The organism is Methylobacterium oryzae (assembly GCF_036441375.1).
GTDB lineage: Bacteria > Pseudomonadota > Alphaproteobacteria > Rhizobiales > Beijerinckiaceae > Methylobacterium > Methylobacterium oryzae_A.
Genome location: NZ_MLCA01000016.1, coordinates 56,057 through 166,302 on the forward strand (window position 1 = coordinate 56,057; position 110,246 = coordinate 166,302).

At 71.1% G+C, this 110,246-nt stretch carries 113 protein-coding genes and 1 pseudogene (2 of these 114 running past the window's edge); 60 read left to right on the plus strand and 54 right to left on the minus strand.

Annotation, left to right across the window (positions count from 1 at the left end):
* The 6 genes from MOTC310_RS29435 to MOTC310_RS29460 form a co-directional block, all read left to right on the plus strand.
* On the plus strand, positions 1–1,520 hold the 3' portion of the coding sequence (locus tag MOTC310_RS29435; RefSeq protein WP_331304325.1) for a hypothetical protein. The gene continues 760 nt to the left of window position 1, outside the view; only the last 1,520 of its 2,280 coding nucleotides appear in the window; the start codon falls outside the window, past its left edge; its stop codon occupies positions 1,518–1,520.
* 11 nt (positions 1,521–1,531) lie between these two features.
* Complete coding sequence (locus MOTC310_RS29440; RefSeq protein ID WP_331304326.1) at positions 1,532–2,500, plus strand: ATP-binding protein; 969 nt, start codon at positions 1,532–1,534, stop codon at positions 2,498–2,500.
* The gene (locus MOTC310_RS29445) at positions 2,497–4,467 is read left to right on the plus strand and encodes a TniQ family protein (protein WP_331304327.1); all 1,971 of its coding nucleotides are present in this window, start codon (positions 2,497–2,499) and stop codon (positions 4,465–4,467) included. The genes MOTC310_RS29440 and MOTC310_RS29445 overlap by 4 nt, the downstream gene beginning before the upstream one ends.
* A 54-nt stretch (positions 4,468–4,521) precedes the next feature.
* Positions 4,522–5,421 carry an RpnC/YadD family protein gene (locus MOTC310_RS29450; protein WP_331304328.1) on the plus strand — a complete coding sequence of 300 codons (900 nt, stop codon included), beginning with the start codon at positions 4,522–4,524 and terminating at the stop codon, positions 5,419–5,421.
* A 755-nt stretch (positions 5,422–6,176) separates the two neighbouring features.
* Positions 6,177–7,298: a hypothetical protein gene (locus MOTC310_RS29455; protein ID WP_331304329.1), complete on the plus strand. Its 1,122-nt coding sequence runs from the start codon at positions 6,177–6,179 to the stop codon at positions 7,296–7,298.
* A 332-nt stretch (positions 7,299–7,630) separates the two neighbouring features.
* Positions 7,631–8,398 carry an SDR family NAD(P)-dependent oxidoreductase gene (locus MOTC310_RS29460; protein ID WP_331304330.1) on the plus strand — a complete coding sequence of 256 codons (768 nt, stop codon included), beginning with the start codon at positions 7,631–7,633 and terminating at the stop codon, positions 8,396–8,398.
* Positions 8,399–8,438: 40 nt separating this feature from the next.
* On the opposite strand, the gene MOTC310_RS29465 is transcribed toward MOTC310_RS29460, so the two are convergent.
* Positions 8,439–10,091 carry an AMP-binding protein gene (locus tag MOTC310_RS29465; RefSeq protein ID WP_331304331.1) on the minus strand — a complete coding sequence of 551 codons (1,653 nt, stop codon included), beginning with the start codon at positions 10,089–10,091 and terminating at the stop codon, positions 8,439–8,441.
* 220 nt (positions 10,092–10,311) lie between these two features.
* Here MOTC310_RS29465 and MOTC310_RS29470 point away from each other — a divergent pair, with 220 nt between their 5' ends.
* The 4 genes from MOTC310_RS29470 (at position 10,312) to MOTC310_RS29485 (ending at position 13,055) form a co-directional block, all read left to right on the plus strand.
* On the plus strand, positions 10,312–10,851 hold the full coding sequence (locus MOTC310_RS29470) for a phasin family protein (protein ID WP_331304332.1): 540 nt from the start codon (positions 10,312–10,314) through the stop codon (positions 10,849–10,851).
* The gene (locus tag MOTC310_RS29475) at positions 10,848–11,786 is read left to right on the plus strand and encodes an alpha/beta fold hydrolase (protein ID WP_331304333.1); all 939 of its coding nucleotides are present in this window, start codon (positions 10,848–10,850) and stop codon (positions 11,784–11,786) included. Before MOTC310_RS29470 ends, MOTC310_RS29475 begins: the two co-directional genes overlap by 4 nt.
* A gap of 397 nt (positions 11,787–12,183) precedes the next feature.
* Entirely contained in the window at positions 12,184–12,624 is a 441-nt protein-coding gene (locus MOTC310_RS29480; RefSeq protein ID WP_331292295.1) for a helix-turn-helix domain-containing protein, read from the plus strand.
* Positions 12,625–12,680: 56 nt separating this feature from the next.
* Positions 12,681–13,055, plus strand: a complete 375-nt coding sequence (locus MOTC310_RS29485) for a cupin domain-containing protein (RefSeq protein WP_331292294.1) — start codon at positions 12,681–12,683, stop codon at positions 13,053–13,055.
* Positions 13,056–13,062: 7 nt separating this feature from the next.
* Here MOTC310_RS29485 and rsmD read toward each other — a convergent pair whose 3' ends face one another.
* The 3 genes from rsmD to MOTC310_RS29500 all read right to left on the minus strand — a co-directional run bounded on the left by rsmD (position 13,063) and on the right by MOTC310_RS29500 (position 15,367).
* Entirely contained in the window at positions 13,063–14,790 is a 1,728-nt protein-coding gene (gene rsmD / locus MOTC310_RS29490; RefSeq protein WP_331304334.1) for a 16S rRNA (guanine(966)-N(2))-methyltransferase RsmD, read from the minus strand.
* Between the two features lie 131 nt (positions 14,791–14,921).
* The gene (locus MOTC310_RS29495) at positions 14,922–15,098 is read right to left on the minus strand and encodes a DUF1328 domain-containing protein (protein ID WP_331292291.1); all 177 of its coding nucleotides are present in this window, start codon (positions 15,096–15,098) and stop codon (positions 14,922–14,924) included.
* A 77-nt stretch (positions 15,099–15,175) separates the two neighbouring features.
* A complete protein-coding gene (locus tag MOTC310_RS29500) occupies positions 15,176–15,367 on the minus strand; it encodes a CsbD family protein (protein ID WP_273561957.1) in 192 nt (63 codons plus the stop codon).
* A gap of 146 nt (positions 15,368–15,513) precedes the next feature.
* Here MOTC310_RS29500 and MOTC310_RS29505 point away from each other — a divergent pair, with 146 nt between their 5' ends.
* Both MOTC310_RS29505 and MOTC310_RS29510 read left to right on the plus strand, forming a co-directional pair.
* Complete coding sequence (locus MOTC310_RS29505) at positions 15,514–16,002, plus strand: nucleoside deaminase (RefSeq protein WP_331292289.1); 489 nt, start codon at positions 15,514–15,516, stop codon at positions 16,000–16,002.
* A gap of 63 nt (positions 16,003–16,065) precedes the next feature.
* Positions 16,066–16,770, plus strand: a complete 705-nt coding sequence (locus tag MOTC310_RS29510; protein WP_331292287.1) for an SDR family NAD(P)-dependent oxidoreductase — start codon at positions 16,066–16,068, stop codon at positions 16,768–16,770.
* 7 nt (positions 16,771–16,777) lie between these two features.
* Here the strand turns inward: MOTC310_RS29510 and MOTC310_RS29515 are convergent, their stop codons facing one another.
* Positions 16,778–18,556: an outer membrane beta-barrel protein gene (locus MOTC310_RS29515; protein WP_331304503.1), complete on the minus strand. Its 1,779-nt coding sequence runs from the start codon at positions 18,554–18,556 to the stop codon at positions 16,778–16,780.
* 320 nt (positions 18,557–18,876) lie between these two features.
* Here MOTC310_RS29515 and MOTC310_RS29520 point away from each other — a divergent pair, with 320 nt between their 5' ends.
* Entirely contained in the window at positions 18,877–19,377 is a 501-nt protein-coding gene (locus MOTC310_RS29520; protein ID WP_331304335.1) for a Ros/MucR family transcriptional regulator, read from the plus strand.
* A 423-nt stretch (positions 19,378–19,800) separates the two neighbouring features.
* Positions 19,801–20,976 (plus strand): MFS transporter, encoded by a 1,176-nt coding sequence (locus MOTC310_RS29525; protein WP_331304504.1) that lies wholly within the window; start codon positions 19,801–19,803, stop codon positions 20,974–20,976.
* 4 nt (positions 20,977–20,980) lie between these two features.
* On the opposite strand, the gene MOTC310_RS29530 is transcribed toward MOTC310_RS29525, so the two are convergent.
* The gene (locus MOTC310_RS29530; RefSeq protein ID WP_331304336.1) at positions 20,981–25,825 is read right to left on the minus strand and encodes an NAD-glutamate dehydrogenase; all 4,845 of its coding nucleotides are present in this window, start codon (positions 25,823–25,825) and stop codon (positions 20,981–20,983) included.
* 158 nt (positions 25,826–25,983) lie between these two features.
* On the opposite strand from MOTC310_RS29530, the gene MOTC310_RS29535 reads away from it, so the two are divergent.
* The 4 genes from MOTC310_RS29535 (at position 25,984) to MOTC310_RS29550 (ending at position 29,679) form a co-directional block, all read left to right on the plus strand.
* Positions 25,984–26,400 carry a MarR family winged helix-turn-helix transcriptional regulator gene (locus tag MOTC310_RS29535; protein WP_331304337.1) on the plus strand — a complete coding sequence of 139 codons (417 nt, stop codon included), beginning with the start codon at positions 25,984–25,986 and terminating at the stop codon, positions 26,398–26,400.
* A 29-nt stretch (positions 26,401–26,429) separates the two neighbouring features.
* Entirely contained in the window at positions 26,430–27,716 is a 1,287-nt protein-coding gene (locus tag MOTC310_RS29540; RefSeq protein WP_331304338.1) for an MFS transporter, read from the plus strand.
* Between the two features lie 192 nt (positions 27,717–27,908).
* Positions 27,909–29,075 (plus strand): multidrug effflux MFS transporter, encoded by a 1,167-nt coding sequence (locus tag MOTC310_RS29545; RefSeq protein ID WP_331304505.1) that lies wholly within the window; start codon positions 27,909–27,911, stop codon positions 29,073–29,075.
* A 76-nt stretch (positions 29,076–29,151) separates the two neighbouring features.
* Positions 29,152–29,679, plus strand: a complete 528-nt coding sequence (locus MOTC310_RS29550; RefSeq protein ID WP_331304339.1) for a DoxX family protein — start codon at positions 29,152–29,154, stop codon at positions 29,677–29,679.
* Here MOTC310_RS29550 and MOTC310_RS29555 read toward each other — a convergent pair whose 3' ends face one another.
* A complete protein-coding gene (locus tag MOTC310_RS29555; protein ID WP_331292278.1) occupies positions 29,680–31,128 on the minus strand; it encodes an MFS transporter in 1,449 nt (482 codons plus the stop codon). It lies immediately after the preceding gene.
* Positions 31,129–31,335: 207 nt separating this feature from the next.
* On the opposite strand from MOTC310_RS29555, the gene MOTC310_RS29560 reads away from it, so the two are divergent.
* The 3 genes from MOTC310_RS29560 to panE all read left to right on the plus strand — a co-directional run bounded on the left by MOTC310_RS29560 (position 31,336) and on the right by panE (position 34,927).
* Positions 31,336–32,226 (plus strand): DUF3313 domain-containing protein, encoded by an 891-nt coding sequence (locus MOTC310_RS29560; RefSeq protein WP_331292277.1) that lies wholly within the window; start codon positions 31,336–31,338, stop codon positions 32,224–32,226.
* A 255-nt stretch (positions 32,227–32,481) separates the two neighbouring features.
* Positions 32,482–33,975: an IMP dehydrogenase gene (gene guaB, locus MOTC310_RS29565; protein WP_331292276.1), complete on the plus strand. Its 1,494-nt coding sequence runs from the start codon at positions 32,482–32,484 to the stop codon at positions 33,973–33,975.
* Positions 33,976–33,982: 7 nt separating this feature from the next.
* A complete protein-coding gene (gene panE, locus MOTC310_RS29570; RefSeq protein WP_331304340.1) occupies positions 33,983–34,927 on the plus strand; it encodes a 2-dehydropantoate 2-reductase in 945 nt (314 codons plus the stop codon).
* A gap of 21 nt (positions 34,928–34,948) precedes the next feature.
* Here panE and MOTC310_RS29575 read toward each other — a convergent pair whose 3' ends face one another.
* The gene (locus MOTC310_RS29575; protein ID WP_331292274.1) at positions 34,949–35,116 is read right to left on the minus strand and encodes a hypothetical protein; all 168 of its coding nucleotides are present in this window, start codon (positions 35,114–35,116) and stop codon (positions 34,949–34,951) included.
* A 155-nt stretch (positions 35,117–35,271) separates the two neighbouring features.
* Here MOTC310_RS29575 and MOTC310_RS29580 point away from each other — a divergent pair, with 155 nt between their 5' ends.
* Positions 35,272–36,630, plus strand: coding sequence for an RsmB/NOP family class I SAM-dependent RNA methyltransferase (locus MOTC310_RS29580; protein ID WP_331304341.1), 1,359 nt, complete (start codon positions 35,272–35,274; stop codon positions 36,628–36,630).
* 112 nt (positions 36,631–36,742) lie between these two features.
* Positions 36,743–37,756: an alpha/beta hydrolase gene (locus MOTC310_RS29585; protein WP_331304342.1), complete on the plus strand. Its 1,014-nt coding sequence runs from the start codon at positions 36,743–36,745 to the stop codon at positions 37,754–37,756.
* 4 nt (positions 37,757–37,760) lie between these two features.
* Here the strand turns inward: MOTC310_RS29585 and MOTC310_RS29590 are convergent, their stop codons facing one another.
* From MOTC310_RS29590 to MOTC310_RS29605, 4 genes are all read right to left on the minus strand, one after another.
* Entirely contained in the window at positions 37,761–38,999 is a 1,239-nt protein-coding gene (locus MOTC310_RS29590; RefSeq protein WP_331304343.1) for a peptide ABC transporter permease, read from the minus strand.
* A 115-nt stretch (positions 39,000–39,114) separates the two neighbouring features.
* Positions 39,115–39,639, minus strand: a complete 525-nt coding sequence (locus MOTC310_RS29595) for a DUF2937 family protein (protein ID WP_331292270.1) — start codon at positions 39,637–39,639, stop codon at positions 39,115–39,117.
* A 94-nt stretch (positions 39,640–39,733) separates the two neighbouring features.
* Positions 39,734–40,747, minus strand: a complete 1,014-nt coding sequence (locus tag MOTC310_RS29600; protein WP_331304344.1) for a WD40 repeat domain-containing protein — start codon at positions 40,745–40,747, stop codon at positions 39,734–39,736.
* Positions 40,744–41,418, minus strand: coding sequence for a YoaK family protein (locus MOTC310_RS29605; RefSeq protein WP_331304345.1), 675 nt, complete (start codon positions 41,416–41,418; stop codon positions 40,744–40,746). Before MOTC310_RS29605 ends, MOTC310_RS29600 begins: the two co-directional genes overlap by 4 nt.
* A 207-nt stretch (positions 41,419–41,625) precedes the next feature.
* On the opposite strand from MOTC310_RS29605, the gene MOTC310_RS29610 reads away from it, so the two are divergent.
* Both MOTC310_RS29610 and MOTC310_RS29615 read left to right on the plus strand, forming a co-directional pair.
* Positions 41,626–42,057 (plus strand): response regulator, encoded by a 432-nt coding sequence (locus MOTC310_RS29610; protein WP_331292265.1) that lies wholly within the window; start codon positions 41,626–41,628, stop codon positions 42,055–42,057.
* A 24-nt stretch (positions 42,058–42,081) separates the two neighbouring features.
* Positions 42,082–42,447, plus strand: coding sequence for a photosystem reaction center subunit H (locus MOTC310_RS29615; RefSeq protein ID WP_331304346.1), 366 nt, complete (start codon positions 42,082–42,084; stop codon positions 42,445–42,447).
* Between the two features lie 33 nt (positions 42,448–42,480).
* On the opposite strand, the gene MOTC310_RS29620 is transcribed toward MOTC310_RS29615, so the two are convergent.
* The 10 genes from MOTC310_RS29620 to proB form a co-directional block, all read right to left on the minus strand.
* The gene (locus tag MOTC310_RS29620) at positions 42,481–43,110 is read right to left on the minus strand and encodes a DUF2939 domain-containing protein (RefSeq protein WP_331304347.1); all 630 of its coding nucleotides are present in this window, start codon (positions 43,108–43,110) and stop codon (positions 42,481–42,483) included.
* A gap of 24 nt (positions 43,111–43,134) precedes the next feature.
* Positions 43,135–43,689, minus strand: coding sequence for an RNA pyrophosphohydrolase (locus MOTC310_RS29625; protein ID WP_331304348.1), 555 nt, complete (start codon positions 43,687–43,689; stop codon positions 43,135–43,137).
* A 94-nt stretch (positions 43,690–43,783) separates the two neighbouring features.
* Complete coding sequence (locus MOTC310_RS29630) at positions 43,784–45,019, minus strand: divergent polysaccharide deacetylase family protein (protein WP_331292260.1); 1,236 nt, start codon at positions 45,017–45,019, stop codon at positions 43,784–43,786.
* A gap of 173 nt (positions 45,020–45,192) precedes the next feature.
* Entirely contained in the window at positions 45,193–46,533 is a 1,341-nt protein-coding gene (locus tag MOTC310_RS29635) for a S41 family peptidase (protein ID WP_331292259.1), read from the minus strand.
* Positions 46,533–47,894: a murein hydrolase activator EnvC family protein gene (locus MOTC310_RS29640; protein ID WP_331304349.1), complete on the minus strand. Its 1,362-nt coding sequence runs from the start codon at positions 47,892–47,894 to the stop codon at positions 46,533–46,535. Before MOTC310_RS29640 ends, MOTC310_RS29635 begins: the two co-directional genes overlap by 1 nt.
* Before the next feature lie 12 nt (positions 47,895–47,906).
* Positions 47,907–48,401 carry a 23S rRNA (pseudouridine(1915)-N(3))-methyltransferase RlmH gene (gene rlmH / locus MOTC310_RS29645; RefSeq protein ID WP_331292257.1) on the minus strand — a complete coding sequence of 165 codons (495 nt, stop codon included), beginning with the start codon at positions 48,399–48,401 and terminating at the stop codon, positions 47,907–47,909.
* A 15-nt stretch (positions 48,402–48,416) separates the two neighbouring features.
* A complete protein-coding gene (gene rsfS / locus MOTC310_RS29650; protein ID WP_331292508.1) occupies positions 48,417–48,803 on the minus strand; it encodes a ribosome silencing factor in 387 nt (128 codons plus the stop codon).
* A gap of 75 nt (positions 48,804–48,878) precedes the next feature.
* The gene (locus MOTC310_RS29655; RefSeq protein ID WP_331304350.1) at positions 48,879–49,538 is read right to left on the minus strand and encodes a nicotinate-nucleotide adenylyltransferase; all 660 of its coding nucleotides are present in this window, start codon (positions 49,536–49,538) and stop codon (positions 48,879–48,881) included.
* A 19-nt stretch (positions 49,539–49,557) separates the two neighbouring features.
* Positions 49,558–50,856: a glutamate-5-semialdehyde dehydrogenase gene (locus tag MOTC310_RS29660; RefSeq protein WP_331304351.1), complete on the minus strand. Its 1,299-nt coding sequence runs from the start codon at positions 50,854–50,856 to the stop codon at positions 49,558–49,560.
* 159 nt (positions 50,857–51,015) lie between these two features.
* The gene (gene proB / locus MOTC310_RS29665) at positions 51,016–52,131 is read right to left on the minus strand and encodes a glutamate 5-kinase (protein ID WP_331304352.1); all 1,116 of its coding nucleotides are present in this window, start codon (positions 52,129–52,131) and stop codon (positions 51,016–51,018) included.
* Positions 52,132–52,416: 285 nt separating this feature from the next.
* On the opposite strand from proB, the gene MOTC310_RS29670 reads away from it, so the two are divergent.
* A complete protein-coding gene (locus MOTC310_RS29670; protein WP_331304353.1) occupies positions 52,417–53,607 on the plus strand; it encodes a cupin domain-containing protein in 1,191 nt (396 codons plus the stop codon).
* Positions 53,608–53,685: 78 nt separating this feature from the next.
* Here the strand turns inward: MOTC310_RS29670 and obgE are convergent, their stop codons facing one another.
* The 6 genes from obgE to MOTC310_RS29700 all read right to left on the minus strand — a co-directional run bounded on the left by obgE (position 53,686) and on the right by MOTC310_RS29700 (position 57,780).
* The gene (gene obgE / locus MOTC310_RS29675) at positions 53,686–54,714 is read right to left on the minus strand and encodes a GTPase ObgE (protein WP_331292249.1); all 1,029 of its coding nucleotides are present in this window, start codon (positions 54,712–54,714) and stop codon (positions 53,686–53,688) included.
* Positions 54,715–54,803: 89 nt separating this feature from the next.
* Positions 54,804–55,400, minus strand: coding sequence for a GNAT family N-acetyltransferase (locus MOTC310_RS29680; protein ID WP_331304354.1), 597 nt, complete (start codon positions 55,398–55,400; stop codon positions 54,804–54,806).
* Positions 55,401–55,586: 186 nt separating this feature from the next.
* The gene (gene rpmA / locus MOTC310_RS29685; protein ID WP_012317134.1) at positions 55,587–55,853 is read right to left on the minus strand and encodes a 50S ribosomal protein L27; all 267 of its coding nucleotides are present in this window, start codon (positions 55,851–55,853) and stop codon (positions 55,587–55,589) included.
* 85 nt (positions 55,854–55,938) lie between these two features.
* Positions 55,939–56,253: a 50S ribosomal protein L21 gene (gene rplU / locus MOTC310_RS29690; RefSeq protein WP_010683509.1), complete on the minus strand. Its 315-nt coding sequence runs from the start codon at positions 56,251–56,253 to the stop codon at positions 55,939–55,941.
* A 189-nt stretch (positions 56,254–56,442) separates the two neighbouring features.
* Positions 56,443–56,826, minus strand: coding sequence for a hypothetical protein (locus MOTC310_RS29695; RefSeq protein WP_331292246.1), 384 nt, complete (start codon positions 56,824–56,826; stop codon positions 56,443–56,445).
* A gap of 321 nt (positions 56,827–57,147) precedes the next feature.
* Complete coding sequence (locus tag MOTC310_RS29700) at positions 57,148–57,780, minus strand: YceI family protein (RefSeq protein WP_331292245.1); 633 nt, start codon at positions 57,778–57,780, stop codon at positions 57,148–57,150.
* A gap of 129 nt (positions 57,781–57,909) precedes the next feature.
* Here MOTC310_RS29700 and ruvA point away from each other — a divergent pair, with 129 nt between their 5' ends.
* The 8 genes from ruvA to MOTC310_RS29740 all read left to right on the plus strand — a co-directional run bounded on the left by ruvA (position 57,910) and on the right by MOTC310_RS29740 (position 64,153).
* Positions 57,910–58,527, plus strand: coding sequence for a Holliday junction branch migration protein RuvA (gene ruvA, locus MOTC310_RS29705; protein WP_331304355.1), 618 nt, complete (start codon positions 57,910–57,912; stop codon positions 58,525–58,527).
* Between the two features lie 193 nt (positions 58,528–58,720).
* Positions 58,721–58,993, plus strand: coding sequence for a (2Fe-2S)-binding protein (locus MOTC310_RS29710; protein WP_331304356.1), 273 nt, complete (start codon positions 58,721–58,723; stop codon positions 58,991–58,993).
* 44 nt (positions 58,994–59,037) lie between these two features.
* On the plus strand, positions 59,038–59,535 hold the full coding sequence (bfr, locus tag MOTC310_RS29715) for a bacterioferritin (protein ID WP_012317139.1): 498 nt from the start codon (positions 59,038–59,040) through the stop codon (positions 59,533–59,535).
* A 117-nt stretch (positions 59,536–59,652) separates the two neighbouring features.
* Positions 59,653–60,450, plus strand: a complete 798-nt coding sequence (gene dapB, locus MOTC310_RS29720) for a 4-hydroxy-tetrahydrodipicolinate reductase (RefSeq protein WP_331304357.1) — start codon at positions 59,653–59,655, stop codon at positions 60,448–60,450.
* A gap of 17 nt (positions 60,451–60,467) precedes the next feature.
* On the plus strand, positions 60,468–61,106 hold the full coding sequence (locus MOTC310_RS29725) for a 2,3-bisphosphoglycerate-dependent phosphoglycerate mutase (protein WP_331304358.1): 639 nt from the start codon (positions 60,468–60,470) through the stop codon (positions 61,104–61,106).
* Entirely contained in the window at positions 61,107–61,754 is a 648-nt protein-coding gene (locus MOTC310_RS29730; protein ID WP_331304359.1) for an alpha-ketoglutarate-dependent dioxygenase AlkB, read from the plus strand. It begins immediately after the preceding gene.
* Positions 61,751–63,109: a DUF817 family protein gene (locus tag MOTC310_RS29735; RefSeq protein ID WP_331304360.1), complete on the plus strand. Its 1,359-nt coding sequence runs from the start codon at positions 61,751–61,753 to the stop codon at positions 63,107–63,109. Before MOTC310_RS29730 ends, MOTC310_RS29735 begins: the two co-directional genes overlap by 4 nt.
* Before the next feature lie 75 nt (positions 63,110–63,184).
* Positions 63,185–64,153, plus strand: a complete 969-nt coding sequence (locus MOTC310_RS29740; RefSeq protein WP_331292240.1) for a hypothetical protein — start codon at positions 63,185–63,187, stop codon at positions 64,151–64,153.
* Positions 64,154–64,157: 4 nt separating this feature from the next.
* Here the strand turns inward: MOTC310_RS29740 and MOTC310_RS29745 are convergent, their stop codons facing one another.
* The 3 genes from MOTC310_RS29745 to MOTC310_RS29755 form a co-directional block, all read right to left on the minus strand.
* The gene (locus MOTC310_RS29745) at positions 64,158–65,777 is read right to left on the minus strand and encodes a gamma-glutamyltransferase family protein (RefSeq protein ID WP_331304361.1); all 1,620 of its coding nucleotides are present in this window, start codon (positions 65,775–65,777) and stop codon (positions 64,158–64,160) included.
* 154 nt (positions 65,778–65,931) lie between these two features.
* Positions 65,932–66,354 (minus strand): hypothetical protein, encoded by a 423-nt coding sequence (locus MOTC310_RS29750; RefSeq protein ID WP_331304362.1) that lies wholly within the window; start codon positions 66,352–66,354, stop codon positions 65,932–65,934.
* Positions 66,355–66,490: 136 nt separating this feature from the next.
* Positions 66,491–67,336: a hypothetical protein gene (locus MOTC310_RS29755; protein WP_331304363.1), complete on the minus strand. Its 846-nt coding sequence runs from the start codon at positions 67,334–67,336 to the stop codon at positions 66,491–66,493.
* A 321-nt stretch (positions 67,337–67,657) separates the two neighbouring features.
* Between MOTC310_RS29755 and MOTC310_RS29760 the strand changes: the two genes are divergently transcribed.
* Both MOTC310_RS29760 and MOTC310_RS29765 read left to right on the plus strand, forming a co-directional pair.
* A complete protein-coding gene (locus tag MOTC310_RS29760; protein ID WP_024827863.1) occupies positions 67,658–68,695 on the plus strand; it encodes an aspartate-semialdehyde dehydrogenase in 1,038 nt (345 codons plus the stop codon).
* Positions 68,696–68,822: 127 nt separating this feature from the next.
* Entirely contained in the window at positions 68,823–70,655 is a 1,833-nt protein-coding gene (locus MOTC310_RS29765; protein WP_331304364.1) for an alkaline phosphatase family protein, read from the plus strand.
* A gap of 203 nt (positions 70,656–70,858) precedes the next feature.
* On the opposite strand, the gene MOTC310_RS29770 is transcribed toward MOTC310_RS29765, so the two are convergent.
* From MOTC310_RS29770 to MOTC310_RS29780, 3 genes are all read right to left on the minus strand, one after another.
* On the minus strand, positions 70,859–71,137 hold the full coding sequence (locus tag MOTC310_RS29770; RefSeq protein WP_026604676.1) for a DUF2312 domain-containing protein: 279 nt from the start codon (positions 71,135–71,137) through the stop codon (positions 70,859–70,861).
* A gap of 116 nt (positions 71,138–71,253) precedes the next feature.
* Positions 71,254–71,562 (minus strand): DUF1244 domain-containing protein, encoded by a 309-nt coding sequence (locus tag MOTC310_RS29775; RefSeq protein ID WP_331304365.1) that lies wholly within the window; start codon positions 71,560–71,562, stop codon positions 71,254–71,256.
* Positions 71,563–71,624: 62 nt separating this feature from the next.
* Positions 71,625–72,389 (minus strand): N-formylglutamate amidohydrolase, encoded by a 765-nt coding sequence (locus MOTC310_RS29780; protein ID WP_331292232.1) that lies wholly within the window; start codon positions 72,387–72,389, stop codon positions 71,625–71,627.
* A gap of 178 nt (positions 72,390–72,567) precedes the next feature.
* Here MOTC310_RS29780 and MOTC310_RS29785 point away from each other — a divergent pair, with 178 nt between their 5' ends.
* The 3 genes from MOTC310_RS29785 to pyk all read left to right on the plus strand — a co-directional run bounded on the left by MOTC310_RS29785 (position 72,568) and on the right by pyk (position 75,910).
* Entirely contained in the window at positions 72,568–73,887 is a 1,320-nt protein-coding gene (locus MOTC310_RS29785) for a glycerate kinase type-2 family protein (protein ID WP_331304366.1), read from the plus strand.
* Positions 73,853–74,335 (plus strand): DUF1036 domain-containing protein, encoded by a 483-nt coding sequence (locus MOTC310_RS29790; RefSeq protein ID WP_012317153.1) that lies wholly within the window; start codon positions 73,853–73,855, stop codon positions 74,333–74,335. The genes MOTC310_RS29785 and MOTC310_RS29790 overlap by 35 nt, the downstream gene beginning before the upstream one ends.
* A 138-nt stretch (positions 74,336–74,473) precedes the next feature.
* Positions 74,474–75,910, plus strand: coding sequence for a pyruvate kinase (pyk, locus tag MOTC310_RS29795; RefSeq protein ID WP_331292229.1), 1,437 nt, complete (start codon positions 74,474–74,476; stop codon positions 75,908–75,910).
* A gap of 70 nt (positions 75,911–75,980) precedes the next feature.
* Here the strand turns inward: pyk and MOTC310_RS29800 are convergent, their stop codons facing one another.
* The 6 genes from MOTC310_RS29800 to ubiG form a co-directional block, all read right to left on the minus strand.
* Positions 75,981–76,997 carry an alpha/beta fold hydrolase gene (locus MOTC310_RS29800; RefSeq protein ID WP_331304367.1) on the minus strand — a complete coding sequence of 339 codons (1,017 nt, stop codon included), beginning with the start codon at positions 76,995–76,997 and terminating at the stop codon, positions 75,981–75,983.
* Complete coding sequence (locus MOTC310_RS29805) at positions 76,994–77,605, minus strand: tetratricopeptide repeat protein (RefSeq protein WP_331304368.1); 612 nt, start codon at positions 77,603–77,605, stop codon at positions 76,994–76,996. The genes MOTC310_RS29800 and MOTC310_RS29805 overlap by 4 nt, the downstream gene beginning before the upstream one ends.
* A 139-nt stretch (positions 77,606–77,744) precedes the next feature.
* Positions 77,745–77,870, minus strand: coding sequence for a type B 50S ribosomal protein L36 (ykgO, locus tag MOTC310_RS29810; protein ID WP_003601867.1), 126 nt, complete (start codon positions 77,868–77,870; stop codon positions 77,745–77,747).
* 175 nt (positions 77,871–78,045) lie between these two features.
* On the minus strand, positions 78,046–78,666 hold the full coding sequence (locus MOTC310_RS29815) for a PAS domain-containing protein (RefSeq protein WP_331304369.1): 621 nt from the start codon (positions 78,664–78,666) through the stop codon (positions 78,046–78,048).
* Positions 78,667–78,799: 133 nt separating this feature from the next.
* Positions 78,800–79,372, minus strand: coding sequence for a YbhB/YbcL family Raf kinase inhibitor-like protein (locus MOTC310_RS29820; protein WP_331304370.1), 573 nt, complete (start codon positions 79,370–79,372; stop codon positions 78,800–78,802).
* Between the two features lie 46 nt (positions 79,373–79,418).
* Complete coding sequence (gene ubiG / locus MOTC310_RS29825; protein ID WP_331304371.1) at positions 79,419–80,180, minus strand: bifunctional 2-polyprenyl-6-hydroxyphenol methylase/3-demethylubiquinol 3-O-methyltransferase UbiG; 762 nt, start codon at positions 80,178–80,180, stop codon at positions 79,419–79,421.
* Positions 80,181–80,395: 215 nt separating this feature from the next.
* Between ubiG and MOTC310_RS29830 the strand changes: the two genes are divergently transcribed.
* From MOTC310_RS29830 to MOTC310_RS29855, 6 genes are all read left to right on the plus strand, one after another.
* Positions 80,396–81,631: an aspartate kinase gene (locus MOTC310_RS29830; protein ID WP_331292218.1), complete on the plus strand. Its 1,236-nt coding sequence runs from the start codon at positions 80,396–80,398 to the stop codon at positions 81,629–81,631.
* A 189-nt stretch (positions 81,632–81,820) separates the two neighbouring features.
* Positions 81,821–84,082 carry a phosphoenolpyruvate--protein phosphotransferase gene (gene ptsP / locus MOTC310_RS29835; RefSeq protein ID WP_331304372.1) on the plus strand — a complete coding sequence of 754 codons (2,262 nt, stop codon included), beginning with the start codon at positions 81,821–81,823 and terminating at the stop codon, positions 84,080–84,082.
* Between the two features lie 220 nt (positions 84,083–84,302).
* Positions 84,303–85,388, plus strand: a complete 1,086-nt coding sequence (prfA, locus tag MOTC310_RS29840) for a peptide chain release factor 1 (RefSeq protein WP_331304373.1) — start codon at positions 84,303–84,305, stop codon at positions 85,386–85,388.
* A gap of 23 nt (positions 85,389–85,411) precedes the next feature.
* Positions 85,412–86,296, plus strand: coding sequence for a peptide chain release factor N(5)-glutamine methyltransferase (prmC, locus tag MOTC310_RS29845; RefSeq protein ID WP_331304374.1), 885 nt, complete (start codon positions 85,412–85,414; stop codon positions 86,294–86,296).
* Between the two features lie 420 nt (positions 86,297–86,716).
* Positions 86,717–87,613, plus strand: a complete 897-nt coding sequence (locus MOTC310_RS29850) for a DUF4167 domain-containing protein (protein WP_331304375.1) — start codon at positions 86,717–86,719, stop codon at positions 87,611–87,613.
* Positions 87,574–87,786, plus strand: coding sequence for a hypothetical protein (locus MOTC310_RS29855; RefSeq protein WP_331304376.1), 213 nt, complete (start codon positions 87,574–87,576; stop codon positions 87,784–87,786). Before MOTC310_RS29850 ends, MOTC310_RS29855 begins: the two co-directional genes overlap by 40 nt.
* A gap of 69 nt (positions 87,787–87,855) precedes the next feature.
* Here the strand turns inward: MOTC310_RS29855 and MOTC310_RS29860 are convergent, their stop codons facing one another.
* The 4 genes from MOTC310_RS29860 to MOTC310_RS29875 all read right to left on the minus strand — a co-directional run bounded on the left by MOTC310_RS29860 (position 87,856) and on the right by MOTC310_RS29875 (position 91,022).
* Positions 87,856–88,608, minus strand: a complete 753-nt coding sequence (locus tag MOTC310_RS29860; RefSeq protein WP_331304377.1) for a hypothetical protein — start codon at positions 88,606–88,608, stop codon at positions 87,856–87,858.
* 11 nt (positions 88,609–88,619) lie between these two features.
* Positions 88,620–89,345 carry an RlmE family RNA methyltransferase gene (locus tag MOTC310_RS29865; protein WP_331292212.1) on the minus strand — a complete coding sequence of 242 codons (726 nt, stop codon included), beginning with the start codon at positions 89,343–89,345 and terminating at the stop codon, positions 88,620–88,622.
* Between the two features lie 10 nt (positions 89,346–89,355).
* Positions 89,356–90,438, minus strand: a complete 1,083-nt coding sequence (locus tag MOTC310_RS29870) for a Ppx/GppA phosphatase family protein (RefSeq protein WP_331292211.1) — start codon at positions 90,436–90,438, stop codon at positions 89,356–89,358.
* A gap of 110 nt (positions 90,439–90,548) precedes the next feature.
* Complete coding sequence (locus MOTC310_RS29875) at positions 90,549–91,022, minus strand: response regulator (RefSeq protein ID WP_012317168.1); 474 nt, start codon at positions 91,020–91,022, stop codon at positions 90,549–90,551.
* A gap of 314 nt (positions 91,023–91,336) precedes the next feature.
* On the opposite strand from MOTC310_RS29875, the gene MOTC310_RS29880 reads away from it, so the two are divergent.
* The 6 genes from MOTC310_RS29880 (at position 91,337) to adh (ending at position 96,649) form a co-directional block, all read left to right on the plus strand.
* Entirely contained in the window at positions 91,337–92,122 is a 786-nt protein-coding gene (locus tag MOTC310_RS29880; RefSeq protein WP_331304378.1) for a cold-shock protein, read from the plus strand.
* A gap of 97 nt (positions 92,123–92,219) precedes the next feature.
* Positions 92,220–92,486 carry a hypothetical protein gene (locus tag MOTC310_RS29885; protein ID WP_331304379.1) on the plus strand — a complete coding sequence of 89 codons (267 nt, stop codon included), beginning with the start codon at positions 92,220–92,222 and terminating at the stop codon, positions 92,484–92,486.
* A gap of 160 nt (positions 92,487–92,646) precedes the next feature.
* Positions 92,647–92,958, plus strand: a complete 312-nt coding sequence (locus MOTC310_RS29890) for an iron transporter (protein ID WP_331304380.1) — start codon at positions 92,647–92,649, stop codon at positions 92,956–92,958.
* A 26-nt stretch (positions 92,959–92,984) separates the two neighbouring features.
* On the plus strand, positions 92,985–94,478 hold the full coding sequence (locus MOTC310_RS29895; RefSeq protein WP_331304506.1) for a PepSY-associated TM helix domain-containing protein: 1,494 nt from the start codon (positions 92,985–92,987) through the stop codon (positions 94,476–94,478).
* Complete coding sequence (locus MOTC310_RS29900) at positions 94,475–94,822, plus strand: DUF3325 domain-containing protein (RefSeq protein ID WP_331304381.1); 348 nt, start codon at positions 94,475–94,477, stop codon at positions 94,820–94,822. The genes MOTC310_RS29895 and MOTC310_RS29900 overlap by 4 nt, the downstream gene beginning before the upstream one ends.
* 303 nt (positions 94,823–95,125) lie before the next feature.
* A complete protein-coding gene (adh, locus tag MOTC310_RS29905; RefSeq protein ID WP_331292203.1) occupies positions 95,126–96,649 on the plus strand; it encodes an aldehyde dehydrogenase in 1,524 nt (507 codons plus the stop codon).
* An 80-nt stretch (positions 96,650–96,729) separates the two neighbouring features.
* On the opposite strand, the gene MOTC310_RS29910 is transcribed toward adh, so the two are convergent.
* Entirely contained in the window at positions 96,730–97,029 is a 300-nt protein-coding gene (locus MOTC310_RS29910; protein ID WP_331304382.1) for a hypothetical protein, read from the minus strand.
* A gap of 148 nt (positions 97,030–97,177) precedes the next feature.
* On the opposite strand from MOTC310_RS29910, the gene MOTC310_RS29915 reads away from it, so the two are divergent.
* Genes MOTC310_RS29915 through MOTC310_RS29925 form a run of 3 tightly spaced genes read left to right on the plus strand, consistent with a single transcriptional unit; the run spans position 97,178 to position 98,481 of the window.
* The gene (locus MOTC310_RS29915) at positions 97,178–97,603 is read left to right on the plus strand and encodes a DUF779 domain-containing protein (protein WP_331292201.1); all 426 of its coding nucleotides are present in this window, start codon (positions 97,178–97,180) and stop codon (positions 97,601–97,603) included.
* 27 nt (positions 97,604–97,630) lie between these two features.
* Positions 97,631–98,044 (plus strand): carboxymuconolactone decarboxylase family protein, encoded by a 414-nt coding sequence (locus tag MOTC310_RS29920; protein WP_331304383.1) that lies wholly within the window; start codon positions 97,631–97,633, stop codon positions 98,042–98,044.
* Positions 98,041–98,481, plus strand: coding sequence for a cupin domain-containing protein (locus MOTC310_RS29925; protein ID WP_331304384.1), 441 nt, complete (start codon positions 98,041–98,043; stop codon positions 98,479–98,481). The genes MOTC310_RS29920 and MOTC310_RS29925 overlap by 4 nt, the downstream gene beginning before the upstream one ends.
* Before the next feature lie 4 nt (positions 98,482–98,485).
* Here MOTC310_RS29925 and MOTC310_RS29930 read toward each other — a convergent pair whose 3' ends face one another.
* From MOTC310_RS29930 to gap, 7 genes are all read right to left on the minus strand, one after another.
* Positions 98,486–99,538 (minus strand): tetratricopeptide repeat protein, encoded by a 1,053-nt coding sequence (locus tag MOTC310_RS29930; protein WP_331292197.1) that lies wholly within the window; start codon positions 99,536–99,538, stop codon positions 98,486–98,488.
* The gene (locus MOTC310_RS29935; protein WP_331304385.1) at positions 99,535–100,179 is read right to left on the minus strand and encodes a thiamine phosphate synthase; all 645 of its coding nucleotides are present in this window, start codon (positions 100,177–100,179) and stop codon (positions 99,535–99,537) included. The genes MOTC310_RS29930 and MOTC310_RS29935 overlap by 4 nt, the downstream gene beginning before the upstream one ends.
* A 19-nt stretch (positions 100,180–100,198) precedes the next feature.
* Positions 100,199–101,269 (minus strand): class II fructose-bisphosphate aldolase, encoded by a 1,071-nt coding sequence (fba, locus tag MOTC310_RS29940; RefSeq protein WP_331304386.1) that lies wholly within the window; start codon positions 101,267–101,269, stop codon positions 100,199–100,201.
* A gap of 63 nt (positions 101,270–101,332) precedes the next feature.
* Positions 101,333–101,623, minus strand: coding sequence for a hypothetical protein (locus MOTC310_RS29945; protein WP_331304387.1), 291 nt, complete (start codon positions 101,621–101,623; stop codon positions 101,333–101,335).
* 136 nt (positions 101,624–101,759) lie between these two features.
* Positions 101,760–102,962, minus strand: coding sequence for a phosphoglycerate kinase (locus tag MOTC310_RS29950; RefSeq protein ID WP_331304388.1), 1,203 nt, complete (start codon positions 102,960–102,962; stop codon positions 101,760–101,762).
* 35 nt (positions 102,963–102,997) lie between these two features.
* The gene (locus MOTC310_RS29955; protein WP_331292192.1) at positions 102,998–103,483 is read right to left on the minus strand and encodes a hypothetical protein; all 486 of its coding nucleotides are present in this window, start codon (positions 103,481–103,483) and stop codon (positions 102,998–103,000) included.
* An 89-nt stretch (positions 103,484–103,572) separates the two neighbouring features.
* Positions 103,573–104,577 carry a type I glyceraldehyde-3-phosphate dehydrogenase gene (gap, locus tag MOTC310_RS29960; RefSeq protein ID WP_012317185.1) on the minus strand — a complete coding sequence of 335 codons (1,005 nt, stop codon included), beginning with the start codon at positions 104,575–104,577 and terminating at the stop codon, positions 103,573–103,575.
* Between the two features lie 450 nt (positions 104,578–105,027).
* Between gap and MOTC310_RS29965 the strand changes: the two genes are divergently transcribed.
* Positions 105,028–105,312, plus strand: coding sequence for a DUF4164 family protein (locus MOTC310_RS29965; protein WP_331304389.1), 285 nt, complete (start codon positions 105,028–105,030; stop codon positions 105,310–105,312).
* A 42-nt stretch (positions 105,313–105,354) separates the two neighbouring features.
* Positions 105,355–105,726, plus strand: coding sequence for a cell division protein ZapA (locus MOTC310_RS29970; protein WP_331292190.1), 372 nt, complete (start codon positions 105,355–105,357; stop codon positions 105,724–105,726).
* 225 nt (positions 105,727–105,951) lie between these two features.
* Here the strand turns inward: MOTC310_RS29970 and MOTC310_RS29975 are convergent, their stop codons facing one another.
* Complete coding sequence (locus MOTC310_RS29975; protein ID WP_331304390.1) at positions 105,952–106,620, minus strand: GntR family transcriptional regulator; 669 nt, start codon at positions 106,618–106,620, stop codon at positions 105,952–105,954.
* 118 nt (positions 106,621–106,738) lie between these two features.
* Positions 106,739–106,969: pseudogene (locus MOTC310_RS29980) on the minus strand (malonate transporter subunit MadM); the annotation flags it as partial.
* A gap of 226 nt (positions 106,970–107,195) precedes the next feature.
* On the opposite strand from MOTC310_RS29980, the gene mdcA reads away from it, so the two are divergent.
* The 4 genes in view from mdcA to mdcE are tightly spaced (at most 37 nt apart) and all read left to right on the plus strand, a layout consistent with a single transcriptional unit that may run on beyond the window.
* Positions 107,196–108,842 (plus strand): malonate decarboxylase subunit alpha, encoded by a 1,647-nt coding sequence (gene mdcA, locus MOTC310_RS29985; RefSeq protein ID WP_331304391.1) that lies wholly within the window; start codon positions 107,196–107,198, stop codon positions 108,840–108,842.
* 37 nt (positions 108,843–108,879) lie between these two features.
* Positions 108,880–109,188, plus strand: a complete 309-nt coding sequence (gene mdcC / locus MOTC310_RS29990; protein ID WP_331304392.1) for a malonate decarboxylase acyl carrier protein — start codon at positions 108,880–108,882, stop codon at positions 109,186–109,188.
* A 2-nt stretch (positions 109,189–109,190) separates the two neighbouring features.
* Positions 109,191–110,120 carry a biotin-independent malonate decarboxylase subunit beta gene (locus MOTC310_RS29995; RefSeq protein WP_331304393.1) on the plus strand — a complete coding sequence of 310 codons (930 nt, stop codon included), beginning with the start codon at positions 109,191–109,193 and terminating at the stop codon, positions 110,118–110,120.
* On the plus strand, positions 110,107–110,246 hold the beginning of the coding sequence (mdcE, locus tag MOTC310_RS30000) for a biotin-independent malonate decarboxylase subunit gamma (protein ID WP_331304394.1). 577 nt of this gene lie beyond the right edge of the window; the window shows 140 of its 717 coding nt (coding positions 1–140); the start codon lies at positions 110,107–110,109; its stop codon lies beyond the right edge, outside the window. The genes MOTC310_RS29995 and mdcE overlap by 14 nt, the downstream gene beginning before the upstream one ends.

Sequence of the window (110,246 nt, forward strand, 5' to 3'; positions counted from 1 at the left end):
CGCGCTGGAAGGCGACCGGGCGCGGGCTGGTGGCCGAGAAGATCCTGGACATCGTGCTGATCGACGGCACGACGCTCGACGGTTGGTGCATCCTCGACGACCGCCATGGCCGCCTCATCCCATGCGGCCGCCCGACGGTGACCCTGGCGATCGATCTCTGGTCGCGCTGCGTCCTCGGCGTGGTGATCAGCTACGAGGGCGAGAGCCTCGACACGATCATGGAGTGCCAGCTCCAGGTCGTGACCGGCAAGCACGCGATCATCGAGCGCCTCCCACACCTGCGCGAGATGCTGGAGGACCTGCACGGCCTGCCGCAGACCGTGGTCGTCGACAATGCGTGGCGCCAGGGCGGCGTGAGCTACCAGGACGCCAACGCGGACGCCGGGATCAGCGTCGAGTGGGCTCCGGTCAGAAACCCGGAGTGGAAGGCTTACGTCGAGACCTTCTGGCAGACGCTGAACCGCCTGCTCGTCCACAAGCTGCCCGGCGGCGTGCCGTTCGGGCCCGAGATGATGCGCAAGCTCGGGCTGGACCCGGCCAAGACGGCGACGCTCACGCTCTCGAAGCTTGAGGAGCTGGTCTACGAGGCGATCTTCCGGGTGTACCACGGCCGGCCGCACCGGGAGACGAAGCTCTCCCCGCTCGTGGCGTGGCGGATCGGCCTCGAAGCGGGCCGGGAAACCATCGATGACATCGAGGCCCTGGCCGCCGCCTTCGGAACCGTCGGGGACGCGACGCTCGACCGGCAGGGCATCAAGTTCAAGGGCTTCCGCTTCCACGACCCCGGGATCACCCAGGCGCTGCTGGCCGACCTCGCCCCGCATGACCCGGTCCGGGGGCGACGCCAACGGCTGAGCAGCGCCAAGGCGAAGGTGAAGGTCAAGCACCGTAAGGGCAGCATCGCCGAGATCCAGGTCTGGAACCCCAAGGCGAAGCCGCGAGCCCGGTACGTGTCGCTGCCGAACTGGGATGAGGCCTACGCCGCGCTCCCGGGAATCGGCTTCGGCCATCACGAGCGGATCAAGGCCTGGGCCGCGGCCAACAACCTCGCCTTCAACACGTCCGAGGATCGCATCCTGGCGCACGACCACCTGCGTGCGGTGACCGAGAACGCGGCGCCGGACGCCAAGATGGAAGCGATGCGCCAACGCAGGCGGCTGCTCGAACCGCTGAAGACGGCGATCCGCACGGACGGCGACGCCGTGCGCATCGTGGACGCCCGGCCCGGGACGCTGCGCCACAAGCCCTACGATCTGCCGGCCGACATGGCCGCGCCCGAGCGCGACGACGACGGCATGCCCGAGAAGGGCCCCCGTCGCGGCGGGCGGCGCGCCGGCGAGGGCGGACGCAAGGGGCGAGGCGGCGTTCGGCCGGCATCCGGGACGGGCGCGGCCCCGGTGCCGCCCGCCGGGACCCGACGGGTGGCCGGGGGAGCGCCGCTGGTCGTGGACGACGACGCCGCGGCCGCGGTGATGGCCGAGATGACCCGGCGCCTGGGCGGAACCGCATCGCGGAAGTGAAGGAGGGCAGCATGTCGATCGAGGACCGCCTGGCATACGCCAGGCTCGAATTCCGCAAGTTCCGCATCCCGCACCCCCATGTCGCCCGCATCGCCGCCGAGCTCGACGTGTTGCGAAAGGTCGGGCAGGCGTCACGCAAGGAATGGGAGGCCAAGGGCAGCCGGGGCGCGCGTATCCCGCAGAAGCTCCTCGCCATCATCGGTCCGTCCCAGACCGGCAAAAGCACGAGCATCCAGAACTATCTGGAGACCGTGGTCGCCGCCGAGGACCATGACGACGAGACCGAACCGGTGCTCCACGTGACGATGTCGGCCCAAGCCACGACCAAGAGCCTCGGTTCGGATATCCTGGAAGCCTACCTCGACAACGACTTCGACAGCGGCACGGCCCGCTCGCTTCTGCGGCGTGCCTCGATCCAGATCGAGAGCGCGCGCACGGACGTCCTCGTCCTCGACGAGATCCACCACCTCATCGACAACGATAAGAACGGCACGACCGCCTGGAGCGTGACGGAGACCATCAAGCGTATGCTTATTCGGGGGGCTTGCCCGTTCCTCGTCATGGGGACCGAGAAGGCTCGCCCGCTCCTCCTGAACAATCCGCAATTCAAGGGGCGGACCTACGCGCCGATCTTCCTCGATCCGCTCGATCTTGCCCGGCCGGCCGAGCGGAAGACCTTCATCGAGCACTGCGCCGGCTTCGACCTGAAGTTGGTGGAGCATGGCATCTTCCCGAAGCCCTCGGGGCTGGTGCGCGGCGAGATCCCGGCCGCCCTCTACGACGTCAGCCAAGGCGTGATCGGCACGGCCTCGGCCGTGTTCGAGGCCGCCGCAGAGATCGCGATCCGCGGTGGTCGCAGCGTCATCGCCCTCGATGACATCAGCGACGCGATCGACGACTGGGCGATCCCTCTGCAATACACGGATTACAACCCGATCGCTCAGGGCCTGCGCGAGATCCGGCCGCGGAAGCGCGCGTGAGCCTGGCCGCGCCGACGGGCCCGGTCGGGATCCCTTGCGGTCGAGCCGGTGCCAGGCCGCCGCACGTCCGGCCCCTGCGTTTCAGTGCGGATCCGGCCCCCCACCCCGACGAGAGCCTGCTCGGGCTCGCGGCGCGGACGATGGCGCGCAACGGTTACACCGATCTCCTGCGCCTGCGCCGGTTCGCGGGCCTCGCGGGCCGGGACGTCGGAACCTACCCGGCGCTCGACGACGCCGAAGCCAGCCGACTCGCCGCAGTTCTGCGCCTCCCGGATGAAGTCGTCGTGCATCGCCTTCACCGCGTCGTCGAGCGCGCGGACGTGGCGGGCGACCGCATCGACTTTTTCGGTGTGCCGCTGCGGGCGGCCTACCGGGAATGGCGATGGCGGCGGACCTCGCCGCGCGCCTTGGCCTTGGCGCCCTACCACCGTGCCATCCACGACCTGCGTCCCTTCGGGTTCTGCACGCAGACGCTTGAGACCCTGATCGACGCGTGTCCGGTCTGCCACCGGAGGTTCGGCTGGCATGTCACGCGCGGGATCGCCTTCTGCCCACGGTGCGTGGACGAGGATGACTATCCGACGGTCGACCTCAGGGATCACCCGCAGCCGCTCGTCGAGCTGGAGGATCCCGCGGGCGCGCTGTTGCTGGCGACGCTGGTCGACCCGCGTCCGGACGTGCGCGCCGAGGCGATGCGCCGGGTGGACCCGGCCCTGCGGCACGAGACCCCCGGCGACCTGTTCGAGCTTGCCATCTCCGTGGCCCTGGCGATGGTGACGCCGCCGGACGCCGACAAGAACGCTGTCCGGTCTGTTCGGGGCGACGGCGCGATCACCTTCGAGCCGGCCAGGCTCGCGCAGGTCGGGCGCATGCTGATCGAGTGGCGATCGGGGTTCTCGGTCGCCGCAGATCTGATGCGCGCCACCGCACCCGCTCGCGACATGCGCTTCGGGGTGCACAAGGAGATCGGCGCGCTGCGGCTGCTGCGGACGCGGCGCACCCTCGCTCCCGGCATCCGGACCCTCGTCGCCGACGCCATCCGGCACGACATGCGCCGCACCGCCGAGAAGCCCGCGGCCCCACGGAGGAAGGCCGACCGCGACGAAGGCCTGGTGGACGCGCGCCAGGCCGCCGCGATCCTCGGCGTCGGCGGCAAGACAGTGAGGAGGCTGGCGAAACGGGGCGCTATCGACGTCGTTCGATCCGGCGATCGTGCCATGGTGCTGATGCGGCGGGATGAGGTCGAGGCGCTCCGACAGGAGCACGCCGACATGGTCGATGGCCCTTCAGCGGCGCGCGCCGTAGGATTGCCGCTGGAGGCCCTGGAAGCCCTCGCCGACACCGGCGCGATCACCCGGGCGACCGGTCCCGCCCTGGGCCTCGTCGCCGCGCGGGTTCACTTCCGCCGTTCCTCCCTCGACGCCTACGTCGCGCGGGTCATCGCCGGCGCGCGGGACGGCGGCTCGACCGTCACCTACCGGCCGTTCGGGACCGCCATCCGCCGGCTGCCGCCCGGCGACAGGCCATGGCTGGCTATCCTGGCGGCGATCGGCGACGGGAGGTTGCCGTGCCGGCCCTGCGCGGCCGCCGGGCCGGCGCTCCTGCGGCTGAGCGTCGACGAGGCCGCCTTGGCGCGTGTCGCCGGCTTGGGCGAGGCGGGCGGCGACGGCGCGGTGACGGTCGCCTATCGCGAGGCGGCGATCCTGCTCGGCGTGCCCGAGCCGACGGTGTCGTGGATCGTGGCGGCGGGGCTGCTCGCCACCACCGGCGACCATGATCGGCGCCTAACCCGGGACGCGATCCGGCGCTTCAATGCGGAGTACGCGTTGACGGCGGAGGTGGCGCGAAGTCTCGGCGTACCGCCACCGCGGCTGAAGCAGGTCCTGGCCGCGCGCGGCATCCAGCCGGTCGCGGCCCTCCACAAGGGCATGAGGCTCGTGTGGCGGCGCGGCGAGGTGCTGGGATGAACCGCCGATTGTGGGTTTCGGCGTGGCGGCGTCCAATCACGGATCGGAGGGGCCATGGGCAAATACGATACGACGATCAGGGAGGTGCTCCAGGAAGGGTGCGGCGCATTCCTCCGCCAGATCGGGATCGATCGACCCCTGAAGCCCCTGCCGTTCAAGCTGCCGCGGGTGACGGCCCGCGAGGTCGATTTCGTCGGGGAGGACGAGAACGGCGTGGTGCATCACGTCGAGTTCCAGTCCACCAACGATCCGTTCATGCAGGCCAGGATGCTGATCTACGCCGGGCAGATCGGCGAGCGCGTCATGAGGATGCGACGCCCACCCGTGATGCAGAGGAAAAGGCGCAGGCCCGAGCAGATCGAGTTCCCTGACATCCGCTCGACCATGGTCTATGTGGGCCGCCAGCCGATGAGCATGCCGACCGCCATCGCGCGGGAACCGGTCCTCGACTTTCGCTACGTCGCCCGGGATGCCCGGGAATTGGACGCCGACGCGCTGATCGATAGCCCGGAGATCGGCGATGCTCTGATGGCCGTGCTCTGCCGCGAGGGCACGAAACCTGATAAGGTCCGGAAGATCCTGGAACGCATCGAAGGCGCCGAGGCGTTCCGACGGGACCGGGATTACGGCCGCCTTCTCATCCTCGCGGAACTGCGTGATGCTAGCCGCGTCGTGGATACGGAGCTGAAGCGCATGAACATCCAGGTCAACCTCGACAACATCCCGAGAGTTAGGGAGCACGCGAAGCAGGCCCGCATCGATATGTTGGTGACCATGCTCACCGGTAAGTTCGCCGAGGAGGCCAAGCAGGTCGACCTTCCGGCTCGACTTTCGAAGATGGACGTCAGGCAGCTCGAAGGGGTCGCCCTCCGAGCCGGCACACTCGACGACCTCGATGCGGTGCTCGACGGGAACCCGCCGGCGGAAATGCCCGGCGCAGGACCGAAGCCCTGAGGCTGTCCCCAGCGCTTGTGGCTCGGTCTCTCAGGCAGACGCGAAGTGTCAGGTCCTTGCAGGACGGGGTACAGCTACGCAGGCAGGAACCCGCCCGAGACCGGCTTACCGCAACTCATGCGCACTGTCGTCCTCTGAGGGACGGGGAACTAGCATCCAAGGTCTATGTGTCCTGGCTTCCAGATGTCCGCGACCGCCGAGTAGGCCGTCGCGGAACTGGGCTTGGGCGATGAGGAAGCCGAAGGGCTGTCGGCAATCGTTGCCGTGCTGAGGGATGGGATGGACAGGACCGCCCCCGTTGCGGGTCGCGACTGAGTCAAGGCCCTTACGCCGTGCGGGTGAGCGCCGGGCCGTGACGCGGCTTACGGCAGGTCAATCCTGATGTCCGGAGATGTCCGGAAAGCGACCGGATGGCCGGGTGTGCCCGAAGGGGGATGGCCCCAGCCTCGACCGTGCGGCGAGTCCGCAAATGTCCGGATAGGGTCCGGATAACGCTTGGCCGATCCATGCGCCTTCGTCGGGGTGGGGGCCGGACGGATCAGAGTCGCGAAGCCAAGGGGATGCAGTCCCATCTGGCGATTCCGTATGCCCCGTCGAGGCGTTGGATCCCGCCCCGGTCGGGTCGTCGCATGAATCGCTGTTATCCTGTTCCCGCAGTGCAAGCGGAATCGCTGTTATCCTGGTCGCAAGGCGCGGCGTGAATCGCTGTTATCCAGGCGAAACATCTCCCGTCGATCCTTTGAGCGCGAGTACGGATGGCCGATCGCATCATCGAGGTCCGGCACCCCGCGACCATCCGGAGGGCCGACGACGACGGCACCGGCCGGGACGTGTCGTGGCTCGCCTGCACCACCCCGGTTCGTCTGCGCGAGCGTGACCCGGCTGCGTTCCGCCTGGTTCAGAGGCACGCCAAGCCGTACTGGGACATGCCCTACGAGGTCTACGCCTGCGACGGTAAGCTATGGGGCAGGCTCGACGGCCGGAGCCGCTTCGCCCCGGACGAGCCGGGCGTTCGGGTCGAGCACCTCCTTGCCTTCCTACAAGGCCATCCGTGCGATCAGTCCCAAGGGAACGAACTCGAATGGGCCTTCGCGGGCACGCCCGTCCTCGCGATCGACGGACATGACCTGCAACGGGGGAGCGCGGCCACCAGAAGGCCGCGCGTCGCATCCGCCGTTCTCGATAGGGCCGCGGCGGATGTGACCGCCTTCGTCGAGGGCAGCGTAGCGATCAGCGACGGGCGGGTCATGGTGTGCGGACCCGGGTTGCTTCTGGCGAGGGATCCCTCCTCATCGGTGCAGCACCGCGACGAGGAGTGGACGATCATGCCGTGGCGGGAGTACCGGCCGGCACCCGGCCGCACCTACAGACCCGGGGATTTGGACGAGGCGGTCGCCTTCGAGGACGAAGCCACAGGCTACGCGAACCTGACCCATGGCGTGCTCGACGACGTATGGCTCGACGAGGGCCACGACGCCGGGGACGGCGACATCGTCGAGACCATCAACGGGCTGCCTCGCCTGATCCATGCCATGGTCCGTCGAAGGCTGCTCGGCCGGATTCCGGTCGCGGAACGGCTCGAAGTCGTCCAGTTCGATGGCGGCATCCTCTCCGATGCCATGCGACGCCTAGGCCCATGGTATGTGAGGGCCACGACCGGTGCCGTCGGGGTCGAGGACGCGGTGGAGGCGATTTCCGCCTGCGAGGGCGTCGTGGAGGCTTTGACCTCGGTGATCCCCCACGAGAGGCAGAGACTGCACCTGGACGAGATTGGGATCGCCTTCCGGTGGTTCAGGGAGCGCATGGCGCCCCGGATCCAGGCGCGGATGGACGCCGGGAACGATGCGGACATGGCTGCGCTGTCGGCACTGTCCTGAGCAGGCCCGGTATCGAGCGCCTCACGACGCAACGGGAATCGCTGTTATCCTGGAAGCGTCAGATCGGAATCGCTGTTATCCGGGATTGGGAATCGCTCTTATCCTGGCGCCCAGGGCGATGTGAATCGCTTCTACCTTGGCCCGCCATGAGGGGCCGCGCCGTCGTTCCGGCTGGCGGCACGCGCGGGGCCGGTCCACAACGGCGGGTGACGCCGCGGCTCGAAGACCGGGGCGCCGGCCGTCCCGAACCGACGGTGCGCATGGGAGGCGCGGAGCCATGACCGATCTCGACAACTTCGGCGCGCGCCGCGCCGCCGCGTCGGTACGCTGAGATGGCGGGCCCGTTCGACCTCGCCGGCCGCCACGTCCTGGTGACCGGGGCCTCCAGCGGTCTCGGCCGCCATTTCGCCGGGACCCTGGCCGGCGCCGGCGCGCGCCTGTCCCTCGGCGCCCGCCGGGCCGATGCCCTCGCCGAGACCGTCGCCCGCGTCGCGTCCGCGGGCGGAGAGGCCCACGCCGTCGTCATGGACGTCACCGACGCCGCCAGCATCGAGCGGGCCCTCGATGCCGCCGAGGCGCGGTTCGGACCCGTGGCGGTGCTGGTGAACAATGCCGGCGTGACGGCGACGAAGCCCGCCCTCGACCTCGCGCTGTCCGACTGGGATGCGGTGCTCGACACCAATCTCAAGGGCGTCTGGCAGGTCGCTCAGGCCACCGGACGGCGCATGGTCCGGCACGGCGCGGGCGGCAGTATCGTCAACATCGCGTCGATCCTCGGTCTGCGGGTCACCGGCGGGCTCGCGCCCTACGCCGCCTCCAAGGCCGCGGTCGTCCAGCTGACCAAGAGCCTCGCGCTGGAATGGGCGCGCTACGGCATCCGGGTGAACGCCCTCGCGCCCGGCTACATCAAGACCGAGTTGAACGACGCCTTCTTCGAGTCCGAGGCCGGCAGGGCGCTGATCAAGCGCATTCCGCAGCGAAGGCTAGGCGAGGCGGCGGAACTCGACGGGCCGCTCCTGCTCCTGGCCTCGGAGGCCGGCGCCTACATGACCGGCAGCGTCCTGGCGGTCGACGGCGGCCACCTCGTCTCCGGGCTCTAGCGATCAGGCCGGACGAGACCATCGACGGGGCCGGGGCGGGTCAGAGGGTCCGTGCCTGCTCGCGCAGGACGAATTTCTGGATCTTGCCGGTCGAGGTCTTCGGCAGCGGCCCGAACACCACCGTCCTCGGTACCTTGAACCGCGCCATGTGCTTGCGGCAGAACGCGATCACCTCCTGGTCGCCCGGCACATCCGCGCCGGGCTTGACCTCAAGGAACGCGCAGGGGCTCTCGCCCCAGGTCGGATCCGGCCGCGCCACGACGGCCGCCAGCATCACCGCGGGATGGCGCATGAGCACCTCCTCCACCTCCAGGCTGGAGATGTTCTCGCCGCCCGAGATGATGATGTCCTTCGCCCGGTCCTTGATCTCGACCGATCCGTCCGCGTGCCAGACCGCGAGGTCTCCGGTCCTGTACCACCCGCCGGCCAGCGCCTGCTCCGTCGCGCCCGCGTTGCCGAGATAGCCCTTCATCACCGTGTTGCCGCGCAGACGGATCTCGCCGACGGTCGTCCCGTCCCTCGGCACCGGCGCGCCGGTCGCCAGGTCGGCGACGCTCACCGCCTCGAGCGTCGCCAGCGGCACGCCCTGACGGGCCATGCGGGCGTAGCGCTCCGGAGCCGGGAGATCGGTCCAGTCCGGCTGCGCCAGGCAGACCGTCGCGGGGCCGTAGCTCTCGGTGGCGCCGTAGAGATGCGTCACCTCGAAGCCCAGTTCCTCCATGGTGCGGATGATCGTCGAGGACGGCGCAGCGCCGCCGACCGCGCAGCGCACCCGCTGCGGGAACGGCTCCCGGTCGTGGGCCGGCGCGTGCGCGATCATCGAGAGGACGATCGGCGCACCGCAGAGATGCGTCACGCCGTGCGCGGCGATCAGCCGGAAGATCGCCGCCGGCTCGACCTTGCGCAGGCAGACCTGCGTGGCGCAGACCGCGACGCTCGCCCAGGGATAGGACCAGCCGCTGCAATGGAACATCGGCAGTGTCCAGAGATACACGCTCTCGGCGGTCAGGCCGAACGTGACGGCGTTGCCGAGCGCCTGGAGGTAACCGCCGCGGTGGCTGTAGACGGCACCCTTCGGGTCTCCGGTCGTCCCCGACGTGTAGAGCAGGCAGAGCGACTGCCACTCGTCCTCCGGGCCGGCCCAAGCGTAGTCCGGATCACCCTCGGCCAGCAGGGCTTCGTACGACAGAGCCCCGGCAATCCCGGTCTCGCCGATCGCCACGACGGTGATGGGCTCGGCGAGGTCCGCGAGTGCCCGCGCGGCCAGCGCTGCGCACTCGGCCTCGACGATCAGCGCTCGGGCACCTCCGTGCCGCAGCGAGAACGCGATCGTCGCCGCATCGAGGCGGGTGTTGAGCGGGTTCAGCACCGCGCCGAGCATCGGCACGGCGAAATGCGCCTCGATCATCTCCGGGACGTTTGGCGCCAGGATCGCCACGGTGTCGAGCTGCCCGATCCCCCGGGCCGCGAGACCGGCGGCGAGGCGCCGGCAGCGCGCGTAGAGATCCGCGAAGGTGAGGCGCCGGTCGCCGTCGATCACCGCAATTCGGGCCCCCGCCGCGGCGGCGGCGCGCGCCAGCAGGCTCCCGGGTGTCAGCGGCACGTAGTTGGCCGGACGGCGCGCGAGCCCGACTTCGAACGGATGAGCGCTCGTCTCACGGACCTCGGCGCGGGTCGGACAGGTCTCCGTCATCGTGCAGCCTTCTGATCGGGCGGCGGACGTGGCGTGCGCTCCGCGCGACGATGATTTCGCGGCTCTCGCGCCTGTCAATCGCGGCCGCCGTGACAATGTGGGCCGCGCGCGGATTCTGTTACAGGGCCCGGTTGACCGGGGAACGGCCCTGGCGGATGCCCGTATTCCGGACATGCGCCGTCGCGGTCGCGTCAGACCGGTCCATCTGCGGGAGACGATAGTGGGGAACGACAACCTGCCGACGGTCTCCGGAGAGACCGGCCGCGCCGTGGCCGAGAGCGGCGTCGCCCGGGCACGCGAGGCGTATGAGCGCTTTGCCGAGGCCGGCGAGATGGCGCTCAACGCCTTCGAGGCGTCGATGGCGCAGAGTTTCGAGGGCTGGCGCTCGGTGATGGGCTCCAGCCGCGAGACCGCACACCAGCTCACCGACAGCAACGTGGCCGGGGCGCGGCGGATGCGCGAGCAGTGGGACGCGGCCGGCGCCCGGCTCTACAATGCCTTCGAGGACAACGCCGTCCACGCCATGGCGGCCATGCGCGAGATCGGCCACCGGATGCTCGTGGCCTCCGATACCAATGTCCGCGCGAGCCTCGATTTCGCGGACCGCGTCGCCAAGGCGGCCGATGCCCGCGAGGTCGCGGCGCTGCACATCACGTTCCTGCAGGAGCAGGCGCGTCGGCTGACCGACCAGATGGTCGACCTCCATCAGACGACTGGACGTCTTGCCCGCGAGGCCGCCGCGCGGACGGAGACCCCGTGACCGCCGGCACCCCGGCGCCGGCTGCCGGGCCCGAGACGATGCCGCGGCTCGACGATCTGAGCCGCGCGGACGTGCCGTTCCGGACCGGCCACTTCCAGGCCTACGCGCCCCACGACTTCCACCGCATCGCCTACGTGGAATGGGGCTCACCGGACAGCCCGCACGTCGTCGTCTGCGTCCACGGCCTCAGCCGCCAGGGACGCGATTTCGACGCGCTCGGCTATCGATTGGCCAAGCTCGGATACCGGGTGATCTGCCCGGATCTGCCCGGGCGCGGCCTGAGCGGATGGCTGAAGGATCCAGAACTCTACGGCCTGCCGCAATACGCCGCCGACATGGCCGCGCTCATCGCCCACCTCCGGGTCTCCGGGACGATCGACTGGGTCGGCACCTCCCTCGGCGGCCTGACCGGCATGGTTCTGGCCTCTGCCGCCCGGTCACCGATCCGCAGAATGGTGATCAACGATATCGGCCCGTTTCTGCCCTGGGCACCCATCCGCGAGATCGGATCACGCCTGCGCGACGCCCCCCGGCTCCACCACAATCTCGCTTCGGGCGAGTCGCGTCTGCGGACGGTGCTGGGCGCGTTCGGGTCGCTGACCGACGAGCAGTGGCGCCACGTCGCCAAGCACAGCTTCTTCCAGGAACCCAACGGCGGCTGGCGGCCCCATTACGATCCCGGCATCGGCGACGCATTTCGTCCGGGCCGGGTCTACAGCGTGAGCATGTGGCGCGACTGGGACGCGATCACCTGTCCGGTCCTGCTGTTGCGCGGCGCGCATTCGGAATTGCTCCTCGCGTCGACGGCCGACGAGATGACCCGGCGGGGGCCGCCGACACGGCGCGTCGAGATTCCCGATTGCGGCCATGCGCCCGCGTTGCTCGACGACGACCAGTTGCGAATCGTCACCGACTGGATGGGCACGGCGGCGTGATTCGCGCGCCGACCTGTGGCGGCGAGCCCTGAATTGAGCGTTTCCGGTCGCACGGGCCTCTCCGAGATCGGCCTTGAGACGTGAACACGATGCAGGCAATCCTATAGCCTGCGGCAGTCTTCGAAAGTGAATCTCTCACCGGTCGCGCTCACCGCTATTTGATCGAGGCCGGTATTCGAGTTGTTTTCGCGGCGGTCACTGACCCGACCCCGTCGCCGTCTTCCGCACCTTAGATTTCGGAAGCGTAACCATTCGTTGCACGCGCGGCTGGCCTGTGGCACTAACACATGTCAGGTCTGGATCTTGGCCGCGCAATGTTGCACCTGTCGGTTGTGAGTGGCGCCCCGGATCCGGGCGAACGAGCCTGCCAACAGCAAGAACATCCGGACTACCAACTATGGCGAACCCAACCCCCAAGCCGAAGCAGACCACGGCCATCGATCACGGGGTCGGAAGCCGCATCGCGTTCCTCCGTGCAGCCAACGGACTGAGCCAGTCCGCGCTGGCCAGCGCGCTGGGCGTCAGCTTCCAGCAGGTCCAGAAGTACGAGACCGGCAAGAACCGGGTCGGTGCCGGCCGCCTGCAGGCGATCGCCGAGCGGCTCGGCGTTCCGGTCTCGAGCTTCTTCGAGCCCGAGCCCGAGTCGACGACCGATAGCGGTCCCGCGCTGCTGCGCGTCGCCGGCGCCGTCGAACTGCTCCGGGCCTACAATCAGATCGCCGACGATCAGATGCGCCGCGATGTGCTCTCGCTCGTGAAATCCGCCGCGCGGATCGGCCAGGGCCGGCCGGCGGACGAGGCGGCGCCGCAGACGGGCGGCGCGACGCGAAGCTCCTGAGATCAAGGTTCGGCGGGGCGCCGATCCGGTGCCGCGCGAGCCGCACAGGCGGGATCATGGCCGCATTCCCGACGCTCGTGACCAACCTGCTCGCCGATCTGCCGCTCAGGGCGGACGAAGAGAGCGTGTCGGTTCTGGTCTCCGATCCGGGCCTGCGGGTGGAGCGCATCGTCTCGACCGGCCAGGCGAGCCCGCCGGGATTCTACTACGATCAGCCGCACGCCGAGTGGGTCGCCGTCCTGGTGGGTGCGGCCGACCTCCGGTTCGCCGACGAGGCGGAGGCCCGGCACCTCGTCGCGGGCGATGCCATGCTGATCGTGCCCCGTCGTCGGCACCGCGTGGAGTGGACGGACTCGCTTACCGTCTGGCTGGCGATCCATTTCGGGCCGGCGGTCGACGCCGCGGCGCCGGGCTCGGTCGATCGACGCTAGGCGCGGCTCAGGCGGCGAACCGGGCGATGGTCACCGCCGTATCGCCGTAGACGCGCCGCTCCAGCTCCTCGAATCCCGCGGGCCAGACGAGCCGCGCGGCTTCGACTTCCTCGACGACGACGAGCGCTCCCTGCGCCAGCCAGGCGCCTTCAGCGGCGCTTGTCAGGGCGCGCGGCGCGAGGTCTCGCCCGTAGGGCGGGTCGCAGAAGACCAGCGAGAAGGTGCCTGCCGTGGAGGCCGGGCCGAGCCGGGTCGCGTCCCGCCGGAATAGCCGCGTCACGCCTTCGGCACCGAAGGATTCGATGTTGGCTCGGATCACCGCGCGCGCCTCGGCGCCCTCGTCGACGAGCAGGGCGTAGGCGGCGCCCCGCGACAGCGCCTCGAAACCGAGGGCGCCCGTGCCGGCGAACAGGTCGAGGACCCGGGCGCCGACCACGGCGTCCTCGTAGGCGTGCGCGAGCACGTTGAACAACGATTCGCGCAGGCGGTCCGATGTCGGCCGTATGGCGTCGGTGCGCGGCGTGGCGAGCCTGCGGCCCCGCCACGCGCCGCCGACGATCCTCATCGCGTCCCGCGCGGCGGCCGACCGCCGCCGGGCTTGGCCCCGCCNGCCTCCGGTCGAGACGCGCGGCGCCGGTGCGGGACGCGCGGCATCGCGCCGGGCCGGTGCCGGCGCGGCGGATCGGGATTCCCGGTCCGCCGCGCGGGAGGCGCCGAACGGCGCGATCGGGTCCCGCACCGGGCTGTCGAAATCCACGCCGGCCTGCTCGGCAAGGCTCTTGCCGAGCTGATCCTTGAGGACGCGGGTCCGCACCTCCTCGACCAGACCGACCTCCAGGTCGCCGAGCTGGAACGGCCCGAAGGAGAGCCGGATCAGCCGATTCACCGAGAGCCCGAGATGCTCGAGGATGCGCTTGACCTCGCGATTCTTGCCCTCGCGGAGACCGAGCGTCAGCCAGACGTTGTCGCCCTGCACGCGGTCGAGGGTCGCCTCGACGGGGCCGTACTCCATCCCGTCGATGGTGACGCCCTTGGCGAGCCTGTCGAGCTGCGCCTGGTCGGTGTCGCCGTGCGCGCGGACGCGGTAGCGGCGCAGCCAGCCGGTGTCGGGATGCGCGATCACCTTGGCGAGGCCGCCGTCATTGGTGAGCAGCAGCAGCCCCTCGGTGTTGATGTCGAGCCGTCCGACCGCCACGACCCGGGGCAGATCCTCCGGGAGCACGTCGAACACCGTCTGCCGGCCCTCCGGATCACGGGCGGTCGTCACCACGCCCCGCGGCTTGTGGAAGATCCACAGGCGGCTGCGCTCCCGCGACGGCATCGCCTCGCCGTCGATCAGGATCCGGTCGTTCTCGGTGACGTTGCGAGCGGGAGATGTCAGCGTCTCGCCGTTGACGCTCACGCGACCCGCCAGGATCATCGTCTCGGCGTCGCGCCGCGAGGCGATGCCGGCCCGGGCCATCGCCTTCGCGATCCGCTCGCCGGGCGGCGTCTCGATCAGGCCTTCGGCGTCGGCGGACGGCGCGGGTTCGGGCTCCGGCGCAGGTTCCGTCTGCTGAGGGGCTTGCGGCTTGGCCTTTCGGCCGGCCTTCTTCGGAGCGGACTTGGCAGCCCCGTCCCCCTCGACTTCGGCGCGGCCCGCATCGGTCGGCGGCGCCCAGCCCTCGGTGCGCGCTGACTCGGGGGCCGGACGGGCGGTCCCCTCCGGCTTATCGTCGTTCGGCAAGTCGCTCATGCCTGCCGCTTATCAGAGCCGGTTCCGACAGGCGAGACGGGTTGTGCACCGGAGCCTGTCGCCTCAACGCGAAGAGGCGGCCCGTCGGGGCCGCCTCCAGAACAGAATCACGGTTCGGACGCCCGCTTCCGTCAGAGTCTGGGCGAGCGCCCGCGCATCACGCCGAACACGGCGGAGATCAGGAACAGCGCGATCGCCACGAAGAAGACGACCTTAGCCGCCTCCATCGCCGTGCCGGCGATGCCGCCGAAGCCGAGGAGCGCCGCCACGAGAGCGACGACGAGAAACGTGACAGCCCAACCGATCATGGCATCCTCGCGTTATTCGGGTCGGTTCAGTTCTGGAACCCGCGCGAGGCGGGTTCCGTTCCGGTCGCGCTCGACGATCAGAGTTTGTCGGTGGCGGACTTCACCGCGCTCTTGGCATCGCCGACGGTGCCTTGAGCCTTGCCCTTGAGCTCCTGAGCGGCGCCCTCGGCCTTGAGCTTGTCGTTGCCGGTCGCGTCGCCGATGCCCTGTTTGGCCTTGCCGACGGCCTCGTTGGCGACGCCCTTGATCTTGTCGGTGGTGCTGCTCATGGCGCTGTCCTCTTGTTCGACCTGCGGCGGTGCCGCACTGGTACCTGAAACGGTCACGGTCGGCGGAATGTTCCAGGCCTTAACATTGACTTGGATCAATCCGGTGATCCGCCCCGTGCCCGGCGCGTCTGTGGGATGAGAACAGCTTGGCTGCCGATCCGATCCATTTGACGGGCGGGGAATCGCCCGGACCCCTGACGGCGCTGGATCACGCTTTCGCGGCCGCCCGGGCGGCCGCCGTCGCCGGGGAGGTGCCGGTCGGCGCCGCGGTGGTCCGGGACGGGGTGATCCTCGCGGTCGCCCACAACCGGCCGCGGCAACTGCACGACCCGACGGCACACGCGGAGATCCTGGCGATCCGCGCCGCCTGCTCGGCGCTCGGCACCGAGCGCCTCACCGGCTGCGATCTCTACGTTACCCTGGAGCCGTGCCCGATGTGTGCCGGTGCGATATCCTTCGCGCGGATCCGGCGGCTCTACTACGGCGCGGCGGATCCGAAGGGGGGCGGGGTCGAGCACGGACCGCGGGTCTTCGATCAGCCGACCTGCCACCACGCGCCGGAAGTCTACGGGGGGTTCCGCGAGCGCGAGGCGGCAGCCCTGCTCCGGGCCTTCTTCGCGCAGCGCCGGGACTGAGGCGATGCCGGACGGGCGGACAGGATCCCGACGGCTCGGAACGGGTCAGCAGAGGAACGCACGATGATCCCGACCTATTCGAGAGCCCTGATCGTGGGGGCGGGCTCAGGCCTCAGCGCTTCGCTCGCGCGCCTTCTCGTCGCCGACGGCATGAAGATCGGCCTCGCAGCCCGCAACGTTGACAAGCTTGCCGCCCTGGCGGCCGAGACCGGCGCGGCTGTCCATGCCTGCGACGCCAGCCGGCCCGCGGAGGTCGAGGCCCTGTTCGCTCGCCTCGAACCCGCACTCGGCGGCCCGCCCGACGTCGTCGTCTACAACGCGAGCGGCCGTCTCCGCGGCCCGGTCGCCGATCTCGACCCGGACGCGGTCGCCCAGGCGCTGTTGGTCTCGGCCTATGGCGGGTTCCTCGTGGCGCAGGCCGCGGCGCGCCGCATGCTGCCGCACCGCCACGGCGCGATCCTGCTCACGGGCGCATCGGCGAGCGTGAAGGGTTTCGCCGGGTCGGCGCCGTTCGCGATGGGGAAATTCGCCCTGCGGGGACTTGGCCAGAGCCTCGCCCGCGAACTGCAGCCACAGGGCATCCACGTCGCCCACATCGTGATCGACGGCGCGATCCGCGATCCGGCCCGCGGCGGCGAGGCATCGGAGGCGACCGATAGTCACCTCGATCCGGACGCGATCGCCCGGGCCTATCGCGACCTTCTGCGCCAGGACCGGAGCGCCTGGGCCTCCGAGATCGAGCTGCGTCCGTGGGTCGAGCGGTTCTGATGCCGATTCAGGGGTTCACCCGCAGGCCGAGCAGGAAGGTGTTTTCCCGGAAGCTCGATCCTGCGACCGTGCTGTCGAACTTCTGATAGATGTAAGTGCCGCGCAGGGTCAGCCAGCGGGTGAAGTGGTAATCGAGCCGCGCGGTCGCCGAGAAGCCGTTCTCGCGGATGCTGCTGCTCTGGTAATCGTTCCGGAGATACGATCCGCCCAGGACGATCGAGAGGTTCCTCAGCAGGTCGTGCTGAACTTCCAGGGTCGCGACCTCCGTCAGAACGCCGCTGGAGCCCGGGATCGTCGTCTCGGTGACGCCGGTCGCCGCGGTGAACCGGACGGTGGTGAGCGGGCTCGCCGCCCAGACCAGGGCGGCGTTGAGCAGTGGCGCGTTGATGTCGCGCAGGCTGGGATCGACGTAGGTTCGATGTTGGATCCCGGCCGAAATCTCGCCCGTCACGGAGCGTGCGAGCCCGATACTGGTGCCGAAAGCGACCGCGATGCCGTCCGAATCGCGCCTGATGCCGGTCGCGTCGAACCGCTGGTCGTAGACTCGGGTGTCGCCGAGCACATCGATGAACGGGCTGAAATCCGGATTGATCTCGTAGGCCGTGCGCAGCTGCAGGCTGTACTGGTTCAGGTTGCGGTCGGACTGGTTAATAGTCGTCCCGTTGGCCAGGCGTGCATTGTCGAACTCGGAGCGGTCGACGGATCCGCGCAGGGTGACCGACAGGCGGTTGAACGTCTCCGTCGCCCCGAGTGAGCCGCCGTAAACGGCCAGGAGCGGCCGCGTCGTGGCGGTGGGGGCCTGGATGTTGGCGCTCGAGGTGCGCTGCGTGTCGACGAGGAACCGCCCCTCCGCGTCGATGCGCAGGTCCCGGTCGGCGTCGATGCGCAGACGGACCACGCCGTCGGCCGCGGGTCGGCTCGCGGCCTCGTTCTGCGGCGTCTCCAAGTACGACCCCCGGAGCGAGCCCTGCAGCGAGCTGGAAGACCAGTTGCTCCGGAAGTCGACCGTGGCGTCGGTGCGCAGCGCGACGGACCCCTTGGCGATCTGGCGGGTGGTCTGGTCCGGGTTCGAATCGTAGCCGACGCTCTGCGCGAAGGTTGGGAGCACCGTGAAGGTCCCGACCTGATACCCGATCGGCGCGTAGGCCGGGTCGGTGGGGATCGCCCGCGCCAAGTCCGTGCCGAGGATGAAGCCCGGGGTCAGGAGACCGAGGGCCGGCGCGATGGACTGGAACGGCAGGATCGGCCGGATCGGCGTCACGGTCTGCGGGTTCGGGACCCCGACCACCGCCTGCTGGACCACCGGCGTCAGCCGCAGCGCCGGCGGCGGGATCTGCGTCACGTCCTGAGTGACCCGCCGCGTCGCGGAGCCGAACCTGCGCGGCGGGGCCGCCCGGGTGCGCAGGAGGGACGATGGCGCGAGGTTGGTCGGCGCCGTCGAAGACCCGCCGGTGCGCTGTCCCCCCGTCGTGATGCGGGTGTTGAGCTGGGACTCGCCGGGCCGACCTGGGATCGACGGCGGCGCGGCCGGTGACAGCGGTGATCGGAGGCTGTCACCGCCGGTCTGCTCGCCGCCCGTCGTGTCGCCGCCCAATGCGCCGCGGCTTCGATCGCGGCTCAGGCCATCCGGGATGCTGCGCTTGAGCGTGGGCAAGCCGTTCGGGGCCGTGTCCTGGCCGATCCCGGGATTGTCGGGCTGGCCGGTGACGGGGCTAGTCGCGTCGAAGCGCTGGGCTGCCGCGGGCGCCGCGAGCGTGACGCTCAGCGCCGCGGCGGCGAGCCGTATCCTCTGCCGTTCCCACCGGTCAGCCGCCGTCCGCACCTGATCCCGGTCTCCGCCAAAGTCCCCGGCACCAGAGCGCGGAGATCACAGGTCACGCCGCCCCAGAACAGGTCGCCGGCATGGTTAACGAACCCTAGCGGCGACGTGGTTAATGCCGCGTCAACGGCGGTATGGCGGCAGGTTCCAGCCGCGGCGATTGGATCTCACCTGTCCAACGCGAATACGTTTGAGATTTTGCGTATACTATGCTACTGACGCTCAGAATTCGATCGCATCCGAGAGGGATTGATCGACCCGAACAACTGTTACTCCTGAGGTTTACCGTGAGTGAGAACGCAGGCAGCGAGCACAACCTGGCGATAGGGCTCGCGGTCGATATCGTAGCCGCTTACGTGTCGAACAACTCCGTTCCGGTGTCCGAACTTCCCGGATTGATCGGCGGTATCCACGCGGCACTGAACAGTTTGACAACTCAAGGTCGCGCGGCAAACTCGACGGTCGAGAAATTAACTCCGTCGCAGGTCCGAAAGTCGATCACGACTGATCATATTGTCAGCTTCGAGGACGGGAAGCCGTACAAGACGCTCCGGCGACACCTGACGCTGCGCGGCCTGACGCCCGAGGCCTACCGCGAGAAGTGGGGTCTGCCGCGGGACTATCCGATGACGGCCGCGAGCTACTCGGCGCAGCGATCCGAGTTGGCCCGGGCCCTCGGCCTGGGACAGCAGCGTCGCAAGTCCCGCGGAGGGACCGCCGCCGCATCCGAGGCGGCGCCAGCGCCGGCCGCGAAATCGCGGGGCCGGAAGAAGGTGCCGGCCGAGTGAGGTAGCCGACCGAGGGGCTCGGCGTCGGCCTCCGGCAACGCCCCCGCCCGCGGCGGCGCCGTGATCGTTTGGCGATGGCGGGCTGCTTCGGCCTGCCATCACGTTCTTGGCCCTCGCTGACCGGGACCTCGGGCGACCTTTTGCCAGGACCCGCATCGTTCAGGCACGGGCAAAGTTTATCGGCACACCGCGAGTCCGAGGCCCGTATCGGACGCGGCTGAGCCGAAGAATGCGCGGCCGCGCGCCATTCTCGACCGGAATGCCCTTCCTTCCTCACCGGCTGCCCAGGCGGCGATCGTCTGATGGCCTCTCCCTCTGCGCGTCGCGCAACGGTGCGCCGCGCCTCCGGAGCTATCCAACGGCGAGCGCGCTGCGATGCTGCTCTGCACCATCGGGTTCCCGACCGCGCCGAAGGACGTCCCCGTGCCACCTCTGCCGATCCTTGCCCTCGCCGTCGCCTCGTTCGGGATCGGCACCACTGAATTCGTCATCATGGGCCTGCTCCCGGAGGTGGCGCAGAGTTTTGGTGTCACCATCCCGCAGGCCGGCTATCTGGTCTCCGGCTACGCGATGGGCGTGGTCGTGGGCGCGCCCATCGTGGCGATCGCCACCGCGGGCCTTCCGCGCAAGACCGCACTGCTCGCTCTGATGGCGGTGTTCCTCGCGGGCAATCTCGGTTGCGCGCTGGCGCCGAGCTACGGCTTGCTGATGGCGGCGCGGATCCTGACGGCCTTCGCCCACGGCGCGTTCTTCGGGATCGGCGCCGTGGTGGCGCGGGATCTCGTGCCGCGGGAGAAGCGGACGCAGGCGGTCTCGCTGATGTTCGCGGGCCTCACCCTCGCCAACGTGCTCGGCGTGCCCCTCGGCACCGCCCTCGGGCAGGAGGCGGGCTGGCGCTCGACCTTCTGGGCGGTGGTCTTGATCGGCCTCGCGGCGGGCCTCGCGATCCAGCTCTGCGTGCCGGACGGACTGCCAGGGACCCGCGGCCGGCTCGTCAGCGAGTTCCGCGCGCTCGGGCGCTGGCCGGTGCTGCGGCCGATGCTGATCTCGACCCTGTCCTCGGTGAGCTTCTTCACGGTGTTCACCTACATCACGCCGTTCCTGACCGGCGTGACCGGGTTCACGCCGCAGGGCGTGACAGGCGTGCTGTTCGCCGCCGGCACGGGACTGACCGTCGGCAATCTCCTGGGCGGACATCTGGCCGACCGGGGCCCGATGGCGACCATCATCGGCAGCTTCCTGGGCATCGTGGCGGCCCTGTTGACGCTGGCCGCGGTCGCGCACCATCCGGCGCTCACGGTGGCGGTGGTGGTTCTCTGGTCAGGGCTTGTCTTCGCCCTGGTCTCGCCCCTCCAGATCTGGGTCGTGGAGGCGGCCAGTGACGCGCCGAACCTTGCCTCCACGCTGAACCAGGGCGCGTTCAACCTCGGCAACGCGACCGGCGCCTGGATCGGCGGCGCGGCGCTGACGCTCGGAGCGGGCTACGGCCAGTTGCCGCTGATCGCCGCCGCGGTGTCGCTCGCCGGGCTCGGTCTGGTGCTCACCGCGGCCGGTCGCGGACGCCAGGACGTCGCCTCGGCATCCGCGCCCGGCGCCTGACCGATCAGTCAACCCGGACCAGGTCGCCCAGCAGACTCGCCGCCACCGTCGCCTTGGAGACCGTCAGGCCAGAGGCGCTGATCGCGTCCACGGCCTCGCGGATCCGGGCGAGTGAGGCGCCCCGCGCTCGGATCCAAGCTTCCACCGCGTCCGGCCCGGCGCCGAGATCCGCCACCACCTCGGCCGTCAGCTTGCGGTGGGCGGCGGCGATGCCGGCGCCCGCGCGCTCCAGGGCGACGCGGTCGAACGTGTCGGCCACCGGCACGGTCCGCGCCGCGGCGGCGAGGTCGTCCAGGCGGAAAGCGTGTTCCAGGGCGAAATGCGTCGCCGCGACTTCCTCCACCGGCCGGCCGCTGGCCTCCGCGACCCGTACGATGTCGGGGGCCGAGACCAGCGCGCCGAGCGAGGCGAGGCGCCGCGCCTGGGCCGGGGCCATGCCGTGCCCGGTCAGCTCCGTCTCGCGGGCGCCGATCGTCGCCAGCGCCTCGTCGCCGAGCACCTTGGGCAGGGCCGCCTCCACGGCGGCGATGCCGTCCCGGTAGCGGGCGACCACCGGCGCGAGGCCGCCGCTCAGGTCGAGGTTGCGAATGAACCACACGATCCGGTTCGTCAGCAGATCCTGCACCTCCGCGTAGAGGTCGAGCTGCCCCTGGCCGGAGATTCGGCCCGCCAAGCCGTCGATGGCGAGGTTCAGCTCCATCAGGCCGAAGGCGTCACGGGTCACCGCGTAGGCCTTGGCGATGGTCGCGGCGTCGGCGCCGGTGCCGTCGACGAGGCGCGTCACCAGGGACGGCCCGCCGCGGTTGACGATGATGTTGGCGAGCGCCGTGGCGATGATCTCGCGGCGCAGGCGGTGTGCCTTGACGGCGTCGGGGAAGCGCTCGCGCAGGGCCTTCGGGAAGTAACGCTGCAGCTCCCGGTCGAAGTACGGGTCGTTCGGGACGGCGGTCTCGAGGATCGCGTCGTGCAGCGACAGCTTCGCGTAGGCGAGCAGCACGGCGTATTCCGGGCGGGTCAGCCCCTCGTTCCGCCGCATGCGCTCGGCGAGCGTGCCGTCGTCCGGCAAGAACTCCACGGCCCGGTCGAGGCGGCCTTCCGCCTCCAGCCCCTGCATTGTGCGCATGGCGAAGCCGGTCTCGCCCAGACCGCCGCGCTGGGCGAGCGACAGGGCGAGCGTCTGCAGCTCGTTGTTGCGCAGCACGAGGCCTCCGACCTCGTCGGTCATGGCGGCGAGCAGGGCGTTGCGCGCCTCGTAGCTGAGCCTGCCGTCGCGCTCCGGCGTCATCAGGGCGATCTTGATGTTCACCTCGACGTCCGAGGTGTTCACGCCGGCCGAGTTGTCGATGGCGTCGGTGTTTAGGCGGACGCCGGCGCGCGCCGCCTCGATGCGCCCGCGCTGCGTCAGGCCGAGATTGGCGCCCTCGCCGACGACCTTCGCGCGCAGCTCCGGTCCGGTGATCCGCAGGGCGTCGTTGGCGCGGTCGCCGGCATCCTCGTCGGTCTCGGTGGTGGCCCGGACATAGGTGCCGATTCCGCCGAACCAGAGCAGGTCGGCGGGCGCTTTCAGGATCGCCTGCATCAGCTCAGTGGGCGTCGCTTCGGACCGGTCGAAGCCCAGCGCGGACCGAACCGCCTCCGAGAGCGGCACGGTCTTCAGGCTGCGCGGGAACACGCCGCCGCCCTCCGAGATCAGGCTCTTGTCGTAATCCGCCCAGGAAGACCGCCCCAGATCGAACAGCCGCCGCCGCTCGGCGAAGCTGCGCGCGGCATCCGGGTTCGGGTCGAGGAAGATGTCGCGGTGGTCGAAGGCCGCGATCAGGCGGATGCTCTCGGAGAGCAGCATGCCGTTGCCGAACACGTCGCCCGACATGTCGCCGACGCCGACCGTGGTGATCGGGTCGGTCTGCACGTCGACGTCGATTTCGCGGAAGTGCCGGCGCACCGCCTCCCAGGCGCCGCGGGCGGTGATGCCCATGCCCTTGTGGTCGTAGCCCTGGCTGCCGCCGGACGCGAAGGCGTCGCCGAGCCAGTGTCCCTTCTCCAGCGAGAGGGCGTTGGCGATGTCCGAGAAGGTGGCCGTGCCCTTGTCGGCGGCGACCACCAGATAGGCGTCGTCGGGATCGTGCCGCACCGTGTCGGGCGGCGGCACGATGGCGTTGTCGACGATGTTGTCGGTCAGTTCGAGGAGCGTGCGGATGAAGATCCGGTAGCTCTCGGTCCCCTCCTGCATCCAGGCGGCGCGGTCGGAGGCGGGCGGCAGCCGCTTCGGGAAGAAGCCGCCCTTGGCGCCCACCGGCACGATCACGGCGTTCTTCACCTGCTGGGCCTTCACGAGGCCGAGGATCTCGGTGCGGAAATCCTCCGGCCGGTCGGACCAGCGCAGGCCGCCGCGGGCCACGTAGCCGAACCGTAGGTGCACGCCCTCGACGCGGGGCGCGTAGACGAAGATCTCGAAGAACGGCCGCGGCAGCGGCATCGCCGTCACCTTCGCGCAGGCGAACTTGAAGCTGATCGTCTCCCGCGGCTGCCCGTCGGCGCCGGTCTGGTAGAAGTTCGTCCGCACCGCCGCCTCGACGAGGTTGACGAACCGGCGCAGGATCCGGTCGTCGTCGAGGCTCGTGACCTCGGCGAGCGCGGTCTCGATGCCGGCGCGCACCTCCGCCTCCTGGGCGGTCCGATCGCCGGTGAGGGCCGGGTCGAACCGGGCGCGGAACAGCGCCACGACGGCGCGCGCGATCCCGGCGTGGCGGCTCAGCGTGCCCGCGAGGTAGTCCTGCCCGTAGCGGATGCGCAGCTGGCGCAGGTAGCGGCCGAGGGCCCGGAGCAGGGCCGCCTCCCGCCAGGGCAGGGCGGCCTCCAGCACGAGCCGGTTGTAACCGTCGGACTCGGCGATGCCGTCCGCGATGGCGAGCATCGCGGCCTCCAGCGGCCGCTCCAGCGCCGCGAGCTCGATCGGGGCGCCGGTGGCGCGCTCGATCAGCATGTCGTGCAGCCAGACCCGCGCGGCCTCCTCCGTCCCGGACGGCGCGATCTGGTACGTGCGCTCGTTGATGACGCGGAAGCCGAGATTCTCGAGCGCCGGGACCCGGTCGGACAGCGCGATCGCCGTGCCGCGCGAGAACGCCTTCAGGCGGACCTGCGCGGCGGCATCGCCGGGTCGACGTCCGAGATGGACGGCGCGCGGCTGTCTCTCGCTGAGGCTGTCGAGGATCGTCACGTCCGCGACGGCGACCTCCGGCTGGAAGTTGTCCCGATAGGCGGCCGAGAACGCGTCGCCGTAGCGGGCCGCCAGCTGACGCGCCCGGTCGCCGCCCTTGGTCTCGACCAGCGCCGCCCGCAGGGCGTCGCCCCAGGTCCGGACAAGGGCGACGATCCCGGCCTCGAGGGAGGCGGGGTCGTGCTCCGGGCTACCCTGATCGGGCAGGCCGATAATGTAGTGGATCCGGGCCAGCGAGCCTTCCGGATAATCGGGGTAGGATGCGCTGAGCCGCCCGCCGTAGGTCTCGGCCAGGTAGCTGCCGATCCGGTTGCGGATGACCGAATCGTAGCGGTCCTTTGGCACGTAGACGAGCAGCGAGACGAACCGGCCGAAGCGGTCAGGGCGGGACAGCACGCGGACCCGCGGTCGGTCGGCCAGCGCGGCGATCGCCAGGGTGAACCGGTAGAGGCGCTCGCCGTCGATCTGGAAGAGTTCGTCTCGCGGGTAGCTCTCCAGCACGGCGAGGAGGCTCCGGCCGGCATGGCTCGTCGGGTCCAGGCCGGCGCGCTGGACCACGGCCTCGACCTTCCGGCGCAGGACGGGAACCTCGCGGGCCGGGCTCGTGTAGGCGGAGGCGGTGAACAGGCCGACGATCCGCACCTCGCCCGACAATTTGCCGAGGCCGGAGAACAGCTTGACGCCGACATAGTCCAGGTAGGCCGACCGGTGGACCCGGGACTTCACGCTGGCCTTGGTGATGATCAGCGGCTGCGGCTCTTCGAGGAAGGCGAGGATCTCCGGCGTGTAATCCACCCGCGTCCTGCCCCGCCGAAGGGGCGTGGCGCCGGGATCGCGCAGCACGCCGAGGCTCGATCCCTCGACCAGCGGGTGCGCTTCGCCGGCGATGCCGTGCTCCTGCATGCCGAGGATGAGGAACTGGCCGTCCGTCAGCCATTCGAGGAAAGCGCGGGCTTCTTCCGTCTCCGATTCCGGCATCGGGGTCGGCCCCCGTCCCAGATTCGCGGCGAGGTCGGTGAGGCGCGCCAGCATGGTGTCGTGGTCGTCGCTCGCCAGGGCGACGTCCCGGTAGACGGTCGCGAGGGCGTTCAGCAGCCGCTCACCGGTCTCGGCCGTCAGGCGGTCGAGATGAATGTGGATGAAGCTCTCGCGCGCGAGACTGCCCTGCGCATCCGCGGTCGTCTCTCCGACCACCCGGATCAGGCCGCCAGCACCGTCCCGCTCCACCCCGAGGATTGGATGCGCCACGAGCTGCGGGGCGAGCCCGTGCTCGGTCAGTTCGGCCAGGGTCGAGTCCAGAAGGAAGGGCCGGTTGTCGTTGATGATCTCGAGGACCGTCGTCTCCCGCGGCCGGCCGTCGCGAACCAGCTCGCTGTCGCTGACGCGCATGCGCGCCGGGTCGCCGGGCCGGCGGGGCTCGGACAGGAAGGCGCGGGCGCGGGCGGCGAGGTCCGCCAGGACGGGGGCGTCGTAGGGGGCCAGATCCTCAGGCGTGACGCGGCCGAACAGGTCGCGCACGAAGCCGCCCGGTCCGCCCTGCTCGGTGACGAGGTCGGCGGCCGCCTCTATAAGGCCGGTGCGGGCCGTCTTCTGCTCCGAGGAGGACAACGCCGTCGCGGTCTCGAGTGTCATCGCGCTTCTCCCGAACCGGGTCACTCGCCCAAGCGATAGCAGCGTGACCGTCGGTGTCGATGACACGGCCCGCCGGTTTCCCGGGCAACGTGTGTCGATCGACGCGAACCGTCAGCACGGCTTGCCGCGCACCGAATGCGTGCATATACACCTATGCCATGAGCGCCCCGTCGCCCGAGCCGTGCACCTGCTCCGCCCTGCGCCGCGCCGCGCGGGCGCTGACGGCGAGCTACGACGCCGCCCTGAAGCCGACGGGTCTGCGCGTGACGCAATTCGCGATCCTGCGCCATCTGGACCGGCTCGGGCCGGTGCCGGTCACGCGCCTCGCCGCCGAGGCGGCGCTGGAGCGGACCACGATGGGGCGCAACCTCGATCCGCTCAAGCGGCGCGGCCTGGTCTCGGTCACGCCCGGCGCGGCGGATCCGCGCGAGCGCCGCGTGTCCCTGACCGCGTCGGGCCGTGAGGCCCTCGCGGCCGCGACCCCCTACTGGCGCGAGGCGCAGAGCCGCATCAATGCCCGTATCGATCCCGCGACCGTCTCCGCCGTGGCGGAGGCCTTGATCTCCGCCGCCTGACCGATTCGCCCCGCTTCCGGAGCCCGTCCATGACCGCCCTGACAGAGACGCGCCCCGGGTCGCGCCTGCACTATGCCTGGATCGTCGTCGCGGTGACCTTCCTGGTCCTGCTCGTCGGGGCCGGGGTCCGAGCGACCCCGAGCGTGCTGATCGTCCCCTGGGAGCGGGAATTCGGCTGGACCGCGGCCACGATCGGCGTCGGTATCGCGCTCAACATCTTCCTGTACGGGATGATCGGACCCTTCGCGGTGGCGATCATCGAGCGGTTCGGCCTGCGGCGCTCGGTCTGCGGCGCGCTGCTGATCCTGGCGGTCGGTACCGCCGCCACGAGCCTGATGACCGCGCCCTGGCAGATGGTCCTGCTCTGGGGCATCGTCGTCGGATCCGGGTCCGGCATGGTGGCCAACGTGCTGGGCGCCACCGTGGCGGGGCGCTGGTTCGCCAGGCGCCGGGGCCTCGTGCTCGGCCTGCTCACGGCGAGCAGCGCCACGGGTCAGCTGGTCTTCCTGCCGATGCTGGCCTCGATCGCGGTGGGGCAGGGCTGGCGCTCCGTCTCCCTGGTGGTCGCAGGCGCGACGCTGGCGCTGATCCCGCTGGCCGCCCTGTTCCTGCGCGACCGGCCGGCCGATCTCGGACTGCCCCGTTACGGCGAGGACGCCGTGACGCCGACGCCGGTGCTCACCGAGAACCCGGCCGTGCGGGCGCTCCGCGGGTTGCGCATCGGCCTGCGCTCCCGGGACTTCTGGCTGCTCGCCGGCACGTTCTTCATCTGCGGCGCCTCGACCAACGGGCTGATCGGCACCCACCTGATCCCGGCCTGCATCGACCACGGCATCGCCGAGGTCACGGCCGCCGGCCTGCTGGCGCTGATGGGGATCTGCGACCTGGTCGGCACGACGGCGTCCGGCTGGCTCACCGACCGGTTCGATTCGCGCAAGCTCCTCGCCTGGTATTACGGCCTGCGCGGCCTCTCGCTGATCTTCCTGCCCTACTCCTTCGACTACAGCTTCTACGGCCTGTCCCTGTTCGCGGTCTTCTACGGGCTCGACTGGATCGCCACGGTGCCGCCCACTGTCCAGCTCGCGGGAAAATCCTTCGGGGAGGAGAACGCCGCGCTGATGTTCGGCTGGATCGCGGCCGCCCACCAGATCGGCGCGGCGTCCGCGGCGTGGCTCGCCGGCATGGTCCGGACCGAGAGCGGCACCTATCTCGGCGCCTTCGTGTCCGCGGGGCTGCTCTGCCTCGTCGCCGCCCTGATGGCCGCCTTCGTGGGCCGCAAGCCCGGCGAGCCGGCCCTGCGCCCGCTGCCGGCCTGAACTGCGCGGGGCGGGCGGGGCTGTCACAACTGTGCCGCGAAGGACGAGCCCTGATCGGCTTGTCCCATCGCATCCCGAGAGCCCGCCGTGACCATCGCGATTCGGCCCGTGCCGCCGGTCCAGGACGTCCGCGCCCCGCGGCCCTGGTCGGGACCGGGCTTCGCCGAGTTCGTCGCCATCATCGCGCTGATGATGGCGGTGACGGCGATCTCCATCGACAACCTGCTGCCCGCCTTCCCGGCCATCGAGGCGCGGTTCGCCGTGGCCGATCCCAACCGGCTGCAGCTCCTCGTCTACGTCTACATGATCGGCTTCGGCTTCGCGCAGATCGTCTACGGGCCGGTCTCCGACGCGATCGGGCGCAGGCCGGTGCTGCTGGCGAGCCTCGTCATCTACGTGGTCGGCTGCGGCCTCGCCATGGTGGCGCCGAGCTTCGGCTGGCTGCTCGCCGCGCGGATCATTCAGGGCATCGGCGCCGCCGGCGGGCGGGTGCTCTCGGTGGCGATCGTGCGCGATCGCTTCGCCGGGCGCGAGATGGCGAGCGTGATGTCGCTCACCATGATGGTCTTCCTGATCGTCCCGATGATCGCGCCGGCGATCGGCGGCATGATGCTGGCCCTGGGCTCCTGGGTCTACGTCTTCGTCTCGATGCTGGTCCTCGCCTTCTGGCTGACGCTCTGGTTCTCCCTGCGGATGCCCGAGACGCTGCATCCGGAATACCGCCGGCCGCTCTCGCCAGCTGCGACCTGGGAGGCGATCCGCCTGACGCTGAGGACCCGCGTCGCCGTCGGCTACGCCACCGCGCTCGGGCTGATGACCGGCTGCATCATGGGCTACGTCGGGTCGGCCCAGCAGGTCTTCGATACCGGCCTGTACCACCTCGGCCCGCTCTTCCCCCTGGCCTTCGGGCTCGTGGCCGGCGCCATGGGCGCGGCGACGCTGATCAACGCCCGCGTGGTGCGGCGGCTCGGGATGCGGGCGATGTCGCACAGCGGCGTCGTCGCCTTCACGCTGGTCGGCCTCGCGCAGGTCGGCGTCGGGCTCGCCTATCACGGCCACCCGCCGCTGGCGCTGTTCCTCGCGATCCTTGCGGCCAACCAGTTCCTGATCAGCTTCGCGATGCCGAACTTCAACGCCCTCGCGCTGGAGCCCCTCGGCGCCGTCGCCGGCACCGCCTCGTCGTTCCTGGGCTTCTACACGACGATCCTGGGCGCGTTCTGCGGCTTCCTGATCGGGCAGTCCTTCGACGGCACGGTGCTGCCCGTGGCGATCGGCTACGCTGGTCTCGGCGCCCTGGCGCTCCTCGTCGTCGCCTGGACCGAGCGCGGCCGGCTGTTCCGCGGCGGAGTCGGCGGCTGAAGGGGGCAGCCTTAACGGGGTCTTCAGCGGAAAGTTGCAACACTGCAGTCCTGATCCCAGCCGACCGGACACGCCCATGCTCGCCCGCGCCCAGGACGGAACCCTCCTCGTCGCGCGCCTGCTGCTCGCCGCCGCGCTCCTGCCGACCGGGATCGCCCGGGCGCTCAACGTGTCGGGCTTCGCACTGACGCTCGCGGGGGCCGGGATGCCGTTCCCGAACGGCGTCGCCACCGCCGCGGTCGTGGTGCAGGTGTTCGGACCGCTCGCCCTGATCCTCGGCGTCCTGCCCGGGCTCACCGGGCTGGCGCTCGCGCTCTTCGCCAGCGTGACGGCCTTCGTGCTTCACCCGTTCTGGTACTATGTGGGGCCCGCCGCTCTCGCCGAGCGCACGCTGATGCTGGCCGATCTCGGCCTCGCGGGCGGATTTCTGATGTACGCCCTGACCGGCCCGGGCGCCCTGAGCTGGCAGGGTTTGCGCGCCGGGACCTCCACGCCGGCGCCGAGCGCGAAGTCCGGATCCGCGAAGGCCTCGGGAAAAGGCAGCGCGCCGCGGAGCGCCGGCAAGCGTGCCGCGGGCCGTGCGCCCGCCCGGGCCGCGGCCTGATCAGCCGTGCCGCGGCCTCATCTCGGCAGTCGAGGGCGGCGTCGCGGCAACCATCTTCCGACCGGAAATCTCCGCGCCGGCATCGGGCGACAGGTTGCGGAAGGCCAGCGCCGAGGCCGCCGAGATGACGGCCACGGAGAAGAAGGCCGGCCCGAAATCGCCGGCCTGGATCTCCGTCCGGCCGTGGAACCCGGCGGCTCCCTCGAGCGCCAGCGCACCCAGCGTGACGCCGAGGCTCAGCGAAAGCTGCTGGCAGACGCTGGCGAAACTCGTGGCCGCGCTCATCTCCTTCGATTCCAGATCGGCGTACGCGATGGCGTTCACGCAGGTGAACTGGATCGAGCGCGAGCAGCCGCCGACGAACAGCAGGATCACCATGATCCAGTGCGACGTCTGCGCCGTGTAGAACCCGTTCACCGCCAGGAAAACCGAGGCGAGCACGGCGTTCCAGACCATCAGGACGCGGAAGCCGGTGCGGCGCAGGATCCGCGGGCCGAGCGTTTTCACGAACATCGCGCCGGCCGCCGCCGCGAAGGTGATCAGACCGGAATGCAGGGCGTCGAGCCCGAAGCCGACCTGCAGCATAAGCGGCAGCAGGAACGGGATCGCCCCGGTGCCGATCCGGAACAGGCTGCCGCCGAGCACGGCGACCCGGAAGGTCGGCCGCTGCATCAGGTCCAGCCGGACGATCGGGTGTGCGACCCGTCGGGCATGCGCCCAGTAGAGAGGCAGAAGCACCGCGCCCGCGGCAAGGCAGCCCCAGGAGACAGCCGCCGGCAGGAGATGGCGGCCCAGGGAGGCGAGGCCGAGCATCAGCGCAGCGAGGCCGGTCCCGAGCAGCACGAAGCCGAGGAGATCGAGGGGCGGCCGCTCCGGTTCGCGGACATCCTCGAAGTAGAGGCTCGCCAGCACGATCCCGGCGCAGCCGATCGGCAGGTTGATGAAGAAGATCCAGCGCCAGTCGAACCACGTGGTGATCAGGCCGCCGACAGGTGGACCGAGCACCGGGCCGACGAGAGCCGGGAAGGTCAGGTAGGCGAGCGCGGTGACGAGCTGCGATTTCGGCACGCTGCGCAGCACCACGAGCCGTCCGACCGGAACCATCATGGCGCCGCCCATGCCCTGCAGGAATCGCGCGGCGACGAACCACGCGAGCCCGTTCGCGGCCGCGCAGGCGAGAGACCCCGCCATGAACACGACGAGCGCCGCGCGAAACACGGTCCGCGAGCCGTACCGGTCGGCCATCCAGCCGCTGACCGGGATGAAGATCGCGAGGCTGACCAGATAGGAGGTCAGCGCGAGCTTGAGGGCGATCGGGTCCTCGTGGAGGCTCGCCGCGATGCTCGGGAGCGCCGTGGCAATCACCGTGGAGTCGGTGTTCTCCATGAACAGCGCGGTGGCGACCGTCAGGGGGACGATCCAGAGCGGTCTTTGAGCGGTCGCAGGCATCACACAGCAGACGCATGTCGCGCCGCCGCGGTTGCACGGCAGCGCGGCCACCTCGCACCCTCGTGTTTCGTGAATGTATCCATCGTGCAACAGAGGTTGAGCCGCGGCGCGGAGCCACCTTTTTTGCGGGTGCTCCAATGGCTAAGTTTCAATCACGCGTCCGTGAGGCCGCTCCAGCCGGCCCGGGGCCGGCGCGCGAGGATTTCGATGCAGCCCAGCCCCAGCAAGGTCCGCTCCGTGGCGCGGATCGCCGCCGGCGTCGCCCTTCTCTCCATGGTCGCCGCCTGCGGCACCGTCCTGCTCAACGACCGCGGCTCGCTGACACGCTATGACCGGCTGAAGTCCAGCGATCAGGTCGCCTCGGCCTCGCGGATCTACGTCGACCGGCCGGCCCTGGCGAAGGCCCGGACCGTGCGCATCATCCCGACGGCGTTCCACGCCGACGTGGCCGGCGCCGCGCCGCTGACCGCGGCCGAGCGGCGGCTCGTCGCCAACGCCGCCGACCGGGCGCTGTGCTACGACCTGTCGCTGAAGTACGACATCGTCACCGGCCGCGACGCGGACCTGACCGTGCGGGCGCAGGTCACGCGCGTCGACCCGACGGATCTCCTCGGTGCCGGCGCGACCATCGCGGGCTCGGCGGGCGTGACCGTCGCGTCGCAGCTCGGCCTGAGCTTCGCCGAGGGTGTCGGGCGCGTGCCGATCCCGCGCGTTCCGATCGGTCTCGGGAGCCTGACGGTTGAGGCCGAGGCGCTGGACCGGCGTCGCGAGCAGCGGGCCGCCATGGTCTGGGGCGGAGCGGCCAATTCCTTCACCAGCCAGCCGCGCTTCTCCCGCGCCAGCGACGCCTACGACCTCGCCGGCGAGTTCGGCCAGGATTTCGGCTACATGCTGGCGACCGGCGAGGATCCGTTCACGGCCCCCAACACGCTGCCGACCTGGGACCGGATCCGCATCACCACCCTCGGCGAGGCGCCCCTCGACCCCGATTGCGAGGCCTTCGGCCGCGCTCCGGGCATCGACGGCATGCTCGGCGACTATATCGGCCTGCCGCCCGAATACACCGACAAGGGCCCGGCCACGCCGGCGATGCGCTAGGTCGCACGCGCCAACTTCGTCCCCGCCGCGCCCGCGATTGCGGCGGTGGATCCTCGCTTGTGACGGCGGCCGTCCTTTCAGGACGCCGCTACGCGCGCCGACCGGGCGTGGATAAGCCCCGAGCCATGCGCGTTTTCGCGTTGCGACGCATCAACCGCGCATTGGCGCCTTCGCGGAGCCCGTGATACTGGCACTTGCCAACCCGATCTCGCAGCGCGACCTCCGCACGCGCTGCCGTCCGAGGAAAGTTGGCACATGGCCCGAGTAGAAACCGCATCGATCATCGAGGGCCTCACCTTCGACGACGTGCTCCTGCGGCCCGCCGCCTCCTCGGTGATGCCGACCGAGGTCAGCGTCGCCTCGAGGCTGACCCGCACGATCCCGCTCAACCTGCCGATCCTCGCCTCGGCGATGGACACGGTCACCGAGGCGCCGATGGCCATCGCCATGGCGGCCAACGGCGGCATGGGCGTCATCCACCGCAACCTCGAGCCGCCGGAGCAGGCCGAGCAGGTCCGCCTCGTCAAGAAGTACGAGTCCGGCATGGTGATGAACCCCATCACCATCCATCCCGACGAGACCCTCGCCGACGCCTTCGAGGTGATGAAGCTCAACCGGATCTCGGGGATCCCGGTGGTCGAGCGCGGCCCGAACGGCTCCCGAGGCAAGCTCGTCGGCATCCTGACCAACCGCGACGTCCGCTTCGCGACGAACTCCAATCAGCCGGTCGCCGAGCTGATGACCCGCGACCGCCTGATCACGGTCCGCGAGGGCGTGACCCAGGACGAGGCCAAGCGGCTGCTTCACCAGTTCCGGATCGAGAAGCTGCTGGTCGTCGACGACCATTACCGCTGCATCGGGCTCATCACCGTCAAGGACATCGAGAAGCGCGTCGCCTACCCGAACGCCGTCAAGGACGAGCAGGGCCGCCTGCGCGTGGCCGCCGCCACGACGACCGGCGACAGCGGCTTCGAGCGGGCCGAGCGCCTGATCGATGCCGGCTGCGACGTGATCGTGGTCGACACGGCCCACGGCCACTCGATCAAGGTGCTCGACGCCGTCGCCCGGGTGAAGCAGCTCTCGAACGCCGTGCAGGTCATCGCCGGTAACGTCGCGACGCGCGACGGCGCCAAGGCGCTGATCGATGCCGGCGCCGACGCCATCAAGGTCGGCATCGGCCCGGGCTCGATCTGCACGACCCGCATCGTGGCGGGCGTGGGCGTGCCGCAGCTCACCGCGCTGATGGAGGCCGTCGAGGCGGCCGGCGAGGCCGACATCCCGGTCATCGCCGACGGCGGCATTAAGTATTCGGGCGACCTCGCCAAGGCGATCGCGGCCGGCGCCTCGGTGGCGATGCTGGGCTCGCTGCTCGCCGGCACCGACGAGGCTCCGGGCGAGGTGTTCCTCTACCAGGGCCGATCCTACAAGTCGTACCGCGGCATGGGCTCGGTGGGTGCCATGGCCCGCGGCTCGGCCGACCGCTACTTCCAGGCCGAGGTGAGCGACACCCACAAGCTCGTGCCGGAGGGCATCGAGGGGCAGGTCCCCTACAAGGGTCCGGTTGGCAACGTCCTGCACCAGCTCGCCGGCGGCCTGCGCGCCGCCATGGGCTACGTCGGCGGCGCCACGATCCCAGAGTTCCAGGAGCGGGCGCAGTTCATCCGCATCACCAATGCCGGCCTGCGCGAGAGCCACGTCCACGACGTGACGATCACCCGCGAGAGCCCGAACTACCCGTCGCGGACCTGAGGGACCGATGCGCACGCTGATCGTCGGGGCCGGCGCGACCGGCGGCTATTACGGGGCGCGCCTCGCCGAGGCGGGCGCCGACGTGACCTTCCTGGTCCGGCCCGCCCGGGCGGCGAAGCTGGCGGCGGACGGCCTGAACGTCCGCTCGCCGCTCGGCGACCTTCACCTGCCCGATCCGCCCACCGTCACGGCCGACACGCTGGCGGCGGCAGGGCGTTTCGACCTGATCCTGCTGTCCTGCAAGGCCTACGACCTCGACAGCGCGGTCGCGGACCTCGCGCCGGCCGTGGGACCGGACACCGCGATCCTGCCCGTGCTCAACGGCATGGCGCATCTCGACGTGCTCGACGCCCGTTTCGGCGCCGGACGCGTGCTCGGCGGTTCCTGCGCCATCGCCGCGACGCTCGCGCCGGACGGCGCGATCCGCCACATGAGCGAGCTGTGCAGCATCACCTACGGCGAGCGGGACGGGTCGCGCTCGTCGCGGATCGAGGCGGTCGACGCGCTGATGCGCGGCCTGAAGTTTCAGCCGCGCCTCAGCGACGTGATCCTGCAGGAGATGTGGGAGAAGTGGGTGTTCCTGGCGACGCTCGCCGGGGCGACCACCTTGATGCGCGCCGCGGTCGGCGACATCGTGGCGGCACCCGAGGGCACCGCCCTGATCGCGGCGCTGCACGCCGAGTGCACGACCGTGGCGGCGGCCAGCGGCTTCGGGCCGCGCGCCGTGGCGGCCGAGCGGGCGCGGGCGCAGCTGACTTCCGCCGGTTCCACCTTCACGGCCTCGATGCTGCGCGACATCGAGAACAAGGGCCGGATCGAGGCGGACCACGTGATCGGCGACCTGATCGCCCGCGGCCGGCGGCTGGCGCCGGAGGTGCCGTTCCCGCTCCTGACCGCGGTCTATACCGGCCTCAAGGCCTACGAGGCCCGCCGGGTGCGGGAGGCGGCCTGAGCCGCACCCCGCGCGGACGCCTCAGTAGCGGCCGGGCGGGGGCGGGTTGCCGTATTCCAGCTGCGTCTTGGCATCGACCCGCGGACGCGGCACCGGCGTCAGTTCCGGTTGGGCGGCGGGCGCGCTCGCACAGGCCGCGAGCGTGGCGGTGACCAGGGCCGCGAGGGCGACGCGAATGGTGGACGTCATGGGTTGGGGTACTCCCGGGATGCGCCCGGCGACGGACCGGTCTGGTCCGGGGCGGGCGGATGCCATACGACACGCGGCGGCCCGCACGGCGGACCGCCCACAGCACGGTCTGCGCCGCGAAGGTGCAGGAAGCTCGGCCGTAACGTGGCGGCATCGTGGGCCAAGCGTGGCCGTTTCACGTCGTCGTTGACGCATTCCGAAGGATCCAATCCCTGACCCCCGCCGCTCGCTGCTCCGCCGCCATCGAAGTCCTGACCGATATCGCCGAGCGCCGTCGGCCGGCCGCCGACGCCCTCAAGGATTGGGGTCTCGCCCACCGCTTCGCCGGTTCGGGCGACCGCGCGGGCATCGCCAGCCTTGTCTACGACGCCCTGAGGCGCCGGGCTTCGGCGGCCTGGATCATGGGCGCCGACACGCCGCGCGCCATCCTGATCGGCACGCTGCGCCTCCAGCAGGGGCTCGCAGGCGGCTCGGTGGCGGCCCTGTTCACGGGAGAGCGCTTCGCGCCGGCCCCCCTCAGCGACGACGAGCGCGCGCGCCTCGACGCGGGGACGCTGCAGGACGCGCCGCCCGAGGTGGCGGGCGACGCGCCGGCCTTCGTACTCCCGGACCTCGCGGGCACGCTCGGCGACGACCTTGTCCCGGAGCTGAGGGCGCTGGCGCGGCGGGCGCCCCTCGATATCCGGGTGAACGCCCTGCGCGGCGACCGCGACGCGATCCTGCCGGCGCTCGCGGCCTTCGACGCGGCGCCGACACCGCACGCGCCGGCGGGCCTGCGCGTTCCGATCGGTGCCGACGGCCGCGGTCCGGCGCTCCACGTCGAGGCGGAGTTCCTGGACGGCTGGTACGAGATCCAGGACGAGGGCTCGCAGCTCGCCGCGCTGCTGGCCGCGCCCCGCGCCGGCGAGACCATCGTCGACCTCTGCGCCGGTGGCGGTGGCAAGACCCTGGCGCTCGCGGCGGAGACCGGGAACGGCGCCCGCCTGATCGCCACCGACGGTGACCCGCGCCGGCTCGCGCCAATCCACGAGCGGCTGCGCCGGTCCGGTGCGCTGGCCGAGGTGCGGACCCCGCGCAGCGGCAAGGCGCGGGCCGACATGCTCGAGGATCTCGACGGCAAGGTCGACCGGGTCGTGGTCGACGCGCCTTGCACCGGGTCGGGCACGTGGCGCCGGAATCCCGATGCCAAGTGGCGGCTGCGGCCCGGGAGCCTCGCGCTGCGAACCGCCGAGCAGGCCCAGGTCCTCGATCGGGCGGCGCGGCTCGTCAGGCCCGGCGGCCGGATCGTCTACATCACCTGCTCGCTGCTCTCGGCGGAGAACGACGCGGCCGTCGCCGGCCTCCTGTCGGGCTGGCGCGGCCGCTTCGACGTCGTCCCAGCCGATGAGGTTCTGGCAACGGGGCCGGATTCGCTCCGCGCAGCCGTGCGGAAGACGGCCCACGGGATCCAGATGAGCCCGCTGCGGACCGGGACCGACGGCTTCTACGTCGCGGTCATCGCGCGAAAGGGCTGAGGCGCGCCGCAACGGAACCCGCGCCGCTGCCCAGGGCGTTGCATCCGGGCTCCCGCGGGAGCTCAGGCTCGTCGCGGGGCGGACTCCGCGCGGCCTCAACCGGGAGATGCTATTGCGCCTCGACCGCCGTTTCCTGCTCGCCGGTCTCGGGAGCGTCCTCGGGCTGCCCAGCGCCAGGGCGGAGGTCACCGCGGAGGCGGCACCGCGGCCCGCCCCGCACGAGTCGGTCCGCGCGCTGCCGCGCTCGCTGCCCGGCGCGGATCTGCAGGTGATCGAGCTGTGGCCCGGCGCGCCGCCGGGCGGCGGCGACGGGCCGAACGCGGACGGCTACCGCTACGTCGAGGGGACCTTCGGCGACATCACGCGGGTCTCCCGACCCTGTCTGCTGGTCATGCGGCCGGCCAATCCGAACGGCGCCGCGATGATCGTCGCGGCGGGCGGCGGCTACGAGTTCATCGCGATCGGCAACGAGGGCGTGCCCGTCGGTCGCGTCCTGAACGCCGCCGGAGTCACCGTCTTCCTTCTCGTCTACCGCCTGCCCGCGGAGGGCTCGGGCTCGGGACCGGACGCGCCGCGGCAGGACGCGCAGCGCGCCCTGCGGCTCGTCCGGGCGCGCGGCGCGGAGTTCGGCATCGATCCGGCGCGGGTCGGCGTGCTCGGCTTCTCGGCGGGCGGCCACCTGATGGGCGAGACCGCGGTCGGCAGCGCCCGGGACCTGTACGCGGGGGTCGACGCCGCCGATGCCCAGCCGATCCGGCCGGCGCTGGCCGGTCTGATCTACCCCGTCATCACCATGCGCAAGCCGTTCGACCGGACCGCGACCCGCCGCATCCTGGTCGGCGACGACGTCACCCCCGACGAGATGAAGACCTACTCGGTGGACCTGCAGGTCGGGCCGGAGACGCCGCCGACCTTCCTGGTCCAGGCGATCGACGATCCCGTCGCCGTGGCCGACCACCCGCTGCTGATGTTCTCGGCGCTGCGGAAGGCGCGGGTTCCGGCCGAGCTGCACCTGTTCGAGCGCGGCGGCCACGGCTTCGGCCTCGGCGCGCCCGGGACGCCCGTAGCGGCGTGGCCCGGCCTGTTCCTGGCCTGGATCCGCCTGCACGGCTTCCTGCGCGCCTGACCGCCTACTCCGCGCGCGTCTGCAGCCGGTGCAGCTTGGCGACCTTCGGGCGGCTGGTGCGGAACTGGCCCCGTTCCACCGCGACGAAGACTACAATCGCGATGGCGAGCGTCGTCAGCCACCAGACGGCGGTCAGTCCCACGCTCAGGCAGGCCACCGTGAAAGCGGCCGCGAAGCAGCCCATCGCGCCGGGAACAAGAGCAGGGCCGTCCCGGCCGGCCCGCCGGATCGAGGCGTAGAGGGCGAAGGCGGCGGCCAGGGCGCCGACGATCCCGAGTTCGTACCAGAACTCGAAGAGCGCCGTGGTCGGTGCGTTGGCCGGCAGGAGGCCGACCAGTCGTCCGCGCAGAGCCGTCTCGAATCCGTGCCCGGTGATCAGCCGCACCGGGTCGGAGGTCACCACCTTCTGCCAGCTCTTCAGCGACAGCACCGAGGGCGCGACCGGCCCGAGGAGCGCGGCGCCCACCGGCCGCGCCAGGAAGGGCAGCAGCGGCGCCGCCGCGAGCAGGGCTGCGGAGAGGGTGGCGGTGAGCATCACCCCGAGCCGCGGCCGGAAGCTCGTCACCGCGAAGGCGACGGCGCCGACCGACAGGGCGGCGATCTGGGTGCCATCCGGCTGCACGGTCAGGGCGAGGGCGACCAGCAGCGCGAGGCCGAGCGCCTCCCGGTCGCGCCGGCGGGACCGCAGCCACGCGAGGGCCGGCCAGAGCAGCAGGATGAGCAGGACGAGGCCGCGATCGAGGGCGCCGTCGTCCTCGACGCCGGACGGCGCAATGTGGGCACCGAACACTCCGAGCATGATCGCCACGATCGCGCCCGCCACGATGCCGAGCGGGAGGAGGTAGAGGTTCGCCGACCGCATCCTGTCCGGGAGCGCCAGATAGCCCAGCAGGGCGAGGCCGATCGTTGCGCCGAGATTGGCCAGCCGCTCCAGGGCTGGCCCGAGGAAAGGCGTCCAAGTCAGCGACAGGGCCGACCACAGAACGACCAGCATGCCCGCCAGGAAGGCTGGCGCGGTCAGGAGGCGGAAGGTCGCCGGGCGCACCGGACGCTGCCGTCGGTCGATGACGCTGGCGATGATCAGGAGGATCACGGCGATGGGCGCGAGGATCACCGAGGCGCGCCGGGCGACCTGCGCCAGGACGGGAAGAACGACGAACAGGCCGAAGAAGCCGATACGCCGCAGCAGCGCGGCGGCGTCGAGCGCCGGATCGATGGTGGTGGAGTTCGACGCGCGCGGCATCTTGCGCCTTCTCCCGGACCGGGACGGCCGGATCCCTGCTCGATACGCAAGGCTCGCGCAAGCCGCTGTAGACGTTGCGCCACAGTCTCGCCCGCGCGAACTGCGCGAACCGCACTCAAGCCACGGTCGCGGTCTCCCGCGGGCGCCGGCGGAGGGCCCGCCTGCCGAAATCCGAAGCGACGCGCCAGCCGCCCCATGCCACGAAGAACCCGATCAGGCCGGCGGCGAGCCCGTCGGCGGTCGTGGGGACGGCTGGGCTGAAGTCGTGATAGGCGGCTTCAGCCACCGGCACGTCGGGATCGCGCAGCATCGCCACCACGCGCCCCAGCGGGCTGGAGGCCGCGCTCAGGGCCTGCTGCTGGGCGCTCAACCGAGCGAGACGGGCGATGTCGGCCCGGGCGGCCTCGCCGCGGCGGGCGACCAGCTGGTCCGGGTTGGTGCGCAGCCGGTCGACGGCGCCCTCGCGCGTCGTGCCGGAGGCCTGCGCGTCGGATTCGAGGACCGCCACCTGCCGACGCAACTCGTCCGCCGCGCCCCCGAGGCGCTGCGCGTATTGCTGCGCGAATTCGGGAGCCTGCGCGGCGACCACGCCGCCGAGCAGCCCGAGGGCGAGGCCGAAGGTGCGGAATACGCGAAACACGTCAGGTCTCCGGCGCGGGAATCGACCCCCGACAAAGAGCATGCGGGCGGCCGCGGTTCCAGCCGCGGGTGTCACGGTACGACGCTCTCGAACCTTAGCCCGGCAGCGTCAGAAGGCCCGCCTTGCCGTCGGCGCAGCCGAACAGCAGGCGGCCGCCGCGTCCGTCCCAGGCGAGGGACGTCACGCCGCTGCCTTGGACCGCCGGACGCACGAGCAGCTCGGCCGCATCGGTGAACCGGACGAGCAGGATGCAGCCGTCCTCGTAGCCCATGGCCAGCACAGGTGCCTTCGGATGGAATGCCACGCGAGAAACGCGGGCCGGGCGGACGCCGCATTCCCGTGGGGCCTTGCCGGTCGGACCCTCCTTGGAATCGAAGGGCCACACGATCGCCGCCTCGGCCCCGCTGGTAGCCAGCCAGTTCCCGTCGAATGACCAGGACATCGAGCGGACCTTGCCGGGATAGCCCGACATCCGCATGTGGCCGCGGTCCGGCTGCAGGCGCCAGCCATGGAGGCTGTTCTCCTGCATGGTCGACACCACGAAACGCCCGTCCGGCGACCACGTCACGTCGATATGCGAGCCTTTCCAGGTGACCACCTCGGCGGGCGTCTCCAGGTTCGGGTACCAGAGGCTGACACCGTTGTAATGGGCGATGCCGAGCCGATAGCCCTTGGGCGCGAAGACGAGTCCGCGTGCCGATGACGGCGCCTCGAAGGTCTTCTCGCGGCCTTTGGCGTCCCGGGCGACGACAGCGCGGCCGGCCGACCACGCCACGGCGCCGTCGGGATGGGCGGCCAGCGCGTCGATCCAGGCACCGCCTTTGGCCAGACCGAGCTGCTCCATCGTGCCGTCGGCGCGGATCGCCACCACGCGCCCGTCGTCGCCCCCCGTGAGCAGCCGGTCGACGCCGCCGGCGGCGACGAGGATCCCGCTATCGGGATGGGCGGCGACACGGGAGATCCCGTCCTCCCGCACCAGCGCGACCGTGCCGTCGCTGAGCGCCAGGGCCGGCACATCCTTCAGGAAATGGGTGGCGAGCACGTGGTCGCCGGGCTCCAGCGCGGCGACGTGACTGGTGAGGGACGGATTGCTGACGGGGCTGCTCATGTCGAAGGGACCTTTGCGGCCGGCGGCGCGGTGCGCAAGACCAGGAACGCGGTAATCAACGCCAGGCCGCCCGAGATCGCCGCGGGGGCGATCAGCGCGAACAGGCCGAATTGCTGGTAGGCATGCGCGCCCAGATAGGCGCCGCACAGCAGCGACATCCAGACCACGGCGTCGCCGAGCCATCCCAGCGGATCGCCGGTGCGGGTGAGAGCCTGCGCGATCTTCTGGCCGAGGCTGAACAGTGCGCCGGTCACGAAGGTCGTTCCGGCCCGAAAACCGGTCACCTGCGCCAGGACCGCGTTCTGAGACCCCATCGCCACGGCGACGAAGAAGGCGGCGAGGCCTAGTTCGGGCGATTGGAGGCCGAGGCCCAGGCCGGCGAGGATCAGGAGGGCCTCGTAGGCGAGCACCGCGGGCGTGGCCCACCGCGGCGGCACGAGAATCGCCAGACCGCTGCCGAGAACCGACCCCGTCAGGAAGGCGACGATCAAGATCGCGGGGAGGACCATGCGGTGCAGCTCGACCTGGGCACCGAGAACCGCCAGCTGCGTGGTGTTGCCGCTCATGAAGGACGTGTAGAGCCCGCCGAGGCGCACGAAGCCGAGGGCGTCGACGTAGCCGGCCAGCGCCGTGAGGAGCAGGCCCACGCCCAGCTGCCAGGGGCGTCTCACGTTTCCGACTCGCCGCCGCAAGGCAGTAACGTTGCGTTAACCATTCCGGCGCCTTCGTTCATGGACGCCGGGCCGCGGTTAACGCGCCGCTCACCAAACCCGAGCAATTCGATGCAAACACGGTGAACGCCGCGTCGGAAGGGGTCGTTGCCCCAACGATCCGGCTCGGGGACACCGTGCCCCCGCCGGGTGAGTGGGAGTTGCGTCATGGTTCCGTTCGCCGCCGCTTTCGTCTGCCCGACCCTGCCCCTCCCGGACCGGGGCGCCGCCACGATCCTCGTCGTCGAGGACGAGCCGACCGTGTGCGAGCTGGCCGCCGAGGCGCTTCTCGACGAGGGGTACCGGGTGCTCACCGCCGCGGATGCCTGGGAGGCCGAGGCGATCCTGGCGCGGGAGAGCGTCGACCTGCTCTTCACCGATATCGATCTGGCCCGCAACACGGACGGCCTGTCGCTCGCCCGGTGCGCCCGACGGCTCTCGCCCGATCTCCCGGTCGTCTACACCTCCGGCGGGCGGGGCTCGCTGACCGCCTGCGAGGCGGTTCCGGGCTCGGTCTTCGTGCCGAAGCCTTATCGTCCGAGCCAGCTCGTTGCGCTGACGCAGGATGTCCTGCGCACCGCGCCCCTTCACACCCTCTGAACCAGACCTCCGAGGATACTCGCCATGTGGCGCTCTCTTCCCGCAATCGGCCTCGCGCTCGTCGCCGCGGTCGCTGCATCGCCGGCCCGGGCCGCCTGCGACGTGAAGGGCGCGCAGATCGAGGAGGCGATCGCCAAGAAGAGCGAGCTGCGCGAGGACGCCAACGCCCAGTTGGTGCGCGATCTGCGCACCCTGCGCGACGCCGCGATCGTCCTCGAGACCTACAAGTTTCCCGGCGAGTGCGAGGTCCTGCTCGGGATCGTGCGTTCGCTGCTCGCCAATCCGGGTAAGACCATCGAGCAGAGCGGCGATACCGACGAGGAGAAGGCCGAGGATCTGATCGAGGCGCGCGAGCCCAAGGACGCGTCCGGCGCCCCGAAGGCGAAGTAGCGACACGCGGGCGGGTCGGCAGCGCGATGTCTGTCAGCGCTCCTCGCCGGCGCTGGCCCCGATCTTGGCGCGCGCCAGCGCGCGGCCGAGCTTGGCGGCGATCTGCTCGCGCAGCATGTCGGCCATCTCGATATCCACGAGGCGCCAGCTCAGTCCGCGCAGCCGCAGCCTGATCCGCGTGCGCTCGGCGCGCGGGCCTTCCGGAGGGATCGGGATGACGACCGCGCGGAAGCCGCGCATCTCCAAAGCCGCGTAATAGGGCATCAGCCGCCCGAGGCTGCGGATCGCGAGACCCTCCGGCCGGGTGCCCGCCGGCCGCTCCAGATCGAGCTTGTCGGGCCAGCCATTGGCCAGCAGATCTATCACCGTCTCCGGCGTGACCATGGTCTCGGCGAGCGCCAGGGCGAGGCCGTAGGCGGCGTCGTTCAGACGCTGGCGGTCGCGGGGTTCCAGGTCGGGATCGGTCTCGGACGCGATGCGCATCGCGGCGGTGATCTGCCGGACCAGCGACAGGCGCAGCGTCCGGAAGTTCACGTGGCTCTCGACATAGGCGGCATCGTGCCGGCGCACCGCCTGCGCGAGGTCGTAGAGCGACCAGAGCGGGCTCATCGTGAAGGCGAGCCATGCCAGGGCGAGGGCGACCGGGACCGCGAGCCAGCGCACGGCCTCAGCGCCCCGTCCGGGCGGTCATGACCGCGCCGCCCATCGATCGAGGCCGGAGAAGGCCGCGACGACACGCTCGTAGACCGGGCGCTTGAAGGGGACGATCAGGTCGGGAAGCTCGGCGAACTGCGCCCAGCGCCAGGCGTCGAACTCCGCCTTGTGAGCGCCACCGCCGGGACGGAGCACGTCGATCAGGTCCTCGCTCCCGAGGAAGCCGTAGGCGAACCATTTCTGCGTCTGGCCGCGGTAGCGGCCCTTCCAGGCCTGCTTCATCACCGCGGGCGGCAGGTCGTAGGGGAGCCAGTCCGGGATCTCGGCGAGGAGCTTCACGGCCTCCGGCGGAACGTTGGTTTCCTCGTAGAGCTCGCGGCGCGCGGCGGCCTCCGCGTCCTCGCCGGGATCGATGCCGCCCTGCGGCATCTGCCACATGTGCGGACCGGCAACGTGTTCGGGGCCCGCATCCTTGCTGCGCCGCCCGACGAAGACGCCGCCGGACGGCGCGATCAGGGCGATGCCCACGCAGGGGCGGTAGGGCAGGGCGGTGCCCGGGTCCGAATCCGTTACCATCGCGGCGACCATAGGTCAGGGGTGGGCAGGGCGGCAATGTCGATCAAGTCTTCCCCGGCTCGGGTCGGGCTGGATCTACTTGCGCTGACCTTGGACACGCACACGCTCAATCGGCCGTGGAGACCCGCTTGTCGCGGACACCGCGCAGCGCCACGCTCGCCGGCACGAGGCGCAGGCCGCGGGCGTCGATCTCCTTCGACCAGCGCGCGATCCGGTCGACGCTGAGCGGCGTCCCGGTCGCCGAGACCAGGGCGAAGCCGTTGGCGCGAGCCCGGGCCTCCGCCTGGGCGAGCGCGGCGTCGATCGCGTCGGCGCGCGGCGTGGCGTCGAGGACGATCTCGGCGCGAGCGACCGGCGTCTTGCCCTTGTTGGCGGGCGCTGCCGCGGACTTGGGAGCCGTGCCGTCGTCGAGAAACCCGAGACCGCGGGCGCCGATCTCGCGCAGGACGGGCTCGAAGGCCGCATCCGCCATCAGCTTGGATCCCATGAAGTTCACCACGCCGACGTAGCCCGGAAAGCGCGTCATCGCCCAGGCGAGCCGGTCGGCATTCTCCGGCCCCTTCAGCGCGGTCAGCAGGGTCTGCGGGCCCGGGTCGCTGTCGGGATAGTCGAAGGGCTCCATCGGGAGTTGCAGGAAGATCTCGTGCCCCGCATCCCGCGCGCGCGCGGCGGCGCGCTCGGCCTCGCCGCCGTAGGGCAGAAAGGCGAGGCTCACGGCGGCGGGCAGGCGCGCGGTGGCGCCGGCCGTGGCGGCCTGACCGACCCCGAGACCGGTCACCACGATCGCGATGCGCGGGCCGGTGCCGGGCTCCTCGGGCCGGGCATAGACGTCGAGGGCGCGCACGCGTCCTTCGCCGAGCTTCGGCATGAGACCGTGGCGGCCGCCTTCGCTGATCCGCGGATCCGGGGCCTGAGCGAGCCGCGGTGCGCTCGGCGGCGGTACCCGGATCACAACCGCCTCGCTCGGCCCGCTGCCGGGCGGCCGCACCACCGTGACGCCGGACGCGGTCTCGATCTCCTCGGCGCTGCGTTGCAGCGGCGTCGCTCCCGGCGCCGTCGTGAGGACCTGAGGCTGCTGGACGACCGGGGCCTGCGCGGCCGGACGGGCCGCGGGTTCGCGCATCGTGATCGACACCTGGACGCGCGGTTCACCGCCGCTGGGGTCCCCCAGCGCGAGCACCAGGCCGGCCGCAACCGTGAAGCTGGCCGCGAGCGCCGCGGCCGCGACCCTGGGCCGGCGGGCAGAAGCGATCAGCCGTCCGATCCGGCCTTCGGGCTGCGCCCGCGCCGCCTCCGGCACCCCGAGGGGGCGCGTGAGGATATCGTCGGTGGACTCGGTCAAGCGGCTCTCGATACGGGATCGCGGGTCCTCGGCCGGTCGGCGCGGTTTCAATCCCTCACGCCATTGCGGCCGGCTATGGTTAACGTTCCGCTAATGCGCGGTTCCAGAACAGAAATCCCGCCCGGCGGGGAGCCGGACGGGATCCTTTCAGGCCCGAGAGCGATACCGAGCGATCAGTTCGGCAGGCTCGGCTTCTGCTGCTGGTTCGCGGGTGTTCCGTTGGCGGCGCCCTTCTGGATGCCGTGGAGGAAGTCGACGGCCGAGATCAGCTGCTTGTCCTTGGCCGGATCCGGCGGGACGTAGGCGGAGGATCCGCCACGCTCGTCGGTGTCCTTCTGCTTCAGGTGGCCCTTCAGCCCGGCCTCGCCCTTGGTCTCGTCCTTGCCCTTCAGCTCGTCGGGCACGTCCTGCGTGACCTCGACGTCGGGCTCGATGCCCTTGGCCTGGATCGAGCGGCCCGACGGCGTGTAGTAGCGCGCCGTCGTGAGCCGCAGGGCGCCGGAGCCGCCGAGCGGGATGATCGACTGAACGGAGCCCTTGCCGAAGGAGCGCGTGCCCATGATGGTCGCGCGCTTGTGATCCTGGAGGGCGCCCGCCACGATCTCGGAGGCCGAGGCGGAGCCGCCGTTGACGAGCACCACGATCGGCTTGCCCTTCGTCAGATCGCCGGCCTTCGCGGAGAAGCGCTGGGTCTCGTCCGGGTTGCGGCCGCGTGTGGAGACGATCTCGCCGCGATCGAGGAACGCGTCGGAGACCATCACGGCCTGGTCGAGCAGGCCGCCCGGGTTGTTGCGCAGATCGACGATGTAGCCCTTGATCTTGTCGGCGCCGATCTCGCCCGTGAGCTTGTCGATGGCGGCGCGCATCCCGTCGAAGGTCTGCTCGTTGAACTGGGTCAGGCGGATATAGGCGACATCGCCGCCCTCGACCTTCGAGCGCACCGGCTTGATCTTGATGACGTCGCGGGTGAGCGTGACGTCGATCGGATCCTTGGATTCCTTGCGGGTGATCTTGAGCTTGACGCTCGAGTTCACCGGGCCGCGCATCTTGTCGACCGCCTGGTTCAGGGTGAGGCCCTGGACCTGATCGTCATCGATCTGCGTGATGACGTCGTTGGCGAGCAGGCCCGCCTTCGCGGCCGGGGTGTCGTCGATCGGCGTGACGACCTTGATCAGGCCGTCCTCCATCGTGACCTCGATGCCGAGCCCGCCGAACTCACCGCGGGTGGTCGTCTGCATGTCCCGGAACGCCTTGGCGTCCATGTAGCTCGAGTGCGGGTCGAGCGACGTCAGCATGCCGTTGACGGCCGCCTCGATCATCTTCGACTCGTCCGGCTTCTCGACGTAGTCGGTGCGGACCTTCTCGAACACGTCGCCGAACAGGCTGAGTTGGCGGTAGGTCTCGGCCGAGGCGGCCACGGCCCGCGGACCCGACAGGAAGTCGGTCTGGGTCGCCACCATGGACGTTCCGGCACCGAGAAAGGCGCCGAGCATGATCAGGGAAGTCTTGCGCATCAGCCGCGAACCTTCTCGCCAAGTACCGTATTGTTCGGGCTCTTCGCCCACCACGGCTCCGGATCGATGGAGCCGCCGTCCTTCTTGAACTCGACGTAGAGCGTGGGGTCGCCCTCGGACCCGCCGGGACCCGCACCCTTGTCGCCCATGCTGCCGACCGGTTCGCCCGCGAGCACGAACTGACCGACCTCGACGCTGATCTGGTCCATCCCCGCGAGCAGAAGATAGTAGCCGTCGCCCGCGTTGATGATCAAGAGTTGCCCGTAGGACCGAAACGGCCCGGCGAACTGCACCCACCCGTCGGCCGGGGAGGAGACTGACGCCTTCGGGCGGGTCGTGAACGAAACGCCGCGGGTCGTCCCGCCATTGCCATCGGGCTGGTTGAAGCCGCGTGCGACGCGACCGCTCACCGGCCGCGGCACTTCGCCCCGCGCCTCGGCGAAATGCACTTTGGGGGCCAGCCGCGCGGGGTCGCGGAAGCCGGCCGCGGCGAACCGCTCCTGGGTGATCCGCGCCTCGCGCTCGGCAGCAGACTTGGCCTCCTCGGCGGAGCGTCTCGCCGCAGCGACTTCCGCCTCCGTTCGGTCGAGCAGATCCTTCAGGGTCTTGGCCTGCGCGCCCAGTTCGGTGGCGCGGCGGCGTTCGGCCGTGAGGCCGCTCTCCACCTCCGCCTGCCGCGCACGCCGGGCAGCGACAAGCGCCTGCAGGCGCTGCTGCTCCTTTGCCCAACCGGCGAGGTCGTTCGAGAGGCCTTCCTTGTCCTGCGCGATCAAACCGCGCAGCCTGATCATTTCCGCGAGATCGGCCGCCAGGGTGTCGACCTCACCGCGCAGTTCCGGGACCACCGCGCCGAGCAACATCGAGGTGCGGATCGCGGCCAGTACGTCCTCAGGGCTCACCAGCACGGCCGGTGGCGGGCGGCGACCCATGCGCTGGAGCGCCGCCAGGATCTCGGCGACGATGCCGCGCCGACCCTGCAGCGAGTGCCGGATCGCGGCCTCACTCTCGCTCATCGCCTTCAGGCGCTCCTCCAGGCGACTCAGGCGATCTTCCGTCGCCTGCGCCTGCCGGCTCGCGTCGAGGAGAGCGGCGTCCAGTTTCGCGCGGTCGGATCCGATCGCCGCGATCTCGGCCTCGAACTGCGCGCGCTGCCCGGCGCTCGCGGCCAGGGCATCCTGCACGCGCTTCAGGTTCTCGGCTCGGCGCTCCCGCTCCTCGTTGGCTCGCTGAATGGCTCCGGGATCCGTAGGCTGCGGGACCTCGGCCCGCGGGGCCGCGCTGAACGACAGCAGCGCCAGCACGGCGAGTCCCGTGCGTGCGCGTCGCGGCAGCGGCCAGAACGCGGCCTCGGTCTCGGACATCGCCACGCTCGTTCAGCCCGCCTCACCGCGATGGTACGGGTGACCGGCCAGGATGGTGAGGCTGCGATAGAGTTGTTCGAGGGCGAGCACGCGAACGAGTCCGTGGGGGAGGGTGGCGGCCCCGAACGACAGGATCAACTCCGCGCGCGTCCGAATTGAGGCGTCCAGTCCGTCCGGCCCGCCGATCGTCACCACGAGCGCCGGTCGGGTGGCGTCGCGCCAGCCGGCGACGCGCTCGGCCAGTGCCTCGCTGCCGAGATCCGCCCGTCCGCGCTCGTCATAGGCGACGAGAACGCCGCCGGCGGGCAGATGGGCTGCGAGCGCCGTCGCCTCCTCGGCGCAGCGATCCGGCGCGCGGCGGGCGCGCGACTCCGGGATCTCGACGAAGTCGCAGGACGGGAAGCCGAGTCCGCGGCCGAGCTGCGCGGCGCGGTCGCGATATCGTGAAGCGAGTTCGCGCTCCGGCCCGGCCTTCAGACGTCCGACTGCGGCCAGGATCAGGCGCACCGATCTCGGCCCGGTCTAGCCGGCGGCGATCCCGACGGGGCGGTCCGCACCCCACATCTTCTCGAGATTGTAGAAGCCGCGAACCTCGGGGCGGAAGATGTGCACGAGCACGTCGCCGGCATCGATCAGCACCCAGTCGCAGGCCGGAAGACCCTCGACGCGGGCATTGCCGAAGCCGCGGTTCTTCATCTCCTGGATGATCTTGTCGGCGATCGAACCGACATGCCGCTGCGACCGCCCGGATGAGATGATCATCGTATCGGCGAGCGACGTCTTGCCGGCGAGATCGATCGCGATCGTCTCCTCGGCCTTCATGTCGTCGAGGCATTCGAGCGCAAGGGCCTTCAGGTCGTCCGAGCGCGCCTGACCGGCTTCGGCCGGGGCCTGGACGGGGGTGCGGATCGTCTCCGTGCGACTGGTCTCGGGCAGAGTCCTGGTTCCTCGTTCTGCCGCGCGGCGACGTCGGGCCTTGCGGGATCAGGTGAAATTGGCGGTATCGGGCGTCGAATGCAACCGCGCAGGTGAGGGTTGCGACGTCCTTGGCCCCACGCTCGCGCGGATCTGCGTGGATGACAGGGTCGAGCGGGGTCCGTGCAGGAACATCCAGGCCGGCGGCGGCCGCAGCGCGAGGGTCGGCGCGGCCGATTCCGGGATCCGGGCAGGGGCAAGGCGGCGCGCGGCCCGGGCGCTCAGTGGCGTCATCGTGAAGCCGGGCCGGTCGACGACGGCGATCGGCACGAGTCGCGCGATCTCGGCAAAGCCCTTCCAGCGATGGAAGGTACCGAGGGAATCGGCCCCCATGATCCAGACGAAGTGAACCCCGGGGCAGCGACGCGTGAGGAAGCGCAGCGTCTGGACCGTGAAGCGGACGCCGAGAGCCGACTCGATCCCGGTCACGGCGATCCGCGGGTGTCGCGCGACCTCGCGGGCCTGGGCGCACCGCGCCTCGACCGAGGGGAGGGCGCTTCGGCTCTTGAGCGGATTACCGGGGCTCACCAGCCACCAGACTCGATCGAGGTCGAGCCGACGCAGTGCCGAGAGTGTCACGTGCCGGTGGCCCAGATGGGCGGGATTGAAGGACCCGCCGTAGAGGCCGATCCGCATGCCGGGGGCGCTCGGCGGCAGGGTCAGCCGCACGCCGAACCTTCAGCGCGGATCACGGGCGGATCTGGCCGTTGCCGTGGACCCGGTACTTGAAAGTGGTCAGCTGCTCGACGCCCACCGGCCCGCGCGCGTGCATCCGCCCCGTGGCGATGCCGATCTCGGCACCGAAGCCGAACTCGCCGCCGTCGGCGAACTGCGTGGACGCGTTGTGGGTGACGATCGCCGAATCGACCTCGGCAAGGAAACGCGCCGCCTCGGCATCGTTCTCGGTGATGATCGCGTCGGTGTGGTGCGACCCATAGGTCTCGATGTGCTCGATGGCGGCCGCGATCCCGTCGACCACCCGCACCGCGATGATCGCGTCGAGATACTCCGTGTGCCAATCCTCCTCGGAGGCGGCCGTCACCCGCGGATCGACGGCGCGCGTCGCGGCGTCGCCGCGGACCGCGCACCCGGCGTCGAGCAGGGCCCGGACCAGGGGCGCGAGATGCGTCCCGGCGCAGGCGCGATCGACCAGCAGGGTCTCGGCAGCGCCGCAGACGCTGGTCCGGCGCATCTTGCTGTTGAGCAGCACCGTGCGGGCCATGTCGAGATCCGCCGCCGCGGCGACGTAGACATGGTTGATGCCGTCGAGGTGGGCGAAAACTGGCACGCGCGCCTCGGCCTGGACGCGCTCGACGAGGCCGCGGCCGCCCCGCGGGACGATCACGTCGACGCAGCCGTCGAGGCCGGCGAGCATCAGCCCGACCGCCGCGCGGTCGCGAGTCGGAACCAGCTGGATCGCGTCCTCCGGCAGGCCGGCATCGGCGAGCCCGCGGCTCATGGCCTTCGCGATCGCCATGGCGCTGCGATGACTGTCCGAACCCGCCCGGAGGATCGCGGCGTTTCCGGCCTTGAGGCAGAGCGCGCCGGCATCCGCCGTCACGTTCGGGCGCGCCTCGAAGATCACGCCGACGACGCCGAGCGGCACGGCGATGCGCTCGATCAGCAGGCCGTTCGGCCGCTCGATCGCGGCCAGCTGGCGCCCGACGGGATCTGCCAGCGACCCGACCTTCTCGACGGCGTCCGCGATGGCGGCGAGGCGCCCGGGGTCGAGGGTGAGACGGTCGATCAGAGCGGCCGTCTGGCCCGCACTCCGGGCCGCGGCCACGTCCCGCGCGTTCTCGCTCAGGATCTCGTCGCGGCTCGCCCGGATCCGCTCGGCGATCAGCTTGAGCGCCACGTCCTTGGTCCGCGCCGAGGCCAGCGCCATGCGCCGCGCCGCCGCCCGGGCGCGACGGCCGATCGCCGCCATCTGCTCCGGCAGAGCGTCGGCCTCGGCGAGGTCCGATCTCAGATTCAGGACGGGCACGCTGGCGTCCTCGGTTGTCGATGACCGCGCGCGCGGCCTGGACGGGGGAAAGCGCCGTATTTGCACATCGGGCGCCGTCCCGACAAGAGTCCCGAGCCGAGAAGGAGGACGATAATCGAGACGGGAAATCGTAAATAGATTAGCTTGTCTCGGCGAGTTCTAGAACAGCGCTAAATCATCGCGATGCACCATCCAGGCGCGCCCGGGATAATTGAGCAGCTCCGGAATGCGCGCACTCGGATGACCGATGATCAGCGCGGCCTCGTCGCTGTCGTAGGCCACGAGCCCGCGGCCGAGGATCCGGCCTTCCGGATCTCGGATCATGACGGCGTCGCCGCGCGAGAAGCTGCCTTCGATCGCCCGCACGCCCACCGGCAGGAGGCTGGCGCCGCTCCGGAGGGCCTGCTCGGCCCCGGCGTCGATCGTCAGCGTGCCGCGCGGTTCCAGGGACCCGGCGATCCATGTCTTGCGGGCGGCCGTGGGGGTGGAGCCCGAGAGGAACCACGTGCACCGCGCGCCGTCCCGCACGGCCTTGAGCGGATTCTTGCCGCGTCCGTCCGCGATGACCAGATGCGTGCCGCCCGCGGCCGCGATCTTGGCGGCCTCGACCTTGGTGCGCATGCCGCCCCGCGACAGCTCGGAGGCCGGTCCGCCGGCCATGGCCTCGATCTCCGGGGTGATCCGCTCGACCACGGCGAGGTGGCGGGCCTGCGGATCGCTCTGGGGCGGTGCGGTGTAGAGACCGTCGATGTCGGAGAACAGCACCAGCACGTCGGCATCGATCATGGTGGCCACCCGGGCGGCGAGCCGGTCGTTGTCGCCGTAGCGAATCTCCGAGGTCGCCACCGTGTCGTTCTCGTTCACGACCGGGACGGCGCGCATCTCCAGGAGCTTCAGCACGGTGGCGCGGGCGTTGAGGTAGCGGCGGCGCTCCTCTGTATCCTGCGGCGTCACGAGGATCTGCCCGGCGACGATGCCGTGGTGGCCCAGCGCCTCGGCCCAGTGGCGGGCGAGGGTTATCTGTCCGACCGAGGCCGCGCCCTGGCTCTCCTCCAGGCGCAGGACGCCGGGGGGCAGGCCGAGCACCGTCCGGCCAAGGGCGATGCTGCCGGATGAGACGACCAGCACGTCGACGCCGCGCCCGTGCAGTTCCGCGATGTCCTCGGCCAGCGCCGCGAGCCAGGCATGGCGCAGGCGGCCGGCACTGCGATCGACCAGCAGGGCCGAGCCGACCTTGATGACCACACGGCGGAATTCTTCGAGGGCAGGGATCATGATTCTTGCGGGAACGCGCCTTCGCGGCGGGTGTGAACCAAGAGCCGTCTTTTGAACAGACACTCGAAGACATGGCTCGGAACGCGCGCGCGAGTCGTCCGAAGCGCGCGTTCGGAGCGGGAAGGGCACGGGTACCACACGTTCGTGAGAGCCTCCTCCTCCCTCACGCGGTCTTGAGGATGTGGCATGCCAAATATCGATATTGCGGCGCGGCAGCGCGGCGGCCCGCCGGTCACCGCACCGAGCCCGACCGCGCGCGCTTTCAGCACACAGGACACAATCAAGATGGACGCGAATCGACGCGCGTTTCTCGGCACCGCCGCCCTCGGCGCCGGCGGTCTCGTCGCCCTCACCCAGGCGGCCGCCGCCGCCGCGACCGATCACGGCGCGCCGGGGGCGGGCGGCTTCGGCCGGGACGTTCAGCAGCTGCCTCCCGGCGCTCCGGTCGCCTACCACGACCCGAAGGATGTCGGCGCCATGCCGGACTTCCGCTTCTCCCTCGACGGCAACGTCCCGAAGATCACGTCGGGCGGCTGGGCCAAGGAGGCGACCGTCCACCAGTTCCCGATCAGCAAGGGGATCGCGGGCGTGCACATGTTCCTCGATCCCGGCGCGTCGCGCGAGCTGCACTGGCACGCGATCGCGGCCGAGTGGGCCTACGTGATCGACGGCCGCTGCCAGACCGTGGTGCTCGATCCCTCGGGGGCGAGCGAGATCAACAACTACGAGCCGGGCGACCTGTGGTTCTTCCCGAAGGGCCACGGCCACTCGATCCAGACGATCGGCGACAAGCCCTGCCACTTCATCCTGTCGTTCGACAACGGCGCCTTCTCGGAGCACGGCACCTTCTCGATCACCGACTGGATCGACGTGTCGCCGAAGGACATGCTGGCGCTGGATTTCGGCCTGCCGAAGGAAGCCCTCAACGCCTTCCCGAAGGGGGAGGCCTACATCCAGGCCGGCCCGGTGATCCCGATCTCGCAGGCCCTCGACGCGCCCTGGCCCAAGGAGTCGACGCACAAGTTCCGGCTGCTGAAGGACCCGCGGGCGGTGCGCGACTTCGACGGCGGCACCTTCCGGCTGGCGACGGTCGACGAGTGGCCGGTCTCGAAGTCGATGTCCGGCGGCGTGATGACGATCCGAGCGGGCCAGATGCGCAAGTTCCACTGGAACGTGAACGCCAACGAGTGGCACTATTACCTGAAGGGCAAGGGCCAGGTGGCGCTGTTCGGCTCGGGTGGCCGCGGCAAGGTCGCGGAGTTCTCGCCCGGCGACGTGGCCTACATCCCGATGGGCTTCGGCCACGCGATCAAGAATGTCGGCGACGAGGATCTGGAGATCGTCCAGACCTGGGACAACGGCAGATTCGAGGAGATCGACCTCGACGCCTGGATCAGGGCGAGCCCGAACTACCTCCTCGCCAACAACTTCGCCGGCGTCCCGGCAGACACGATCACGAAGCTGAAGCAGGGCTGAGACGACATCCCGGCCGGACCGACAGGGGCGCACGACCGCCCCTGTCGGTCACCGCCGCCGCGCTCTGCGAAGAAGGTTCTACGGCTGCCAGGCGGCCACCGGCTTCCGCTCGGCCTCGGCGCTGGCATCGATCTCGGCCTGGAGCGCCCGCAGCGCCTCGGGGACGCCCTTCCGGCTGGCCGAGGACAGGACCAGCGGCGCGCGGCCGGCGGCGCGCTTCAGCTTGGCCACCTGGCTCTTGAGCGTGTCCGCGTCGAGGGCGTCGGCCTTCGAGAGCGCCACGATCTCGGGCTTCTCCGCGAGCCCGTTGCCGTAGGCCTCGATCTCGCCGCGCACCAGCTTGTAGGTCTTGCCGGCATGCTCGCTCGTGCCGTCGACGAGGTGCAGCAGCACCCGGCAGCGCTCGACATGGGCGAGGAACTTGTCGCCGAGGCCGACACCCTCGTGCGCGCCCTCGATCAGGCCCGGGATGTCGGCGAGCACGAACTCGCGCCCGTCCGACCGCACCACGCCGAGGCCCGGATGCAGGGTCGTGAACGGGTAGTCGGCGATCTTCGGCTTCGCCGCGGTGACGCTCGCCAGGAAGGTCGACTTGCCGGCGTTGGGGAGGCCGACGAGGCCGGCATCGGCGATCAGCTTGAGCCGCAGCCAGATCCACATCTCCTGGCCTTCCTGGCCGGGATTGGCGTGCTTCGGCGCGCGGTTCGTGGAGGTCGTGAAGTAGGCGTTGCCGAAGCCGCCGTTGCCGCCCTTGGCGAGGCGGATCTTCTGGCCGACCTCGGTCAGGTCGGCGAGCAGCGTCTCGCCGTCCTCGGAGAAGATCTGCGTGCCGGCCGGGACCTTCAGAACCGTGTCGGCGCCGTTGGCTCCGTGGCAGTTCGAGCCCATGCCGTGCTCGCCCTTCCTGGCCTTGAAGTGCTGCTGGTAGCGGTAGTCGATCAGGGTGTTGAGACCCTCGACGCACTCCACCCAGACATCGCCGCCGCGGCCGCCGTCGCCGCCGTTCGGTCCGCCGAACTCGATGAACTTCTCCCGCCGGAACGAGACGCAGCCGGGACCGCCATCGCCGGAGCGGACATAGACCTTGGCTTCGTCGAGAAATTTCACGACCTGAATCCTTTGTCGGGCGCGGATCCGCGACCCGCACCATCACCCTGTCAACGGCCGCCGGCCAGCCCCGGCGCCGCGGGGCCGCCTCAGGCGGCCTCGGTCATCGCCGGCTCCGACGACGATCCCTGCCACCGCCGCCGGTCGAGGCGGTAGAGATCCACCGGCAGATCCGCGCCGCGCGCCGGGAAGGGCATGATCGCGCTGCCGGCCGGCAGGAAGCCGCACGCCTCCAGGACGCGCCGGGACGCCGGGTTGACCGTGCGGGCCGACGCGGCGAGTTCCGTCCCGCCGGTATAGGCGAAGAAGGCGTGGCACAGGGCCGTCACGGCCTCTGCCATCAGGCCGCTGCCCCAGTAGGGCCGCCCCAGCCAGTAGCCGAGCTCCGGCGGCGCGCCGGCCCGACCCTCGATGCTGATGACGCCGACGAGGCTGCCGGGCGCCGCACGCGGCGCGAGGGCGAGCGTGAGGGCCGTCCCGGCGGCGTTCTGCGACCGCGCCTGCAGCAGGAACGCGTCCACCGCGGGGGCGGCGAGCGGGTGCGGCACCCGCGCCAGCATCGCGGAGACCGACGGGTCGCCGGCCAGCTTCAGGATCGCGTCCCTGTCCTTGGCGGTCGGCCAGCGCAGCCACAGCCGCCGCGTCTCGATCCGGAAAACGTCATCACGGGTCAGATCGGGGAACATCGTGCCCTCGCAGGGCGGCGATCCCGGCTCCGGGACACCGCCTCAAGACGACGAAGGGGAGGATGGCGCCCCATCCTCCCCGGTGTTCCGTCCGACCCGGCCCGTCAGGGGCTCGGCAACGACGTCTCCGGTCCGGTGTGGGACACCGGGCGGGACGCCAGCTTCGCCACTCTGGGCGCCCGCCTCTTATTCCGCGGCCTCGGCCAGCGGGGTAACACCTACGAAGGCGCGCCCGCGGCGCGTCTCGAAGCGGACATGGCCCGGTACCAGCGCGAAGATCGTGTGGTCCTTGCCCATGCCGACATTGGCGCCGGGATGCCATTTGGTGCCGCGCTGACGCACGATGATGTTGCCCGGAATCACGGCCTCCGAGCCGAACTTCTTGACGCCGAGGCGCCGGCCTTCCGAGTCGCGACCGTTGCGGGACGAGCCGCCAGCCTTTTTGTGTGCCATGGGATGAGCTCCGAATTCTGAGTGGCTTGGATGCGGTCGCGGATCGATCCCTCAGGGACCGTACGCGCCCAGCGTCTGGCGTGCGTCAGGCCGAAATGCCGGTGATGCGCACGACCGTGTGGTCCTGGCGATGGCCGCGCTTGCGGCGGGAGTTCTGCCGGCGGCGCTTCTTGAAGGCGATGACCTTCTTGTCGCGGCCGTGACGCACGATCTCGCCCGTGACGCTGATGCCCGACAGGGTCGGGGCGCCGACCTGGGTCGCGCCCGCGCCGTCGGCGAACAGGAGGACCTCGCCGAAGGTCACGGCCTCGCCGGCCTCGCCCGCCAGGGAGGCGATGGTGATGGTGTCGTTGGCGGCGACGCGGTACTGCTTACCGCCCGTCTTGATGACTGCGAACATCGTTCTCTCGTGTTCTCGAACGGCCTCCGGGGCGGCTGCCCCTGGACCGGCTTCTTGTTTGAAGTCATTGCGCGGGCGTTCGGCCCGGACAACGCGAAACGCGCGGACCCCAGCTGAGGCCGCGCGCCATGCGGGGTCACTACGGGCGCGACGCCGTCGTGTCAATCCGCGGCGGCTCGCGGGACGGTGTCAGCGGATCGGCGCGCCGGTCGCCAGGATGCCCTTCGCGACGCTGCCCTCCGGGCCGAAGGCGGCGAGCGCCTGCGCGCACCAGGTCTCCCGGCCGTCGGCGGCGAGCTGCTGGCGCACCTGCGTGGCGCGGGTCCGCAGCTTCTCCTCCAGCATTGCCTCCTGGCCGGCATTGACCCGGGCCGCGAGGCGGAGCGTCGTCAGCTGGCCGGCCCGGACCTGCACGCCCGGACAGGCCTGCTCGGCGATGATCGTTGTGGCCGCCGCGGACGCGTAATTGTCCAGCGGCGACGACGGGGCGGCCGGACTGGCCGGAACCTGCGCGGCGGCCGTCCCCGCGAGGCTCAGCGTCAGGGCAAGAGTGGGGACACCGACACGCCGCACGGCTCTGACCTCCAGGGTTGGAATCGATCGGCGCGGTGACGCGCCCGCCCCGCTCGGGACGATGCCGGGCGCTGCGCGGGAGACGGGTGGTCCGGGGAGGCCAGCGTCCCGCCGCGGCGCCGCGACGGCGGCTGACTACACCCCTGGCGGCGGGGCGTCACCCGTCGCCTCGCCTCTCGATCCGGACCCAAAGCCGCCGTTCCAGAGCGCCGGGCTTGGCAGGGCGGGACCTCCGCTCGTGCAGGGTGCCGGCGGGCCGACCGCCCCGACATCCCCGGATCGGTCGCGCGCGCGGGATAACGGGGAGGGGCCGGCGGTCCGTCAGGGCGCGGCCTTGAACTCGCCCTCGACGCGCAGGCTCACCTCGTCGCCGAGCTGCGGCAGGTAGGCGTTGATGCCGAAATCCGAGCGCTTGATGACCGCGCGCCCGTCGAAACCCACGGTGTAGCGCTGATCCACCGGATGGATTCCGGCCTGGTTGAACGTGGCGTCGATCGCGAGCGGCCGCACCGTGCCGCGCAGGTTCAGGTCGCCGGTGATCCGGGCTGTGGTCGGGCTGGTGGGCTCGACCTTGGTGGCCGTGAAGGTCGCGGTCGGGAACTTGGCCGTGTCGAAGAAGTCGGGGGCCGCGAGGTGCTCGTTCAGGCGCGTGCTGCCGGTGATCACGCCGCCGAGTGGCACGGTCACTTCCAGACGGCTCTTCTCCGGCGCCTTCGGGTCGAGCTGCAGCGTGCCGCTGAGGCCCGCGAACTGGCCGTAATAGGTCGAGTAGCCGAGATGCGAGACAGACCACGTGATCTTGCCGTGGTCCGGATCGAGCACGTAGCTGCCGGGCCGGACCTGCGTCGGATCCGCGCTCGGCGCGACCGGCGCGGGTGGGGCCGCCGGGTTGTCCGCCGCCCGGGCCGGGCCGACGCAGAGCAGGCCGATCAGGATCAGAAATGGCGCGCGCATGGTCATCCCCCCGTGTCCGGCCAAGCTCGGCCGGCGGCCCGTGATTTCATGATCTCCCTGCGCGCTCAAGCACGTCTGGCGGAGGCCGCCGCGGTTCTGTAGGCAGGCCGAGGCAGCGGCAGGCGTGGCATGATCGGCAAGCTCAAGGGCGTCGTGGACTCGTTCGGCGAGGATTTCGTGATCCTCGACGTGGCGGGGGTCGGCTACATCGCGCATTGCTCGGCGCGGACGCTGCAGCGCATGCCCAAGGTCGGCGAGCCCGCGGAGCTGTCGATCGAGACCCATGTCCGCGAGGACATGATCCGCCTCTACGGCTTCCGCTCGGATGCCGAGCGGGAATGGTTCCGCCTGCTCCAGACCGTCCAAGGCGTGGGCGCGCGGGTGGCGCTCGGCGTGCTCTCTGTGCTGGAGCCCGAGGCGCTGGCCAGCGCCGTCGCCACCGGCGACAAGGGCGCGATCAGCCGGGCGCCCGGGGTCGGGCCGCGCCTGGCCGCCCGGCTCGTCGCCGAACTCAAGGACAAGGCTCCGGCCTTCGCGCCGATCGACCCGGCGCTGGTCGCCCTCGCGGGCGCCGTCGAGGAGGGCGCCGCCCCGCAGCCGGTGGCGGATGCCGTCTCGGCCCTGGTCAATCTCGGCTACCCGCAGGTCCAGGCCGCCGCCGCCATCGCGGCCGCCCTCAAGGGCGCGGGGGAGGGCGCAGAGGCCAAGGTGCTCATCCGGCTCGGCCTGCGCGAGCTCGCGCGCTGAGGGTCCGACCTGTCAGTTGGCGCGCGCTTAGATTGCACGCCCTTGACCCGCGCCGTCCACGGTGCCATGTCGACCGCGGCCGGTAAGGCATTGAAAAGCCAGCTACTTTTCAATTCTTCTAAACTGGCGGGGGTGCCGGACGCGGTCGTCGACGACCGCCTCGGGCGCGGGGATGACGGGATTTGCGGCAAGCATGATCGTCTGTTCTTGTAACGTCATATCGGACGGCGCGGTCCGCGGCTGCCTGGCGCCCGGGCCCGGCTGCCCGCGCACGCCCGCGCAGGTCTACGCGTGCCTCGGCTGCAGCCCGAAATGCGGCCGCTGCGCCCGCACGATCCGGTCGATCATGCAGAGCGCGCTCGGTGAGGCCGACACGGCGGAGAGCAGCCATGCTTGCACGACGGCTTGCGCGAGCGCCTGTAGTTTGGTGAAATTCCAAACTGCGGATGAGGGAGTCGCGGCCTGATGCTTCTGCCCCCCGCCTGAGAACACGGTAAGGAGTACGGGGGCATGAAGGGCGACACCAAGGTCATCGAGTATCTGAATCGCGGCCTGCGCAGCGAGCTGACCGCCGTCAGCCAGTACTGGCTGCATTTCCGCATGCTCAATGACTGGGGCTACGTCGAGCTGGCGAAGTTCTGGCGCAAAGAATCGATCGAGGAGATGAACCACGCGGACCGGTTCATCGACCGGATCCTGTTCCTCGACGGGTTCCCGAACCTGCAGGAGCTCGACCCACTGCGGATCGGCCAGAACGTCCAGGAGATCCTGGAGTCGGACCTCGCCGCCGAGAACGAGGCCCGCAGCCTCTACCTCGAGGCCGCGAAGTACTGCGATTCGATCAACGACCGCGTCTCGAAGCGCCTGTTCGAGGATCTGGCCGAGGACGAGGAAGGCCACATCGACTTCCTCGAGACCCAGCTGGAGCTGATCAAGCAGATCGGCCTGCCGCTCTACGCGCAGAAGCATATCGGCGGGCTCGAGCAGATCGCCCCCGAGAAGGAGTGAGGGCGCCCGGGCTCCCGACGCCGCCGGCGTCGTCGGGGCCCGGACACCGAGACGGGTGGGGATCGGCCTGGAGCGGGCCGGTCCCCGCGCGCGACAGAGGCTAGGCTGGGGAACGGGATGCGGCTCGTGGTGGTCGGCGCCGACGGGCGCATGGGGCGGATGCTGATCCGCGCGGTGGCCCAGGCGGAGGGCTGCACGCTCGTCGCGGCGATCGAGCGCTCGGGCTCGCCGGCGCTCGGACAGGATGCGGGCGTGCTCGCCGGTCTCCAGCCCCTCGACGTGCCCGTCACGGACGACCCGCTCACGGCCTTCGCGGCTGCCGACGGCGTCCTCGACTTCACGGCGCCGGCCGCCACCGTGGCCTTCGCCGAGCTCGCCGCCCAGGCCCGCATCGTCCACGTCGTCGGCACGACCGGCCTGTCGGAGGACGACTTCGTCAAGCTCAAGGCGGCCTCGTACCACGCCCGCATCGTGCAGTCGGGCAACATGTCGCTCGGCATCAACCTGATGGCCGAGCTGGTCCGGCGGGTCGCGAAGGCCCTGGGCGACGAGTTCGACATCGAGATCTGCGAGATGCACCACCGCATGAAGGTGGACGCGCCCTCCGGCACCGCGCTGATGCTGGGCGAGGCCGCCGCGGAGGGCCGCGACGTCGACCTGAAGGCGGTCCGGGTCTCCACCCGGGACGGGCATACCGGCGCCCGCCGGCCCGGCGATATCGGCTTCGCCACCCTGCGGGGCGGCAGCGTCGTGGGCGACCACAGCGTGATCTTCGCCGGCGCCGGCGAGAGCCTGACGATCAGCCACCACGCCGCCGACCGGGGCCTGTTCGCCACGGGCGCCGTCAAGGCCGCGCTCTGGGCGCATCCCAAGCCGCCGGGGCTCTACACCATGGCCGACGTGCTCGGCCTGTGAGCGGCGGCGCGCCCTCGATGGAGCGGCTCCTCGTCCTCGTCCGGCACGGCCAGAGCGAGTGGAACCTCCGGAACCTGTTCACGGGCTGGCGCGATCCGGACCTGACCGAGCGCGGCGTCGCCGAGGCCCGGGCGGCCGGACGCGGCCTGAAGCGGGACGGATACGGGTTCGACGTGGCCTTCACCTCCGAGCTGGTCCGCGCGCAGCGGACCTGCGCGCTGATCCTCGAGGAGATGGGCCTCTCCGAGATCCCGGTCCTGCGCGAGCGCGCCCTCAACGAGCGCGATTACGGCGACCTCTCCGGCCTCAACAAGGACGAGGCCCGCGCCCGCTGGGGCGACGCGCAGGTCCACGCCTGGCGCCGGGGCTACGACGTGCGGCCGCCGGGCGGCGAGAGCCTGAAGGACACCGCCGCGCGGGTGCTGCCCTGCTACGTCGCGACGATCCTGCCGCGGGTGATGGCCGGCCGGCGGGTCCTGGTGGCGGCCCACGGCAACTCGCTGCGCGCCCTGGTCATGGTGCTCGACGGCCTGAACGAGGCGCAGGTGCCGGATCTTCAGATCCGGACCGGCGTGCCGCTGGTCTACCGGCTGAACGCCGACACCACGGTCGCGTCGAAGACCGTGCTGGAGCAGGACGTCGACGCGGGAAGCTGAGTGGCGACGGAACTCGCTCCCGGCCTGATCCACCATCCGGGCTACCTCGACGCGGCCGCCCGCGCGCGGCTCGCCGACGAGGTCGCCGCGATCCTCGCGGAGGCGCCGTCCGTCACGCCGCGGATGCCCCGGACCGGGAAACCGTTCTCGGTGCGGATGTCGAATGCCGGCCCCCTCGGCTGGGTGTCGGACGTCGCGGGCTACCGCTACCAGCCGAACCATCCCGGGACAGCGCGGCCCTGGCCGGCCCTGCCGCCGACCGCCCGCGCCGCCTGGGACGCGCTGGCGTCCTATCCGGCGCCGCCGGAGGCCTGCCTCATCAATCTCTACGCGCCCGGAACCCGCATGGGCCTCCACCAGGATCGCGACGAGGCGGATCTCGCGGCGCCGGTCCTGTCGCTATCCCTCGGCGCGGCGGCGCTGTTCCGCTACGGCGGCCTGCGCCGCTCGGATCCGACCCGATCGATCCGCCTGCAGGCCGGCGACGCGCTGGTGATCGGCGGCCCCTCGCGGCTGGTCTTCCACGGCATCGACCGGCTCTACCCGGTCGGCGACCTGCTGGGAGCGGGGGACGAGCCCGGTTTCCTGCCGCCCGGCGGCCGCTGCAACCTCACCCTGCGGCGCGTCACGGCGCCGGTCCCGCCATGACGCTCGAGCGGGAGCCGGGCCCGGACCCGGCCGCGATATCCGGCGGGATCCCGGGTCGGCGCGTCAGCGCGGCGGCCCAATGGCCGGCCATCGCCGGCTTCATCGCGGCCGAGGCGCGCCTTCAGGAAGCCGCTCTGGCGCGCGGCCGCCTCGCGGCCGGGCTTTACGAGTTCGTCCGGTTCGGGCTGAAGCAGGGCTGGGCCTGCCTGTTCGGCGGCCTGCTCCTGGCGCTGATGCTCGGCACGCGCCTCCTCTGGCCGGCCCACGCGCCGATCGCCCGGTACGACGCGCTGTTCCTCGCCGCGTTGGCGCTCCAGGTCATGCTGCTGCGGCTGCGAATGGAGACGTGGTCGGAGGCCCGGGTGATCCTGGTCTTCCACGTGATCGGCACGGCCATGGAGATCCACAAAACCGCGATCGGCAGTTGGGTCTACCCGGAGGCGAACCTGTTCCGGCTCGGCGGGGTCCCGCTCTTCACCGGCTTCATGTACGCGGCCGTCGGCAGCTACCTCGCCCGGGTCTGGCGGCTGTTCGATTTCCGCTTCACGCGCCACCCGAGCCCGCGCCTGCTCGCGGTCCTGTCGGTGGCGATCTACGTCAACTTCCTCGTCGATCATCGCGGCATCGACCTGCGCGTCGCCCTCATCGCGGTCGCGGCCGCGGCCTTCGCCCCCGCGACCGTGTATTTCAAGGTCTGGCGGGCGCACCGCACGATGCCGCTGCTGCTCGGCCTGCTGCTCGTCGCGCTGTTCATCTGGTTCGCCGAGAATCTCGGCACGCTCTCCGGCACGTGGCTCTACCCGAACCAGCGGCAGCACTGGTCGATCGTCCCGGTGGCCAAGCTCTCGTCCTGGTTCCTGCTGATGATCGTCTCGTACACGCTGGTCGCCCGGGTGAACGGCGTCGCGACCTGGCCGGCCGCGTCGCCGTCGCCGGCGCGGCAGGACCTGCCGCTCGCCCGGACGACCCATCTCGGCCTCGCGGCCGCCGTGATCGCCCTGGGGCTGCTGCTGCGCGTGCCGAACTGGGGCCTTCCGCTCGCCCTCCACCATTACGGCGGCGGCGTCCTGTGGGGCGCGATGCTGTTCCTGCTGGCCGCCGCCCTGCGTCCCGCCGATTGGGGATTGCGCAGCTGCCTGATCGCCGCCTTCACCGCCGCCGCGATCATCGAGTGCGGCCGGCTCGTCCATGCCCCGGCGCTGGACGCCTTCCGGGCTACGCTGCCGGGCCAGCTTCTCCTGGGCTCGATCTTCTCCCCGTGGAATCTCTGCGCCTACGCCCTCGGGATCGGGGCGGCCGCCGGCCTCGCGGTTTCCCTTCATCGTGATCGCAGGCGCGCCGCGTTGCCGGCTTGACAGAACAGGTCGCCCGGCAGACCCATCGCGTGCGGACTAACCCCAAGTTGGGTCCACCTGGAGAACCGGTTTTCGATGCGGATGCGCAACCTGACGCTGCGTCTCGGACGGGTTCTGTGCGCGGCCGCGCTGGCGGCGAGCCTCGGCTCGGTGGCCCGGGCCGGCGATCCCGTCTACCCCGCGGGCTCGCGCTTCGGCTTCGACCCCCCCGCCGACATGTCGCTCTCTCGGCGCTTCTCGGGCTTCGAGCGGAAGGAGGGCGGCGCGACCGTCTCCGTCGTCGAACTGCCCCCGAACGCCTTCGCGGAGCTGGTCAGCGGCTTCACAGACGCCAACCTGCTCAGCCAGGGCTTCGCGGTCGAGAAGCGCGAGGAGGTGAAGATCGGCGACAACGAGGGGATGCTCTACACCGGTGAGCAGCCCGCCGATCCGGGCTCGTCCGCGCCGGCGATCCGGAAGTGGATCCTCGTCGTCGGCACGCCGACGGTGACCGGGCTGATCATCGCCCAGGCGCTCCCCGACGCCGAGACCGAGGCCTCGATGCGCAGGATGGTGACCGGCATCACCCTCCGGCCGGCCCTGACGCTGACCCAGCAGGTCGACGCGCTGCCCTTCCGCATCGCCGACATGGCGGGCTTCCGGCCGGTGCGGGTGATGGCCGGCAACTCGGTCCTCCTCACCAGCGGGCCGAAGGACCAGATGCAGAGTCTGGAGCAGCCGATCCTCGTCCTGGCTCAGGCGGTGCAGCAGCCGCCCGCGGCGGAGCAGCGGGACGGCTTCGCCCGCGCCGCCCTGGCCTCGAACCAGACCATGAAGGACTTCGTCATCGAGCGGGCGCAGAGCTACCGCTCGAACGGCGTCGACTGGCACGAGATCGTGGCCCGCGCCCTCGATCAGCCGACCAACCAGCCCGTGGTGGTCATGCAGACCATCCGGTTCGCACCGGATGGCTACATCCGCGCCCTCGGCGTCGTGCGGCAGGATCAGCGCGACGGTGTCCTCGCCAAGTTCCGCCAGGTCGTGGACAGCCTGCAGGTGAAGTAGCGGCTCACCAGACAGCGGCCTGCCCGTCGCGGCGCGGGTCGCTCGCCGCCACGTAGCCCTCGACGGCCGGGTCGCCCATCCGCCAGATGAACTGGCCGGCGCCGAAATCCTGGTAGCTGTCCTCGATCACCTCGAGCTTGTGGCCGAGGGCCTTCAGGCGCTCCAGGGTCGCTCCCGGCATCGCCGCCTCGACGTTGATGTCGAGACCCTCGTTCACCCGCCACCGCGGCGCGTCGCAGGCCGCCTGCGGATTCTGGCCGTGATCGATCATCCGCACCAGGGTCTGGACGTGACCCTGCGGCTGCATGTTGCCGCCCATCACGCCGAAGCTCATCACAGGCGCGCCGTCCTTCGTGAGGAAGCCCGGGATGATGGTGTGGAACGGGCGCTTGCCGGGCGCCACCACGTTCGGGCTCTCCGGATCGAGCACGAACCCGTAACCGCGGTTCTGCAGGGAGATGCCCCAGCCCGGAACGACCACGCCGGAACCGAAACCCATGAAGTTCGACTGGATGAAGCTCACCATCATGCCGGATTCGTCCGCGGCGGTGAGGTAGATCGTCCCGCCCGCGGGCGGCTTGCCCGGCCCGAAGACCTGGGCGCGATTCCGGTCGATCAGCTTGGCGCGCTCCGCGAGGTAGGCGGGGTCGAGCATGGCCTCCGGCGTCACCTCCATCCCGCGCGGGTCGGCGACGTACCGGTAGGTGTCGCTGAAGGCGAGCTTCATCGCCTCGATCTGGAGATGCTGCGAGTCCGGCCCGTCCACCGGCAGTCCGCCGAGATCGAACTGTTCGAGAAGGCCCAGCGCGATCTGCGCCGCGATGCCCTGTCCGTTCGGCGGGATCTCGTGCAGCGTGTAGCCGTGATAATCCTTCGCGGTCGGCGTCACCCATTCGGGGCGGAACGCCGCGAGGTCGGCGGCGGTCATCGCGCCGCCATGCGCCCGCGCGTGCGCGGCGATCGCCTCCGCGATCTCGCCGCGGTAGAAGGCCTCACCCTTGGTCTCGCCGATCAGTCGCAGGGTCTTCTCGGCACCCGGGAAGGTCACGAGCTCTCCGACATCCGGCGCCCGGCCCCGCGGCAGGAAGAAGTCGGAGAAGCCCGGCTGGCGGGTGATCGCGTCGATCCGGGCCGCGGCCGCCCATTTCTGCTGGACCACGACGGGCGCGAGGTAGCCGCGCTCGGCGATGCGGATCGCGGGCTGCATCAGGTCGGCGAAGGGGAGGCGGCCGAAGCGCTCGCTCAGCGCCGCCCAGGCCGCGACCGCGCCCGGCACCGTGACCGAGTCCCAGCCGCGCATCGGCGGCCGCTCGGCGGTGCCGTATTTCCGCAGGAAGTAGTCCCGGCTCCAGGCGGCCGGGGCCCCGCCCGACGCGTTGAGCCCGTGCAGAGCCTTCCCGTCCCACAGGATGCAGAAGGCGTCGGAGCCGAGGCCGTTGCTGCAGGGCTCGGTCACGGTCTTGGCGGCCGCCGTTGCGATCGCGGCGTCGACCGCGTTGCCGCCGGCCTGGAGCATCTGGATGCCGGCCTGCGCGGCCAGCGCGTGCGAGGTCGCCACGCAGTTGCGGCCGAACATCGGCATCCGCAGCGACGGATACCCGGTCACCCAGTCGAACGGCTTCATGGCACAGTTCCCGGCCTCGGCAGCCCACGCGCTCCCGCGGCCTTTGGCATACAGGATATCCGCCGCCGGTGAAGGCGCGGCCGGACAGGGACCAAACGAAAAACGCGGGCCCGAGGACCCGCGCTTCGCGAACGTTATGCTGGCTGGAGACCGCTCAGTAGGGGCGGCCGTAGAGCGGCGAAGTCGGATCCAGCCGGTCGACGAAGGAGAGGTCGACGTTGCGGATCGCCGAGGAGCGGGCGCCGATGAACGGACCGTTGGTGATCGGATCCGGCAGGATGCCGCGGCCGAAGCGATCGGTCGGGCCGTAGGGCGGGGTCAGCTGGTTCGACGCCGCGATCAGGTAGGGGTTCAGGGCCGGGTTGCGCGAGCCGCCGGCGCCCGGAACGTTCGAGGTCAGCGGCACATTGCCGGCGTCGAGCCAGCTGCGCGGGCGCACGCGGATCGGGAGCGGCCGGCTGACGCGGTAGATCGGGCCGGGGACGTAGCCATCCTGCGCCTGGGCAGGCGCGGAGGCCAGAGCGCCGAGGCCGGTGGCGGCGAGGACGCCGAGAAAGGCGATCTTGAGCGAGCGCATGGCCAACCTTGTCCTTGAGTGCCATCAGTATGGCGACCGAAGCTTAACAGTTCGCCGCCTTTGACGATAAGACGCTTGGGCGAGGCTGTTGTTCCGCTCTTATGGCTGAGCTTGTGCGTTTTGCCACACTCCGGCCTCATTTTTTATTCTGCGGCCGCCGGATCAGCGACCCGGTGCGGCCCTGAGGCTCAGGGACGGCCGCGAGCGGGCACGCGCCAGCGGCGTCGGGCAGGGCCGCGAAGGCCGCCGTCGCGTCGGCGTCGGCCAGATCGACGAGGCTCAGCGCGTCGAGCGTGCAGCCGAGGGCCTGCGGCTCCGGCGGGCGCGCGAGGGGCGCGCAGAGCCAGCCGTCGAGCTGGAACGCCGTGTCGCGGGTGACGAACCCCGTGCAGGTCCGCTGCGCCGGGCCCGCGAAGGTCACCTCCAGGGTCTCGATCCCGCCGAACTTGGTGCGGATCTGGCCGCGCGCGCCGGTTCGCGCCACCGCCAGGGCCGGACGGTCGAGGGCCGGACCGTTGGCCGCGCGTCGCGCCATCAGGACGAAGAGCGTCGGCGGCGGGCCCGAGACGGCTCCGCGGGTGAGCTGGACCCGCAGGGCCGGCGCCTCGATCGCCGCGACGTCGCCGCGCGTGAGCGTGTCCTCGCGCAGCCCGGTCCGAGGGTCGACGCGGGCGGTGACGCGCACCGGATCCAGCCCCGGCTCCGCGAGGCCGAACTGGGCGACCGAGGCCGCGGGCGGCGCCGGCGAGGCCCGCATCGAGGGGACGAACGCGACCTCCGCGGCTGTCGGTGCGGCGGGCGCTAGAGCCGGGGCCTCGCCGGGCCAGCGGGGAAGGGCCCACAGCAGGACGATCGCGACCGCGGCCAGGGCGATGCGCAGGCCCAGGGACCCCGGTGAGCTCGGGCCGTCCGGCGCGCGCGCGGCCCGGCCGCCCGCCATACCGAGCCCGATCCGATCGACGAGGGGCGCTGTTCCGGTCACGGCCGTGCTCCGTAGCGACCGCGGGCCGCGGGATGGGCGGCCAGGGTCGCGCCGAAGGATTGATTTCCCTTTCCGGGGCCGAGGCCGTCACCGGGTTTCCGAGGGCAGGGTGAATCGAGCGTTGCGCGGTCACCGGCCTTGACAGCGCGTGCCCATGCGCGCCTTGCTCGCCCCGGCCGTCGCCCCCACCTCCGCTGAGGACGGGGTCTGCGGCCGCGCCCGTTTTGGCGGGCGCGTCCGGCACGAACGATCCTTCGGCCGATTGGTCTGGCACAGGCGCGGCACCCGGATCGGTCGGGGTTTTCCGCGCGGAGACGAGAGATGGGTTACAAGGTCGCCGTCGTCGGCGCCACGGGCAACGTGGGCCGCGAGATGCTCGATATCCTGGCCGAGCGGGCTTTCCCCGCCGACGAGGTCGTGGCGCTGGCCTCGCGCCGCAGCCAGGGTCAGGAAGTCTCCTACGGCGACAAGACGCTCAAGGTCAAAACGCTGGACACGTACGACTTCTCCGACACCGACATCTGCCTGATGTCGGCGGGCGGCGAGGCGTCGAAGGAGTGGTCGCCCCGCATCGGCCAGCAGGGCTGCGTGGTCATCGATAACTCGTCGGCCTTCCGCTACGACGCCGACGTGCCGCTGATCGTGCCCGAGGTGAACGCCGACGCGGTGGTCGGCTTCACCAAGCGCAACATCATCGCCAACCCGAACTGCTCGACCGCGCAGCTGGTCGTCGCGCTGAAGCCCCTCCACGAGGCGGCGACGATCAAGCGCGTCGTCGTGTCGACCTACCAGTCGGTCTCCGGCGCCGGCAAGGAGGCGATGGACGAGCTGTTCAACCAGACCCGCGCCGTGTTCACCGCCGGCGAGATCAAGCAGGGCGGCAAGTTCACCAAGCGCATCGCCTTCAACGTCATCCCCCACATCGACGTGTTCATGGAGGATGGCTACACGAAGGAAGAGTGGAAGATGGTCGCCGAGACCAAGAAGATGCTCGACCCGAAGATCAAGCTGACGGCGACCGCCGTCCGCGTTCCGGTCTTCATCGGTCACGCGGAATCGGTGAACATCGAGTTCGAGCAGCCGCTCTCGGCCGAGAAGGCCACCGAGATCCTGCGCGCCGCCCCCGGTGTGCTGGTGATCGATAAGCGCGAGAACGGCGGCTACATGACGCCCCACGAGGCGGCCGGCGAGGACGCGACCTACATCTCGCGCATCCGCGAGGATGCGACGGTGGAGAACGGCCTGAACTTCTGGTGCGTCTCGGACAACCTCCGCAAGGGGGCCGCCCTCAACGCGGTGCAGATCGCCGAGGTGCTGGTCAACCGCAAGCTGCTGAATCGGGCCAAGCGGGCCGCCTGAGACCGTCCCCCCTCCCGCCGGGAGGGGGAACCATTCGACGGATCCTTGGGACACGATCCCTAGGATCGGTCACGCGCCTGTCATCGTTCAGGCGCACGCCGCGGACCGGATCACTCGGAGATTCGGTATGCGGCGCGTCATCGGCTTCTGCCTCGTCGGGCTGACCATCGCCGGATCGGCCGGGGCCGAGCCGCAGCCCCGCAACGTCGTGCTGTTCATCGCCGATGGGCTCCGCGACGGCATGGTGAGTGCCGCGAACGCGCCGGCGCTGGACGGCCTCATGGCGGCCGGGGTGCGGTTCACCAACACCCATTCGCTGTTCCCGACCTTCACCATGCCGAACGCCACCGCCATGGCGACGGGCCACATGCTCAGCGATACCGGCCAGTTCGGGAACACGATCTACACAGCCTTCCCGATGCCGGGGGCGGGCGAGAGCCTCACGCCGTTCCTGGAGAGCGACCCGGTCCTCGGCGACGTCGACGCCCATTTCTCCGGGAACTACCTGAACGAGGAGACAATCCTGCGGGCCGCCCGCGCCCAGGGGCTCTCGACCGCCAGCATCGGCAAGCTCGGGCCCTCCCTGGTCTTCGACCACACCGCGCGCTCCGGGCAGGACAGCATCCTGGTCGATGACAGCACGGGCCGGCCCGGCGGCATCCCGCTGAGCGAGGAACTCCGCGCGCGCCTCGGCGCGGCCGGCCTGCCGCTGCAGGCGCCGACGCGGGGCGCCAACGGCCAGGCCGGAACCGCCGAGGTGCCGGGGACCGTCGCGGCCAACGTGGAGCAGCAGGGCTACTTCACCGGCGTGGCCACCGAGGCGGTCTTGCCGCTGTTCAAGGCCCGCGGGAAACCCTTTGTGCTGGTGTACTGGTCGCGCGATCCCGACGGGACGCAGCACAACCAGGGCGACAGTCTCGGGCGCCTGGTCCCGGGGATCAACGGTCCGACCAGCCTCGCGGCGATTCGCAACGCGGATTCCAACCTCGCCGCGCTGCTCGCGGCGCTGAAGTCGCAGGGCCTGGCGGAGAGCACCGACGTGATCGTCACCTCCGACCACGGCTTCTCCACCATCTCCAAGGAGAGCGCGACCAGCTTCGCCGCGACGCAGACCTACCGGGGCGTCCCGAAGGGGCAGCTCCCGCCGGGCTTCCTCGCCGCGGACCTCGCGCACGATCTCGGGCTCGCCCTGTTCGATCCCGACGCCAAGGGCGCCAAGCTCGGCCCCGGCGCCTTTCCGAGCCGCGCCAACGGCCTGATCGGCGCGGATCCGGCCAAGCCCGCCCTGGTCGTCGCGGCCAATGGCGGCTCCGACCTCGTCTACCTGCCGGACGGCGACCGGGCGCTGGCGCGCCGCGCGGTCGAGGCCCTGGCGCGGCAGGACTACGTGAGCGGCCTGTTCGTCAGCGCGGCTCTCGGTCCGATCCCGGGGACGCTCCCGCTCTCGGCCATCGCCCTCGACGGGTCGGCGCTGACGCCGATGCCGGCCATCGTGGTCAATTTCCGAAGCTTCTCGACCGGCTGCGCCGATCCGACCACCTGCGGGGTCGAGGTGTCCGACACCGGGCTGCAGCAGGGTCAGGGCATGCACGGCAGCTTCTCCCGCGCCGATACCCGCAACGTCATGGGCGCGGTGGGGCCGAGCTTCCGGGCCGGGCTCCGGAGTCCGGTGCCCGCCAGCAACGCCGATCTCGGCAAGACCATCGCCCGGATCCTGGGCCTGACGATACCCGGCAAGGGCCAGCTGGTCGGGCGCGTGCTGACCGAGGCGCTGGTGAATGGCGGCACGCCGACCTTCGCCCGGGCGGTGCTGCGCTCGGAGCCGGACGCGGCCGGCCTCGTGACGGTGCTCGCCTACCAGACGGTGGGCGAGACCCGGTACTTCGATGCCGCCGGCTATCCCGGCCGCACCCTCGGCCTCGACGTCCCGGCCCCGTCGGCCGCCGCGGAGACGCGCTGAGCGCCGCGCCGTCCTGCCCGAAGGGCGGAAGGCACGGGAAGCTGTCCGACCCAGCCCCGTCCTGAGGGGGCGGCGTCAGCGGCCCTCCGAGCGTTCGCGGGACCGCGGCGGTTGCCGGCCGGCTCCTTCGAGGCCTCCGCTGCGCTCCGGCACCTCAGGATGATGCTCGCGGACGGGAGGGGAGGCGGTGCCGCGCGGCCCGGCTACGCCATGCCGAGGGCCTGCATGTAGAGCTCGAGGATCGCCTCCTGCTCCTGGCGCTCGCTGTGGTCCTGCTTGCGGATGCGCAGGATCGTGCGGACCGCCTTCGCGTCGAAGCCGCGGCCCTTCAGCTCGGCGAACACCTCCTTGATGTCGCCCATGATGCCGGCCTTCTCTTCCTCGAGGCGCTCCAGGCGCTCGATGAACTGCTTCAGCTCGTCGGCGGCCACGCCCTCGGCCGACGAGACGTCGCCGCCGGGCCGCTGCGCGGCGGTGGGCATCGAATGGGCGTTCATGGGGCTCTCCCGAATGCACGGCGCGGTTGCGCCCTGGACCCGTGGTTAATGGGCCGGCCTTACCGGAAGCTTAGCCGATTCGCCGCGGGCCGGCCGCCGCCTCAGTGGTCCTTGGCCTGCGCGGCCGCGAAGCCCGCCTGCTGCTCCGGGCTCGCCTCCGCCTGGAAGCGCGCCTTCCACTCGGCGTAGGGCATCCCGTAGATCGCCTCGCGGCTCTCGTCCTTGGTCAGCGCCACGCCCGTCGCGTCGGCGGCGTCCTTGAGCCAGTTCGACAGGCAGTTCCGGCAGAAGCCGGCCAGGTTCATCAGGTCGATGTTCTGCACGTCCGTCCGGTTGCGCAGATGCGCGACCAGGCGGCGGAACACCGCGGCCTCGAGTTCCGTCTGGGTGCGGGGATCGATCTCGCTCATCGGTGGCAACTCTCTTCGGGTCGGGCGGTCCGACCCCGATTTCGGGACCGGCCGGACGGAGATCAAGCCGCGAGCAGCGGGCGCAGGACGCGGGCGAAGCGCGCGGCCCATTCCGCCTGCCCGTCCGCGCCGGCGATCAGGTCCTGGCGAATCTCCACGAGGGCGTTGGCGAGCCCCCGCGCGGTGGCGTGGCGGTCGATCGTGTCCCCCGGCAGGCCGCCGCCGTAGGGCTGGTTATCGCCCACGGTCAGCCCGGCGGGATCCGCCTCGAGCGCGCGGATCAGGGGGCGGGCGAAGCGCTCGTCCCGGTCGTACAGGATCCCGACCTGCCAGGGCCGGGCGATGCCGCGCCAGTAGGGCGTGAAACTGTGCATGGTCAGGAGCACCGGGGGCCGGCCGGATGCCTGGGCGGCGGCGATCGCCGCGTCGATGGCCGCGTCGAACGGCGCGTAGAAGCGGGCGATCCGAGCCTGCTTGCCGGCCTCGTCGATCCGGGCATTGCCCGGCACCACGGCGCCGTCGGACAGGCGCATGACCAGGGTCGGATCGGCGCGCCCGCGGTTCGGGTCGATGATGAGACGGGAGAAATTCGTGAGGATCGCCGGGGCGCCGAGCTGCGCCGCGAGGCTCCGGGTCACCGCCGCCGCGCCGATATCGTAGGCGATGTGCCGGGCGTATTCCGAGGCGGGCACGCCGAGCGCGATGTCCGGCGGCACGAAGTTCGAGGCGTGGTCGCAGGCGATGACGAGCCCGCAGGCGGGGTCGCCGGGTAGGATCTCGCAGGGATGCGCCGGCGGGACGGCCGCTTCTGTCTCCGGTCGGGTCACGGGGCTCCGAGGTCTTCAGATCTGTGCGAGGGCGCCGATGGCGCTTGCCGTCGCGCGGCCGCTCGGGCAGATCACCTATCAAGGATCGTGCGCTCACGGCAAGAAACGGGCCCGCCGCCCAGGGAAGAAACGGGCGGGGATCGCGCGACACAATGGAGAGAGGAGCCCGTTCGACGCCATGACCGAGACCGTTCCGCCCGTCACCGACGCGGCCAACCGGGACCAGCGCGCGCTCCTCGATTCGATCCTCACGGCCGCGATCCGCGCCGCCCATCCGGATCTCTGCCTGCCGCCGCACCTGCCGGAGCCGAGCCCGGGCCGTCTGATCATCCTGGCCGCCGGCAAGGCCGCCGGGAGCATGAGCGCCGTGGCGAGCCGCTTCTACCGGCAGAAGCACGGGCTCGGTGACGACCGGATCGTCGGCCTCGCCGTGGCGCGCCACGGCTACGGGCAGGAGGCGCCGGGCATCCACATGGTCGAGGCGGGCCACCCGGTCCCCGACGAGGCCGGTATCTCGGCGACCCGGGAGGCGCTGCGGCTCGCCACCGAGGCCGGGCCGGACGACGAGGTTCTGGTCCTGCTCTCGGGCGGCGGCTCGGCCAACTGGATCGCCCCGGCGGGCGACCTGACCCTCGTCGAGAAGCAGGCGATCACCCGGGCGATGCTCCGCTCCGGCGCGCCGATCGGCGAGATCAACACGGTGCGCAAGCACATCTCGCGGATCAAGGGCGGACGCCTCGCCCTGGCGGCCCGCAACGCCCGGCGCGTCCTCACGCTGGCGATCTCCGACGTGCCCTTCGACGATCCGGCGGTGATCGCCTCCGGGCCGACCGTGCCCGACCCGTCGACCCTGGCCGATGCCCGGGCCATCTGCGAGAAGCGCGGCATCCCGCTGCCCGAGGAGGCGGTGCGCCTCCTCAACGACCCGAACAACGAGACGCCCAAGGCCGGCAATCCCGCCTTCGCACGGGCCGAGTACCGCATCATCGCCCGGCCGATCGACGCCCTGAACGCCGCCGCCGAGGCGGCCCGCGCCGCCGGCTACGAGCCGATCCTGCTGGGCGCCGATCTGGAGGGTGAGGCCCGCGAGGTCGCGGCCGAGCACGCAGTCGAGGCGAAGCGCCACAAGGCGGCGGGCCGGCGCGTCGCGCTGATCTCCGGCGGCGAACTGACCGTCACCATCCGCGGCGAGGGCCACGGCGGTCCGAACCAGGAATACGCCCTGGCACTGGCGGTGGCGCTCGACGGAGAGCCCGGCATCTTCGGGATCAGCGCCGACACCGACGGGACCGACGGCGGACGGGGCCTCGCCACCGACCCGGCGGGCGGTCTCGTCGACCCGACGACCCTGGAGCGGGCCCGGGCCGCCGGCCTCGACCCGGCCGCGATGCTGGAGCAGAACGACTCCACCGCCTTCTTCGCGGCTCTCGGCGACCTCGTGAACCCCGGTCCGACCTGTACCAATGTCAACGACTGCCGCATCATCCTCGTCAACTAGGTCTCGCGTCTCGGCGGCTCAGCTCCTCCCGGCAGTCACGGTCCTCGGCCTCGCACTCCTCGGCGCGAGTCCTGCCCGGGCGGACCTGCGCCTGTGCAACCAGACCGCCAGCAAGGTCGGGATCTCGCTGGGCTACCGCGACCCCCAGGGCTGGGTGACGGAGGGCTGGTGGGATCTGGCACCGAAGGCCTGCGAGACGCTGCTCAAGGGCGCGCTGGCGGCACGGTTCTACTACGTCTTCGCGGTCGACTACACGCGCGGCGGCGAGTGGAGCGGCCGTTCCCTCATGTGCACCCGCGATTCGGAATTCACGATTCGCGGCATCGAGGATTGTCTCGCCCGCGGCTACGACCGGAACGGCTTCTTCGAAGTCGATACCGGCGAGCAGAAGAGCTGGACCATCCAGCTCACCGATCCCAACCGGGCCGACGCGCCGGCGAAACCGTAATGTGAGGGCGGGGGCCGAGACTTCGGCCTTGACGTTGTCCGGCACGGGATGCTCACAGCCGATCTGCGCTCTTCGAGCCAGATCTTCGAACCGCCGGCGCTCGACGCTGCGCGGCAACGAACAACCGGAGGAATACGCTTGAAACGGTCACGCCGCACGAAGATCGTCGCCACCCTCGGTCCGGCCTCCGATTCGCCGGAGATGATCGAGCGGCTGTTCCGCGCGGGCGTGGACGTCTTCCGGCTCAACATGAGCCACCTGCCGCGCGAGAAGCTGCCCGAGAAGGTGGAAGCGATCCGCACCATCGAGCGCGAGGCCAAGCGGCCGATCGGCATCCTGGTCGACCTGCAGGGGCCGAAGCTGCGGCTCGGCACCTTCGCGGAGGGCGCCGCGATGATCGAGGCCGGCGCGACCTTCGTGCTCGACGGCGACCCGACGCCGGGCGACGCCGCCCGCTGCCACCTGCCCCATCCCGAGATCCTCGAGGCGCTGGAGCCCGGCCACGCCATCCTGCTCGACGACGGCAAGCTGCGGCTGACCGTGGTCGAGACGTCGCACGACCGGGCCGTGACCCGCGTCGAGGTCGGCGGCCGGATCTCCAACCGGAAGGGCGTGTCCCTGCCGCACACCGTGATCCCGGTGCCGGCTATGACCGACAAGGATCGGGCGGACCTCGATGCCGGCCTGAATGCCGGCGCCGACTGGATCGCCGTGTCGTTCGTTCAGCGGCCCGAGGACGTGGCCGAGGTGAAGAAGGTCTGCGCCGGCCGCGCCCTGGTGATGGCCAAGATCGAGAAGCCGCAGGCGCTGGCCCGCCTCGACGAGATCATCGAGATCTCCGACGGGTTGATGGTCGCCCGCGGCGATCTGGGCGTGGAGATGCCCCTGGAGCAGGTCCCGGGGGTGCAGAAGCGCATCACCCGCGGCGCCCGGCGCTACGGCAAGCCGGTGGTCGTGGCGACCCAGATGCTCGAATCGATGATCACCGCGCCGGTCCCGACGCGCGCCGAGGTCTCGGACGTCGCCACGGCGGTGTACGAAGGGGCCGACGCCGTGATGCTCTCCGCGGAGAGCGCCTCGGGCGCCCACCCGATCGGGGCCGTGGAGACCATGAACCGCATCGCCGAGCAGGTGGAGCGGGACGCGATCTACTGGTCGATCATCCGGGCGCAGAGCGCGACTCCCGACGAGACGGCGGCCGACGCCATCGCGGCGGCGGCGCACCAGATGGTCGACGCGCTGAGCCTCGACGCGATCATGGCCTGGACCAATTCCGGCTCCACGGCCCTGCGCCTGTCGCGCGAGCGCCCGAACGCCACCGTGATCGCGCTGACGCCGCGGCGCGAGACCGCCCGCCGCCTCGCCCTGGCCTGGGGCACGCACCCGATCGTCACCAAGGACGCGAGCGACGTGGACGACATGTCGTTCCGCGCCGCCAAGTTCGCGGTGCGCGAGAAGTTCGCCGCGGTCGGCGACCGGGTGATCGTCGTGGCCGGCCTGCCCTTCGGCACGCCGGGCGCCACCAACCTCGTGCGGCTGACCTTCATCACCCGCGAGCACGCCGAGAAGGCGTGACGGGGCGCCCGCGCTTCGGGTTCGCCGGAGCGACTGCGGAAACGGCAGGCGGGGCGGGTCGCCGGGCGTCTCAGTGCGCGGCGGCCGGCTCCGGACCGGCCGCGCCCGTCGCGCCGGCGAGCCGGGCGATCTCCTCGGCAACGCGTTCGGCGGCCACGTACTGGAGCATGTGGCCGATGCCCGGAAGCAGGACCAGCCGCGCGCCGGGTATCGCGCGCGCCAGCGGCACCGCCTGCGCGTCGGCGCGGACGATCGGGTCGGCCTCGCCGGAGATCACCAGGGTGGGAACGCGGATCGCGCCGTAGCGCGGGCTCTGCGCCGCGAGGGCGCGCGACAGGCCGAGCAGGTCCTGGACGTTCGCGAGCAGCGTCGCTGGCCGCAGGACCAGGTCCGACCGCGCCCGTTCCGGGTAATCCGCCTGCGGCGGTTGCGGCTGGAAGACCCGGCGCGCCGCCTCGGGTAAAAAATGCCGCGCGATGGGCGGCCCGACCGTCCGGCTGAGCAGCCACGCCACCGGCGGGGTGACGGCGAGCCGCCAGTACCAGGGCAGGTCGGGCATCCGGTCCGGCATCGGCATCGCCACCGGCGCCGCGAGGGCGAGCGCCGAGACCCTTTCCGGATGATCCAGGGCGAGGGCCAGGGCCAGGGCGCCGGCCCAGGAATGCCCGAAGACGAGCGCCGGGCCGACGCCCATGCGGTCCAGCGCCTCCGCGATCAGACCGGCCTGCACGGAGGGGGCCGCGGCGTCGCCGCCGTTGATCCGGTCGCTCCAGCCGAAACCCGGCCGGTCGAAGGCGATGACCCGGAAGCCCCGGGCAGCGAGCCGGCGGCCGATCCCCTCCATGGGATCCGACGCGTTGGCCGAGGCGCCGTGCAGGAGCACCACGGGCGGCCCGTCGGCAGGGCCGTCCTGCAAGGTCGCGAGCCGCCCGCCGGTGACCGCGACGAACGGGCCCGCGGGCGGGTTGGCGTCTCCGACCCGGAGCGTGATGACCAGGGTCGCCAGCGCGCCGGCTGCCAGGACGAGCCCGGCCAGAGCGAGGGGCAGCGCCAGCACGGCGATGAGGACGGCGGTCACCCGGGTCACAGGTCGCGGCCGTCGACCTCCGGAGTGAGACGGTTGATCGCCTCGCCGATCTTCTCCATCTGCGGGTAGAGCGTCCGCGCCCGCCGGAAGGCGGCCAGGGCCCGCGCCTTGTCGTCGAGCGATTCGTAGATCCGGCCCATCGCGGCCCAGGCCTCGAAGTGGCGCGGCTCGAGCACCAGGGCCCGCTGGAGGTCCGCGAGGGCGTCGTCCTTGTCGGACAGGAGCCAGAACACCGTGGCGCGGCGGTTCCACCCCTCCGACCAGTTGGGCTCCAGGGCCGTGACGCGGTCCATCAGCTCCGCCGCCAGGGGGAAGTCGTGGGCGGTGACGGCCTGACGGGCACGGTCGGTGAGCAGGTCGACGGTCGGGCTGCCGGATCCGGCCATCCGCCGCTCGATGAGCCGGGCGATGCCCTTCGACTCCGCCGGATCCTCGCTGACGCGCAGGCGGGCGAACAGCTCGTCGAGGCTCGGCGGCTTCGGCGCCGGCTTCGCCTCGGGGGCCGCGCGACCGGGACGCGCCGTCTCCGGTGCCGCCTGCGCCGCCGGCATTCCGACGGCGAGGGCCGACAGGCAGACCAGGGCGGCGATGAGGCGGGTCGGCATCATGTCGCCAGACTGTGCGCCGGCCCGGCATCCGTCAACGTGCCGCGGTGCCGCGCGCATGCGGAAACGGCCGCGCCCCGTCGGGCACGGCCGTCCCATGTTCGCTGCCGTCCGTCCCGGCTCGCGCCCGGGCGGCGCAGCCTCAGCCCTGGCGGGCCTTGAAGCGCTTCTGGGTCTTGTTGATCACGTAGACCCGGCCCTTGCGGCGCACGAGCTGGTTGTCGCGGTGGCGGCCACGCAGGGACTTGAGGGAGTTGCGGATCTTCATCGGTCTCTCGAGCCCGGAGGGCCGTCCATGTGATAGGGTATCGGGAACGTGGTCACGAGGCAGGACGCGCGATCGCGTCCGGCGATCACGGCTCACGCATCGCGGGATGGCGCGGCCATATCAGGATTCGCCACCACAAGGCAAGGCGCAGCCGGCCTCGCCGGGGCGGCCCGGCTCAGTGGACGCTGTCGAGATCCGGCATGGCCGGCGCGAGCACGAGTTGCCGGCCGATCTCGTGCAGCAGCACGTCGAGCAGCGGCTTCAGGCGCTCGAAACCGGGACGCGGCAGGCCGTCCTCGGCCGCGGTGTACAGGGCCAGCGCCATCTCGGCGATTCGGTCGATCCCGCCCGCCGCCACGTCCGTCGCGCAGAAGGCGGCCTCGTCGAGGAAGCCGTCGCGACCGCACTCGGTGACGTCGATGACGATCCCGTGGGCCTCGCTCACCGAACCCTCGGCGTTCCGGATGTAGCGGCCCCGGGCCAGCACCCAGCGGATCTCGCCCGGCGCCGGGACCGTCCGGTACTGCGCGATGTACAGGCCGCCCTGCCGGCGCAGGTCGTCGATGATCGACCCGATCCGCCGCTGATCGTCCGGGTGGATGCGTTTCAGGAACTCCGCGAAGGTCGTTCCGCGGTCGCCCTTGGCGCGCGGGAGACCCAGCATCGCCGCGGCGACGGCGTCACACCGGAGGACGTCGTCGGCGATGTCCCAGGTCCAGGTCCCGACATCGGACACAGCGAGCGCGCGCGCCACGCTGCTGCCGCCCCGCCGCTTCGTGCGAACGTCGACGCCCACAGGCTCGATCTCCAGCCATTTTCAGTCGGTCTGCCCAGACGACTTTAGTGGTCGACACAATACTGAGATCACGAATGCGGCACAACGCGCGGCATCAGCGGGGCAGAGCTGTATCCCGGTGGTGACCGCTCCATCAGGAACGATGGTAAACGCCGGTCAATGTGCCCTTGGCGAGGACCCGCCCGCGCATGGCCTCGATCAGGGCGCCGCGACCCGGCGCCTCGGCCAGAGAAAGGGGCTGCCGCAGCGCGTAGAGCTGGAAGACGTAAGCATGCGCGCCGTGGCCGGTGGGCGGGTCCGGCGGGAGCCATTCCGGGCGCAGGAAGCTGTTCCGGCCGAGCGGCAGGCCGGCCCCGGCGCGGCCGGGACTGGGCAGCGCGCCCTCCGGCAGCTCGGCCGGCTCCGGCGGAATCGCCCAGGCGATGAGGTGGACCAGCGGCCGGGGCGTCGGGCTTCCCGCATCCTCCACCAGGAGGACCAGGGCGGCGGTGCTGTCCGGCAGCCCACGCCATGCGAGGGGCGGCGACACGCCCGCGCCGTCGGCCGTGAAGCGGGCCGGCATGTCCGCCCCGTCCGCGAAGGCGGAGCTCGACAGCGTCACGCTCTCGGGAACATCGGAAAAGTCGGCGCGCGTCGCCGTCTTGTCCAGGCCCGCCTTCAGGCCCGACAGGGCCTCGCCGACCACACCGGGTACCTTCTCGAGCATCGCCGCGTCCTCCGCCGCGACGCCAACGGCGCGGGACGCGACCCGTTCACGCCGAACGCTCGGCCGCGACCATATAGTTCACCGCACTGTCGCGGCCGGTGCGCCATCCGTCCGTGAGGGGGTTGTAGACGACCCCTACCGTGTCGGTGACGTCGAGTCCCCCGGCCCGGATGGCGCGGGCGAATTCGTCGGGGGTCACGAATTTCTGCCAGTCGTGCGTGCCTCGCGGCAGCCAGCCGAGCACGTACTCGGCCCCGACGATGGCGAGCGCGAAGGAGCGCAGCGTCCGGTTGAGCGTGGCGCCGAACAGCAGGCCGCCCGGCTTCACGCCCGCGCAGGCGGTCCGCACGAAGGCGCGCATGTCGGAGACGTGCTCCACAACCTCCATGATCAGCACCGCGTCGAAGCGCTCGCCGCCGGCGACCACCGCCTCGATCGTCTGCCCGCGGTAATCCACCGGCACGCCCGCCGCCTCGGCATGGGCCCGGGCGACCGCGATGTTCTGCTCGGCCGGATCGAGCCCGGTCACCCGGGCGCCGAGCCGGGCGAGGGGCTCCGAGAGGACGCCGCCGCCGCACCCGACATCGCAGATCGTCAGCCCGTCGAGGGGGAAGGGGGCCCTCGGATCGCGGCCGAACCGCCGGCACAGGGCGTCGCGGATATAGGCGAGCCGGACCGGGTTGAACCGGTGCAGGACGCGCATCGGGCCGGTCTCGTCCCACCACGTGGCGGCGAGCGCGTCGAAGCGCGCAACCTCGCCGCGGTCGACGAACCCGTCCGTGAACCGGTCCGTGGCTGCCCTGTCCATGCGCGTTCCGTCCTCTTGCCGGCGGGCGGGATGCGCCGCGCCGCGTCGTGCCCGCGCTCTAGCATGGGGACCGGCCGGAAGTCGCCGCGGCGCGCGGGCGCCATGCCTGGCCGGTTGTTGACACTCCCCCGAGCCGCTTGTACCCGCCGGGCACCGTCCGGACCGAGCTGCAGCGGTCCGTCCAATCGCCACCGGGAACCTGCGACCGAGAGACCATGCCCCGTCTGGTGATGAAATTCGGCGGCACCTCCGTCGCCAACGTCGACCGTATCCGCAACGTGGCGCGCCACGTCGCCCGCGAGGTCGCGGCCGGTTACGACGTCGCCGTGATCGTGTCGGCCATGTCGGGCAAGACCAACGAACTGGTCGACTGGGTCAAGGACGCGAACGCGCTCTACGATCCGCGCGAGTACGACGCTGTCGTCGCCTCGGGCGAGCTCGTCACCGCGGGTCTCCTGGCCATCGCCCTCCAGAAGGACGGGATCAAGGCCCGCTCCTGGCAGGGCTGGCAGATCCCGGTCGTGACCTCGGACGCGCACGGCTCGGCCCGCATCGCCGAGATCGACCCGAAGAATCTCGAGGCGGGCTTCGCCAAGGGCGAGGTCGCGGTCATCGCCGGATTCCAGGGCGTCCATGCCGAGACCGGCCGGGTGACGACGCTGGGCCGCGGCGGCTCCGACACCTCCGCGGTCGCGGTCGCGGCCGCGATCGGGGCCGAGCGCTGCGACATCTACACGGACGTGGACGGCGTCTACACCACCGATCCGCGCATCGTCCCGAAGGCCCGCCGCATGGAGCGGGTGACCTTCGAGGAGATGCTGGAGATGGCCTCCCTGGGCGCCAAGGTGCTGCAGGTCCGCTCGGTGGAACTCGCCATGGTTCACCGTGTGCCGACCACGGTCCGGTCCTCCTTCGATCCGCCGGACGCCGCGCGCCCGGGCACCCTCATCTGCGACGAGGACGACATCGTGGAACAGCAGATCATCACCGGGATCGCCTTCTCCCGGGACGAGGCGCAGATCACCCTGCGCAAGGTCAAGGACAGTCCGGGCGTCGCCGCCGCCATCTTCGGGCCGCTGGCGGACGCCAACATCAACGTCGACATGATCATCCAGACCGTGTCGGGCGACCAGTCGACCACCGACATGACCTTCACGGTGCCGGCCTCGGAGTATCAGCGGTCGCGCGCCATCCTCGACGAGGCCCGCACGCAGATCGGCTACGCGCAGATCGAGGGCGCCACCGACGTGGTGAAAGTGTCGGCGATCGGCGTCGGGATGCGCAGCCACGCGGGCGTCGCCGCCAAGGCGTTCCGGGCCCTCGCAGAGAAGGGAATCAACATCCGCGCGATCACCACTTCGGAGATCAAGTTCTCCGTGCTGATCGACGCCGCCTATACGGAGCTTGCCGTGCGCACGCTTCACTCGCTATACGGCCTGGATCAGGCCTGAGCCTGGGACGACGCGGGTTCAAGCGGGGCGCGTGGTGTGAACTGAACAGTCACGGGCCGATCCGCCGTTTCCAGAGCGCCTCTGGGACCAGCGGTCCGGTCCATCCGGCGCCGGCCGTCCCGGGCTTGGCGCCAAGGTTGCAGGGTGGTCGACGCCAAGGCCACTCACCGACGCTGGAACGACGAAAAGATGCCCGCTGCGCCCGGAGGCCCGCGCCTGCTGCTGCGCCGCCTCCGCGAAGCGATGGCGGAGCCGGTCAGCCCCCAAGCGCGACTCGACCGCATCGTCGTCCTGATCGCCGCGAACGTCGTGGCCGAGGTCTGCTCGGTCTACGTGCTGCGCGACGACAACACCCTTGAATTGTTCGCCACCGAGGGCCTGAACCGCGAGGCGGTCCACCAGACCCGGATGCGCACCGACGAGGGCCTCGTCGGCCTCATCGCCCGCACGGCCGAGCCGCTCTCCCTGTCCGACGCCCAGAACCATCCGGCCTTCTCGTACAGGCCGGAGACGGGCGAGGAGGCGTACCACGCCTTCCTGGGCGTGCCGCTGCTGCGCGCCGGCAACACGCTCGGCGTGCTAACGGTCCAGAACAAGACCTACCGCGTCTATTCCGAGGAGGAGATCGAGGCGCTCCAGACCACCGCCATGGTGCTCTCGGAGATGATCGCCTCGGGCGAGCTGGAAGGTCTGGCGCCGGACGCCGGCACCGCGGCCCGCCGGCCGGTCCTGGCCCGGGGCATCGCCCTCGCGGACGGGATCGGCCTCGGCTACGTGGTGCTGCACGAGCCCCGCGTCGTGGTGAAGACGCTGATCGCCGAGAATGTCGAGCGCGAGGTCGCGCGCCTCGACGCGGCCATCGAGGAGGTGCGCTCGGCGATCGACGCGCTGGTGGAGCGCGGCGACCGCATCGGCACCGCCGAGAGCCGGGAGGTGCTCGAGACCGTCCGGATGTTCGCCCACGACAAGGGCTGGCTCCGGCGGATGCGCGAGGCCGTGGCCTCGGGCCTCACCGCCGAGGCCGCCGTGGAGCGGGTCCAGTCGGATAACCGCGCCCGGATGATGCGGCAATCCGATCCGTACCTGCGCGAGCGGCTGCACGACCTCGACGACCTCGCCAACCGCCTGCTGCGGACGCTGATCGGCTCCGAGGCGGCCGGGGCCGTCGTGCTGCCCGAGAACGCCATCCTGGTGGCGCGCACCATGGGGCCGGCGGCGCTCCTCGACTACGAGGCCTCGACCCTGCGCGGCATCGTCCTGGAGGAGGGCGGCCCGACCAGCCACGTGGCGATCGTCGCCCGGGCTCTGGGCATCCCGGCCGTTGGCGAGGTGGAGAACGCCACCGCCCTGTGCGACGCGGGCGACGCCATCATCGTCGACGGCGTGGCCGGCGAGATCCATGTCCGGCCCGGGCCCGAGGTCGAGGCCGCCTACGCCGAGATGGTGCGGCTGCGCGCCCGCCGGCAGGAGCAGTACCGGGCGCTGCGCGACGTCCCGGCCCAGACCCGCGACGGCGTGCGCGTCGGCCTGCACCTCAATGCCGGCCTGCTGGTGGATTTCAGCCACCTTCAGGAGACGGGCGCCGAGGGCGTCGGCCTGTTCCGCACAGAGCTCCAGTTCATGGTCGCGCAGCGCATGCCGTCGGCGGCCGAGCAGGAGGAGCTGTACCGCAAGGTCTTCGCCGCCTCGGCGGGCAAGTCCGTCACGGTCCGCACCCTCGACATCGGCGGCGACAAGATCCTGCCCTACATGGCCAAGCTCGAGGAGGAGAATCCGGCCCTGGGCTGGCGGGCGATCCGCATCGGCCTCGACCGGCCGGCCCTGCTGCGCATGCAGCTGCGCGCCCTCCTGAAGGCCGCCGACGGCGACCCGCTCAAGATCATGTTCCCGATGGTCGCGACGGTGGACGAGTTCGTGCGCGCGCGCGGCATCGTCGAGCGCGAGAAGGCGTACCTGAAGCGCCACGGCTACCGGCTCCCGACCGATTGCCGCCTCGGCGCCATGATCGAGGTGCCCTCGCTCCTGTTCCAGATCGACGAGATCGCCCGGGAGGCCGATTTCCTGTCGGTGGGCTCGAACGACCTGATGCAGTTCCTGTTCGCGGTCGATCGGGAGAATCGGCGGGTCGCCGACCGGTTCGATCCGCTGAGCGTCGCGGCGCTCCGCGCCTTCCGGCTGATCGCGGAGCGGGCCAACGCGGCCTCGTGTCCGGTGACGGTCTGCGGCGAGATCGGCGGCCGGCCCCTCGACGCCATGGCGCTGATCGGCCTCGGCTACCGGCAGCTCTCGATGTCGCCGGCCGCCATCGGGCCGGTCAAGGCGATGGTGCTCAGCCTCGACGCGGGCGCCGTCGCCGCGCTCATCGACGCGGAGATGGCGCGGATGCACGACGGCGATTCCCTGCGCCCGGTGCTCACGGCCTTCGCGCACGCGCACGGCATCCCTATCTAAGCGCGTACGCGACCCTTGCCGAACATTCGGCCGGGGTTGTACGGCAACGCCACGACGATTTCGGTCGACGCGCCGCGGATTCCGCTCTCGGACGGACGAGGCGTGGATTTGGGGGAGGTCCTGCCGGGTCACAAACCCTCCAAGCCACGCGTCTCCGCCCCCGAGGCGAGACCCGCGCCCGGCCCGGAACGGCACGCGCAGACCTGCAGAAACACGGGCGATGATCCCCTTTCCAACCGAGCGCCTCGACGCCATCCTGGCGCGGCACGACATCGTCACCGCGCAGCTCGCCTCCGGCGAGATCGATCCCGAGACGGTGGTCCAGCTCTCCCGCGAGCTGTCCGACCTCGACCCGGTGGTGGCGGCGATCCGCACCTACCGCGCGGCCCTCGAGAATCTGGCGGGCGTCGAGGCCCTGATCGATGAGCCGGGCACCGATCCGGAGATGCGGGCGCTCGCGGCCGACGAGAAGCCGGAGGCGCAGGGGGCGCTCGAAGCCGCCCACCGGGACCTCCAGCTGCTCCTCCTGCCGAAGGACGCCGCCGACGAGAAGAGCGCGATCCTCGAGGTCCGCGCCGGCACCGGCGGCGACGAGGCGGCCCTCTTCGCCGGCGACCTGTTCCGGATGTACGCGAAATACGCCGAGTCCAAGGGCTGGCGCGTCGAGGTGATCTCGGAGAGCGAGGGCACGGTCGGCGGTTTCCGCGAGGTCGTGGCCGAGGTGAAGGGACGGGGCGTCTTCGCCCGCCTCAAATACGAGAGCGGCGCCCACCGGGTGCAGCGGGTGCCCGACACCGAGACACAGGGCCGGATCCACACCTCCGCCGCCACCGTGGCGGTGCTGCCCGAGGCCGAGGAGGTCGACATCCACGTCAACGACGCGGACCTGAAGATCGACACGATGCGGGCCCAGGGCGCGGGCGGCCAGCACGTCAACAAGACGGAATCGGCGATCCGCATCACCCATCTGCCGACCGGCATCGTGGTCTTCGTCCAGGAGGAGCGGTCGCAGCACAAGAACCGGGCCCGCGCCATGGCGCTCCTGCGGGCGCGGCTCTACGACGCCGAGCGCAGCGCCAAGGATTCGGCCCGGGCCGCAGATCGCAAGGCGCAGGTCGGCTCCGGCGACCGCAGCGAGCGCATCCGGACCTACAATTTCCCGCAGGGCCGGGTGACCGACCATCGGATCAACCTGACCCTCTACAAGCTGGAGGAGGTCATGGCGGGGACCGCCCTCGACGAGGTCGTCGACGCCCTGATCACCGAGCACCAGGCGGAGCTGCTGGCCGCCGAGGGCATGGCCTGAGCCGCGCCGCGATGCCGGACTCGATGCAGGATCTGTCCCGCCGCGAGGCGCTGCGCGCGCTGACGGCCCGCCTGCACGCCGGCGGCATCGCCGAGGCGGCGGGCGACGCCCGGTTCATCCTGCTCGGCATCCTCGGTCTGGAGACCCGCGACCTCCTGATCGAGGGACACCGCCGCGTCGGCGCGGACGCGGCCGCCGCCCTCGACGCGGCGCTGACCCGGCGGCTCGCCGGCGAGCCGGTCGCCCGCATCCTGGGCGGCTGGGAGTTCTGGGGTCTGCCGTTCCGGCTGGGTCCCGACACGCTCGTGCCGCGCCCGGACACCGAGATCCTGGTGGAGGTCGCGCTGGCGGCGCGGCCCGACCGCGCGGCGCCGCTTCGTTTCTTGGACCTCGGGACCGGAACGGGCTGCATCCTGACGGCCCTCCTGTCCGAGAGGCCGCGGGCCACTGGTGTCGGTCTCGACCGCTCGGAGAGCGCCTTGCGCGTCGCCCGGGACAATGCTGTCGCCAACGGCGTCGGCGACCGAGCGCGCTTCGTCGCCGGCGACTGGTGCGACGCGCTGCAGGGCCGTTTCGACCTCGTGGTCTCGAACCCGCCCTACATCGCCAGCGACGTGATCGGGACCCTGGAGCGCGAGGTCCGCGGGCACGATCCGGCCGCCGCCCTCGACGGCGGCGCCGACGGCCTCGACGCCTACCGGCGGATCCTCGACGGCGCCGGCGCGCGGCTCGGCCCGGGCGGCCTGCTCGTCCTGGAGATCGGCTACGATCAGGCGGCGTCCGTGACGGATCTGGCGCGCGCCGCCGGGTATCGCGAGCAGGGATTGGCCCGCGACCTCGCCGGTCATGACCGGGTCCTGAGTTTCGACAGGCCGGAGGGCCTTTTTTCCGGCCACAGGGATGCCTAAGTCTGGGTCGACCATCCCGGCACCGAAAAATTGCTTGTTGCATCAACTGGGGAACGCTAGAGTCAGCTTGAAGATCGCGAACCGTCCGTTAAGACGGACGGCTGTAAGGTCGGAGGTGACCACGGGTCGCCGATTGGTTCGCTGATCCCCCTACACCGTCGAACCAGAACGCGCCGGTACCAGCGCGGCGGGACGACACATTCGAACCTGACAATCGACTGAGGATCGGCGGCTTTCACCGGGCGCCCGGTTCGAGGGATGGTCAGGCAGACGCGCGGACCGAAGAGCGGTCCCACGCGCGGCGCCGCCGGATGCGCTTGGCCGGACTGCGCCACGAGATCCGTCCGGGCGCCTCCGTAGACAGTCGTTTGCGTGAACGAGGGTCATTACAGACCGATGAGACCAAACCAGAATCGACGGATGCGCGGCCGGAACCGGCCGAAGGGTCCGAATCCGCTGACGCGCTCCTACGAATCCAACGGTCCCGACGTCAAAATCCGCGGCACCGCGCAGCACATCGCCGACAAATACGCGCAGCTCGCGCGGGATGCTCTGGCGGCCGGCGACCCGGTCGCGGCCGAGAACTACTTCCAGCACGGCGAGCACTACTTCCGCATTGTATCCGGCGCTCAGGATCAAAATCGTCCGGCCAATACCGGCGGATATGCCAGTCGTCCCTACGACGACGACATGGAGGACGGTGACGACGACGGCCAGGGCAGTGGCGGTTCGCAGAACGGTCACGGCTATAACGGCTACGACGACAACGATCCCGGCCAGCAGCCGCAGCCCTACGAGAGCCGGCCGGACGGGAACCAGGACGGGCGTCAGGGCCGTGACCGGTTCCAGAACCGCGATCAGCGCCGGTTCGACAACAACGGGCGCCAGGATTACCGGCGTCAGGATCAGCCGCGCCAGGACTATCAGCGCCAGGACTACCAGCGGCAGGATTATCGCCAGGAGAACCGGCAGGAGAACCGGCAGGATCGCCAGGATTACGGCCGTCCGGATTTCCGCCCGGAGCGGCACGAGGGCCGTCAGGATCGGCAGGACCGTCCGGCGCGCGTCGCCCTGACCGGCCTGACCATCGCCGAGCAGTTCCGCGACGACGGCCAGGACGTGCTGTTCTTCGTCGACAACATCTTCCGCTTCACCCAGGCGGGCTCCGAGGTGTCGGCGCTTCTCGGCCGCATCCCGTCGGCGGTGGGCTACCAGCCGACGCTCGCCACCGACATGGGCGCCCTCCAGGAGCGCATCACCACGAGGCGCCGCCGGTCGTGGAGGCCGAGGAGCCGACGGGCCTGCCGGCCTTCCTGATGGCCCCGGCGCGTCCCGCGGCCGCGGCCGAGCCGTCCAGCGCTCCCGAGCCGGAGGCGTCCGCCGAGGAGACACCGGCCGCCAAGCCCCGCCGCCGTCGGCGCCCGCGCTTCGAGAGCGCCGCGGACGAGGGGGGCGCGACCACGCCGGCGGCGGACGCGCCGACCGAGTGAGCCAGCATCACGGGTGACACCGTAGAGAGGCCGTTCCGGGCAACCGGGACGGCCTTTTCCGTGGCCGGCTCAGCGCCGCGCGGCCTTCCAGTCGGTGTAGCCGTTCACCCGGTGGATCAGGCGGTGACTTCGGCCGATCTCGCCGAACGGCGCGATCTCCCAGTCCCAGGTCGCCTCCGCGGGCGGCACAGTGATCCCGAACAGCAGGTCGCGGCTGTCGGTGGTGCGGCCGGTCCGGTCCTCCTCGCGCTGCACCGTGTCGGTGATCAGGCAGACGCGCTCGACGCGTCGCGCGAGCGCGTCCAGGGCCGCCAAGTGGGCGTCGACGAGATGCGCGCCGAGCCGGGGCGGCGCCTCGCGACCCCTTGCCTCGTGAGCGTCGATCGGGACGAGCGGGAGCTGCGACAGCAGATTCGCCGAGACGATCAGGTCCGCGGAGGTGCAGCGATCGGTCCAGGACCCGGAGAGGCCGGCACTGATGTCGGCGGTCACGAGCGCGACCTTCGCGTTTCGGCGGGCGGCGAGGCGCGCCGGCCAGGGATGGGCGGCGTCCACGAGGCTGACCCGGTCGAAGAGGCGGGCGAGATCGCCGAGCGGCACGTCGTCGAGCAGGCCCGAGCCGAGGACCACCGCGTGCCGGCGTTGCCGGGTCGACTCGGCGGCGGCCGTGATCACGCCCCGCGCCCGCGCGAGGTGGGGCGCCCAGGCCGCCCGGCAGCGGCGCGAGCGGGCGTGGAGCAGGCCGCTCTGCCGGACATAGCCGAGTCGGCGCAGCGAGAGCGGCGCCGGGTTGAGCACGGACAGGGCCCAGGCGAGGAGCATCGCCGGGCGGCTCAGTCCTCGTCGGAGGGCGCGACCCGGGCGGTCGTGCCGCGGTAGCCGGTCGCCAGGACGTAGAGCTCGCTCGAATCCGCCCGGCTCGCGGCGGGCTTGACGTGGCGCACCGTGGCGAAGTCGCGCTTCAGGTCGGTGAGCAGCGCGCCCTCGGTGCCGCCCTGGAGCACTTTGGCGAGGTAGGCGCCCCCGGGACCCAGGATCTCGCGCGCGAATTCGGCCGCGGTCTCGGCGAGGCCGATGATGCGGAGGTGATCGGTCTTCTTGTGGCCGGTGGCGTTGGCGGCCATGTCGGACATCACGAGGTCGGCCGGGCCGCCCAGCATGCCGGTCAGCCGCGCCGGGGCCTCGGGGTCGAGGAAGTCCAGGGTGATGAACTCGACCCCGGCCATCGGCTCGATCTCCAGGAGATCGATGCCCACGACCCGGCCCGTCGGCCCGACCACCCGCGCGGCGACCTGCGACCAGCCCCCCGGCGCGGCGCCGAGATCGACGATCTTCTGGCCGGGCCGCAGGAGCTTGTAGCGCTCGTCGATCTCGAGGAGCTTGTAGGCCGCCCGCGACCGGTAGCCCTCGCGCTTGGCGCGCGCCACGTAGGGATCGTTGAGCTGGCGCTCGAGCCAGCGCTTCTGGGACAGGGTCCGTCCGCGCCCGGTCTTCACCCGCTGCTTCAGGTCGCCGCGAACTCCGCCGCCGGAACTCGCGCCGCCGCGCCGGTCGCTCATCGCGCCGCCCTCATCGGACCGCCTTCCGGTTCCAGACCCCGTCCTCCCGCATCATGTTCATCAGCAATCCTTCGCGCAGGCCGCGATCGGCGATGCGCAGGCGCTCCGAGGGGAATGCCCGGCGGATCGCCTCGAGTATCGCGCAGCCCGCGAGCACGAGATCGGCGCGGTCGCGGCCGATGCACGGGTTGTCGGCGCGCTGCTCCAGCCGCGTGTCGAGCAGATCGTCGATGGCGGTCGAGACCGCGTCGTCGCTCATCCACAATCCGTCCACGCGCCGCCGCTCGTAGCGGGCGAGCCGCAGATGCATCGCCGCGATGGTCGTCACGGTCCCGGAGGTGCCGAGGAGGTGAAAATGCGGCGCCGTCGCCGCGGGGGCGGCCCGGAGCGCGAAGGCTGAGAGCTTCTCGGCCACCTCCTCGACCATGCCCTCGAACATGCGCCGGGTGACTTCGGCACCGCCGTGGCGCTCGGCCAGCGTCACAACGCCGACCGGCAGCGAATCCCAGGCCCGGATCCGCAGGGTCGGGTCGGTCGAGGGGTTGGCGGCCGCGCCGTCCAGCCACGCGATCTCGGTCGAGCCGCCGCCGATGTCGAAAATGATGACCGATTCGGCCAGCGGATCCGCGAGCGCCGCGCAGCCGGTGACCGCGAGATAGGCCTCGGTCTGCCGGTCGACGATCTCGAGGTCGAGGCCGACGCCGCGGCGCACGTGCTCCACGAAGGCGGCGCCGTTCACCGCGAGGCGGCAGGCTTCCGTGGCGATGATCTTGGCGCGCTGCACGCCGCGGGCCTGCATCTTGGCCCGGCAGATCCGGAGGGCCTCCACGGTCCGCTCGATCGCCGCCTCGCTCAGGCGATCGGACGTGCCGAGGCCCTCGCCGAGGCGCACGATCCGCGAGAACGCATCGATCACGCGGAAGCCGCTGAAGGTCGGCTCCGCGACCAGCAGGCGGCAATTGTTGGTGCCGAGATCGAGCGCCGCGTAGGCGGCACGGCGACGCTCGCGGCCCGGCACGGGGGCTTGCGTCTGGAGCGGCACCGCGCCGGTCTGGATTCGGGACGGCGCGGCCGCGGCGGTCTCGTCCCTCATCGGCGCGGCCGTCGATCCTTCGGGTCGGCCTTGAGCAGCGCGCTCGGCCTTTCTTGATCTGCGACCCTACAGGCTCGGCGGGGAACTGCAACGTCCCATCGCGGTCGCGGTCAGGCGACGGCCTTCATGGCGCTGGCCCTGCGCGGGATCGGGCGCAGGAGGCTCTTCACCTGCGAGTAGGGGCGGGGCCGGTTGATCACCTCGTCCAGCCGCGACCACAGGGTCTTGGGCGAGAACGGCTTGGCGATGATCTCGTTGACGCCGAGCGCGACCGCCCGGTCGACCACGTTGCGGCGGGGCTGGGCCAGCATCAGGATGATCGGGATCGTGGGGCAGGGGGAGGTGGTCGGCGTCCGCGCCAGCCGGATGAACTCCTCGCCCGAGAGGATCGACAGGTCCCAGTCGATGATGCTGATGTCGGGCTTGCTCTCGGCGAGCACGCCGAGCGCCTCGGCCCCGTCCGGCGCTTCGAGCACGCGCTTGATGCCGACTCGCATCAGCATGTCGCGCACGATTCGGCGGATGTAGAGACTCTCGTCGACCACAAGAGCGGAGAGATCGGGGAAAGTCGGTGTCGCGATCATGGCCGGCCGGTTCTGCGGGGCGCGGCGCCGAGTCTAGCCGGACAGCCTTTGCGTTTCGCTAACGCCTTCCCTCGAATGAGAAAGGGCCGGCCCGGAAGCGGGAGCGGACTCCGTTGTTTGCCGCAAGAAAGTAACGAAACGGGCGCCTCTGAGCCAAGAAGGTCCTTGCGGTCAAGGCCCGATTGCGTCAGGACTGGGGCGTTATTCTTGGTTACCGCGACCTGGGGTAATGATAGTGCGGGGCGTGGGCTGTCTGGGATGGCGCGCACGCGGTATTCGAGACAAGGGCGGCGGACGGTTTTTGCGAGCTTTCTATGGGACGTGGTCGTGATTTCAGAGGGCCGCAGAAGCGCGGCTTCGACGAGAGTGGCGAGCCGAGATGGCCTGATCAGGCTCCCCCGAGCGGCGGATACGGCGGCGGCGGTTTCGGCGGTGGCGGCGGTGGTTTCGGCGGGGGCGGTTTCGATCGCGGCCCGTCGCGTGGCGCGGCTCCGGTCGCGTCCGGACCGGAGCGCGATGCGACGGTCAAGTGGTTCAACAAGGAGAAGGGCTTCGGCTTCGTCGAACTCGGCGACGGCTCGGGCGATGCCTTCCTCCACATCCGCGCTGTCGAGGCGGCCGGCCACGACGATCTGATGCCGGGCACCCGGCTGACGGTCACGACGGCCCAGGGCCAGAAGGGCCCGCAGGTCACGAGCGTCACCAGCGTCGACACCTCCACAGCCGAGGCGCCCGCGCCCCGGCGTGAGTTCCGTCCGCGCACCGGCGGCTACGGCGCTGGTGCCGGCGGCGGCTATGGCGACCGCGACCGCGGTGGTTACGGCGGCGGTGGCGGCTACGGCGGCGGCGGTGGTGGCGGCGGCGGTGGCCGTTTCGCCAGCGGCCCGTCGGTCGAGATGAGCGGCACCGTGAAGTGGTACGATCCCGCCAAGGGCTTCGGCTTCGTCTCGGTCAACGACGGCGGCAAGGACGTGTTCGTGCACCGCTCCGCGCTGTCCCGCGCCGGCCTCGATTCGCTCGCCGAGGGCCAGCAGGTCACGCTCGGCGTGGTCGAGGGCCAGAAGGGCCGCGAGGCCCAGAGCATCAACGTCGAGGATTGAGGATCACGCGGCGGTCTCTCTCCCGCCGCGATCCGCGCGAAGACTCCGAGGCGGCGGCTCCCTGCGGGCCGCCGCCTTCCTCGTTTCGGGACGACCCATGCGCCGCCTAGTGCTGTCTACGGCCCTGATGTTGCTCGCGGGGAGCGCCCAGGCTGAGGACTTCACGGGCTTCTACGCCGGGATCAACGCGGGCTACGGCTGGGGAGACGCGCGCGGCGGCCGCGCCGCCGGAGCGGCGCCCGGATCCACCGCGGCCTTCCCCGAACCGGATCCCGGAGCCGATCTGCCGCCCAGCGCCCGGAACGCGGCCGTGGCGATCCGCAAGTCCGGCCGCGCCGGTGCACCGGCCAAGGCCGCCCCGTGAGCGATGCGCCGCGCGCGGGAGACGACCTCCGGGCACGCTGCCGCGCAGAGTCCTAAACACCTCTTTTCACACTGGAATCGTTCCGGAACATTGGCGTTGCGCCGCGGCCTCGGCCGCTGCTAGGTCGCGCCATGGGCTCACGGGAACGAGAGGTGGCGCCATGAGCGCCCGTGCCATGCCGACGCTGGCCGATCGCGCGGCGGTCGCGGGCCGGGTTCTGCTCGCGGTGTTCGGCGGCTACGCCGTCGCCGCCCTGGCCACCGCGCTGCTGGCGCTCATCCTTCCCGGCCCTCGGGCCGAAGCGGTCTCGGCCGGGACGTTGGCGAGCTTCGCCATCATGGCGGGGGCGGTGATCTGGGTGTTCGCGGCTCGCACCCTCGGACGGGCGGCCGTGGTCCTCGGCCTGACGGCGCTCCTTCTGATCGGTGCCCTGTGGCTCGCCGGCGCGTTCGCGCACGGAGCGGGCGCTTGAGCCCGGCCCGGAGCTTCCGCCGGTCGATGGCGTGGCTGCACACCTGGTCCGGCCTGGTGGTCGGCTGGGTGCTGTTCGCGATCTTCGTGACCGGCACCGCCAGCTACTACCGCACCGACATCTCGCACTGGATGCGGCCCGAACTGTCCGCGACGGCGCTGGATCCCGCGGCGGCGGCCACGCGGGCGGGGGCGTTCCTGCGCCGGACCATGCCGGACGCGGCCGGCTGGTCGATCAAGCTGCCGAGCGCCGAGACCCCGGCCGTCGAGGTCTACTGGTGGCCGCATCTGGACGGCCCCTTCCACCGCGCGCTCCTCGATCCCGCGACGGGCGAGCCCGCGCGTGTCCGCGACACGCGCGGCGGCGACTTCCTGTACCGATTCCACTTCGAGTTGAGCCTGCCGCCGATCTGGGGCCGCTGGATCGTGTCGGCCTGCGCCATGGTGCTGCTGATCGCCCTGATCTCCGGGATCGTGACGCACCGGCGCATCTTCGCCGACTTCTTCACTTTCCGGCGCGACCGCTCGGCCCAGCGCGGCTGGCTCGACGCCCACAACGTGGTCGGCGTGCTGGCCCTGCCGTTCCACCTGATGATCGTCTACACGGGCCTCGTCACCCTCTCGGCGACGCTGATGCCCTGGGGCGTGAAGGCGGTCTACGGCGACGACGTGCTGCGCTACTACGCCGAGGCCGGCCTCGCGACGCCGGGCGCGGCCCCGGCCGGAGGCCCCGGCACGCCGCTGCCGCTCGGCGCGATCGTCGCCCGGGCGGCGGCGGCCGGCGGGGAGGTGCCCGAGGTGATGCTGGTCACCCAGCCCGGCGATGCCGGTGCCACCGTGACAGCCTATTTCGAGGAGCCGCACGGGCTCGCGCACCTGCACCCGCAGATCGCCTACGCGGCCGATACCGGCACGGAGATCGCCCGGGTCGGCGAGGCCGGCGCGGCGACCCGGACCGGGGCCGTGATGGCGGGGCTGCACGAGGCGCACTTCGCCGCCGCACCCCTGCGCCTCCTGTTCTTCCTCTGCGGCGCGATGGGCGCCGCCGCGGTCGCGAGCGGCCTCGTGCTCTGGACCGTGGCGCGGGCGCCGAAGGGTGCGGATCCCGCGGGTTTCGGCCTGCGCCTCGTGCGGTTCCTCAATCTCGGCACCATCGCGGGTCTGCCGGTCGGGCTCGCCGCCTATCTGCTGGCGAACCGGCTGCTGCCCGACGGTCTCGAGGCCCGGGCCGACTGGGAGGTGCGCGCGTTCTTCGCCGCCTGGGCCGCCGCCGCGCTCGCCGCGTCGCTCTATCCGCGGCAGCGGGCGTGGGCGCTCGCCCTCGCCGTGCCCGGCTGCGCCTTCCTGGCGATCCCGCTGGTGGACGCGGTCCTCGTCGGTCAGCAGCGCTTCCTCGCCTTCGACGCCGCCATGGGGGCCGTGGGCGTCACACTCGGCCTCGGATCCCGGCTGGCGGCCCGGCGGAAGCCGGCGGCGGCGCGCCCGGCCACGGCCAGCCTGTCACGCACGGTCGAAGCATGACATCCGCCGCGCTGATCCTCAGCCTGCTCCTGAGCTTCTCGGGCTTCGCCGCCCTGGCCCTCAGCCTCGACCGGCATCATCGGGCCGCCTACCGCATGGGCGTGCCGAGAGCGCGGGTCGGCAGCCTGCGGATGGCGGGCTGGTGCGGGCTCGGCCTCTCGTTCGCGGCGTCGATCGCGGCGGCCGGCTGGGATTTCGGCCCGGTCCAGTGGATCGGATCGCTGACGGGGGCCGCCCTGGCCGTGGTGGCGATCATCGCCTTTCGGCCGACCTGGCTGCGCAACGCGGCCCTGGCGGCGTTGCCGCTCGCGGCGGTGGCCGTTCCGCTCGCCCTGCTCGGCTGAGCTGCGGGCTCCCCGAAGCCGCCGTGATTCGGTTGGTCGTCGGGACCCTTCGGTCGCCGCTCGACGGCCGTCCCGACGACGCTTGGCCGGGGAATTTTTGCCCGCTCGCGATGACGACGGGAAGGGCGTAGGATCGGCCCACTCGCGCACTGGCCAAAAGTCCACCTTGATTCGACAGGCCAAAAGCCATTGGCTGCGAACAGAGCGGAAGCGGATGCGGCCCCCACGGTCGGTCGCCCGAGCGCCAGCTTAAGCCCAAGAGCCGCGGTTCGCGAGGCCGGGGCCCACGGAGGGAACATAGCCATGAACAAGCCGGAATTCCTCGGCGACTCGAAGGTCAAGTCGCCCTTCTCGGCCCGGTACGACAACTTCATCGGCGGCCAATGGGTCGCCCCCGCGGCCGGCCGCTACTTCGAGAACACCTCGCCGATCACCGGCAAGGTGGTGTGCGAGGTCGCTCGCTCCGACGCGCAGGACGTGGAGAAGGCCCTCGACGCCGCCCACGCCGCCAAGGAGGCCTGGGGCCGCACGGCGCCGGCCGAGCGCGCCCGAATCCTCCTCAAGATGGCCGACCGGATGGAGGAGAACCTCGATCTGCTCGCGCTCGCCGAGACCTGGGACAACGGCAAGCCGATCCGCGAGACGACCCACGCCGACATCCCGCTGGCCATCGACCATTTCCGCTACTTCGCCGGCTGCGTGCGGGCGCAGGAAGGCTCGATCTCCGAGATCGACCACGACACGGTCGCCTACCACTTCCACGAGCCGCTGGGCGTCGTCGGCCAGATCATCCCGTGGAACTTCCCGATCCTGATGGCGGTGTGGAAGCTCGCCCCCGCGCTCGCCGCCGGCAACTGCGTGGTCTTGAAGCCCGCCGAGCAGACCCCGGCCTCCGTCCTTGTGCTGGCCGAGATCGTCGGCGACCTGCTGCCCCCGGGCGTGCTGAACATCGTCAACGGCTTCGGCCTCGAGGCGGGCAAGCCGCTCGCCTCCTCGCCGCGGATCGCCAAGATCGCCTTCACGGGTGAGACGACCACCGGCCGCCTCATCATGCAGTACGCGTCGCAGAACCTGATCCCGGTGACGCTGGAGCTCGGCGGCAAGTCGCCGAACATCTTCTTCGCCGACGTGGCGAACGAGGACGACGACTTCTTCGACAAGGCCCTCGAGGGCTTCACGATGTTCGCCCTCAACCAGGGCGAGGTCTGCACCTGCCCGAGCCGCGCGCTCGTGCACGAATCGATCTACGACCGGTTCATGGAGCGCGCGGTGAAGCGCGTCGAGGCGATCACCCAGGGTTCGCCGCTGGATCCGGCCACGATGATCGGCGCCCAGGCCTCGGGCGAGCAGATGGAGAAGATCCTCTCCTACATCGACATCGGCCGGCAGGAGGGCGCGCAGCTGCTCACGGGCGGCGAGCGCAACGTAAAGGACGGCGAGTTCGCCGAGGGCTTCTACGTGAAGCCGACCGTGTTCCGCGGCCACAACAAGATGCGCATCTTCCAGGAGGAGATCTTCGGGCCGGTCCTGTCGGTCACGACGTTCAAGGACGATGCCGAGGCGCTCTCCATCGCCAACGACACGCTCTACGGCCTCGGCGCCGGCGTCTGGACCCGCGACGGGACCCGCGCCTACCGCTTCGGCCGGGCGATCCAGGCCGGGCGCGTCTGGACGAACTGCTACCACGCCTACCCGGCCCACGCGGCCTTCGGCGGCTACAAGCAGTCCGGCATCGGCCGCGAGACCCACAAGATGATGCTCGATCACTACCAGCAGACCAAGAACATGCTGGTCAGCTACTCGGCCAAGAAGCTCGGATTCTTCTGAGTTTCTTCCCGGGTTAACCCCCCGAGACAACTTCAGCCCCGGCCGAGAGGCCGGGGCTTTTTCGATCCCGGATCACCCGGTCAGTCGAGGCCGAAGCCGTAGCCTTCGAACGGCGCGTCGACGATCGAGCCGGGAGCCATCGACCCGGCATCGCCGCTGACGCTCGGCACGTCGTCCGGCGGGCCGTCCCAGCCGACCACGCCCATGGGGTTGTCGGGCGTGACATTGGGATTTCCCGCGACGCGCCACGCGTGCTGCACGAACAGAGGATGCTCGCGGGGCTGGACGCGGAGGACGAGCGGTTCGGCGGCGGCGGACCCGGCGAGACCGACCAGGGCCAGGATGAGGCAGGCGCGACGCGTTCGAACAGACATGGACATGGTGTGCGCTCCCGGTCCGCCGGGCGGTGATCGCCGCCCTTCGGCGACACAACGCGCGACGCGACCATCCGGGGTCGGCATCCTTCGCGCCGGCAGGTGGAAACCCGCCGGGGACAACGCATATTTAAACATCGACCGGGAGGACGGCATGAGTTCGAACCAGACCGCGGACGCCAACGTCGCCGAGCAGGCCGGCATCGACGGAACACCCCTGCGGGTCACCGCCACCCCGGCGGCCCTCGCCCTGATCGACGAGCTGAGGAGCGAGTACGGCCCGGTCATGTTCCATCAATCGGGCGGCTGTTGCGACGGCTCCTCGCCCATGTGCTACCCGGTGGGCGACTTCCTGGTGAGCGACGGCGACGTGAATCTCGGCACGGTGGGAGGTGCGGACTTCTTCATCAGCCGTTCGCAGTTCGCGGTCTGGAAGCACACGCACCTGATCCTCGACGTCGTGCCGGGCCGCGGCGGCATGTTCTCGCTGGAGAACGGGCGGGAGAAGCGCTTCCATATCCGCTCGCGCCTCTTCTCCGAGGCGGAGAACCGCGCGCTCGATGGGGCGTGCAAGCTCTGAGGACGGGGGACGCGGGGAGGGGCTGCCATGGCGACCGTGAAGCTCTGGTCCGACGCCGAGGCGGACGCCGACCCGCGCGTCCGCGCGGTCTTCGCCGATATCCGGACGACCCGCGGGTCGGATTTCGTCAACAATTTCTGGCGGGGGCTCGCGAACGATCCGGCGCTGCTCGAGCGGACTTGGTCCACCCTGAAGATCGTCATGGGGCCGGGGACCCTCGATCCCCTGACCAAGGAACTGGTCTACATCGCGGTCTCGATCGCCAATGGCTGTCCGTACTGCATCCACTCTCACACCGCGGCGGCGCGGGCCAAGGGCTTGACGGAGGCCCAGCACGGCGAGTTCCTGGCGGTGGTCGGGATGGCCAACCAGACCAACGCGCTGGTCAACGGTATGCAGATCCCCGTCGATCCCGCCTTCAGAGTGGAGGAAGGTTCATGAGTACCGCGTCCGGCACGGAGAAGCAGGGGTTCCGGGTGGTGCACGAGAGTGCGCCCTTCCGCGGCAAGCAGGGCCACATCTACCGGCCGGCGGTCTCGGCGGAGGCCGTTGGGTCGAAGGCGCTGCACATGCAGCTCCTCGAGATTCCGCCCGGCGAGCGGGCCCACGCCCACAAGCACGAATCTCACGAGACGGCGATCTACGTGCTGTCGGGCGTGTCGGGCTGCTTCTGGGGCGAGCGGCTGGAGAACCACGCGATCGCGGGCGCCGGCGAGTTCGTCTACATCGCCGCCGACGTGCCGCACCTGCCCTACAATCGCAGCCAGACCGAGCCCGTCACCGCGGTGATCGCCCGGACGGATCCGAACGAGCAGGAGAGCGTCGTCCTGCTGCCGCACCTCGAGGCCGGCGTCGACTGGTCGAAGGCCGAGGCCTAGCGGCTCAGCGCTGCTCGATCCGCTCGTTGGCGAGGCGCTCCGCCCGGCTGCGCTCGTCGGCCGAGAGACCGGAGAGGGTCTGATCCAGCCACGCGTCGGACAGGCCCTGCCCGGCGGCCGCCAGATTCCACGCGGCCGCCTCCACGGGATTCTTGGCGACGCCGCGGCCCACCGCGTAGAGCCGCGCGACGCGGTTTTGCGCGATGGCGTTGCCGCGCGAGGCCGCGTGCAGGAAGTACCGGGCGGCCGCCCGCTCGTCCTTGGTGACGCCGGTGCCGTTGAACAGCAGGATCGCGTACTCGACCTCGCTGGCGAGATCGCCGTTGTCGGCGCCGCGCCGGAACAGCTCCGCGGCCTTCGACGGATCCTTCGGCACGCCGCGCCCCTGCAGGTAGAGCACGCCCAGATCGTGCTGGGCCGGGCCGATCTCGGCGTCGGACGCCTTGCGGAACTGCGCGGCGGCCGCCGCCTCGTCGGCCGTGGCGCCGGTGCCGATCAGGATCAGGCCGAGATTGTAGGCCGCGGTCGGCGAGCCGTGGGCCGTCGCCTGCTCGAGCCAGCGCCGCCCGGCCTTCGGGTCCTTCGGCATGCCGCGGCCGTCGAGGGCCATCAGCCCCAGGGAGGCCATGGCGGAGGCGTCGTTCTGCGCGGCCGCCAGGCGGTACCAGTCGGCCGCCTTGACCGGGTCCTGCTTCACGCCGAGGCCCTGATTGTACAGCTCCCCGAGCAGCGTCATGGCGGCGGCGTCCTTGGGATTCGCCTCGATGCGCTTCGTCGCCTCGCGGAAGGCGGTGACGTACTGGCCCTTCTGATAGGCGCCGTAGGCGAAATCCGGCGGCTGGCCGCCCGCCGGCGGCACGGCGCCGCGCGAGTAGTTCGGCGTGTACGGGCTCGGCAGTTCCGGCATCGGCGTCTTGCCGGTCTGCGCCGCGGGGCCGATCGAGCCGGGCGCCGCGGTCCGGGCCGGATCGGCCGGTCCCGAGGCCCCCCAGGCCGGCAGCGCCAGCAGCGCGGCGCCGGCGAAGACCGCCAGACGACGGGCGTCGCGGCCTCTCACGCCTCGGACTCCCGGACGGCGCGCTGGGCCCGCTCGACCGCGCCCGGATCCTGCAGCCAGAGGCCGCTCTCCAGGCCCACGAATTCCGCCCCCGTCGCGGCGAGCGGCGCGATCTCGTCGGCGGCGGCCGCCACCGCGATGCACGGCGTCTCGAAGATCTCGGCCCACCACGCGGCGCGGACCCGCACGGTCTCCGCCTCGGGCGCGACGCCGTCCGGGTACAGGCCGCCGAACATCAGGTAGTCGATCCCGGCCTCGCCGGCCTCCATCGCGCCGTGCTTGGTCTCCAGGCCGCCGGCGCCGAGGATTCGCCCGTCCCGGAGCCGACCGCGCAGGTCCTTCAGGTCGCGCGGCTTGTCGACGTGGATGCCGTCGGCCCCGCCGCGGATCGCCACCGCGGCGAGGTCGCCGGTGAAGCCCGGGCAGGCGACGACCAGGGCCGCGCCGCGCTCCTGCACGATCGGGGCGACCGATTTGACGCGGGCCGTCAGCCCGCGCTCGTCGGTGGCGGCGAGCCGCAGGATCACGGCGGCGACGTCGCCAGATTCGCAGGCGGCCTTCAGGGCCGTCACGAAATCCGCGATGCCCTCCGCGTCGAGACCGTGCGGTCCGAGCAGGGCGAGACGGGCGCTGTTGCTCATGGAAGCCGAGAACCCGCGCCTACTGCGGGCCGATCTTCGGGTCGAGGGCGCCGCTGGCGTAGCGCTTGGCCATCTCGGCGACGGAGATCGGACGGATCTTCGAGCCCTTGCCCGCGGTGTTGAACTCCTCGAAGCGCTGCTGGCAGAGCTTCGTCATCGCCTCCATGGCGGGCTTCAGGTACTTGCGCGGGTCGAACTCGGAGGGGTTCTCGGTGAGGACCTTCCGGATCTGGCCGGTCATCGCCATGCGATTGTCGGTGTCGATGTTGATCTTGCGCACGCCGTGCTTGATGCCGCGCTGGATCTCCTCGACCGGGACGCCCCAGGTCGGCTTCATCTGGCCGCCGTACTGGTTGATGATGTCCTGCAGATCCTGCGGCACCGACGACGAGCCGTGCATGACGAGGTGGGTCGTCGGCAGGCGGCGGTGGATCTCCTCGATCACGTTCATCGCCAGCACCTCGCCGTCGGGCTTGCGGGTGAACTTGTAGGCGCCGTGGCTCGTGCCCATGGCGACCGCCAGCGCGTCCACCTTGGTCGCCTCGACGAACTTTACCGCCTCGTCCGGGTCGGTCAGGAGCTGGTCGTGGCTGAGGGTGCCCTCGGCGCCGTGGCCGTCCTCGGCCTCGCCCTGGCCGCTCTCGAGCGAGCCGAGCACACCCAGCTCGCCCTCGACCGAGACGCCGGCCCAGTGGGCCATCTTGGTGACGTTGCGGGTGATCTCGACATTGTAATTGTAGTCAGCCGGGGTCTTGCCGTCGGCTTTCAGCGAGCCGTCCATCATCACGGAGGTGAAGCCGTACTGGATAGCGGTGGCGCAGGTGGCTTCGTTGTTGCCGTGGTCGAGATGCATGCAGACCGGGATGTGCGGGTAGATCTCGACGAGGCCGTCGATCAGCTTGGCCAGCACGACGTCGTTGGCGTAGGCGCGGGCGCCGCGGCTCGCCTGGAGGATCACCGGCGAGTCGGTGGCGTCGGCGGCCGCCATGATGGCGAGCCCCTGCTCCATGTTGTTCAGGTTGAAGGCGGGCACGCCGTACTCGTACTCAGCGGCGTGGTCGAGGAGCTGCCGGAGGGTGATGCGTGCCATCGTGCGTGTCTTCCCGTTTCCCGTTTCGTCGTCCGCCCGATCGCCGGAGGTCCCGTGAGGCCCTCAGCTGAGCTGTGTCGTGCCGCTCTGCCGGGTGCCTCGCTTTCGGTCAATCTCCGGCGCGGCGCAGGGCATTCTTTCGGCGGATGATCCTCGAAGGGTCCGGTTCTCCGGAGCAGCCACGCGGTCCTCGGCCGCGCTGAACCGCGCGTCGACATCGCCCGCCGTGGCCCGCCTCATCACGAGCATCCCGGCCGCGTTCCGGCGATCCGCCCGCATGCCGAGATCGCGACGATCGATCCGCGCGCCGAGCCTGCCGAAGCGCGTCACCGACTCGGCGCGCAGATACGCCAAGCCCGCCTGGATGCTCGTCAGGATCGCGAAGGTCGCGTTCTCCACGTTGTCACCCGTCGACTCGCCCCCCCGGCCGATGAGGGCCGGCGATAGAGATAGGGTCGGGCCGCCGGGGGAGGAGAGCAAGACGGCCGTCTCAGGCCTTCGCCCGCAGCGCCTCGACGCCCGGGAGAGCCTTGCCTTCCAGCCACTCGAGGAAGGCGCCGCCGGCGGTCGAGACGTAGGTGAAATCCTGCGCGACGCCGGCATGGTTGAGGGCGGCCACGGTGTCGCCGCCGCCCGCCACCGAGACGAGCTGGCCGTCCTTCGTCCGCGCTGCCGCGTGCTTGGCGGCGGCCACGGTCGCGGCGTCGAACGGGGCGAGCTCGAAGGCGCCCAGCGGGCCGTTCCACACCAGGGTCTTGGCCCCGTCGATGGCGGCGTTGATCTCGGCGACCGAGCGCGGACCGGCATCGAGGATCATGCTCGTATCCGGAACGGCATCCACCGGCACGGTCTCGTGGGGGGCCTGCGCCTTGAACTCGGTCGCGGCGACGGCGTCGACAGGCAGGATGATCCGGCAGCCGGCCTTCTCGGCCGCCGCCAGGATGCGCGTGGCGGTCTCGGCGAGATCCTTCTCGCAGAGGGACTTGCCCACGGCCTTGCCCTGCGCGTGCAGGAACGTGTTGGCCATGCCGCCGCCGATCACCAGCATGTCGACCTTGGCGACGAGGTTCTCGAGGAGGTCGATCTTTGAGGAGACCTTGGCGCCCCCGACCAGCGCGATCACCGGGCGCTGGGGCGATTCCAGCCCCTTGGTGAGAGCGTCGAGCTCGGCCTGCATCTCGCGGCCCGCGTAGGCCGGCAGCCGGTGCGCCAGGCCCTCGGTGGAGGCGTGCGCGCGGTGGGCCGCCGAGAACGCCTCGTTGACGTAGACGTCGCCGTTCGCCGCCAGGGCGTCCGCGAAGGCCGCGTCGTTCTTCTCCTCGCCCGCATGGTAGCGGGTGTTCTCGAGGAGGAGGACGTCGCCGTCCTTCAGGGCCGCCACCGCCTGCGCGGCCGCGTCGCCGACGCAGTCCGCCGCGAACGCGACGCTGCGCCCCAGGGCCGTGCCGAGGGCGGGTACCACCGGCTCCAGTGAATCCTTAGGCTCGCGCTTGCCCTTCGGGCGGCCGAAATGGGCGAGCAGGATCACCTTGGCGCCCTGCGCGGCGACTTCCCGGATCGTCGGCGCGACGCGCTCGATCCGGGTCGCGTCGGTCACCCGGCCGTTCTCCATGGGCACGTTCAGGTCGACGCGCATGAGGACCCGCTTGCCCTTGAGGGAGCCGGCGTCGTCGAGGGTGCGGAAGGCGCTCATGCGGTCTGGTGCGGTCCTGTGCGGGGCGACGGGAATTACTGGACGGTCGTGCCGATGGCGGCGCGCTGCGGCAGCAGGCGGTCGAGATTGAGCCGCTGGACGGCGACCATCAGAACGACGGTCAGGATGGCCGTGATGACGGCGGTAAGGACCAGAGCCCCGGTCCCGGGCAGGCGCCGGGTGCGCTCGGCGAGGCCGCGCATCTCCGTCCGGAGCGCCGCGAGGTCGGACTGGCGCGCGGATTCATTCATCCGGTTCGCGGCATTCTCGACCTTGTCCTCGACCCGGGACAGCAGCGCCTCGGAGCGGGCGTACTTGTCCTCGATGCGCGAGCACTTGTCCTCGATCCGCGCGAGCTGGTCGAAGAGCTGGTTGGCCGGGAGCGCGTGCGACGGGACCGCGGACGCGGAAGGTGCGGCCGTCTGTGCAGCGGTCTGCGCGGTGGGCGGCGGCGGAGCCGGCCTGGGGGCGGGCGGCACGGCAGCCGGCCCGCTCGACGTGCCCTGCGAAGCGTCGGTCATCCCTGGAGAGTCCCTGGTTCGAAGATAGGCCGTCCGAAGAGAGGTGCGGCCGCCGTCCCGTCAGGGGGCGGCGACCGCAGCAGTCCGGCTCAGATGAGCTTGGCCATCGCCACGGCCGTGTCGGCCATGCGGTTCGAGAAGCCCCACTCGTTGTCGTACCAGGTCAGGATGCGCACCAGCACGCCGTCCATGACCTTGGTCTGATCGAGGTGGAAGGTCGACGAATGCGGATCGTGGTTGAAGTCGATCGAGACGTTCGGCCGGTCGGTGACCCCGAGGACGCCCTTGAGCGGGCCGGAAGCGGCGGCCTTGATGGCGTCGTTAATCTCCTGGACCGTGGTCGCGCGCTTGGCCGTGAAGACGAGGTCCACCGCCGAAACGTTCGGGGTTGGCACGCGGATGGCGGTGCCGTCGAGCTTGCCCTTGAGCTCCGGGAGCACGAGGCCGACGGCCTTGGCGGCGCCGGTCGAGGTCGGGATCATCGAGAGCGCCGCGGCGCGGGCCCGGTAGAGATCCTTGTGCATCTGGTCGAGCGAGGGCTGGTCGTTCGTGTAGGAGTGGATCGTGGTCATGAAGCCGCGCTCGATGCCGACGGCCTCGTCCAGCACCTTCGCCACCGGAGCGAGGCAGTTCGTGGTGCAGGAGGCGTTCGACACGACGTGGTGCTCGCCCGTGAGCTTGTCGTGGTTGACGCCGTAGACCACCGTCAGGTCGGCGCCGTCGGCCGGGGCCGAGACAAGGACGCGCTTGGCGCCGGCGTCGAGATGGGCCTTGGCCTTGTCCTTCGAGGTGAAGATGCCGGTGCATTCCAGCGCGATGTCGACGCCGAGATCGCGGTGCGGCAACTCGGCCGGGTTGCGCACGGCCGTGACCTTGATGCGCTTGCCGTTCACCACCAGGAACTCGCCGTCCACCGCGACCTCGCCGGGGAAGCGGCCGTGCACGGAATCGTAGCGGAGCAGGTGGGCGTTGGTCTCCACCGGGCCGAGATCGTTGATCGCCACGACCTCGATGTCGCTGCGGCCGGCTTCCGCGATCGCGCGCAGGACGTTGCGGCCGATGCGTCCGAACCCGTTGATGGCAACCTTCGTCACGGCGTGACTCCTTCCTGATGCGGCTCGCCGCGCGCCGGACCTCGGGGGCGGTCCGTGGAGCGGTCTCGGCGGCCCGCCATACCGTCCGGGCCGGGCCGGGCGGGATCTGGGCGGGCGGGTTTGAACCTGCGATGAACCGGACCGGGAGAGGCCGGGCTTCCAAGCCCGTGACCGTCGGATCGGACGGTGCCGGCTGTGGCCTCGGAACTGTCGCGGACCGGCCCTCCGGCATGTCTCGCGCGGTCCCTCTCGGGATCGCGCGGCTGTCTAGCATGGCGCCTCGACCTGTCAAACGCGTCGCTGTGACAAAGACCTTCGATCCACCGACCAATAAACAGGGTTCGCGTCGATCCATTCGGTCAACGGCCGGATCGGGGATCCAGCGCGTTTTCGCGCTGGAATTTCGCCTGCATTCGACGGAAAGCTTCGCGTCGGGGTAGACGAAGAACCATGGCCGACGAGACCGAGACCTGTTCCATCGACGATGCGCTCAGCCGGCTCGAGGCGGCGATCAACCGCCTCGACGCTGTCGTCCAGCGCCGCCTCGAGACGGACGCGCAGCCCGACGACCGGGACGCGGAACTCGCCCTCATGGACGAGGATCGGGCCCGGCTCGCCGCCGCCCTCGATGCGGCGAGCGCCCGCCTCGCCACGGTCTCGGCGACGACCGGAGAGGTCGGCCACCGCCTCGACCGGGCCATCGAAACCGTTCAGGATGTGCTCGGACGCGCCTGATCCCACCGCCCACGCCTGTCGGAGCGACCAGCGGAGTCATCCTTGCCGCAGATCAACGTGACCATCGACGGCCGCAGCTACCGCATGGCCTGCGGCGAGGGGGAGGAGGCGCATCTCACGGGCCTCGCCGCGACCCTCGATGGGCGCATCGCCGAGATGCGCAAGAGCTTCGGCGAGATCGGCGACATGCGCCTGCAGGTGATGGCGGCGCTGACCATCGCCGACGAAGTCGCGGAGCTGCGGTCGCGGATCGCGGCGCTGGAAACCGACGTCGGCCAGCTGCGCGCCGCCGCCGAGATCGCGGATCGGGGCCGGGCCGAGGACGCCGAGCGGGCGGCGTTCGGCATCGGTCGGGCGGCCGAGCATATCGGGAAGCTCGCCGACGCCCTGAGCGCGTCGGCGCCGAGGGCCTGACGCCCGGCGTGCAGATGCGGGTGGAGGCGCGCGACCGTTGCAGCGGCCGCTCAGAGGCAGTCCTGAGCGAACCGCGTCCGAATGGACCGCGGCCGCAATGCCCGCCGTTCCGGGCCGCGCCGGGGCCGAGGACGCCGTGCTGGTCGACGCTGCGCGCGGCCGTCGCGCAGCTCTGACCGAGCGGCGGGCCGCGCGGAGGCCCTCAGCCCGGCCCGCGCCGACGCCTCATTCCGTCTCGGCGATGTAGCGCCCCAGAGCCGCCGCGGCCCGGAGCATGTGGGCCCGCATGCGCCGGGCCGCGGTCTCGCCGTCGCCCTCGGCGATCGCCGCCAGGATCTCGCCGTGCTCGTCCCGCGAGCGGCGAATCCGGTCGGCGTGGCGGAGCTGGGTGCGCCGGAAGGCGGCCAGGCGCTCGCGGATCGCCAGGGCCTGCTCGGCCATGAAGCCGTTATGGGTCGCCGTGTAGAGCGCCTCGTGGAAGGCGCGGTTGAACCGGTCGTAGGCGTCGACGTCGCCCGCCTCGACGGCCTTGGCGGATTCCTCGTGAAGCTCCATGAGCTCCCCGCGTTCGAGGGGCGTCATCCGGTAGGTGGCGAGCCGGGCACACATCGCCTCGATCTCGGCGGTCGTCTCGAACATGTCGGCGATCCGCTGCGGCGTCAGGCGCGCGACAACCACGCCCCTACGGGGCCGGATCTCCACGAGGCCGGACGCTGCGAGCTGCCGCAGCGCCTCGCGAACCGGCGTGCGGGACGCGCCGTAGCGGTCGGCGAGATTCTGCTCGTCGAGGGCCGTGCCGGCCGCGATCGTCCCCGACGCGATGGCGTCGGTGAGCGCGTCGCGGATCCGGTCCGACAGCAGCCCGCTGTCGATCTTCCGAAAGTCCCCGTGCATTCGCCGTTCCTCGATCGTCCCGTGAGCGGCGACTGCCAGTCCTCGGGAAGACGATGCGGAACCATACCCTAATCCACGCGCGCGGTTCGGCAATTCGACAGGTTGTGCCGGTCAGCGGCCGCGCCGCCCGAGTGGTCTCGACCATGACCCTGACCGCCTCGGTCACACCCGTCGCTCTGGAGTGCGCCGTCACGCTGGAATCCGCGCCGATCGCCGCGCTGGCGGCGGGCTCGAGGAGGTAGGTGATCGCCCCCGCGCCGATCACCGTGGTCGAGATCGCGTCGTGATAGCCGAAGGCGACGGCGGTCAGAGTGCAGGCGGCGAGCAGGGCGGCACCGAGGACGCTCATCGACGTTGCCCGTTCGATGAAGCGGATCCCCCGACCGCACCCGGCGGCCGTGTGGACGCGTGAATCCTAGCGCGCGCCCGTCGCGGGTCGGCCTATGCACGCTCGTCGGAAGTATGCATGATACTGTCGTGACCGCGATCTGGCATACGAAACATTCACCGCCGCCGGTTTGAAAATACCGGATCGGTCGCTATGTCGCGTTCAGTACACCGGTTGGAGCACGCGGATGGGCGAGTGGCGCGGTGAGAGGCAGGCGCGCGACGCGCGCATCGCGGCGGGGCGCGCCCATGCGGACGGCAAGATCGTGCCGGCCGCGGCCGTGGTCGATCTGCTGGAGGCGATCCTGCGGCCCGGCGACCGCGTCTGTCTCGAAGGTGACAACCAGAAACAGGCCGACTGCCTCGCCCGCGGCCTCAGCGCCTGCGATCCCGAGAAGATCCACGACCTGCACATGGTCCAGTCCGGGATCGTGCTCCCCGAGCACCTCGACGTGTTCGAGACCGGCATCGCGAAGCGGCTCGACTACTCGTATTCCGGTCCGCAAGGCGCGCGCATCGCCAAGATGCTCTACGGCGGCCAGATCGAGCTCGGCGCGGTCCACACCTACCTGGAGCTGTTCGCCCGCTACTTCGTCGACCTGACGCCCAACGTGGCGCTGATCGCCGGGGTCTCGGCCGACCGGGACGGCAACCTGTATACCGGGCCGAACACCGAGGACACGCCGACCGTCGTGGAGGCGACCGCCTTCAAGAACGGCGTCGTGGTCGCGCAGGTCAACGAGATCGTCGACACGGTCCCGCGGGTCGACATCCCGGGCGACCGGATCGACTTCGTGGTCGAGGCCGACAAGCCGTTCTACGTGGAGCCGCTCTTCACCCGCGACCCGGCGGCGATGACCGAGACGCAGATCCTGATCGCCATGATGGCGATCAAGGGCATCTACGCCGAGTACGGCATCAAGCGGCTCAACCACGGCATCGGGTTCGGCACGGCGGCGATCGAGCTGCTGCTGCCGACCTACGGCGAGAAGCTCGGCCTCAAGGGCCAGATCGCCACCCACTGGGCGCTCAACCCGCACCCGACCCTCATCCCGGCGATCGAGTCCGGGTGGGTCAAGCAGGTGCACTGCTTCGGCTCGGAGGTCGGGATGGACCGCTACATCCGGGAGCGGCCCGACATCTTCTTCACCGGCGCGGACGGGAGCCTGCGCTCGAACCGGGCCTTCTGCCAGACCGCCGGCCTCTACGCCTGCGACATGTTCATCGGCGCGACGCTCCAGATCGACCTGATGGGCCATTCCTCGACCATCACCCAGTCGCGGGTGGCGGGGTTCGGCGGCGCCCCCAACATGGGCTCGGACCCGCACGGTCGCCGCCACCACTCCCATGCCTGGATGAAGGCCGGCCGCGAGGGCCAGATCGTCGGAGACCCGGCGCTGATGCGCGGGCGCAAGCTCGTGGTGCAGCTCGTCGAGACCTTCGGCGACAAGCTGGTTCCCACCTTCGTCGAGAAGCTCGACGCCCTGGAACTGGCGCGGAAGATCGGCCTCGAGCTGGCGCCGGTCATGATCTACGCCGACGACGTGACCCACATCGTCACCGAGGAGGGCATCGCCAACCTGCTGCTCTGCCGGGATGCCGACGAGCGCGAGCAGGCGATCCGGGGCGTGGCGGGCTACACCGCGGTCGGTCGCGGCCGCGACCGGGCGAAGGTCGAGGCATTGCGTGCCCGGGGCGTCATCCGCCGCCCGGAGGATCTCGGCATCGAGCCGCTCGACGCGGACCGCGCGCTGCTCGCCGCGAAATCGATCAAGGATCTCGTGCACTGGTCCGGTGGGCTCTACGAGCCGCCGGCCCGGTTCCGGAACTGGTAGGCGGCGCGACGAGAGGTCCTCTTTCACGGAGACGGCGATGGAATCCCTGACCTTCCGCCACACCACGGAGAAGCCGCTGGCCGGCTCGGTGCCGAGCGCGATCACCGGCGTCGTGGCGTCCGGCAACCTGGAGATCCTGCTGGAGCGGGTCCTCGCGCCGGACGCTTGCGAGGTCGCCATCGAGACGCCGATGGCCGGCTACGGCGACGTCTGGGAGGCGGTGGTGGCCGATTTCGTCGCCCGGGCGCAGCCCGGCGGCCTCCGCATCAGCATCAACGACGGCGGCGCCCGCCCCGACACCGTGTCGCTGCGCCTGCTCCAGGGCGCGCGGCTGATGGAGGCCTGACCATGGCTGCCCACCGCGCCGCGAGCATCGATCCGGACGCCCTGAGCTGGTACGAGGCGACCGCCCGCCAGCGCGTGGTCGCGCTCACCGATCCCGGAAGCTTCCGCGAGTTCCTGCCGCCGACGGAGCGGCGCATGAGCCCGCACCTGCCGCTCTTCGACCTGCCCCGCGCCTTCGACGACGGCATCGTGGTCGGAAGCGCGCGCCTCGACGGCGACCCGGTCCTGATCGCCGCCCAGGAGGGGCGCTTCATGGGCGGCGCCTTCGGCGAGGTCCACGGGGCCAAGCTGGTCGGTCTGCTGCGGGCTGCGCTGGAGATGAAGCCGAAGGCGGTCCTGATCCTGTTCGACACCGGCGGCGTCCGCCTGCAGGAGGCGAATGCCGGCGAGACGGCGATCGCCGAGACCATGCGGGCCATCGTCGAGGCCCGCGCGGCCGGGATACCGGTCATCGGGCTGATCGGCGGTCGGGCCGGCTGCTACGGCGGCGGCGGCCTGATCGCCGGCACCTGCTCGCGGCTCGCCGTCTCGGAGGGCGGGCGCATCTCGGTGTCAGGCCCCGAGGTGATCGAGACCAACAAGGGCGCCGAGGAGTTCGATTCCCGCGACCGGGCGCTGGTCTGGCGGACCATGGGCGGCAAGCACCGCCGCCTGATCGGGGGCGCCGACGCGTTCTGCGCCGACACGGTCGCGGCCTTCCGCGAAGCGGCCCGCGATCTCGTCGGCCGCGCGCCGGCCTTCGACCTGGACACCCTTGAGGCCGAGCAGGCGCGCCTTGAGGCCCGGATCGACCGGTTCGGCGATTGCCGCGACGCCACCGATGTCTGGGCGCGCCTCGGCGTGAACGATCCCGAATCCGTCCCCGCGATGGACACGCCTGCCTTCGACGAGACCGTGGCCCGGAGCCCGGAGGCCGACCATGACGCTCGCTGAGATCCTCGCCTCCCTGTTCCCGCAGGGCCACGCGGTCGCGGTGCGCGACGGTCTCGTGACCGGCACCGGTCCGTTTTCGGGCAGCCGGATGCATGTGGTGGGCGTCGACGGCGACATGCCCCTGGG

What these genes read in the sequence shown, in the direction of transcription:
- MOTC310_RS29670 (WP_331304353.1), top strand. Translation starts at nt 52,417, where the DNA reads ATGGACGCGAATCGACGCGCGTTTCTCGGCACCGCCGCCCTCGGCGCC.
- MOTC310_RS29790 (WP_012317153.1), top strand. Translation starts at nt 73,853, where the DNA reads ATGTCAACGACTGCCGCATCATCCTCGTCAACTAGGTCTCGCGTCTCG.
- MOTC310_RS29770 (WP_026604676.1), bottom strand. Translation starts at nt 71,137, where the DNA reads ATGCCCACCGCCGCGCAGCGGCCCGGCGGCGACGTCTCGTCGGCCGAG.
- MOTC310_RS29895 (WP_331304506.1), top strand. Translation starts at nt 92,985, where the DNA reads ATGGCGTGGCTGCACACCTGGTCCGGCCTGGTGGTCGGCTGGGTGCTG.
- MOTC310_RS29710 (WP_331304356.1), top strand. Translation starts at nt 58,721, where the DNA reads ATGATCGTCTGTTCTTGTAACGTCATATCGGACGGCGCGGTCCGCGGC.
- MOTC310_RS29820 (WP_331304370.1), bottom strand. Translation starts at nt 79,372, where the DNA reads ATGCTCGAGAAGGTACCCGGTGTGGTCGGCGAGGCCCTGTCGGGCCTG.
- MOTC310_RS29750 (WP_331304362.1), bottom strand. Translation starts at nt 66,354, where the DNA reads ATGCGCTCGCTCAAGATCGCCTTTCTCGGCGTCCTCGCCGCCACCGGC.
- MOTC310_RS29965 (WP_331304389.1), top strand. Translation starts at nt 105,028, where the DNA reads ATGGCCGACGAGACCGAGACCTGTTCCATCGACGATGCGCTCAGCCGG.
- MOTC310_RS29615 (WP_331304346.1), top strand. Translation starts at nt 42,082, where the DNA reads ATGTGGCGCTCTCTTCCCGCAATCGGCCTCGCGCTCGTCGCCGCGGTC.
- prmC (WP_331304374.1), top strand. Translation starts at nt 85,412, where the DNA reads ATGCAGGATCTGTCCCGCCGCGAGGCGCTGCGCGCGCTGACGGCCCGC.
- dapB (WP_331304357.1), top strand. Translation starts at nt 59,653, where the DNA reads ATGCGGCTCGTGGTGGTCGGCGCCGACGGGCGCATGGGGCGGATGCTG.
- MOTC310_RS29440 (WP_331304326.1), top strand. Translation starts at nt 1,532, where the DNA reads ATGTCGATCGAGGACCGCCTGGCATACGCCAGGCTCGAATTCCGCAAG.
- MOTC310_RS29880 (WP_331304378.1), top strand. Translation starts at nt 91,337, where the DNA reads ATGGGACGTGGTCGTGATTTCAGAGGGCCGCAGAAGCGCGGCTTCGAC.
- MOTC310_RS29625 (WP_331304348.1), bottom strand. Translation starts at nt 43,689, where the DNA reads ATGGTCGCCGCGATGGTAACGGATTCGGACCCGGGCACCGCCCTGCCC.
- MOTC310_RS29740 (WP_331292240.1), top strand. Translation starts at nt 63,185, where the DNA reads ATGCGGATGCGCAACCTGACGCTGCGTCTCGGACGGGTTCTGTGCGCG.
- MOTC310_RS29885 (WP_331304379.1), top strand. Translation starts at nt 92,220, where the DNA reads ATGCGCCGCCTAGTGCTGTCTACGGCCCTGATGTTGCTCGCGGGGAGC.
- MOTC310_RS29765 (WP_331304364.1), top strand. Translation starts at nt 68,823, where the DNA reads ATGCGGCGCGTCATCGGCTTCTGCCTCGTCGGGCTGACCATCGCCGGA.
- panE (WP_331304340.1), top strand. Translation starts at nt 33,983, where the DNA reads ATGCGCACGCTGATCGTCGGGGCCGGCGCGACCGGCGGCTATTACGGG.
- MOTC310_RS29500 (WP_273561957.1), bottom strand. Translation starts at nt 15,367, where the DNA reads ATGAGCAGCACCACCGACAAGATCAAGGGCGTCGCCAACGAGGCCGTC.
- MOTC310_RS29725 (WP_331304358.1), top strand. Translation starts at nt 60,468, where the DNA reads ATGGAGCGGCTCCTCGTCCTCGTCCGGCACGGCCAGAGCGAGTGGAAC.
- MOTC310_RS29830 (WP_331292218.1), top strand. Translation starts at nt 80,396, where the DNA reads ATGCCCCGTCTGGTGATGAAATTCGGCGGCACCTCCGTCGCCAACGTC.
- MOTC310_RS29555 (WP_331292278.1), bottom strand. Translation starts at nt 31,128, where the DNA reads ATGCCTGCGACCGCTCAAAGACCGCTCTGGATCGTCCCCCTGACGGTC.
- MOTC310_RS29560 (WP_331292277.1), top strand. Translation starts at nt 31,336, where the DNA reads ATGCAGCCCAGCCCCAGCAAGGTCCGCTCCGTGGCGCGGATCGCCGCC.
- MOTC310_RS29900 (WP_331304381.1), top strand. Translation starts at nt 94,475, where the DNA reads ATGACATCCGCCGCGCTGATCCTCAGCCTGCTCCTGAGCTTCTCGGGC.
- MOTC310_RS29535 (WP_331304337.1), top strand. Translation starts at nt 25,984, where the DNA reads ATGAGCGCCCCGTCGCCCGAGCCGTGCACCTGCTCCGCCCTGCGCCGC.
- prfA (WP_331304373.1), top strand. Translation starts at nt 84,303, where the DNA reads ATGATCCCCTTTCCAACCGAGCGCCTCGACGCCATCCTGGCGCGGCAC.
- adh (WP_331292203.1), top strand. Translation starts at nt 95,126, where the DNA reads ATGAACAAGCCGGAATTCCTCGGCGACTCGAAGGTCAAGTCGCCCTTC.
- MOTC310_RS29545 (WP_331304505.1), top strand. Translation starts at nt 27,909, where the DNA reads ATGGCGGTGACGGCGATCTCCATCGACAACCTGCTGCCCGCCTTCCCG.
- MOTC310_RS29975 (WP_331304390.1), bottom strand. Translation starts at nt 106,620, where the DNA reads ATGCACGGGGACTTTCGGAAGATCGACAGCGGGCTGCTGTCGGACCGG.
- MOTC310_RS29455 (WP_331304329.1), top strand. Translation starts at nt 6,177, where the DNA reads ATGGCCGATCGCATCATCGAGGTCCGGCACCCCGCGACCATCCGGAGG.
- MOTC310_RS29550 (WP_331304339.1), top strand. Translation starts at nt 29,152, where the DNA reads ATGCTCGCCCGCGCCCAGGACGGAACCCTCCTCGTCGCGCGCCTGCTG.
- fba (WP_331304386.1), bottom strand. Translation starts at nt 101,269, where the DNA reads ATGGCACGCATCACCCTCCGGCAGCTCCTCGACCACGCCGCTGAGTAC.
- MOTC310_RS29925 (WP_331304384.1), top strand. Translation starts at nt 98,041, where the DNA reads ATGAGTACCGCGTCCGGCACGGAGAAGCAGGGGTTCCGGGTGGTGCAC.
- MOTC310_RS29775 (WP_331304365.1), bottom strand. Translation starts at nt 71,562, where the DNA reads ATGAGCGAGATCGATCCCCGCACCCAGACGGAACTCGAGGCCGCGGTG.
- mdcA (WP_331304391.1), top strand. Translation starts at nt 107,196, where the DNA reads ATGGGCGAGTGGCGCGGTGAGAGGCAGGCGCGCGACGCGCGCATCGCG.
- MOTC310_RS29575 (WP_331292274.1), bottom strand. Translation starts at nt 35,116, where the DNA reads ATGACGTCCACCATTCGCGTCGCCCTCGCGGCCCTGGTCACCGCCACG.
- MOTC310_RS29640 (WP_331304349.1), bottom strand. Translation starts at nt 47,894, where the DNA reads ATGTCCGAGACCGAGGCCGCGTTCTGGCCGCTGCCGCGACGCGCACGC.
- MOTC310_RS29850 (WP_331304375.1), top strand. Translation starts at nt 86,717, where the DNA reads ATGCGCGGCCGGAACCGGCCGAAGGGTCCGAATCCGCTGACGCGCTCC.
- MOTC310_RS29590 (WP_331304343.1), bottom strand. Translation starts at nt 38,999, where the DNA reads ATGCCGCGCGCGTCGAACTCCACCACCATCGATCCGGCGCTCGACGCC.
- MOTC310_RS29460 (WP_331304330.1), top strand. Translation starts at nt 7,631, where the DNA reads ATGGCGGGCCCGTTCGACCTCGCCGGCCGCCACGTCCTGGTGACCGGG.
- MOTC310_RS29510 (WP_331292287.1), top strand. Translation starts at nt 16,066, where the DNA reads ATGATCCCGACCTATTCGAGAGCCCTGATCGTGGGGGCGGGCTCAGGC.
- MOTC310_RS29480 (WP_331292295.1), top strand. Translation starts at nt 12,184, where the DNA reads ATGGCGAACCCAACCCCCAAGCCGAAGCAGACCACGGCCATCGATCAC.
- MOTC310_RS29485 (WP_331292294.1), top strand. Translation starts at nt 12,681, where the DNA reads ATGGCCGCATTCCCGACGCTCGTGACCAACCTGCTCGCCGATCTGCCG.
- MOTC310_RS29735 (WP_331304360.1), top strand. Translation starts at nt 61,751, where the DNA reads ATGACGCTCGAGCGGGAGCCGGGCCCGGACCCGGCCGCGATATCCGGC.
- MOTC310_RS29785 (WP_331304366.1), top strand. Translation starts at nt 72,568, where the DNA reads ATGACCGAGACCGTTCCGCCCGTCACCGACGCGGCCAACCGGGACCAG.
- MOTC310_RS29635 (WP_331292259.1), bottom strand. Translation starts at nt 46,533, where the DNA reads ATGCGCAAGACTTCCCTGATCATGCTCGGCGCCTTTCTCGGTGCCGGA.
- ruvA (WP_331304355.1), top strand. Translation starts at nt 57,910, where the DNA reads ATGATCGGCAAGCTCAAGGGCGTCGTGGACTCGTTCGGCGAGGATTTC.
- MOTC310_RS29495 (WP_331292291.1), bottom strand. Translation starts at nt 15,098, where the DNA reads ATGATCGGTTGGGCTGTCACGTTTCTCGTCGTCGCTCTCGTGGCGGCG.
- ykgO (WP_003601867.1), bottom strand. Translation starts at nt 77,870, where the DNA reads ATGAAGATCCGCAACTCCCTCAAGTCCCTGCGTGGCCGCCACCGCGAC.
- rpmA (WP_012317134.1), bottom strand. Translation starts at nt 55,853, where the DNA reads ATGGCACACAAAAAGGCTGGCGGCTCGTCCCGCAACGGTCGCGACTCG.
- MOTC310_RS29700 (WP_331292245.1), bottom strand. Translation starts at nt 57,780, where the DNA reads ATGCGCGCGCCATTTCTGATCCTGATCGGCCTGCTCTGCGTCGGCCCG.
- MOTC310_RS29950 (WP_331304388.1), bottom strand. Translation starts at nt 102,962, where the DNA reads ATGAGCGCCTTCCGCACCCTCGACGACGCCGGCTCCCTCAAGGGCAAG.
- bfr (WP_012317139.1), top strand. Translation starts at nt 59,038, where the DNA reads ATGAAGGGCGACACCAAGGTCATCGAGTATCTGAATCGCGGCCTGCGC.
- MOTC310_RS29540 (WP_331304338.1), top strand. Translation starts at nt 26,430, where the DNA reads ATGACCGCCCTGACAGAGACGCGCCCCGGGTCGCGCCTGCACTATGCC.
- mdcC (WP_331304392.1), top strand. Translation starts at nt 108,880, where the DNA reads ATGGAATCCCTGACCTTCCGCCACACCACGGAGAAGCCGCTGGCCGGC.
- MOTC310_RS29610 (WP_331292265.1), top strand. Translation starts at nt 41,626, where the DNA reads ATGGTTCCGTTCGCCGCCGCTTTCGTCTGCCCGACCCTGCCCCTCCCG.
- MOTC310_RS29920 (WP_331304383.1), top strand. Translation starts at nt 97,631, where the DNA reads ATGGCGACCGTGAAGCTCTGGTCCGACGCCGAGGCGGACGCCGACCCG.
- MOTC310_RS29450 (WP_331304328.1), top strand. Translation starts at nt 4,522, where the DNA reads ATGGGCAAATACGATACGACGATCAGGGAGGTGCTCCAGGAAGGGTGC.
- MOTC310_RS29805 (WP_331304368.1), bottom strand. Translation starts at nt 77,605, where the DNA reads ATGATGCCGACCCGCCTCATCGCCGCCCTGGTCTGCCTGTCGGCCCTC.
- MOTC310_RS29860 (WP_331304377.1), bottom strand. Translation starts at nt 88,608, where the DNA reads ATGCTCCTCGCCTGGGCCCTGTCCGTGCTCAACCCGGCGCCGCTCTCG.
- MOTC310_RS29910 (WP_331304382.1), bottom strand. Translation starts at nt 97,029, where the DNA reads ATGTCCATGTCTGTTCGAACGCGTCGCGCCTGCCTCATCCTGGCCCTG.
- proB (WP_331304352.1), bottom strand. Translation starts at nt 52,131, where the DNA reads ATGATCCCTGCCCTCGAAGAATTCCGCCGTGTGGTCATCAAGGTCGGC.
- MOTC310_RS29600 (WP_331304344.1), bottom strand. Translation starts at nt 40,747, where the DNA reads ATGAGCAGCCCCGTCAGCAATCCGTCCCTCACCAGTCACGTCGCCGCG.
- guaB (WP_331292276.1), top strand. Translation starts at nt 32,482, where the DNA reads ATGGCCCGAGTAGAAACCGCATCGATCATCGAGGGCCTCACCTTCGAC.
- MOTC310_RS29680 (WP_331304354.1), bottom strand. Translation starts at nt 55,400, where the DNA reads ATGTTCCCCGATCTGACCCGTGATGACGTTTTCCGGATCGAGACGCGG.
- MOTC310_RS29955 (WP_331292192.1), bottom strand. Translation starts at nt 103,483, where the DNA reads ATGACCGACGCTTCGCAGGGCACGTCGAGCGGGCCGGCTGCCGTGCCG.
- ptsP (WP_331304372.1), top strand. Translation starts at nt 81,821, where the DNA reads ATGCCCGCTGCGCCCGGAGGCCCGCGCCTGCTGCTGCGCCGCCTCCGC.
- MOTC310_RS29870 (WP_331292211.1), bottom strand. Translation starts at nt 90,438, where the DNA reads ATGAGGGACGAGACCGCCGCGGCCGCGCCGTCCCGAATCCAGACCGGC.
- MOTC310_RS29915 (WP_331292201.1), top strand. Translation starts at nt 97,178, where the DNA reads ATGAGTTCGAACCAGACCGCGGACGCCAACGTCGCCGAGCAGGCCGGC.
- MOTC310_RS29465 (WP_331304331.1), bottom strand. Translation starts at nt 10,091, where the DNA reads ATGACGGAGACCTGTCCGACCCGCGCCGAGGTCCGTGAGACGAGCGCT.
- MOTC310_RS29865 (WP_331292212.1), bottom strand. Translation starts at nt 89,345, where the DNA reads ATGAGCGACCGGCGCGGCGGCGCGAGTTCCGGCGGCGGAGTTCGCGGC.
- MOTC310_RS29530 (WP_331304336.1), bottom strand. Translation starts at nt 25,825, where the DNA reads ATGACACTCGAGACCGCGACGGCGTTGTCCTCCTCGGAGCAGAAGACG.
- MOTC310_RS29995 (WP_331304393.1), top strand. Translation starts at nt 109,191, where the DNA reads ATGGCTGCCCACCGCGCCGCGAGCATCGATCCGGACGCCCTGAGCTGG.
- ubiG (WP_331304371.1), bottom strand. Translation starts at nt 80,180, where the DNA reads ATGGACAGGGCAGCCACGGACCGGTTCACGGACGGGTTCGTCGACCGC.
- MOTC310_RS29875 (WP_012317168.1), bottom strand. Translation starts at nt 91,022, where the DNA reads ATGATCGCGACACCGACTTTCCCCGATCTCTCCGCTCTTGTGGTCGAC.
- MOTC310_RS29935 (WP_331304385.1), bottom strand. Translation starts at nt 100,179, where the DNA reads ATGAGCAACAGCGCCCGTCTCGCCCTGCTCGGACCGCACGGTCTCGAC.
- MOTC310_RS29745 (WP_331304361.1), bottom strand. Translation starts at nt 65,777, where the DNA reads ATGAAGCCGTTCGACTGGGTGACCGGGTATCCGTCGCTGCGGATGCCG.
- rplU (WP_010683509.1), bottom strand. Translation starts at nt 56,253, where the DNA reads ATGTTCGCAGTCATCAAGACGGGCGGTAAGCAGTACCGCGTCGCCGCC.
- MOTC310_RS29890 (WP_331304380.1), top strand. Translation starts at nt 92,647, where the DNA reads ATGAGCGCCCGTGCCATGCCGACGCTGGCCGATCGCGCGGCGGTCGCG.
- MOTC310_RS29760 (WP_024827863.1), top strand. Translation starts at nt 67,658, where the DNA reads ATGGGTTACAAGGTCGCCGTCGTCGGCGCCACGGGCAACGTGGGCCGC.